We start from the raw sequence: 112,178 nt of genomic DNA on the forward strand, positions 1-112,178 counted from the left end.
AGGTTGGCCAGCTTGCCAGCCTTCTTCTCGATCAGCAGTTCGTCGTCGCAGACGACGGCCACACCGGCCGAGTCGTAGCCGCGGTACTCCAGCCGCCGCAGTCCGTCCAGCACGATGCCGAGCGCCGGGCGCGCGCCGGCGTAACCCACGATTCCACACATGGTCCGCAGCCTAACCCAGTTTCGCTCACCACGCGTGCTCGGAAGCCGGGTAAACAATCACTGAATCTGAGCGAACTGATGGTCAGAGGGCAAGGATCGGACAAATCCCAACCAACGAGCGGCGCGTGGGAGCGCCCACCCGCCAGCCCCTCGCTTCGGGCGCCACGGCCAGTGGCCGGAAACAAAGGGCTCCGGCCCGGCGGATCCGCCGGGCCGGAGCTGTAGTGCCTTGAGTGTGCCTGTGGGTCAGCTCGTCTTCACCGATCCGGTGACCGCGCTGTCCCGCACGGTGCCGCCGATGGCGTCCACCGAGCCGTTCACCTTGCTCTCCACGATCGACACCACGGAGGCGCCGGTCGCGGCGACCGAGCCGTTGAGGGTCGAGTTGAAGGCGATCAGACCGGCGCCCGGCGCGACCTTGGTGGCGCCGTTGACGGTCACCCCGTCCAGGCAGGTGATGCCGGACGTGATGTCGAGACCACCGTTCTGCCGGTTGCGCAGGACGGTGGTGCAGGCCGGGTACCTGGGCTGGGTCTGCACGTTCAGCTCGGCGAAGGAGATCGCCCGAGCGTTGTTCGTCCGCGGGTCGTCCAGCTTGAGGACGTCGAGACCCTTCTGGATGTCGTTCGAGTAGATGTATCCGTTGTGGTAGTACGTCGACCAGGCCCCACCGAGGATGCGGCGGGTGTCCGAGAGCGGGCCCCGCTCCCAGTAGGCGATCTCGACGGGGTTGGCCGAGTCGGTGAAGTCGATCACCGAGATGCCGCCCTGGTACCACGCCTGGACCATGATGTCGCGGCCCATCGCCGGGATCAGCGAGCCGTTGTGCGCAACGCAGTTCTCGAGGGTGGTGTTCAACCGCGGGATCTTGAAGTAGCCCTTGAAGACCAGCTTGCGGTCCGCACCGGAGCCGACGATGTCGTAGATCGCGTCCGCGCCCTGGTTGGTCCGGTAGCTGCTGGTGCAGATCGCGCTGCTGCCGCCGCCGAGCTCGTCGGTGAAGACCACCTTGGTGCCGGCGTTGTTGAACGTGGCCGAGTGCCAGAACGCGAAGTTCGTGTCCCGGACCTGGCTGAGGATCACCGGGTTCTCCCGGTCGGAGATGTCGAACAGGACGCCGTCACCCATGCAGGCGCCGGCGGCCAGGTCCAGCTCCGGGTAGGCGGTGATGTCGTGGCAGCCGCTGGTGGAGTTGGCGCCGGTGGTTCCCGGGAAGAGAACCGGGGTGGCCACCACGGCAGCGCTGGTCGGGTTGTCCAGCGGCACCTTGATGATCGAGATCTTGTCGTGCGGCGTCTTGCAGTAGAAGGCGCTGGCCGACGGGCCGTACGACTGGACGTAGACGTAGACGCTCTTCCCGTCCTTGCTCGGCACCAGCGTCTGGGTGTGCGAACCGCAGTCGGTCCGGACCGACTTGATGTACCGCGGGTTCGCCTTGTCGCTGATGTCGAAGATCCGGACGCCCTCCCAGGAGCTTTCCTGGGTCACCGAACCGATCGAACTGCTGCACGAGTCGTTGGTCCGAGGCTGGTCGACCGCGAGGAACAGCAGGTTGCCGATGACCGACGGGTCGCCCTGCGAGCCGGAGCAGACCACCTGGCTGACCACCTGAGGCGAGCTGGGGTTGCTGACGTCGAAGACGTTGAAGCCTTCGTAGTTGCCGGCGAAGACGTAGTTGCCCTGGAACGCCAGGTCCGAGTCGTACGCCCCCTCGCTGGCGAACCCGCCGAACTTCGGGATGTTGGCGATCTGCCGGAGGTTCGCGGTGCTGGCGATCTCGTCGACGCCCGGGATGGTGTTGGTGGCGGCCACGTCGTTGGCCGCCTCCTCGCCGATGCAGTACTCGGCGAAGTTGTCCCCGGCAGCCCGGAACGACTCGCAGACGTCGGTGTTCTCGGTGGATTCGGTGGCGCCGCTCGCCGGCGCCGCGGCCACGACGGTGGTCAGGAAAAGGGCGCCTGTGGCGGCAAGGCTGGTGGCCAGCCTTCGGCTCCCTCGTGGGGTTGCTTGGAACATATGGACACCCTTCGTCATGGGGTTGAGCAGGGTGTCGGGACGATAACCTGGCGTTCGATACAAGATTGTGATCCAGCTCACACTAAACGCTCGCTTGTGGTCACGGTTCAGTGAATGTGGCGGCGGTGCGGCGGCACGAATAACCGCAGGTGGGACCAATCGAACCTTTTCGCTGCCCGCGATCTTCCCGGTGCAGGTCAACGCCGCGTTACGATCCCGGCCATCCTCGGGGCGGACGGCGGGAGTCGAGTTGTGCTAAATGTACGGTTCCGATCTCTTTTCGGACGGTCGCGGGCGATTGTGCTGGTCGAGCTGGCCGTGCTCACGATGGTGGCCGCCGGGGCCGCGGCGGTCGTCTGGTGGCCCGACGACCAGTCGAAACCGGCGGCGAAGGCGAGCCCACCGGAATCACTCGCCCTGCCCGGCCTGCCGAAGGCAACCGCGCCGGTGCTGCTGCCCGGGGCTCCCGGTGAGGCGGCGAAGACCCTCCCGGCAAATGAGATGCCGCCGGTGCCACGCCGGTCGCACAACAACGCCGACATCCGGTTCGTGACGATGATGATTCCGCACCATGAGCAGGCGCTCGTGATGGCCAAGCTGGTGGCGGACCGGGGAGAGAACCCGCAACTCAAGATCATCGCGGACCGGATCCTGGCGGCCCAGGAACCGGAGATCAAGACGCTGGAGACCTGGCTGACGGACCGGGGTTTGAACCGGAACTCCGGCCCCGGCCACCAGCACGGCATGGCCGGCATGCAGTCAGCGGAGGCATTGGACCAGCTCACCGCCGCCCGGGGGGCCGAGTTCGACCGGATGTTCGTCACCATGATGGTCGAGCACCATCAGGGCGCGATCGACATGGCGGGCGAGGTGCTGGCGCTCGGAGTCGACGGCGTCCTCAACGAGATGGCCAGCAGCGTCATCGTGGAGCAGGGCGCTGAGATCAACCGGATGCGCGAGGCGCTGGGCGCCACAAGGTAGCCCCCGGCACCTGCTGCGGTAAGGGGACGCAGCGGGCGCCGGACGACCCGGAATTGCCCGCGCGCCGTACATTGAGGCCCTGGTCGGGATCCCCCACCATCTTCCGCAGCCGTCCCGGCACCCGTCCTCCTGCGAGCTGACCTGATGTCCGAGCCAACGCCGACCCCCCAGCCGTCGGCCGACGGGGGCCACACCGATCCCACCACCCCACCGGCGCCCGCGCCCTGGACACCGCCCGATCCGCTCGCCGGCCCCCAGCCCTGGGCACCGCAGACGCCGTGGTCGCCGACCCCCTGGTCGCCCGGCTCGACCGGCACACCCGGCCCGACGGGCGTGGCGGGCACGGCGGGCGGCATCGGGACGCCGGGCAACACCGGCCAGCCGGACGCGAGCGCCGACCCGGCCCGCACCGGGCCGCCGGGCCCCGCCGACGCGCCGCGACCGACCGGGTCGCCCGTCACCCCGGTCCCGCCGCCGGCTCACCCCTGGCCCGGGTACGCCGCACCCGGCTGGCCCCCGGCCGGCTACCCGCCGCCGTACGCGTACCCCGGGATGCCGCCGACCCGGACGAACGGCGGCAAGATCGCGGCGATCGTGGTCGCGGTGGCCACCGTCCTGGTGCTGCTCTCCTGCGGCTGTGTCGGCCTGGGCGTGCTCGGCAGCTCGTTCGGTGACCCGGTGACGTCCGGGGAGCCCTACGGCGACTCGGGCTACGGCGAGCCGGAGGAGGACGCCACCGCCGGGCAACCGAGCCCCGCTACCACCCCGTCGGGCGGGCCGGGCCGGTTCGAGGTGGTGTACGAGGTGACCGGCACCGAAGCGGTGAACGTCCAGTTCTACGATGCCAACGGCGACTTCCTCCAGGTCGACGGGGTGCGGTCGCCGTGGCGGCTGGCGTTCACCGCCAACGACCGGAAGCGGGTGCAGATCGTCGCCTTGCCCGCCAACCGGGGCGGCGACCCGATCACCTGCCAGATCACCATCGACGGGAAGGTCGTCTCCCGGGATTCGAGCGCGTCGGGAGCGATAGCAACCTGCTTCGGGTGGTGAGACCGGCGAGTCGTGCGACGCGGGCGCCGGGCCGTAGGCTGGCCCGCGTGACGACGACCGATCCGCTGGTGGCCCGGATGCGGCCGTTCGGCACCACCATCTTCGCCGAGATGTCCGCGCTGGCCGTGCGCACCGGGGCGGTCAACCTCGGCCAGGGCTTCCCGGACACCGACGGCCCGCCGGAGATGCTCGCGGCCGCCGCCGAGGCGCTCCGCTCCGGCCACAACCAGTACCCGCCGGGCCCGGGGATCCCGGCGCTGCGCGCGGCCGTCGCGGCCCACCAGCGCCGCTTCTGGGATCTGGCGTACGACCCGGACGGCGAGATCGTGGTGACCGCCGGCGCCACCGAGGCGATCGCTGCCAGCATCCTCGCCCTCTGCGAGCCGGGTGACGAGGTGGTCTGCTTCGAGCCGTACTACGACTCGTACGCGGCCTCGATCGCGCTGGCCGGTGCCGTCCGCCGCCCGGTCACGCTCCGTCCCGCCGCCGACGGCCGGTACGTCGTCGACCCGGCGGAGCTGCGCGCCGCGTTCGGGCCGCGTACCCGGCTGGTGCTGCTGAACTCCCCGCACAACCCGACCGGCAAAGTGTTCACCCGCGACGAGCTGGCCCTGGTCGCCGAGCTGTGCCAGGAGCACGGCGCGTACGCGGTCACCGACGAGGTGTACGAGCACCTGGTCTTCACCGACGCCGCCGCCCCGCACGTACCGCTGGCGGCGCTCCCCGGGATGCGGGAGCGGACGCTGCGCATCTCCTCGGCCGGCAAGACCTTCTCCTGCACCGGCTGGAAGGTCGGCTGGGTGAGCGGGCCCGCCCCGCTGGTCTCCGCGGTGCTGCGGGTGAAGCAGTTCCTCACCTTCGTCAACGCCGGGCCGCTGCAACCGGCCGTCGCGCTGGCGCTCGGCCTGCCCGACGCCTACTACACCGACTTCCGGGACGGCCTGCAGCGACGGCGGGACCAGCTCGTCGCCGGGCTCACCGACGCCGGGTTCGACGTGCTCGCCCCCGAGGGCACATACTTCGTCACCGCCGACGTCGCCCCGCTCGGCGGCCGGGACGGGGTCGAGTTCTGCCGATCGCTGCCGGAGCGCTGCGGTGTGGTGGCCGTGCCGACCCAGGTCTTCTACGACGACGCCGAGGCGGGGCGGCGGCTGGTCCGGTTCGCCTTCTGCAAGCGCCCGGAGGTGCTCACCGAGGCGGTGGATCGGCTGCGCCAACTGAAGGGAAACCGATGACCGACCCGAACGCCGGCCGGCTACGCCGGATGGTGGCGCAGCGCAGCTGCGACACGGTGCTCTCCGGCAGGCCGCCGGCCTCGGTGGCCGAGCAGCTGGAGGCGCTCCGGGCGATCACGACCGACGACCTGCTGCCCGACTTCTACGGCGAGGGCGGCGCGGTCGAGGAGCTGGAACGCCGCGTCGGCGAACTGCTCGGCACCGAGGCCGTCGCCTTCTTCCCCACCGGCACGATGGCCCAGCAGGTCGCCATGCGGTACGGCGCCGAGCTGACCGGACGGAACGGCGTCGGCCTGCACCCGCTCAGCCACCCGATGCTGCACGAGCGGGACGCGCCCGCCGTGCTCGGCGGCCTGCGGCCGGTACGCACCACGGACGCGCCGCGCAACCCGACCGCCGAGGAGATCGCCGGGCTCGACGAGCCGATCGGCACGCTGCTGCTGGAGCTGCCGCTGCGTGACGCCGGGTTCGTCCTGCCGACCTGGGACGAGCTGGTCGCGGTGGTCGAGGCGGCCCGGCAACGGGGCGCCCGGGTGCACCTGGACGGTGCCCGGCTCTGGGAGTCCGCCGTCCATCTGGGACGCTCACCGGCCGAGGTCTCCGCCCTGGCCGACAGCACGTACGTCTCGTTCTACAAGTCCCTCGGCGGGCACTCCGGTGCGGCGTTGGCCGGCTCCGCCGAGCTGGTCCGCTACGCCCGGGCCTGGCGGCACCGCTACGGCGGAAACCTCTTCCAGCAGTCGCCGGCCGCCCTGGCCGCGCTCGCCGGCCTCACCCACGAGCTGCCCCGGCTCGCCGGCTACGTGGCGCACGCAAAGGTGGTGGCGGCGGCGCTGGCCACCCTGCCCGGCGGCCGGGTGCACCCGGCGCCCCCGCACACGCACCAGTTCCGGCTCTGGCTGCCGCACCCGGCGGACGCGCTCAACGCCGCCAACCTCGCGCTCGCCGAGGAGGAGAAGGCCTGGTTCGTCGGCGGCTGGCGGGACACCGAGGTGCCCGGCGTTGCGCTGGCCGAGGTGACGGTGGCCGCCCCGGCGCTGGCACTGGACGCCGACCAGGTGGTCGACCTGGCCGACCGCTTCCTGCGCCGGCTGCCGCCGCGCTGACCACCGGGCGTCCCGGGCGCGGCGGGGGCGGGGCACGCCAGGATGTCCCGAGCCGCCGGGGCCATCCACCGGTACCACGCCGAGGTCGCCATCGCCCTTTTCTCCCTTTGAAGCTGATGTCGTCAACGACTCAGCTCCACAGGAGACAGACAGCGGTGTCAGCCGACCCGAGACCGATATCGCAAACGACTCAGCTCCAGAGGAGCCGAACACACAGCTCCTGCCACGGCCTGGTCACCGACGACGACGGGAGGCATCGGGCTGGGCTACGCCACCGGGTCGACATGCCCGGCCAGTCACCGGACGCCGAGCCTTGGGCGATGCGGCTCGAGTGGACACCCCAGAGCGGACAGGCCAGCGAGCGGGCAGACAGCTGCCGGGCCGGAATGGCCGTCAGCCGGCCGGGCTGGCGGTGCGTACCTGCTCGGCGATCCGCTCCGCCACGGACCGGGCGGTGGTCTCGGTGGCCGCCTCGACCATGACCCGGACCAGCGGCTCGGTGCCGGAGGGGCGCAACAGCACCCGGCCGGTCTCGCCCAGCTCGGCCTCGGCCCGCTCCACCTCGGCCCGGACGGCCGGCGCGGCGGAGCCCACGGTCCGGTCGCCCACCGGCACGTTGATCAGGACCTGCGGCAGCTTGGTGACCACGGCGGCCAGCTCGGCGAGCGACTTGCCGGTGGCTGCCATCCGGGACATCAGGTGCAGCCCGGTGAGCACCCCGTCGCCGGTGGTGGCGTACGCGGGCATGACGATGTGGCCGCTCTGCTCGCCGCCGAGGGCCAGCCCGGAGGCGCGCAGTTCCTCCAGCACGTACCGGTCGCCGACCTTGGTCTCGAGCAGCCGGATGCCCTCGGCGGACATGGCGAGCTTCAGGCCGAGGTTGCTCATCACGGTGGCGACCAGGGTGTCCTCGGTCAGCGCGCCGGCCTCCCGCATGGCCAGGGCGAGGATCGCCATCACCTGGTCGCCGTCGACCTCGTCGCCGTCGGCGGTGACCGCCACGCACCGGTCGGCGTCGCCGTCGTGGGCGATGCCCAGGTGCGCGCCGTGCTCCACCACGGCGGCCCGCAGCGTGTCCAGGTGGTTGGAGCCGCAGTCGTCGTTGATGTTGAGCCCGTCCGGCTCGGCGCAGATCGCGATCACCTCGGCGCCGGCCTCCTGGTATGCCACCGGGGCGACCTCGGCGGCCGCGCCGTTGGCGCAGTCGACCACCACCTTGATCCCGTCCAGCCGGTGCGGCACGGTGCCGACCAGGTGCTGGACGTAGTGGTCGGCGCCGTCGAGCAGGTCGTGCACCCGGCCCACCCCGGCGCCGATCGGCCGCTCCCAGGCGGTGGTGGCGTTCGCCTCGACCGCCGCCTCGATCCGCATCTCGATCTCGTCGGGCAGCTTGTGCCCGCCGGCGGCGAAGAGCTTGATCCCGTTGTCCGGCATCGGGTTGTGTGAGGCGGAGAGCATGACGCCCAGGTCGGCCTTGGCCTCGGCGGTGAGGAACGCCACCGCCGGGGTGGGCAGCACGCCGACGCGTACCACGTTGGCGCCGGCGCTGGTGAGCCCGGCCACCACCGCGGCCTCCAGCATCTCGCCGCTGGCCCGGGTGTCCCGGCCGACCACGGCGAGCGGCGGATGGCTCTTGTCCGACTCGGCGAGCGTGTGCGCGGCGGCGACCGCCACCGCGAGCGCCAACTCCGGGGTGAGATCCGCGTTCGCCCGCCCGCGTACGCCGTCCGTGCCGAACAACCGGCCCATACCCGCCAACCTCCGATGGAACTGCCGTTGCGAGGAGAGGAAAAGCGAACGGCCGGGCCACCTCCCCGTAGAGGAGGCGGACCCGGCCGTCCGTCAGAAGTACAAGGCGCTGCTGATGATCAGCGCTTCGAGTACTGAGGAGCCTTACGGGCCTTCTTGAGGCCGTACTTCTTGCTCTCCTTGACCCGGGCGTCACGGGTCAGGAAGCCGGCCTTCTTCAGGGCCGGGCGGTCGTCCGGCTCGCTGACGATCAGCGCCCGGGCGATGGCGAGGCGCAGCGCGCCGGCCTGGCCGGTGGTGCCGCCGCCACGCAGGTTGGCGATCACGTCGAACGCCTCGGCCTTCTCGGCGGTCACCAGCGGGTCCTTGATCAGCTGCTGGTGCACCTTGCTCGGGAAGTAGGCCTCGAGGTCACGGCCGTTGCAGGTGATCTTGCCGCTGCCGGGGACGATGCGGACCCGGACGATGGCCTCCTTGCGCCGACCCACGGTCTGGATCGGGCGGTCGCCACGAGGCGCGCGCGCGACGGGCGCCGGCGCCTCGGTGGCCTCAGGGGCAACCTCGGTGGCGGTGATGTCGGTCATGCTGCTTCCTTCGCCCGCGCTCACTGCGCGATCTGCTTGATCTCGAACGGCACCGGCTGCTGCGCGCCGTGCGGGTGCTCGGCACCGGCGTAGACCTTCAGCTTCTTGAGAATCTGACGGCCGAGCTTGTTGTGCGGGAGCATCCCCTTCACGGCCAGCTCGATGGCCCGCTCGGGACGCTTGGTGAGCAGCTCCTCGTAGCCGACCTGCTTCAGACCACCCGGGTAACCGGAGTGGCGGTAAGCGATCTTCTGCTGGCGCTTGTTGCCGGTCAGCGCGACCTTGCCCGCGTTCACGATGACGACGAAGTCGCCCGTGTCGACGTGCGGCGCGAAAGTCGGCTTGTGCTTGCCACGCAGCAGCGTGGCGGCGTGGGTCGCGAGGCGGCCCAGCACGACATCAGAGGCGTCGATGACGTGCCACTGACGCTCGATCTCACCCGGCTTCGGGCTGTACGTACGCACAGGTCTACCTTGTCTCGTCGTCGGTCTGGGGTCGCGCGCCGAGGTGACCAGGCGCGCACGAACGACCAAGCGTACCTGATGCGGCACGCCTTAAGAATGTCGTACAACAGCAGGCAACGATACCCGGCCGTCCGGCGGCAGGTCAAAACGGGGTGGTCCCCGCGCGGCCCGCGCTTCCACCATGGCGCAGGTCACACGCCGGACAGCTTACGTGGCCCCGGCCGCAGGTACACCACCCAGGTCACCGCGAAGCAGAGCGCGTACCAGCCGATGAAGGCCAGGTAGGCCGCGTCCGCGTTCCCGGCGGCGAGGAAGGACTGCCGGAAGGACACGTTGACCAGCACCCCGCCCGAGGCGCCGACCGCCCCGGCGATGCCGATCAGCGCCCCGGACCGCCGCCGGCTGCGGCGCTCGGCCGCCGCCCGGTCTCCGGTCCGCTCCGCCTCGGCGGCGGCCCGGGCCCGGAAGATCGCCGGGATCATCTTGTACGTCGACCCGTTGCCGAGCCCGGAGAACACGAAGAGCGCCAGGAACCCGACCAGGTAGAGCGGGAACGACCGCTCGCGGGCGGCGTACAGCACCAGCGTGGCGCCCACGGCCATCGCCGCGAAGTTCCAGAAGGTGACCCGGGCTCCGCCGAGCCGGTCGGCGAGCTGACCGCCGACCGGCCGGATCAGCGAGCCGATCAGCGGCCCGAGGAAGGTCAGCCAGGCGGCGTCGACCGGAGTCGGGAACCGGTCGTGGAACTGGAGCTGGAGCACCTGGCCGAAGGCGAACCCGAAGCCGATGAACGAGCCGAAGGTGCCCACGTAGAGCAGCGACATCACCCAGGTGTGCGGGTCGCGGGCGGCAGCCCGCAGCGCGCCCGGCTCGTTGCGCGCCCCGGGGACGTTGTCCAGCCAGCGCGCCGCGGCGAGCGCCGCGAGCACGATCAGCGGCAGGTAGACCGCCGGCACCAGCCGGGGGTACGCGGCCCCGGCGGTGGCCAGCACGGCCAGCCCGACGAGCTGCACCGCCGGCACGCCGAGGTTCCCGCCGCCGGCGTTGAGCCCGAGCGCCCGGCCCTTGAGCCGGTCCGGGAAGAACAGGTTGATGTTCGCCATCGACGAGGCGAAGTTGCCCCCGCCGACCCCGCTCAGGCAGGCCAGCACCATCAGTGTCGAGTACGACACCCCCGGCTCGATCAGCAGCGCCATCGGCACCGCCGGCACCAGCAACAGCAGCGCGCTGACGACGGTCCAGTTCCGCCCGCCGAACCGGGCCACCGCCAGCGTGTACGGCAGCCGCAGCACCGCTCCCAGCGCGGCCGGCACGGCGGTGAGCAGGAACTTCCCGGCCGGGTCGATGCCGTACTCCGGGCCGAGGAAGAGCACCGTCACCGACCAGAGGCTCCACACGGAGAAGCCGACGTGCTCGGCGAAGATCGAGACGTACAGGTTGCGGCGGGCGATCGGGGCCCCGGCGGTGTCCCAGAACCCGGGGTCCTCGGGGCGCCAGTCGGTGATCGAGCGCCGGCGCCCGGCGTCGGGGGCCGGGGCCCGGGGGGAAGCGAGCGTGCTCACGGCGACTCCTCCTCGTCGATGACGAGGGGGACGCTAGGAACGGCTGGTTTCCCGGCCGTGCCCGTCCCGGGTCGGGCCGGAAACGGAGACCGCACGTCCGCCGGGAACCGGCGGTGAGCCGGTCAGAGCTCCTGGAGGATGCGCAGCGCCCGGCCGACCCGTTGCATGGTCTCGGTGTCGGCGACGTCCACGCACTCGGTGAACCACTTCTTCATGGGCGACGAGAGCCGGTCGGGCATCACCACGTACCCGCCCATGGCCACCGCGAGGGGCGAGTCCCGCAGCAACGATTCCTCGACCACCTCGGCCACCATCACGATCGGTACGTCGGTGGAGTTGTAGACGTCGGAGCTGATCACCAGTCCGAGCCGTTCCCGGGCGCCGGAGATGCGCCAGACCTCTCCCCTACGCAGCACGCGGACGTCCGCCGCCGAAGAGGGCGTCGTCGACCATCGCGGCCTCCTGGGCGTCGGCCAGGGCCGCGGACTCCAGATCCAGGCCGGCGCGGCCGACGGCGGCGGCGTGCGCGGTGAAGACCTCGCGCAGCGCCTTCTCCCGGGCGGCCTGGTCCATCCAGGCGGAGAGGGAGAGCCCTTCCCGCTTGGCGAACCGGCGCGCCTCCTCGATTGTCTCATCCGAGAACGACAGCGTCACCTTGGCGGTCATGTCGGACAGATTACCCACTGGTATGACCAGCAGTCATCCCCACTCGCGCCCGTCGGCGAACCGGACACCGGGGCAGGGGCGGGGCGGGCGCTCAGGCTGGCCGGCCCGACGCGACGGTCGAGCCGCGCCGACCGTCACGGGCGGCGGCCGCCGAAGACGGCGAACCGCCACTCCTTGAAGAAGCAGTCCACGTCGGTCAGGCCGGCGTCGGTGAGCCAGCGGCACTGGTCGGTCACCGGCGCCGGCCGGTCGTGCCGCATCCGCTCCCGGGCCGCGGCGATCTCCTCGGCGTCCGAGCCCAGCTCGGTGATCCGGGCCGTCCAGACCTCGTCGTAGCGCCGGTCCAGCGCCGGGGTCGGGCCGGCGACCTGCTCGGCGTTGACGAACACCCCACCGGGCACCAGCGTCTCGGCCGCCCGCCGGTAGAGCGCCCGCTTGCCGTCGTCGGCCAGGTGGTGGATGGCCAGGGCCGAGACCACCGCGTCGTAGCGGCCGGCGGGCAGCGGGTCGGTCAGATCGGCGAGCACCGTCCGGTGCGACACCCCCCGGGCGGCCAGGTGGCCGGTGGCCACCGCGAGCATGCCCGGCGCGGCGTCGACCAGGGTCAGCCGGACGCCCGGCACCGCCGCGGCGAGCAACAGGGAGAGCAGGCCGGTGCCCGCGCCCAGGTCCAGCACCTCGGGGGTACGCCCCGACGCGAGCGCCGCCCGCAGCGGCGGTGCCGCGACCTGGACCGCGGTGCCGTAGAAGGCGTCGAAGCAGGGCACCAGCCGGCGCCGGGCCTCGTCGTAGCTCCCCGCCACCGCGTCGAACGCGTCCGCCACACTCATCGCGCCTCCCATTATTCAGGATTCCCGTCTCACATTCTAAACCTGCCCATCCGGCCCGTCACTCCCGTGCGGTGTGAGGCGCTCTTGACAGGACCGAAACAGACGGGACCCGGACCGGAAACCGCCCGCCGGCACGCTTTCCCGACATGACACAGGGTGCCCGCGTGACGACGCGACCGGGGGTCCACCGCCGGGAGGTCGCCACCCACTGCCCGTACTGCGCGCTCCAGTGCGGCATGGTGCTGCGCGAGGCCGAGGGGCGGATCGAGGTCGCGCCCCGCGATTTCCCCACCAACCGGGGCGGGCTGTGCCAGAAGGGCTGGACCGCCGCCGAACTGCTCGACCACCCCGACCGACTGGCCACCCCGCTGCTGCGGGACCGGCCCGGCGCGCCGCTGCGCCCGGCGAGCTGGGACGAGGCCCTCGACCGGGTGGCCGCCGGGATCCGCGCCGTCCAGGACCGGCACGGGCCGGACGCGGTCGCGGTCTTCGGCGGTGGCGGGCTGACCAACGAGAAGGCGTACGCGCTCGGCAAGTTCGCCCGGGTGGCGCTGCGTACCCGGCACATCGACTACAACGGCCGGTGGTGCATGTCCTCGGCCGCGGCGGCCGGGCTGCGCGCCTTCGGCGTCGACCGGGGGCTGCCCTTCCCCCTCGCCGACCTCGGCCGGGCGGACACCCTGCTGCTGGTCGGCGCGAACCCGGCCGAGACCATGCCGCCGCTGCTGCGGCACCTCGCCGACCAGCGTGCCCGGGGCGGCCAACTGATCGTGATCGACCCCCGGCTCACCGCCACCGCCCGGCAGGCCGACCGGCACCTGCAACCGTTGCCCGGCACCGACCTGGCGGTGGCCAACGCACTGCTGCACATCGCGCTCACCGAGGGGTGGATCGACCGGGCCTACGTGGCCGACCGGACCAGCGGCTTCGACGAGGTCCGGCGGACCGTGGCCGGGTACTGGCCGGCCGAGGTGGAACGCCTCTCCGGCGTACCGGTGGCCGACCTGGAGGCGACCGCCCGGGCGCTCGCCACGGTGGACCGCGCGATCATCCTCACCGCGCGGGGCGCGGAACAGCACGCCAAGGGCGTCGACACGGTCACCGCGTTCATCAACCTGGCGCTCGCCCTGGGCCTGCCCGGCCGCCCCGGCTCCGGGTACGGCTGCCTCACCGGCCAGGGCAACGGCCAGGGCGGGCGGGAACACGGGCAGAAGGCCGACCAGCTCCCCGGGTACCGGCGGATCGACGACCCGGCGGCCCGGGAGCACGTGGCGCGGGTCTGGGGCGTACCCGCCGACGACCTGCCCGGGCCCGGGGTGCCCGCGTACGCCCTGCTGGACTCCCTCGGCACCGAGACCGGCCCCCGAGCGCTGCTGGTCTTCGGCTCCAACCCGGTGGTGTCGGCGCCCCGGGCGGCCCGGGTCGAGTCCCGGCTGCGCGCCCTCGACCTGCTGGTGGTGGCCGACTTCGTGCGCTCCGAGACGGCCGACCTGGCCGACGTGGTGCTGCCCGTCGCGCAGTGGGCCGAGGAGGACGGCACGATGACCAACCTGGAGGGTCGGGTGCTCCGCCGGCGGGCGCTGCGCGAGCCGCCGCCCGGGGTCCGCACCGACCTGGCCGTCCTCGCCGGCCTGGCCGCCCGACTGCACGCAGGGGCCCTTCTTCATCGCACTCCGCACCGCACGGCCCCCTGCCCAACGCCCGGGTCCGCTGCCAGCGGCGGGGGCAACGCGGCCGGCGGGCACGGCTTCCCGGCCGATCCGCGCGCCGTTTTCGAGGAACTGCGCCGGGCTTCGGCCGGCGGGCCGGCGGACTACGCCGGGGTGACCTGGGAGCGGGTCGAACGGAACGCGGGCGTCTTCTGGCCCTGCCCCGACCCGGACGGGCCGGACACGCCCCGGCTCTTCACCGAGTCCTTCCCGACGCCGGACGGGCGGGCCCGGTTCCACCCGGTGACGCACCGGCCGGCCGCGGAGGAGGTGTGCGCGGAGTACCCGCTGCACTTCACCACCGGCCGGGTGCTCGCCCACTATCAGTCCGGCGCGCAGACCCGGCGGGTCGACGCGCTGCGCCGGGCCGCCCCGGAGGGCTTCGTCGAGCTGCACCCGGACCTGGCCGACCGGCTCGGCGTGGCCGGGGGCGACGAGGTGCGCGTCGTCTCCCGCCGGGGCGAGCTGCGGGCGCCGGCCCGGCTCAGCCCGGCGATCCGGCCGGACACCGTCTTCGCGCCGTTCCACTGGCCGGGCCCGGCGCGCGCCAACTCGGTCACCAACGACGCCGTCGACCCGGTCTCCGGTATGCCGGAATTCAAGATCTGCGCCGTCCGGGTGGAGAAGGCATGAGCGAGCGAATCTTCGGACACTGCTCGACGGAGTCGCCATGAGGGTGGTCATCGTCGGCTACGGGATGGCGGGCGCGCGGCTCGCCGCCGAACTGCACGCGCGGGACGGCGACCGGAAGGTCACGGTGCTCGGGGCGGAGCAGCACCGGGCGTACAACCGGATCATGCTCTCCGCCCTGCTGGCCGGGAAGCTCGACGAGCCGGACGTGGAGCTGACCGAGGTCGCCGGGCAGGGCGTGAACGTCCGGACCGGGCTGGCGGTCACCGCGATCGACCGGGCCGCCCGGGAGGTACGCACCGCCGACGGCGACCGGCACGGCTACGACCATCTGGTCCTCGCCACCGGCAGCCGGGCCGTGGTGCCGCCGCTGCCCGGGCTCGACCCGCTGCCCGACCGGGTGGTCCTGTTCCGCACCCTGGACGACTGCCGGCGGATCCTCGCCGCCGCCCGGGGCGCCCGCCGCGCCCTGGTGCTCGGCGGCGGGCTGCTCGGGCTGGAGGCCGCGCGCGGGCTCGCCGCCCGGGGGCTGGACGTGACCGTGGTTCACCCGACCGGATGGCTGATGGAACGACAGCTCGACCCGACCGCCGGGGCGATGCTCGCCGGCACCCTCGCCGGGCTGGGCGTACGGACCGCGCTGGCCGTCCCGGCGACCGGGGTGGCCGCCGACGCCGACGGAGTCCGCCTCGACCTCGCCGACGGCCGTTCGCTCCACGCCGACCTGCTGGTGCTCTCCTGCGGCGTACGCCCGGACACCGCCCTGGCCGCCGCGGCCGGGCTGGCCGTGGATCGGGGCGTGCTGGTGGACGACCGGCTGCGGAGCAGCGACCGGCACATCTCGGCGATCGGCGACTGCGCCCAGCACGCCGGGGCGCTGACCGGGCTGGTCGCCCCGGCCTGGGCGCAGGCCCGGGTGGTGGCCGAGGTGCTGGCCGGCGAGGACCCGCTCGCCCGGTACCGACCGCGGCCGGTGGTGACCCGGCTCAAGGCGGCCGGCATCGACCTCGCCGCGATGGGCGACACCGCCGACGCCACACCGCCCGCCGGCACCGCCCCGGATGACGGCGGACCGGTCGAGGAGCTGACCTTCGCCGACCCGACCCGCGGCACGTACGCCCGGCTGCGGATCCGCGACGGCCGGTTGACCGGGGCGATCCTGCTCGGCGACAACCCGGCCGTCGGCACGGTGGTGCAGCTCTTCGACCGGGGTGACCCGGTGCCCGCGGACCGCCGGGCGCTACTGCTCGGGCGAGCGTTCGGCGCCACCCCGGCCACCCCCGCCGCGTCCCCGGCGCTGATGCCGGACGCGGCCACGGTGTGCCAGTGCAACGACGTCCACAAGGGGGCGCTGGTGGCGTGCTGGCGTGCCGGCGCCCGGACCGTCGAGGAGCTGTCGGCGGCGACCCGGGCGGCGACGGGCTGCGGCGGCTGCCGGGACGCGGTCGCCGGCATCGCCGACTGGCTCGCCGAGGCGGACCCGGTGGCGGTGACGCGATGAACGGTGTGCGGGGACGGGAAAGCGGAGGTGATGGCATGCGGGGCGGCAATCTGGTGGTCGTCGGCAACGGCATGGTCGGGCAACGCTTCGTCGAGGCGTTGCGGGCCCGGGACCACGACCGGCGCTGGCGGGTGACAGTGCTCGCCGAGGAGCGGCGGCCGGCGTACGACCGGGTCCGGCTCTCGGCCTACTTCGACGGGGTCGGCGCGGCGGAGCTGAACCTGCACACTCCCGACGAGGGGGTGGTGCTGCACCTGGGCGAGCCGGCCACCGGGATCGACCGGACGCGGCGGGTGGTGACCACGGCGACCGGCAGGCACCCGTACGACGCCCTGGTGCTGGCCACCGGGTCGTACGCGTTCGTGCCGCCCGTCGACGGCGCCGACCTGCCAGGGGTCTTCGGCTACCGGACGCTGGACGACCTGGCCGCGATCCGGGAGCACGCCCGGGGCCGGCGGACCGGGGCGGTGATCGGCGGCGGCCTGCTCGGCCTGGAGGCGGCGAACGCCCTACGCCTGCTGGGCCTGTCCACCAGCGTGGTCGAGTTCGCGCCCCGGCTGATGCCGGTACAGGTGGACGAGGCGGGCGGGGCGATGCTCCGCCGTTACGTCGAGGAGCTCGGCGTCACCCCGTACCTCGGGGTGGCCACCACCGCGCTGCGCCCCGGCCCGGACGGCACGGTCGCCACGCTGGAGCTCTCCGACGGCCGTACGGTCGACGCCGAGCTGGTCGTGGTGGCCGCCGGCATCCGGCCGCGGGACGAGCTGGCCCGGACGGCGGGCCTGCCGCTCGGGCCGCGGGGCGGGGTGCTGGTCGACGCGACCTGCCGGACGGCGGACGAACGGATCTGGGCGGTCGGTGAGTGCGCGGCGGTGGACGGCACCTGCCACGGCCTGGTCGCCCCCGGGTACGCGACCGCCGAGGTGGTCGCCGACCGGCTGCTCGGCGGGGCGGCCACCTTCCCCGGCGCGGACACCGCGACCAAGCTCAAGCTGCTCGGGGTGGACGTGGCCTCGTTCGGTGACGCGCACGGCACCTCCCCGGGCTGCCTCGACGTCACCTTCACCGACCCGGCCACCCGCACGTACGCCAAGCTGGTCCTCTCCGACGACGCGCGGACGCTGCTCGGCGGCGTCCTGGTGGGCGACGCCAGCGCGTACCCGACGCTGCGGGCGAGTGTCGGCGGGCCGTTGCCCGCTCCCCCGCTGGCCCTGCTGGCGCCGGCCGGCGGCGCCCCCGCCGGGGTCGGCGCGCTGCCGGCCGCGGCCCAGGTCTGCTCCTGCAACGCGGTGACCCGGGCGGACATCGACGCGGCGATCGCGGGCGGGGCGGGGGACGTGCCGGCGCTGAAGGCGTGCACCCGGGCCGGTACGAGCTGCGGTTCCTGCCTACCGATGCTCAAGCAGCTCCTCGGCGCGGCCGGGGTGCGGCAGTCCACCGCGCTCTGCGAGCACTTCGACGCCAGCCGGCAGGAGCTGTTCGACATCGTCCGGGTCCGCGGCATCCGCACCTTCTCGCAGCTGATCGCCGAGCACGGGCGCGGGCGCGGCTGCGACATCTGCAAGCCGGTGGTGGCCTCGATCCTCGCCTCCCTCGGCACCGGGCACGTGCTCGACGGTGAGCAGGCGTCCCTCCAGGACACCAACGACCACTTCCTGGCCAACCTGCAACGGGACGGCAGCTACTCGGTGGTGCCCCGGATCCCCGGCGGGGAGATCACCCCGGAGAAGCTGATCGTGATCGGCGAGGTGGCCCGGGACTTCCGGCTGTACACCAAGATCACCGGCGGGCAGCGGATCGACCTGTTCGGGGCCCGGGTCGAGCAGCTCCCGCAGATCTGGCGCCGGCTGGTCGACGCCGGCTTCGAGTCCGGCCACGCGTACGGCAAGGCCCTGCGCACGGTGAAGTCCTGCGTCGGTGAGACCTGGTGCCGGTACGGGGTGCAGGACTCGGTCGGGCTGGCCGTCGCGCTGGAGCTGCGCTACCGGGGACTACGCGCCCCGCACAAGCTCAAGGCGGCGGTCTCCGGCTGCGCCCGGGAGTGCGCCGAGGCCCGCGGCAAGGACTTCGGCGTCATCGCCACCGAGACGGGCTGGAACCTCTATCTCGGCGGCAACGGCGGCTTCCGGCCCCGGCACGCCGACCTGTTCGCCACCGACCTGAGCACCGACGAGCTGGTCACGCTGATCGACCGCTTCCTGATCTATTACATCCGGACCGCCGACCGGTTGCAGCGCACCGCCGCCTGGCTCGAGGCGATGGAGGGCGGGCTCGATCACCTGCGCTCGGTGCTGGTGGACGACTCGCTCGGGCTCTGCGCCGAACTGGACGCGGCGATGGCGCGGCACGTCGCGTCGTACTCGGACGAGTGGCGGGACGTGCTGGCGGACCCGGAGCGGCTGCGCCGGTTCACCTCGTTCGTCAACGCCCCCGACGTGCCCGATCCGTCCATCACGTTCGCCGTCGAACGCGGCCAGCCGGTGCCCGCGCGCGGCGCACCACCGGCGGCCGGCGCCGACCGCCGCCGCCAGCCGGTGGCGCTCGGCCTTCCGGAGGTACGCCGATGAGCCAGCGCAGCGAGCGAATCAGTCAGCTCAGCCTCTTGACCTCGTCGCGACGCCGAGCGGAGCGAGGTGACGCGACGAGGAGGCTCGACTGGACGTCGGTCTGCCCGCTCGACCGGTTGGACCCCGATCGCGGGATGGCCGCGCTGGTCGACGGCGTGCAGGTGGCGCTCGTCCGGACCGGCGGCGAACTGTACGCGGTCGACAACCTCGATCCGGTCGGCGGCGCGTACGTGATGTCCCGGGGGATCGTCGGCAGCCGCGGCGGCGTGCCGACGCTGGCCTCCCCGCTGCACAAGCAGGTCTACGACCTACGGACCGGGTGGTGCCTGGACCTCCCGGACGTGGCGCTGCGGCGGCACGAGGTGCGCTGCCGGGACGGGCAGGTCGAGGTGCGGCTGCGGCAGGAGGAGTGATGCGGGAGGAACTGGCCGGCTTCACCATCGGGGTCACCGCCGACCGGCGACGCGACGAGCTGGCCGCGCTGTTGCAGCGGCGCGGCGCGCGGGTGGTGCTCGCCCCGGCCCTGCGGATCGTGCCGCTGGCCGACGACACCGACCTGCGCGAGGCCACCCGGGCCTGCCTGGACCGCCCGCCGGACGTGCTGATGGCCAACACCGGCATCGGGATGCGCGGCTGGCTGGAGGCGGCCGAGGGGTGGGGCCTGGGCGAGCCCCTGCGTGCCGTGCTCGCCCGGTCCTACGTGGTCTCCCGCGGCCCGAAGGCGACCGGCGCGATCCGGGCCGCCGGGCTGCGCGAGCACTGGTCCCCGGCCTCGGAGAGCTGCGACGAGGTGATCGACCACCTGGTCCGGCGCGGCGTGGCCGGTCAGGTCGTCGCGCTCCAACTGCACGGCGAGCGGCAGCCGGAGTGCACCGAGGCGCTGGAAGCGGCCGGTGCCACGGTGCTCGAGGTACCGGTCTACCGGTGGGCGCCGCCGACCGACCCGGCTCCGCTGCACCGGCTGATCGACCTGGTCGCGGGGCGGATGGTCGACGCGGTCACGTTCACCTCCGCCCCGGCGGCGGAGGCGCTGCTGCGGGCGGCCGGGGACCGCACCGAGACGGTGCTGGCGGCGCTGCGGGGGGACGTGCTGGCCGGTTGCGTCGGCGCGGTCACCGCCGAACCGCTGGTCCGGCGGGGGGTGCCGGTGGCCGCCCCGAGCCGGGCCCGACTGGGCGCCCTGGTGCGGACGATCGTGGACGAGCTGCCCCGCCGGACGGTGACCGTGCGGGCCGGCGGACACCAGCTGACGCTGCGCGGGCACGCCGCCGTGGTCGACGGGGAGTTGCGGCCGCTCGCGCCGGCCCCGATGGCGGTGCTGCGGGCGCTCGCCGCGTCGCCCGGCAAGGTGCTGTCCCGCACCGCGCTGCTGCGTACCCTGCCCCGGGGCGCGGACGAGCACGCGGTGGAGATGGCGGTCGCCCGGCTGCGGGTCGGCCTGACGGCGCCCCGGGTGGTGCAGACCGTGGTCAAGCGCGGCTACCGCCTCCGCGTGGACTGACGGCAGCGGGAGCTGACTTCGGCGCACCGACCGGCCGAGCCGCCCGTCCGGTCCGGCTACGGACGGGACGGGCGGGCGGTCAGCCGACCGAGGCCGGGTAGCCCCGGTCGTGCTCGGCCTGCAGCCGGAGCATGGCGTGCTCGACCACGGTCACCAGCACCTGCTTGACCGACTCGCGCTGCCGGGCGTCGCACATCACCAGCGGCACGTCGGGCGAGATGGCCAGCGACTCGCGGACCTCCTCCAGCTCGTACTGCGCGGCGCCGTCGAACCGGTTCAGCGCCACCACGTACGGCAGGTTGCGGTTCTCGAAGTAGTCCAGCGGGGCGAAGGCATCGCTGATCCGCCGGGTGTCCACCAGCACCGTGGCGCCGACCGCACCCCGGATGATCTCGTCCCACATGAACCAGAAACGGGTCTGGCCCGGCGTGCCGAAGAGATACAGGATCAGGTCCTGGGCCATGGTGATCCGGCCGAAGTCCATGGCGACCGTGGTGGTCTCCTTGCCGGGCACCTTCGACGGATCGTCGATGCCCACCCCGGCCGCGGTCATCAGCGCCTCGGTGGTCAGCGGCGTGATCTCGGAGATCGTGCCGACCAGGGTGGTCTTGCCCACCCCGAAGCCACCCGCGACCACGATCTTCGCGGAGATGATCTCCCGGCTGCGGCTCGCCCCGGCGGGGTCATAGTTCGCGAAGTCCACTTAGCACCCTTCCCAGCAAGTTCATCCGCTCCTGGAACCCCGTCGCGGGAGCGGCAGTGTGTAGCGTCAGCAGGCCCTCGGCCACCAGGTCGGCGACCAGCACCCGGGTGACGCCCAGCGGCATCCGGGTGTACGCGGCGATCTCCGCGAGCGACTGCGCCCGGCCCTCGCAGACCAGGGCGATGCGGTACTTGTCGTGCCCGGCGAACCGCGCCTCGGCCGACTGTGTGGGCGTGCAGGAGAGCACCGCCTCCAACGCGATGTTCTGCAACGGCTCGGTGCGGCCGCGGGTGACCGCGTACGGTCGCACCAGCGCCCCACGCGGATCCCGCCGTGGTTCCATCTCGCGATCACCTCCCTCCGTACGGAGCCGGTCGGCTCCCGGTCACCAGGTCACACCGAACGCCGGTCAGGACCGGACAGCATCCCGCGGCAGCGGGACCAGCGCCTGGCCGACCCGCTCCACCAGCAGCGCCATCTCGTAGCCGACCTGGCCCACGTCGCAGCTCCGGGCGGCCAGCACCGCCATCGAGGAGCCGTCGCTGATCGACATGAGGAACAGATATCCGCTGTCCATCTCGATGACCGTCTGGAGCACCCCGCCGGCGCTGAACATCCGCGCGGCACCCTCGGTCAGGCTCACCACGCCGGAGGTGATCGCGGCGAGCTGGTCGGCTCGGTCCGCCGGCAGGTCGCGGGAGGAGGCGAGCAGCAGCCCGTCCGCGGACACCGCCACCACGTGGGCGATGCCCGCCACGCTGTCGGCGAAGTTGGTGAGCAGCCAACCCATGTCCTGCATGGCCGCTGGCCTGTTCATCGGTTCGTCTCCTTGGTCGAGTTGCTGTTCAGGTCCGCGCCGGCCGTCCGACCCCGCTGCACACCACGGTGGTAGGCCGAGAGCAGACCGCGTACTTCATCCGGCGTGCGCTTGGCGCGGGACCGGCCGCCCTTCGGCTCGATGCCGCCGGGAACGAGCTGGGCCTGCGGCACACGCTTCGGCAGGCCGGAGCGGGTGATCCCGCCGGTGCTGGGCTCCGCGGCCTGGCTGGCCCGCGCCCAACCGTCGTCGGCCGCCGTCCGCCAGGCTTCCGGGTCGATCGCCGGCGGCGCGGGCGGGGGCACGGCGGCAGGCGGCGGGGTGTACGGCGGTGGCGAGGCCATCGCCGACGCCTGGGCGCCCGGGGTACGGGTCGGCAGCGGCGGCGCGGTGGCGGATCGCTTCGGGGCGGCCGGCGGGTCTTCGTCGAACCGGGGCCGGGCGAAGATCGTGGTCTCGTCCTCGCCGTGCGAGCGGAACCAGACCGCCTCCATCTCCCGGAAGATCGGCGCCTCGGCCGGGTGGGCCGCCAGTGGCGCGGCCGGGGCCGGGTGGGCCGCCAGTGGCGCGGCCGGGGCCGGCTTGGCGACGTCGACCGGTGGGGCCGACGCGAGCGGCTGGTACGCCGACGCGGCGGGGTACGCCGGCGGCGCGGAGGTGGGGCCGAGCGGCGTGGCCGGCGCGCTGGTTGCGGCCCCCTCCCCGCCCGGGGTCCGCTTCGGCAGTGGGGCGAGTGCGGGGTACCCGAGGGTGGGTCCGCCCACCGCGTAGCCGGCACCGGAGACGGGGGGCGCCGGGGCGGGCGGCGGCACGGGCGGCAGCGCGCCCGTCACGCCCCCGACCTGCACGGAGCCGGTGTCCCGCGCCTCGTCCAGCGACTGCCAGCGGGCGGGCGGCGTGGGGGTCCGCCACTGGTCGGTGAGCGTGGCCGTGGTGGTCCGCCCCGCGCCGGCCAGCGGTTCTGCGGCGTGGCCCACCGGATTCAGCGGGGCCTGCTCGACAGCGAGCGGCTGGCGCGGCCGGCTCAGCTGGGCCGGGCCCCGGTTCGCCGGCAGCACCACGGTGGAGTTCGGCAGGGTCACCTGGGCGACGGTGCCGCCCTCGACGTTGCGGCGCAGCTCGACCCGGATGCCGTAGCGGGCGCCGAGCCGGCTGACCACGGCCAGGCCCATCAGCCGGAACGCGGCCACGTCGACCGTGGGCGGGGCGGCCAGCCGCCGGTTCAGCGAGTCGAGCTGCTCGTCGCTGAGGCCGAGGCCGCGGTCCTCGACCTGGATCAGCACGTAGTCCCGGATCCGTCGGCCGTCCGCGACCACCGTGGTGTTCGGCGGCGAGAACCGGGTGGCGTTGTCGAGCAGCTCGGCGACCAGGCGGACCACGTCGTTGACCGCGTGTGCGGCGACCGAGATGTCGGTGTCGACGGTGCCGAACTCGATCCGGTTGTAGAGCTCCACCTCGGACTGGGCGGCCCGCAGCACGTCGACCAGGAGCGCGTCGTCCCGGCGCGGCACGGCCGAGTCGGCGCCGGCCAGCACCAGCAGGTTCTCGTCGTTGCGGCGCATCCGGGTGGCCAGGTGGTCGAGTTCGAAGAGCTGGGCCAGTCGCTTCGGGTCCTCCTCGCCCCGCTCGATCGCGTCCAGCTCGCCGATCATCCGGTCGACCAGGTTCTGCGAGCGCCGGGCCAGGTTGAGGAACATCGCCGAGACACTGGTCCGCAGCGCCGCCTGCTCGGCCGCCACCCGGACCGCTTCCCGGTGGACCACGTTGAAGGCCGCGGCCACCTGGCCGACCTCGTCGCGGTTGGTCAGCTTGATCGGGTCCCGGACCTGCTGGACGATCTCGTCCACGCCACCGTCGCCGATGGCGTTGACGTTCTGCAGCCGGTTGACCGCGTCCGGCAGGTCGTGGTTCGCCACCGCCAGGGCGCCCTCGCGCAGCCGGCGCAGCGACTCGTTCAGCGAGCGGGCCAGAACCACGGCCAGGGTCACGGCGATGAACAGGGTGAGCAGGACGATCAGGCTCTCCACGACGGCCTGCCGGATGACGGCCGACAGGACCGCGTCGGCGTCGGCGAGCAGCCGGTTCTGGAGCTGGATCTCGGCCCACCGCATCAGGTCGTTGACCGCGCCGATGGCGGCCGCGGCGTTGTCCCGACCGACCAGCGGGGGCTTGTTGACCGAACGGGACACGTCGTTCGCGGCCCGGTCGGCGAGCTGCACCGCGTCACCGGAGACCGTGCTGTCCACCAGGGCACGCTGTGCCGGCTCGGCGGTCTGGGAGAAGGCGATCAGCGCCTCCTGCTGGGCGGTCAGGGTGCCGATGAAGGAGGAGAACTGTTCCTCGTCGATCCGGCCGGCGGCGAGCGCGGTGAAGACCACCGCCTGCTCCTCGGCGACCTCCGCCTTGGCGTGGGCGAACGCGGCCACCGCCCGGCGGGCATCGGCGATGCCCTCCGCGCCGGGCTGCTGGGCGAGGGTGTCGCCGTACGCGACCAGGTCGCCGAGGATGATGCCGTAGCGCAGGCTCGCCTTTGCCACCGGCATCTGCTGCCGGTCCAGGACCTCCTGCCGGGTGCCGTTGAGGGTGGCCAGGTGGTCGTCGATGACCTTGAGCCGGCTGCGGACCGAGGCCGGCACGTCGCCGAGCCCGATCCGCTCCTCCTGGTACGCCGCGATCCGCTCGTCGGTACGCCGTACCCGCAGGTTGTAGTCGTCCGGCTTCTGCTCCGCCCCGGCCAGGTACGCGGCCGCCGCCATCCGCTCCTTGTGCAGATCCTGGGCCAGCGCCGACACGTCGATCGACAGCGCGGTCAGCGACCGGATCCGGGTGGCGTCGTACGCGCCCTCGCCGACCGAGACGAGTCGGATGGTCGCCAGTGCGATGACGGCTGCCACCGGAACAACCAGGATGAGAGCGAGCTTGGAACGGATCCGCGCGTCTCGCAGCCGAGGCAGCCTCCGTCGCCGGTTCCGCTGATCGGCGTCAGTGCTCTCGGGCAGGGTCGTAGGTCCGGTGCTCACGACATCGCCTCCGTCGTTTCTTCCACGCTTGACCCGCCGACCCGTGCCTGGTGCAGCGGCCAGCGCCACGCGCTGCACGGCCGGAATTTCATCAGAAGAGATCCGACTTGGGAAGTCGCAGTGAGGCAGGAAACGGTCGGCGGCGGCCCAACCCCTGATCCGGTCAACTATTACCTTCATTTCCTCAAGCCCCTGAACAGGGCATGTAACTCCAAGGTGGTCATTCGTATCTGCGCAGTAATTACCGGTTAACGTTCCGTGCCCCCAGCATGTGGGACGACCGTCCCACGCAACTCCCGGCTGCGCGCTTGACCACAGGGCTTGGCATTGGCAAGGTTTTGCAGGCTTCGCGCACACCGTACGGCAGACCAATCCCGTTTCTCCACTGAGGACGGACAAGCGGCGGTGATCGGGCCTGCGCCCACGCCGCACCTGGAGGACTGAGTTGAGCCCCATCCGCTCCGCGAGCATCGCGGCGCTCGCATCGGCCGTGCTGGCCACCACGCTCACCGGCTGCCAGTTCGGCGGGGAGCAGCAGGACATCAGCCCCATCGTGATCGCGGCGGACCTCGAACTGTCCGGCGGCTCCGCGCCGATGGGCGCGGTGTACCAACGCGCGCTGAAACTGAAGGTCGACCAGTTGAACTCCTCCGGCGCACTCGGCGGCCGAAAGATCGAGCTCACGGTGAAGGACAACCGCTCGGACGCCGCCGAATCCTTGCGCAACATCAACGATTTCGCCAATGACTCGCGGGTCAGCGCCGTCATCATGGGCGGTTGCAACGATTGCGCGGTCGGCGCCGCCCGGACGATCGGCGAGAAGCGCATTCCCACGATCGCGCTGGCGTCCGCCAGCGCCGTCACCGAACCGGTCGCCGACCGCAAATACGTCTTCAGCCTGGCCCCGAACGCCGGCGACAGCGCCGCCGCGCTCACCGCCGAACTGGCCCGGAAGGGCCTCCGCAGGGTGGCCGTGCTGCACAGCGCCGACCAGTCCGGCGAGGAAGGGCTGACCGCGCTGCGTCGCGAGTTCGGCAAGGCCGGCATCCGGCTGCTCCGTGCCGAGGCGGTACGGCCGACCGACACCGACGTCAGCGGCCAGGTCTCGCAACTGATGGCGAAGAAGCCGCAGGCGCTGGTCATCTGGACCCCACCGGAGCAGGCCTCGCTCGCGGCCGACAGCGCCCACGCGAACCACTACCCCGGGTCGCTCTTCTTCGACGCGGCGGCGGCGGGCGACCTCTTCCTCGGCGCCTCGGCCAAGTCGACGGAGCAGGCGACGCTGATCTTCACCCAGACCATGGTGATCGACGACGTCATCGCCACCACCCCCGCCAAGGCGGCCCGGCGAGAGTGGTTCCAGGCCTACACCGCCCGCTACGGCGGCTACAACGGCATCTCCTCGTTCGCGGCCGACGCCGTGCAGCTCATCGCGGACGCCGAGCTGCGCTCCGGCAGCGCGGCCGGCAAGGTGAACCGTGACACCCTGCGCGACGTCCTGGAGACCTCGCAGCTCGACGGCCTCTCCGGTCCGATCCGGATGACGCCGGACAACCACTCCGGGCTGATGCCGCAGGCGCTGACGACGCTGGTGGCGCGGGGTGGGCGCTGGCGGCTCGCTGGCTAGTCGCTCTGGTGGGTGTGCCCCCCTTGCGGTTGGGTGTGGCCCCAGCACAACCGGCTCCGGGCGGTCAGGAGGCGGGGGTAGTGGGGCCCACCATGCCCGGCTCCGGGCGGTCAGGCTTGATCCCTCTGCCGGTCATGGTGGGCCCCACCCTGGTCAATCTCCGGTGTCTACTGTCGGTGTCCAGTCCCCTGTTGACTTCTCCTGTTTGTGGTTACCTGGCGGAGGTGGTGGCTCTGACCCAGGGGAGGGCCAGGCGTTCGATCAGGGTGAGGGCGGAGTAGAGCACGATGCTCATCAGCGCCACCAGCACGATCGCCGCCCACGCCGTCGCGGTGTCGCCGATGCCGTTGTACTGCAGGATCTGCTGGCCCAGCCCGGGCTGGTCCGAATAGAACTCGCCGATCACGGCGCCGATCGAGGCCAGCGGCATGGCCACCTTCAGCCCGACGAAGATCTGCGGCAGCGCGGCGGGGAAGCGCACCTTGCGGAACGACTGCCACCACGACGCGTTGAGCGACCGGCCCAGTTCGGCGAGGTCCGCCGGAGTGGTGGTCAGCCCGGTCGCGGTGGACAGCACGATCGGGAAGAAGCAGAGCAGGAACACCATGGTCAGGATGGGTTTCTCCCCCCAGCCCACGGCGACCACGAGCAGCGGCCCGAAGGCGATCTTCGGCACCGCGTTGACCGCCACCAGCAGCGGCGCGAACATCCGCTCCACCCGGCGGGAGGCGGCCAGGGCCATCCCGATCAGCACCCCGGCGAGCGACGAGAGCAGGAATCCGAGCAGGGTCATCCAGGTGGTGATCCCCAACGCCGGCAGCAGCACGTGCGCCGACCCGGTCAGCGAGCGTCCCACCGACTGCGGCGGGGGCAGCAACGCCGGGTGCACCAACTGCACGCCCGAGGTGACCAGCCACCAGGCCGCCACCGTGATCACCAGCCCGAGGGCCGGCAGCAGCACCGCCGCCGGACGTACGCGCGACCGGCGCGGGACGGGCGGGGTCTGCGCCGGCGGCTGCGGCGCCGGCGCCCCGGCGCTGGTCTCGGTCAATTGCGTCAAGGTGTCCTCATCTCTCCGCCGGCCGGACGACCGGCACGCGAAGGGGGTGCCCCCCGCCGGAGCCCCGGCGAGGCGCACCCCCGTAGTCCGAGCCGGCCCGGTCAGGCCTTCGGCGCGAGGTTGAAGTCGATGATCTGGTCGGGGGTCAGGTTCTGCTTGAGCGCACCCGCGCCCTGGAGCAGGGCGATGGACTTGGCCACCCGGCCGCTGTCCAGGGTGCCGATCGCCGTGCCCGAGTTGCTGGACCGGACGTACGCGGCCATCAGCTGAAGCTCGGCGGCGGCTGCGGTCGGGTTGGTCGCGTCCACGTTCTTCTTCAGGAGGTCCGCCGCCTCCTGCGGGTGCTCCAGGGCGTACTCCAGGCCCTTGAGCAGCGCCGCCACGAAGCGCTTGACCATCTCCGGCTTCTCCTTGGCGATCTTGGTGGAGGTGATCAGCGCGTTGCCGTAGAGGTCCTGCATCACGTTGCTGTAGGGCAGCACGACCGGCGTCTTCTTGGCCACCGCCTGGACGGTCGGCTGGCCGACCACGAACTGGCCGATGCCGTCGACCGAGCCGGCGCCCAGCATGCCGATCAGGCCCGCCGCCTCACCGTTGACCCAGGTCACCTTGCTGGCGTCGACCCCGGCCAGCCGGGCGTACGTCGGGAAGAGGTTGCGCACGACGGAGAAGGGCGTGTCGGCGAGCTTCTTGCCCTCGAGGTCCTTCGGGGTGGCGATGTTCTTGCCCTCGACCGACACGATCGCGGCCATGGTGCGCTGCTGGATCGCGGCCACCGCGACGAAGTCCTTGGCCTGGCCGTTGCCCATCTGGAGGAGACCACCGGTCAGGTCGATCGGGCCGAAGTCGGCCTGGCCGCCGGTGACGAGCTTGATGACGTCGCCGGTGCCCTGGCCCGGCTTGATCTCGACGTCGAAGCCGGCGTCCTTGAAGAAGCCCTTCTCCTTCGCCACCCAGGCGTACGAGTCACGCCCGAAGTTGCCGAACGAGGTGAGGTAGGTCACCTTCTCCAAGGTGCCGCCGGCCGCGTTCTTGGTGTCCGCGGACTTGTCCGAGTCGCCGCTGCAGCCGGCGACGAGGGCGAGGGCGGTGGCCAGCGCGGCGGCGGCGACCGTACGGGTCAGCCTTCTCATTTATGCACCATGTCCTTTCCGACCAGGCCATATCTGCCTGGGCGGGTCGTGGTTCGACGGTGCCGGCCGGAGGGGACAGCCGACCGGACCGTCGTGAGGGGACTATTCGCGCGCAACAGCGTACGAGAAGCTGGTTGAACGTCGTCAGGCGTACGGGTTGCGGAACGGATACGAAGTTGCCTGACGGAAACTGGACTGCCATCTACCCCGGACGGTGCTATGGGACGCTGCGCCCGCTACGCTAGCCCGGCTCACGTTCGCGACGTGGAAGGGAGCCGGCGGGAGATGATCCGACTGTCCGGGGTGTCCCGCACCTTCGACGGCCGCTCGGGACGGGTCGAGGCCCTGCGCGGCATCGACCTCGACGTCGCGGAAGGCGAGTTCGTCGCCATCCTCGGCCGCTCCGGTTGCGGCAAGTCGACGCTGCTCCGCATGATCGCCGGCCTGCTCCCGGCCACCGCGGGTGAGATCACCGTGGCCGGGACGCCCATCACCAAGCCCCGCCGGGACATCGCCATGCTGTTCCAGCGGCCCGCGCTGCTGCCCTGGCGTTCGGTGCTGGACAACGTCCTGCTGCCGGTGGAGATCTTCGGCTGGAGCCGGGCGAAGCACCGGGACCGGGCCCGCGAGCTGCTGGCGATGGCCGGGCTCGGCGGTTTCGAGAAGCGCCTGCCGCACGAGCTCTCCGGCGGCATGCAGCAGCGGGTCTCGCTGTGCCGGTCGCTGATCGGCGGACCACGCGTGATGCTCATGGACGAGCCCTTCTCGGCGCTCGACGCGCTCACCCGGGAGGAACTCTCCGGCGAGCTCCAGCGGGTGCACATGGAGACGAAGGCGACCATCGTCTTCGTCACCCACTCCATTGACGAGGCGGTGCTGCTCGCCGACCGGGTGGTCGTGCTCAGCCCGCGCCCCGGCCGGATCCGCAAGGTGGTCGAGGTGGACGTTCCCCGGCCGCGCACCCTCGGCCGGCACGCGCACCTGGCCGACGTGGCCCGGATCAGCGCCGACCTGCACGAGCTGCTGATGGAGCGGGACGCGCCCGCGCAGCCCGAGCCGGCCGGGACGGCCCGGCAGTGACCATGCGAGTGTCGGTGTTCACCGAGCCGCACCGCGGAGCCAGCTACGACGACCAGCTCCGCTTCGCCCGGCGGGTGGAGGAGACCGGCTTCGAGGGCTTCTTCCGGGCCGACCACTACCGGTCGATGGGCGATGACCCGGGCCTGCCCGGGCCCACGGACGCCTGGCTGACGCTGGCCGCGCTGGCCCGGGAGACCTCCCGGATCCGGCTCGGCACGCTGGTCAGCTCGGCCACCTTCCGGCTGCCCGGGCCCCTGGCCGTGCTGGTCGCCCAGGTCGACCAGATGAGCGGCGGCCGGGTCGAGCTGGGCCTCGGCGCGGGCTGGTACGAGCGGGAGCACACCGCGTACGGCATCCCGTTCCCCCCGGTCGCGGAGCGGTTCGACCGGCTGGCCGAGCAGCTGGAGATCATCACCGGGCTGTGGCGTACCCCGGCGGGCGAGACGTTCAGCTTCGCCGGCCAGCACTATCAGCTCCTCGACGCGCCCGCGCTGCCCAAGCCGGTGCAGCGGCCCGGCCCGCCGGTGATCGTCGGTGGGCGGGGCCCCAAGCGCACCCCGGAGCTGGCCGCCCGGTACGCCGACGAGTTCAACCTGCCGTTCAAGTCCGTCGCCGAGACGGCCGCCGCATACGACCGGGTACGCGAGGCGTGCGACCGGACCGGGCGCGCCGAGTCGGGGCGGCCGCCGCTGGTGCTCTCCGCCGGGGTGGTGGTGGCCGTCGGCCGTACCGACGCCCAGGCGCAGCGCCGGGCCGCGCCGCTGCACGTCAAGAGCGCCCTCCCCCCGGAGGAACCGGTGATCGGCTCCCCCGCCCAACTCGTCGACCGGCTCGGCGAGTTCGCCGCCATCGGCGCCACCCGGGTGCACCTGCGCCTGATCGACTTCGACGACCTCGACCACCTGGAGCTCATCGCCGCCGAGGTGCTCCCCCAACTGGACGGAACCCGATGACCGACCTCTCCGCCGACCTCGAACTCGGCCCCGTGGGCCAGGAGATCGTCTTCGAGAACGACAAGGTGCGGGTCTGGCACATCCGCCTGGAGCCGGGCGAGCGGCAGCCGCTGCACCGGCACGACCACCCGTACCTGGTGGTCGCGATCCAGGGCGCGAAGAACGTGGTGCAGACCATCGACGGCACCACCATCGATGCCGACGAGCCGACCGGCGGGGTGGTCTACCGCGACCCCGGCGCCGTGCACATGCTGACCAACGTCGGCGACACCACCTACCTGGCCCGCCTCGTCGAGCTGAAGTAACCACCCCGACACCGGCGCGCCGCACCCAGAGTGGTAAGTGGCGATCGACCCCACCTGGCCGTAACGTGCCGGACATGGCCTTTCGGACATGGGGCAGGCTGCTGCTCACTGCGCTCGTGGTGAGCTTGCTGGCCGGGGCCGGCCAGCTCGGCATCGCATACGGGTTCGGCGTCGTACGCCTCAACGGCGCGTTCATCGACGACTCGGTCAACCGGTGGCCGGCCCAGCTCGTCTGGGTCGCCTGGTTCGCGGCGATCGCCGCGGTGACCGGCGCCGTCCTCACCGAACGGTTCGCCCGGCGGGACGGGCTGCCCGGCGGCACCAGCGAACAGCTCGCCGTCGCCGGTGCCGCCGCCCTGGGCGCGATCGTCGTCGCACCACTGTGCATGCAGCCGGCCCGCGCGGCCGAGCTCGGCGGCACCATCGAGCCGGTGTGGGCGGTCGGCATCTGTGCGATCCTCGGCGCGGTGGTCGGGGCGGGCGCCGCGATCGCCGTCCTGCTCAAGCCGCCGCTGGGTTGGAACATCGCGCTGTCCGCGGGGGCCGTCTGGCTGCTCGCGCTGGTCTCCGCCGCGCCGTCGGTGGCCCCGACCGGGCCGCTGCTCAGCGTACGTCTGGGGGTCCTCGAACCGTCCTGGCTGGACCCCGCGCCGGCGCAACGCCTGGCCGCGCTGATCATGCCCACGGTGGCCCTGCTGGCCGGCGCGGCGGTCGGGGCGCTGGCCCGCCGGCGCGGGCACTCCCCGCTCGTCGGCGGGGCGGCCGGGGCGGCCGGCCCGGTCCTGCTGGCCTTCGCGTACCTGACCGCCGGCCCCGGCGTCGCGACCGACCGCTACCAGCTCGCCCCCTACTACGGGGCGCTGGTCGCGGTGGCCGCCGGCGCGCTCGGCTCGGCCGCCACGACGGTGCTGCGCCGGCCGGTCGCGGAGACCGAAACCACCGCGATCGAGCCGACCGACATCCTCCAGCCCCTGCCGTCGTCGCCCGCCGGTCCCGGCGACCCGGGCTTCGCCGCGGAGCCGGCCACCGACTCCCTGGCGGCTGCCGAAGGTACGGCGATCCAGTCGAGCCTTCCCGAGGCCGGACGGGAGCCGACCCCCCGGAGTGCCGGCGTCCCCGCGCCCGCCCACTGGGACTGGCCGCGGGCCTCCGGTCTCACGCCGTCGCCCCGGCCGACCCACCGGTCCCGGGCCGACCGGACGACCCCCGACCGCACCGGCCTGGACAACCGCACGATTTCCGCCGAGCACACCGCGTTCGAGGACCGCCCGGCCCCGGCCGGGCCCATCGAGATCGAGGGCTCCAGCACCTCCGCCGACCGCGCCGGCGTTGACCACCGCACCATTGCCGCCGACCACGCCGCCTCCGTTGAGCCCGCCACCCCGGCCGGCCGAGGTGGCGCCGACGAGCGCGGCTCCGCCGACGAGCCGGGTCCCCTCGCCGGAGCCGCCGCCGGGCCGGAGCCGGAGGCTTCGCCGAGCCCGGCCGGCGACGCCGGCAGCGATGTGCCCGAGGCCGTGCGGGACGCCGACGACCTGACGCAGACTCTGCCGGTGCCCGGGCTGCTGCCCCCGCGGCGGCGCACCGCAGCCATCGACGTGCTCGCCGCCGGCCGCCCGGCACCGGACCAGGCCGTCAAGCCGCAGGAGTCGACCGCCGCCGCCCCAGCCCCGGCCCCGGCGACGCTTCCGGAGCGGATGCCGTCGCCGGACGTCGCGGCGCTCGCGGGCGCGGCGCCGTCGCCACGGACCGAAACGCCGGCCGAACCGGAGCCGGACCACAGCGCGCCACTCGGGGAGGCAGCCACGACGTCGCCCACAGTTCCACGGGGTGGCGGCCGGCCCGACCACGAGGCGCCGGCGGGGGCGGACGGAGACGACCCGGCGACCCCGGCACCCGCCGCGCGACCGACTGCCGGCCGCCGGTCCCGCCGGCAACCGCGACCGGCGCCGGCCGCGGCCAAGGCGGTCCCAGCCGAAGCGGGCAGCGGCAGGCTGGCCGAAACGGGCCCACGCACGGAGTCGCCTGCCGGGGACGCCGCCGCGCCGGTCCAGGTCGGGCAGGAGCCGGCCGCAGCCGCGCCGGCGAACCCCTCGGCGGCGGAGGCGGCGGCCGGTGCCGGCGATCCGGGCTCGACCAGCACCCGCCCGGGCAGCCGATCCGGGCGCGGACGCAAGACCCGTACCAGCCCGGCAACCGCAACGGCCCCGTCCGGCGCGGCGAGCCCCGTCCCGGCCCCGTCGACCGAGGCGACCCCAGCCGAGGCGGCGCCCAGCGCGGCGGCCCCCACCGAGGCGAAGCCGGCCGAAAGTACGCCCGCCGCGGCGGCCTCCACCGACGCGAAACCAGCCGAAAGCGCGCCCGCCGCGGCGGCCCCCACCGACGCGAAACCAGCCGAAAGCGCGCCCGCCGCGGCGGCCCCCACCGACGCGAAACCAGCCGAAAGCGCGCCCAGCGCGGCGATCCCCACCGAGGCGAAGCCGGCCCAAGCGACCCGGGCCCACCGGAGGCCAGCCCGGACGGCCTCGACCGGGGCGGTCCCGGCCCGGGCGCCCCGGATCGAGGCGGACCCGGCTCAGGCGGCCCCGATCGAGGCGCCGCACGCTCGGACGACGCCGGAGGTGCCCCCGGCCGACCCGCACCCGGCTGCGCCCGTGGTCGACGTACCGGCGCGCTCGGCGTCTCCGGCGACGCCGCCGGCCCCCCGGGCGGCCGGTGACCTCGACCAGCGGCCCGGCGGCCGGACGCCGCTGATCGGTGCCGAGCCGGCCGACGCCACGGCGGATCCCCAGACCAACGAGGGTGGACGCCGGACCCGGAGTTACTTCTTCTCCGACGACGAGCCCGCGGCGACCGACCTACCCGGGCCGGCCGACGCACCGGCGTCGCCGCGCCCGCGCTTCTCGATCTTCGAGGACGTGACGGATCGGCCGGACGAAGCCCTGCCGACCGGGCCGGTGGCACTCCCGCCCAGCCAACCGGTCGGCCCACGGGACGTTGCCGCGCCTGACAGCGGCGGCGGCGACCCGACCGGTGCCACCGGCAGCACGACGGGCACTCCGGACCGGACGGAGGCGCCGACCGGGGCAGCCCGGGTCGAGCCGATGCCGCGTCCCCGTCACCGGGCCCTGCCGGACCTGGGCCGGGACGCCCATTGGGACGCCTTCGCCAACGCCCGGCAGGCGACCCCCCTCCTGCGGAACGCCCCGCAGGCCGGCGGCCGGCACACCGACACCATCGGATCCCCGACCGCAGGCGAGGAGGACGGGGAGCCGGGTGACGGACGGTCGAAGCTCCGTGGCCTGTTCCGGCGCAACCGGGCCAAGGGCACGCCGGGTGACGCAGGCCGCGAGTCAGAGTCGCTGGCGCAGGACGAGGAGTACGTCGACTGGGTCGCCGGACTCGCCTCGGACGACGGGGAGGACATCCCTACGCTGCGCGGCGGCCGCCACCACCGCGACTGACCCTCCGGTCCGGGCCGGCCACCTGGCCGGTCCGGACCGGAGGCGCTCAGGCCAGCGGCAGGTAGACCCGGGCACCGGTCGAGCGGAACTCGGCGGACTTGTTCTGCATGCCGCGCGCCGCGTAGTCCGCCAGTTCCTGGGTGATCTTCATGGAGCAGAACTTCGGCCCGCACATCGAGCAGAAGTGCGCGGTCTTCGCCGGCTCGGCGGGGAGCGTCGCGTCGTGGTACGACCGCGCGGTCTCCGGATCGAGCGCGAGATTGAACTGGTCCTCCCAGCGGAACTCGAACCGGGCCCGGGACAGCGCGTCGTCCCAGGCCTGCGCCCCGCGGTGTCCCTTGGCCAGGTCCGCCGCGTGCGCCGCGATCTTGTACGCGATCACGCCCGCCTTCACGTCGTCCCGGTCCGGCAGCCCGAGGTGCTCCTTCGGGGTGACGTAGCAGAGCATCGCGGTGCCGTACATGCCGATCATCGCGGCGCCGATCGCCGAGGTGATGTGGTCGTACGCGGGGGCGATGTCCGTGGTCAGCGGCCCCAGCGTGTAGAAGGGCGCCTCGTGGCACCACTCCTGCTGGCGGTCCACGTTCTCCTTGATCTTGTGCATCGGCACGTGCCCGGGGCCCTCGATCATCACCTGGACGTCGTGCTCCCAGGCGATCCGCGTCAGCTCGCCGAGGGTACGCAGCTCGGCGAACTGCGCCTCGTCGTTGGCGTCCGCGATCGAGCCGGGACGCAACCCGTCGCCGAGCGAGAACGTCACGTCGTACCGGGCGAAGATCTCGCACAGCTCCGCGAAGTGGGTGTAGATGAAGTTCTCCTCGTGGTGCGCCAGGCACCAGGCCGCCATGATTGAGCCGCCCCGGGAGACGATGCCGGTCACCCGGTCCACGGCCAGCGGCACGTACGGCAGCCGCACCCCGGCGTGCACGGTCATGTAGTCGACGCCCTGCTCGGCCTGCTCGACGACCGTCTCGCGGAACACCTCCCAGCTCAACTGCACCGGGTCGCCACCGACCTTCTCCAGCGCCTGGTAGATCGGCACGGTCCCGATCGGCACCGGCGCGTTCCGCACGATCGCCTCGCGGGTCTCGTGGATCCGCTTCCCCGTGGACAGGTCCATCACGGTGTCCGCGCCCCAGCGGGTCGCCCAGGTCAGCTTCTCCACCTCCTCGGCGATGGAGGAGGTGACGGCCGAGGTGCCGATGTTGGCGTTCACCTTCACCAGGAACGCCTTGCCGATGATCGCCGGCTCGCACTCCGGGTGGTTGACGTTGAGCGGCAGCACCGCCCGCCCGGCGGCGATCTCGTCCCGGACGAACTCCGGCGGCACGCCCTCCCGGATCGCCACGAACTCCATCTCCGGCGTGACCAGCCCGGCCCGCGCATACGCGAGCTGGGTCGGGCGCTTCCCGTCGGCGCCGGCCAGCGGGGTGCCCGCGTCGCGCACCGGTGCCACGTCACCGCGTTCGGCGATCCACGGTCCGCGCAGCGGCGGCAGCCCCACCGCCGGGTCAGAGCCGGGACCGGAGGTGTCGTAGAGCCGCACCGGCGGGTTGTCCCCGGTCAGCGTCACCTCGGCGAACGGCACCCGGATGTCCGGGCGTGACCCCTCGACGTAGACCTTGCGTCGTGTCTGCATGGCAGCCTCCTGTCGGCTCAAGCGGACCAGCCGAAGTGGTCCAGCGGGCCGGATCCCGCGCCCAGTTCCCAGTCCCGCGCGCCGGCCAGCGCGCGGGCGACGTACTCCTTGGCGGCGGTGACGGCGACCGGCACCGGATCGCCCGCCGCCAGCCGGACGGCGATCGCCGCCGAGAACGAGCAGCCGGTGCCGTGGGTGTGCCGGGTGGGCACCCGGGGCCCCCGCAGCAGCCTGGTCGCCCCGCCGCCGACCAGCACGTCCACCGACTCACCCGCGGCGTCCACGTCGCCGCCGGTCACCACCACGTGCGCCGGGCCGGCGGTCGCGAGGGCCTCGGCCGCCGTGACCATCTCCTCGACCGTGGCCACCGGGCGTCCGGTGAGGGCCGCGGCCTCCGCGCAGTTCGGCGTCGCCACCTCGGCGTACGGCAGCAGCCGCTGCACCGCCTCCACCACCCCGAGCGGGTGTCCACTGGTGGCGACCAGCACCGGGTCGACGACGAGCCGGGGCAGCCGCCCCGCCTCCGCCGCCTCGGCGATCATGTCGGCGACCGCCGGGGTGCCGAGCATGCCGGTCTTCACCGCGCGCACGGCGAAGTCGCCGAGCACGCTGTCGAGCTGGTCCAGGACGGTCTGCGGGGGCAGCGGCAGGACGGCGTCGACGCCCCGGGTGTTCTGCGCGGTGATGGCGGTGATCACGCTGGTGCCGTACGCGCCGAGGGCGGCGAAGACCTTGAGGTCGGCCTGGATGCCCGCGCCGGCGCCGGAGTCGGAGCCGGCGATGGTGAGGATCGTCGTCGGGGTCACTCTTCTCCCCCGGTGGTTGCGGCTGAGGGCTGCGGCGGGGCCTCCGTCGTTTCGTGCCAGCTTCGCGGCACCGGGGTGACCGCCTCTTCGAAAGCTCTGGTCAGCGTGGCGGCTGCCTCGGTAGGGTCGGCGGCTCGCATGATCGCGCCGAGCACCGCCACCCCTGCGGCTCCTGCCTCGACGCACGCCTCGACCTGTTCCGGTGTCTCGATGCCGCCGAGTGCCAGGACCGGGACCGGGCTGACTCGGATCAGCTCGGCGAGGCCGGCTGCCCCGAGGGGCGGGCCGTAGCCGGGTTTGGTCTGCGTGGGGAAGACGGGCGAGAGGGTGGCGTAGTCCTCTGTGGTGAGGCGGTGCAGCTCCGCCTCGTCGTGGCAGGACCGGCCGACCAGGCCGAGCCGCGGCGGCGGGTACGGGCCGGCGGCGGGCAGGTGCACGGCGTCCCCGTCGAGCGGGTCCGTGCCGGCGACGATCAGGGTGCCGCCGACGTCGGCGAGCACCGAGCGCAGCTCGACGGCGAGGGCGAGGCGCTCGGCGCGCGGCAGGTCCTTCTCCCGCAGCACCACGAACCGGACTCCCCCGGCGCACGCTGCTGCGATCACCTCGGGCAGCGGCCCCCGCGCCACCCGCCGGTCCGTCAGCACCACCAGGCCGGACGGCGCGGCGCTCGACGAGATCTTGGAAGAATCCGGCCCCTCCAGGGACGCTTTCCTATCAAGATCTCCTTCAGCTTGGTGACCAGCGGCCACCCCGGATGGTGCGGTCACAGGTCCGGTCTTCCCTCGTCGGGGGTGGAGGCGAGGGCGTGGAAGCGGCGGGCGATCCGGCCCGCCCCGTACGCGAGCCGCCCGGCCGCCACCGCGTACCGCATGGCGGTGGCCATCGCCACCGGGTCGGCGGCCCGGGTGACCGCGCTGGCCAGCAGCACCGCGTCGCAGCCCAGCTCCATGGCGAGCGCGGCGTCCGAGGCGGTGCCGATGCCGGCGTCGAGAATGACGGGCACGTCGACGCTCTGCCGGATCAGCCGGATGTGGTGCGGGTTGCTCACGCCCAGGCCGGAGCCGATCGGAGCACCGGCCGGCATCACCGCCGCGCAGCCCACGTCGGCCAGCCGCCGGGCCAGGATCGGATCGTCCGAGGTGTACGGCAGCACGGTGAACCCGTCCGCCACCAACTCCTCGGCGGAGCGCAGCAGCTCCACCCCGTCGGGCAGCAGCGTGCGTTCGTCGCCGATCACCTCCAGCTTCACCCAGTCGGTGTCGAACGCCTCCCGGGCCAGCTGGGCGACCTTCACCGCCTCCGACGCGGTGTGGCAGCCGGCCGTGTTCGGCAACACCCGTACGCCGCACCGGTCGAGCAGGCCGAGCAGGCCGCCGCCGCTGCCCGGAGCGGTGTCGACCCGGCGCAGCGCCACCGTGACCAGCTCGGTGCCGGAGGCGCGGATCGCCTGCTCCAGCACGCGCAGGTTGGCCGCCCCGCCGGTACCGAGGATGAGCCGGGAGCCGAACGCTGTCCCGCCGATCTCAAGGGCCATGGCGCTCACCCGCCCTGGGCGGCGCTGAGCACCTCGACCCGGTCGCCGTCGCGCAGGGCGGTCGCCGACCAGCCGCCGCGCGGCACCACCTCGCCGTTGACCGCGACCGCCAGGCCGCGCCGCTGGTCGGTGACCTCCCGGACCACATCGGCGACGGTCGCTCCGCCGGGCACGCTCCGCCCGGCGCCGTTGACGATCAGTTCCATCTGGGCTCCTCCTCGGGTACGAACCGGTCCGGGGTGAACGGGGCGAGCAGCGGGTCCGGCTCGCCGGTGACGATCAGCTCGGTGACCAGGTCGGCGGTGACCGGGGTGAGCACGATGCCGTGCCGGTGGTGGCCGGTGGCGACGAGCACGCCCGGCCGGCCGGGCAGCGGCCCGATGATCGGCGCGTTGTCCGGCGTACCGGGGCGCAGCCCGGCGGACGCCTCGACCAGGTCGTACTCGGCCAGCTCGGGAACCAGGTCGACGGCGGCGCGGAGCAGCCGGAGCACCGCCCCGGCGGTCACCTCGGTGTCGGTGCGCTCCTCGACGGTCGCCCCGACCACCACCTCGCCGCTGTCCCGGGGCACCAGATAGATCGACTCACCGTCGGCGTACCCCCGGATCACGTGCCGGAAGCCCGGCGCGCCGCCGCCGGTCGCGCGGAGCCGGAGCACCTGCCCCTTCACCGGCCAGACCGGCAGCCCGGTGAGCGCCGCCGCGCCGCACCCGGCGGCGACCACGCTGAACCGGGCGTCCACGTCGGAGAGTCGGTCGACCGGGGCGGGGCGGAGCACGGCGCCGGCCCGCTCGGCCGCCGCGCGCAGCGCCGCCACCAGCCGGCGCGGGTCGACCTGATGGTCGCCGGGGGCGACCGCGCCGCCGCGCACCCGGGGGGCCAGCGCCGGCTCGCGGTCCCGCAGCGCGGAGGGACGCAGCGGCGTGATCGGCAGCCCCAACCCCTGCTGGTACGACCAGAGCCGGCGCGCCTCGGCCAGGTCGTCGGCGGTCAACCCGACCACCAGCGTGCCGTCGGTGCGGTACCCGACGTCGGTGCCGGCGGCCTCGGTCAGCTCGGCGGCGAAGGCCGGCCAGCGGGCGGCGGAGTCGGCGAGCAGCCCGGTCAGCTCGTGCTCGCCGAAGTACGCCTCGGCCACCGGCGACAGCATCCCGGCCGCCACGTGCGACGCCCCGGAGCCCGGTGCCGGATCGTGGACGACCACCCGCAGCCCGCGCTGCGCGCACCGCCACGCGATCGCCAGCCCGACCGGTCCCGCCCCCACGACGGCGACGTCCGGCCGGGTCAGCACGTCAGGGCCCCGAGCAGTTCGGCGGTGGCCCGGGCCGGGTCGGCGGCCTCGGCCAGCGCCCCGACCACCGCCACCCCGTACGCCCCGGCGGCCCGCAGCGCCGGCACCCGCGCGGCGGTCACCCCGCCGATCGCGATCACCGGTACGTCCACCGCCCCGGCGACCGCGCGTATCCCCTGGGGGCCGATCGGGTCGGGCAGCCCGGGCTTGGTGGCGGTGGCGTGGCAGGGGCCCACGCCCAGATAGCTGGCTCCGGCGGCGACCGCCGCGACGGCGGCCCCCGGTTCCCGAGCGGTGGCGCCGAGCACGGCGGTGGAGCCGAGCACGTGACGGGCGGCTGCCACGGGCAGGTCGTCCGCGCCGACGTGGCCACCGGCCGCGTCCACCGCGAGCGCCACGTGCAGCCGGTCGTTGACCAGGCAGGTCGCCCCGTACGGCCGGCACAGCGCGACCACCCGGCGGGCCAGTTCGTACGCCTCCCGGTCGGTGGTGTCGTCCACTACCCGGACCTGGACGACCAGTTCGGCGCGGGCCACCGGCAGGGCGGCGCGCAGCACGGCGAGCGGATCCCGCCCCGGCCGGGTGTCGGTGATCAGATGCAGACGTCCCAGGGACGGCACGGCAACACTCCTCCCTGCGCCGGCATTACCCGGATCAGGTTCGACGGTCGGGGGCTGCAGCCCCCCTCTCAGCCCGGTGCACCGGGCTCCCGTGGGTCACTTGTGGCCTACCGTACGACGTCCGCCGGGGATCCGCCAAGGGCGGGTAGCACTTTTCCCACCCACCGCCGCCCTCCCCCGGCCACGGGTGCCGCCAGCAGGCTGGGGCGGACAGCACGCTGCCCCGGTGCCGAACGGAACGGCGCCGGGGCAGCGGAAAGCCGGGTCAGAGGATGGCGTCGAGGGCGGCGAGGTCCTCGTCGATGGGCTGCCAGGCGCCCGCCTCGGCGTTGGCGCGTACCTGCTCGGGCGTGGTGGCCCCGGCGATCACCGAGGTCACCGCCGGGCGGGCGGCGAGTCCACCGATGGCCACCTGGAGCATCGAGATCCCACGCTCCGCCGCGTACGCCTCGATCGCCTCGATGGTGTCCCAGTCCGCCGCGGCCAGCCGCTCGGCGTACCGGCCGCCGCCGGAGAGCCGGCTGCCGGCGGGCGGCGCCTCGCCCCGGTGGTACTTGCCGGTGAGCAGGCCGTTGGCCAGCGGGAAGAACGGCAGCATGCCCAGGCCGAACCGCTCGCAGGCCGGGATGACCTCGGCCTCGACGCTCCGCTCCAGCAGGCTGTAGTGGTTCTGCGCGGAGATGAAGCGGGTGCGGCCCTGGGAGGACGCGGTCCAGTCGGCGTCGGCGATCTGCCAGCCGGCGAAGTTCGAGTTGCCGAGGTAGCGGACCTTGCCGGCACGGACCAGGTCGTCCAGGGCAGCAAGTGTCTCGTCGATCGGGGTGTCGGGGTCGGGTTCGTGCATCTGGTACAGGTCGATGTGGTCGGTGCCGAGCCGGCGCAGCGACGCCTCGACCGCGCGGGCGATGTAGCGGCGGGCACCCCGGGCACCGAAGTCCGGCCCGTTCAGGCCGTGCATGTCCATGCCGAACTTGGTGGCGACCACCACGTCGTCGCGGTAGCCCTTGAGCGCCTGCCCGAGCAGCTCCTCGGAGCTGCCCTGCGGCTCGCCGTAGATGTCGGCGGTGTCGAAGAAGTTGATCCCGGCGTCGAGCGCGGCCTCGACCACCGCCCGGGTGCCGTCGAGGTCGAGCTTGCGGCCGAAGTTGTTGCAGCCGATGCCGACCACGGACACCACGAGCCCGGAGTCGCCCAGCCGGCGGTACGTCATCTCACTCACGAGATCCACCCTATGCCCGGGCGGGGAGCGCAACTGGTCGAGCCCCAAGGTCGGGGACGACCCGGTGAGTCGTTCACGACATCAGCTCCACAGCGGCGCTCACCCGGGGCCGCCGCGCCGAACTCGCGGCGGACCCGGGTCGAAGGCACCGGGTCAGCCGACGTCCCAGACCGGCTCGGGGGTCTCCACCACCTCGCCGTCGCCGCGGAACAGCACGAACCGGTCGAAGGAGCGGGTGAACCACCGGTCGTGGGTCACCGCGATCACCGTCCCCTCGAACGCGGCCAACCCCGCTTCGAGCGCCTCGGCGGAGGCCAGGTCGAGGTTGTCGGTCGGCTCGTCGAGCAGCAGCAGGGTCGCGCCGGAGAGCTCCAGCAGCAGCACCAGGAAACGGGCCTGCTGGCCACCGGAGAGGGTGCCGAAACGCTGGTCGCCCTGCCCGGCCAGCTCGTACCGGGACAGCGCCGCCATCGCCGCGTGCCGGTCCATCCCGGCCCGGTGCTCGTCGCCCCGCCAGAGGATGTCGACCAGCGTCTTCTCGATCAGCTCCGGCCGGTCGTGGGTCTGCGAGAAGTGCCCGGGCCGGACCCGGGCGCCGAGGCGTACCACCCCGCCGTGGGCGACGGGGGCGAGCGCGGCCGCCCCGTCGACCGGCGCGTTGGCCGGGTCCGGGTCGCTCCCGCCGCGAGCCAGCAGGCGGAGGAAATGCGACTTGCCCGTCCCGTTCGCGCCCAGCACGGCGATCCGGTCGCCGTACCAGAGCTCCAGGTCGAAGGGGTAGGTCAGGCCGTCGAGCTCGAGCTGCTCGCAGACCACCGCCCGCTTGCCGGTCCGCCCGCCGGTCAGCCGCATCCGGATGTCCTGGTCCTTCGGGGGCACGGGCGGCGGCCCGGCCTCCTCGAACTTACGCAACCGGGTCTGCGCCGACTGGTAACGCGAGGCCATGTCGGAGTTGTACGCGGCCTTCTGCTTGTACATCAGCACCAGCTCGCGCAGCTTCTGGTGCTCCTCGTCCCAGCGCTTGCGCAGCTCGTCGAGGCGGGCGTGCCGGGCCACCCGCGCCTCGTGCCAGCTCGCGAAGCTGCCCGGATGCACCCAGGCGCTGCCACCTTCGACGGCGACCACCCTGTCGGCGGTCTGCGCCAGCAGCTCCCGGTCGTGCGAGACGTAGAGCACCGACTTGCCGGACTCGCGCAGCCGTGCCTCCAGCCACCGCTTGCCCGGCACGTCGAGGAAGTTGTCCGGCTCGTCGAGGAGGAGCACCTCGTCGGTGCCCCGGAGCAGCAGTTCGAGGGCGAAGCGCTTCTGCTGGCCGCCGGAGAGGGTCCGCACCGGGCGGTCCCGGGCGGCATCCCACGGCAGGTCGAGGACGATGGTGGTGACGGTGTCGAAGAGCACCTCGGCCTCGTACCCGCCGACCTCACCCCAGGCCGCGAGCGCGTCCGCGTACGCGAGCTGGGCCTTGCCGGCGGCGGTGCTGTACTTGCCGCGGACCTCGGCCGCCCGCATGGCCGCCTCGGTCTCGGCGAGCCGGCGGCCGGCGTCGCGCAGCGCCGGCGGGGCGAGCGCGAGGGCCAGGTCGGCGAGCGTCGAGTCGTCCCCGATCATGCCGATGAACTGCCGCATCACGCCGAGACCGCCGGAGCGGGCGATCGCACCGGTCTTCACCGGCAGGTCGCCGGCGACCATCCGGAGCAGGGTGGTCTTGCCGGCGCCGTTGGGCCCGACGAGGGCCAGCTTGGTGCCCTCACCGACCCGGAACGACACCTCGGCGAAGAGCTCCCGGCCGTCCGGGAGGAAGTGCCCGACCCCTGCCACGTCCACGTATCCCACGCGGGCATCCTGCCCGAGGGGGCGGCACGGGCGACACTCGATTATCGGGTGACCCGCAGCACCCGGTAGCCCTTCTGGCTGGCGTGCCGCTCGACCTGCCAGCCCTGCTCGACGAGCCAGCGGTGCAGCGAGTCGCCGCCGAGGTGCCGGGCGACGACCAGCCACGCCACCCCGTCCGGGGCGAGCCGGGGCAGCCAGCGGAGCAGCAGCTCGTGCAGTTCCGGCTTGCCGATGTGGATCGGAGGGTTGGACCAGATCTGGGCGAAGGAGACGTCGGCTGGTACCCCGTCCGGCGCGGCGACCCGGGCCCGATCGGCGGCCCCGACCCGGGCGGCGTTGGCGGCGGTGAGCTCACGCGCGCGCTGGTTGACGTCGACCGCCCAGACAGTGGCGGCCGGCGCGCTGGTGGCGAGTACGCAGGTGATCGGCCCGAATCCGCAGCCGAGGTCGAGCAGCGGGCCGGTGGTGGCGGCGGTGGGCAATTCGGCCTTGCGCAACAGGACCGCAGTGCCGGGGTCGAGCCGGTCGGCGGAGAAGACCCCGCCGGCCGAGGCGAGGGTGTAGTCGCGCCCGGCGACGGAGAACTCGACCTCGCGCGGCTGGGCGGCGGTCGTGGGTTCAGCGGTGAAGTAGTGGTCGCCGGTCACGTCCGGCATTGTCGCACCGGCCCCGGACGGCACCGCCGACGGTGTGGGCGAAGTAGATGCGACACCACTTCGCTTGATTTTCCCGATATTACCCCCGAAAGGGACAATAGGTCTTAGGGTAACGCACATGGTGTATCGGTACGAGTCCGATGAGGACGGCTCCCTGGAGTACCCGAGGCCCGGGTCGGAGCCGTCCGTACCCGCGGCACCTCCACCCGCGGGCCCCTCGCCGTCCCGCTTCCCCACTCCGTCGCTGCCCCCGCCGGTGCGGCGCACCCGACCGCCCGTCGACGTCAGCCCGGCCCCGGCCCCCACCCCGGCGCCGGCCCGGCAGGCGTCCGCTCCGGCCGCCGCCCGGGCCACCGGGCCGACGCCGCCGGCGGCGTCCACCACCGCACCGCATCAGGTGGCAGCGCCGCCGGCGTCCACCACCCCGGGCCGCCCCTCCGCGCCGGCCGAGAAGCCCCCGGTCACCCACACGGCCGACGAGCTGGACGTGGCCGAGCCCGCCAGGCCCATCCGCAGGCGCGGCGGCGGCCGGGCCTGGCAGGTGCTGATCGGCGGCGCCGCCGTGCTGGTGCTGCTCGCGCTCTGCGGCCTGGCCGTCGCCGCCCTGCTGCAGGAGCGGACCGGCAACCCGCAGGCCGGCCAGCAGACCGGGCAGCCCGTGGTGGAGCAGTCGGCCGCGGCCGACGGGAAGGACCTGGACTCCCGGGACACCGACCAGTCGGCGCTCACCGCCAAGGAGGTCTTCCCGGGCCGGCAGCTCGTGGTGGCCAGCGGCCAGCCGGCCTACCAGGTGCTCAAGTCGCAGTCCAGCGGCAGCTGCGCGGTCGCGGCGACCGGTGAGATCGCCGACCTGCTCGTCCGCCTCGGCTGCAACCAGGTGGTCCGGGCGACCCTCCGCTCCCCCGACGGGGACTACCTGATCACCGCCGGCCTGTTCAACCTGACCGACGTGGCCAGCGCCCAGCGGGCCCGGGACCGGATGCGGCAGCTGCTCGACGAACGGCAGGGCCGGCTGCAGGGCATGTCGGTCGACAACAGCACCGAGGCCGTGGCGAAGGCAGCCGCCCGGGTCGGCTGGCAGGTACGCGGGCACTACCTCGCCTACTGCCTGGTCACCCGCGCGGACGGGCAGCGGATCAGCTCCACCGACGCCAACGCGCGCGACATCCTGTACGACCTCATCGAGGTCCACCTGAACCGCGGCGTGCTGGAACGCCGGGCGAACGGCGGGGTGGCCAGCCAGCCCACCCAGCCGCAGACCGACGACAGCACCGGCCAGAACGCGACCGACCAGCGGAGCCCCCGCAACAACTGACCGGCGGCCCCCGGCGCCGGAAGGACGGTTCAGCCCTCGGCGGCCGGGACCCGGAGCCGGCGGGTGAGATCGGCGCGGCGGGCGTACTCGGCGGGGTCGTCCGGATAGCCGACGGCGACCAGGGTCAGCCCGTGCGCCGGGGCCACGGTCACCTCGCTGGACCGTTCCCGCCGGCTCAGCAGGCTGGCCGGCCACTCCACCGGCCGGCGGCCGTCCCCGGCGACCAGCATGGCGCCGACCAGGCTGCGCACCATCGCCTGGCAGAACGCGTCGGCCTGCACCGTGGCGACCAGGATCCCGTCCGGGTCGCGCCGCCAGTCCAGCCGGGTCACCTCGCGCAGCGTGGTGGCGTTCTCCTTGCGCCGGCAGTACGCGGCGAAGTCGTGCTCCCCCACCAGGCCGGCGGCGGCGGCGTTCAGCGCCGCCAGGTCCAGCGGCTTCGGCCAGGCGAGGGTGTCGGTGCGGCGCAACGGCTCGGCACCCCACGCAGCGTCGGTGACATGGTACTCGTAGCGGCGGAAGGTGGCCGAGAAGCGGGCGTCGAAGTCGCCCGGAACCTCGGTCATGGCGCGTACCCGCACGTCGGGCGGGAGCAGCCGGGCTAGGCGGCGCAGCAGGCCCCCCTCGTGCTGCCGCCACGCGGCGGTCGGCAGGTCGAGGTGGCAGACCTGCCCGGTGGCGTGCACGCCGGCGTCGGTGCGGCCGGCCACGGTCAACCCGGTCGCAGTGCCCGCGCCGAGGATCAGGTCCAGCGTCTCGACCAGCACCCCGGCGACGGTGCGCCGAGTGGGCTGGGCAGCCCAGCCGGAGAAGCCGGTGCCGTCGTACGAGACGTCCAGCCGCAGCCGGGTCCGCTCGTCCACCTCGTACCTCCCGTTGACGGCGTCGGGCCCGGCACCCCACGAAGGGATGCCGGGCCCGACGATCTGCCTCAGCTCAGGCCTTGTTCTCGTTGGCCTCGTCGCTGTCCTCGCGGGCGGCGGCGGTGTCACCGGAGACGTGCACCGGCGGCTCGGAGTCCTGGTCGGCCGGGGCCGACGCCGGGGTCTCCTCGGCCGGGGCCAGGGCCTCGACCTTGTCCTGCTGCGCGGCCTTGCGGGCGGCGGTCTTCTTGTTCGCCTTCGGCTCGGCGACCTGAAGCTCCTCCACCAGCTCGATGATCGCCATCGGAGCGGCGTCACCCTTGCGCGGGCCGGTCTTCACGATCCGGGTGTAGCCACCGTTGCGGTTGGCGTACCGGGGCGCGATCTGGTCGAACAGGGTGTAGACCACGTCCTTGTCCTTGACGACGGCCAGCACCCGCCGACGCGAGGCGAGGTCGCCCCGCTTGGCCTTGGTGATCAGCTGCTCGGCCAGCGGGCGCAGCCGCCGGGCCTTCGTCTCGGTGGTCTGGATCTTGCCGTGCTGGAACAGCGAGGTGGCCAGGTTGGCCAGCATCAGCCGCTCGTGCGCGGGGCTGCCGCCGAGGCGGGGGCCCTTGGTGGGCGTGGGCATTGTTGGTGCTCCTCAGATGTGGCGGCAGCCGGACTTAGAGCTGCTCGGTCTCGCGGTAGTCGTCGGTGTCGTAGTCGGCTTCGCCGAAGGCGTCCACGACGTGCGCCGGGTCGAAGTTCGGGGCGGAGTCCTTCAGCCCCAGGCCCATCCCGGCGAGCTTCATCTTGACCTCGTCGATCGACTTCTGACCGAAGTTCCGGATGTCGAGGAGGTCCGCCTCGGTACGCCCGATCAGCTCACCAACGGAGTTGATGCCCTCGCGCTTGAGGCAGTTGTAGGAGCGGACGGTGAGGTCCAGCTCCTCGATCGGCAGAGCCAGGTCCGCCGCCAGCTGGGCGTCCTGCGGGGACGGCCCGATGTCGATGCCCTCGGCGGTCTCGTCCAGCTCCCGGGCCAGCCCGAACAGCTCCACCAGCGTCGAGCCGGCCGAAGCCAGCGCGGTACGCGGGCCCATCGACGGCTTGGTCTCGACGTCGATGATCAGCCGGTCGAAGTCGGTCCGCTGCTCGACACGGGTCGCCTCGACGCGGTAGGTCACCTTGAGCACCGGCGAGTAGATCGAGTCGACCGGGATCCGGCCGATCTCCGCGCCCGTCTGCTTGTTCTGCGCCGCCGTGACGTAGCCCCGACCCCGCTCGACGGTCAGCTCCATGTCGAGCCGGCCCTTGCCGTTCAGGGTGGCGAGCTTCAGGTCCGGGTTGTGCACGGAGACACCGGCCGGGGGCTGGATGTCACCGGCGGTCACGTCGCCCGGGCCCTGCTTGCGCAGGTACATGCTGACCGGCTCGTCGTGCTCGGAGCTGACGCAGAGCTCCTTGATGTTCATGACGAGCTCGACCACGTCCTCCTTGACCCCGGGGATCGTGGTGAACTCGTGCAGCACGCCGTCGATCTTGATCGAGGTGACGGCCGCACCCGGGATGGACGACAGCAGCGTACGCCGCAGCGAGTTGCCCAGGGTGTAGCCGAAGCCCGGCTCCAGCGGCTCGATGGTGAACCGGGACCGGGTCTCGTTGATCGACTCCTCGGAGAGGGTCGGTCGCTGGCTGATGAGCATCTTTTCTCTTCTCTTCCGGGGCGCCCGCCATATGACGCCCACGACACAAACTGTTCCGGTGGCCCGTCCCCGAGGGGGCGGGCCACCGCAACGAGCCCTTACTTCGAGTAGAGCTCGACGATCAGCTGCTCCTGGACCTGGGTGTCGATCACCTGGCGGGCCGGGAGCGAGTGCACGAGGATCTTCAGCTGGCTCGGGATGGCCTCCAGCCACGCCGGAACGGTCCGCGAGCCGGCCTCACCCTGCGCCACCAGGAACGGGGTGAGCTCCTTGCTCTTCGCACGCACCTCGATGATGTCGTGCTCCTTGACCCGGTACGACGGGATGTCGACCTTCTTGCCGTTCACCGTGAAGTGACCGTGCTTGACCAGCTGACGGGCCATGTCCCGGGACTTGGCGTAGCCAGCCCGGTAGACCACGTTGTCCAGCCGCGACTCGAGGATCTGCAGGAGGACCTCACCGGTCTTGGCCTGCTTGCCCACGGCCTCCTCGTAGTAGCCGCGGAACTGCTTCTCCAGCACGCCGTAGACCCGGCGGGCCTTCTGCTTCTCACGGAGCTGGAGCAGGTACTCCGTCTCCTTGGTGCGGCCGCGGCCGTGCTGCCCGGGCGGGAACGGCCGGGACTCGAACGGGCACTTCGGACCATCGCACTTGCTGCCCTTGAGGAACAGCTTCATCTTCTCCCGCCGGCAACGGCGGCAGTCAGCACCGGTGTAACGAGCCATCTCTCTCTAACCTCTCAGACCCGGCGACGCTTCGGCGGACGGCATCCGTTGTGCGGCTGCGGGGTGACGTCGGAGATCTGACCGACCTCGAGGCCCACGGCCTGCAGCGAGCGGATGGCGGTCTCCCGGCCGGAGCCGGGGCCCTTGACGAACACGTCGACCTTGCGCATGCCGTGCTCCATGGCCCGACGCGCGGCGGCCTCGGCGGCCAGCTGCGCGGCGAACGGGGTCGACTTGCGCGAGCCCTTGAAGCCGACCTGGCCCGCGGAAGCCCAGGAGATGACCGCACCGGTCGGGTCCGTGATGGACACGATGGTGTTGTTGAAGGTGCTCTTGATGTGCGCCTGCCCGTGGGCGACGTTCTTGCGTTCCTTGCGCCGGACCTTCTTGACGGCGGCTCCGGCACGAGCCTTCGGTGGCATAAGTCTGTGCGCTCCTAGTTACTTCTTGCCGGGCTTCTTCTTGCCGGCGACGGTCCGCTTCGGGCCCTTCCGGGTCCGGGCGTTGGTCTTGGTCCGCTGGCCACGCACGGGCAGGCCCCGGCGGTGCCGGATGCCCTCGTAGCAGCCGATCTCGACCTTGCGGCGGATGTCAGCGGCGACCTCGCGGCGCAGGTCACCTTCAACCTTGTAGTTGCCCTCGATGTGATTACGGAGCTGGACCAGCTCCTCATCCGTGAGGTCCCGAGCGCGCTTGTCCGGCGAGATGCCGGTGGCGGCGAGCGTCTCCAGGGCGCGGGTACGGCCGACCCCGAAGATGTAGGTGAGCGCGATCTCCATCCGCTTCTCGCGGGGGAGGTCCACGCCGACTAGACGTGCCATGTGCGGGCGTACTCCTCGTGATGTTGTGGCGGAGGTGTGGACCCGTCCCACCCCGCTACCGGCCGTCCCTGTCCTTCCGGCGTCACGCGCCGGCGACCGGGATCGGTCGCTGCCCAAGCGGGCCCCGGCCTCCGACCGGGGGTCGACCACGAGGGGGTACGCGCTGCGTACCGCTCGCGGCTGGGACGAGCTGGTGATGTGTTTGTCGGAATCTGCCGCCCGGGCCTTTTCCGCCGCCGCTCGTCACGGTCGGCGGGAACGGCTCAGCCCTGGCGCTGCTTGTGGCGCGGGTCCTGGCAGATGACCATGACCCGGCCGTGCCGGCGGATCACCCGGCACTTGTTGCAGATCCTCTTGACGCTCGGCTTGACCTTCACGGTTGCCTTACTTCCCATCTGGCCCGGAGACGCGACGCTGCGCGACGCCGGACGTCGAAGACGGACACGGGGACTTCCCGGCCGTCGTCAGGCTTACTTGTAGCGGTAGACGATGCGCCCGCGGGTCAGGTCGTACGGCGAGAGTTCGACGACGACCCGGTCCTCCGGCAGGATGCGGATGTAGTGCTGCCGCATCTTGCCGCTGATGTGAGCCAGCACCTTGTGGCCGTTCGCGAGCTCCACGCGGAACATGGCGTTCGGCAGGGGCTCGATGACCCGACCCTCGATCTCGATGGCTCCGTCTTTTTTCGGCATGTCCTCCGCTGTCCTGACGTCGGTTGCTCCGGACGGCCCACAACGTCTTACACGGGTGAACTGATCAAGATCAGGAAACCCGCGCCAGCCGCGGCTCCGGCTCCCACCGAAGCGCTGGGTGGGCATGCCGGAGTGGACGCTGTGCGCCGATCAGAAAGTGTACGCCCGCCTGCGCGCCGCCGCCAAACCGGCCGCGCATCCGACCCCCGACGGAGGAAATCCATCAGGCCTCGGCGACGTGCTGTGGCGCTGGCCACAGCATGTCGGTCAGCGGCCCCGCCGCCGTTCCCGCCGGGCCTGGCGGCGCCGCTCGGTCGGGTGCGGCCCGCCGTCGGACACGCCCACGGTCCGCAACAGCAGGAGGGCGCCCCAAGGGCCGAGCACCCAGGCCGGCCAGTAGCCGGAGAAGTTGCCGGAGCCGATCGAGACGATCAGCCAGATCGGGATCAGCACGGCGGCCACCCGCAACCAGGGCGACCAGATCCCGAGCAGCCAGCCGGACGGGCGTCCCGCCACGGCGGCCACTCCCTCGCCCGCCGGCAGCGGGCCGGGCGGTGCGGCCGCCAGGGCGGATCGCTGCGCTGGCGCCGGACCCGGCAGGTCGGCCACGATCTCGGCCAGTTCGGCGTACGTCTTCGCGCCGTACGTCCGGCCCAACCGCTCGTCGTACTCGTGCAGGTCGAGCCGGCCCTCCTCCAGGGCCGCCCGGAGCCGTTCCGCTGTCGCCTGCCGGTCGGTGTCGGCCGCCCGCATCTCCCTCTCCCCGTCCATGAAGGCAAGCATGACAGCGCCGGACCACTTCGCCGTAACGCCCCTGACCGGACGACCGGCGCAGACGGACTGCGATCGGCCGAGAACGCTCAGTCGGCACGCTACGAAACCGGATGCCGCAAACGGATCGGATTGCCCGGCGACCGGCGTCACCCCGCCTGGGCAACCGCCAGCAGCCTGAGGTGTCGCCGGCGCCACCGCCCGGCCGCCGACTCGTTCACGACATCACGTGCGTAGCGAAGGCAGGGTCGGCGCGGCCGACACCCGGACCCGTCAGACCGCCGGCGAGTCGGCCGGCTGGCGGGCGGTGACCAGGTCGCCGAGCCGGGCCCGGCCGCCGTCCTCCGCGGTCAGCACCCACACACCGTCGTTCAGCAGGGCCATCGAGTGCTCGACGTGCGCCGCCACGGAGCCGTCCCGGGTGACCACCGTCCAGCCGTCGGCCTGCTCGACCGTACGCGGCGAGCCCATGGTGATCATCGGCTCGATCGCCAGCGCCATGCCGGGCACCAGCCGGGGCCCCTTGCCGGGGCGCCCGTGGTTCAGCACGTGCGGGTCCTGGTGCATCTCGGTACCGATGCCATGCCCGCCGTACCCGTCGACGATGCCGTAGCGGCCGGCCTTGCGGACCGCGTGCTCCACCGCGTGGGAAATGTCGGTGAGCCGGCCCTTCCCGCCGGCGGCGCCCTGGGCGGCGGCGGCGATCCCGGCCCACATCGCGTCCTCGGCCACGGCGGCCATCTTCAGCAGGGCCGGGTCGGCCTCACCGACGCCGACGGTGATCGCGGCGTCGCCGTGCCACCCGTTGAGCACCGCGCCGCAGTCGATCGAGATCAGGTCACCCTCGCGGAGCACCTGCTTGGACGACGGGATGGCGTGCACCACCTGCTCGTTGACCGAGGAGCAGATCGACGCCGGGTAGCCGTGGTAGCCCTTGAACGACGGAACGGCACCGGCCTCCCGGATGGTGGCCTCGGCGATCGCGTCCAGGTCGGCCGTGCTCACACCGGGGGCAACCGCCTCCCGCATCCGACGCAGCGCGCGGGCCACCACCAGACCGGCGGCCCGCATCATCTCGATCTGGTCGGGGGTCTTCAGCTGGATGTCCAGCTGGGGACGACGCATGGAGCCGTTACCTTTCGTTGCGCGGAACAGCGGGGCACGTCGCACGTACCCCGCTGTTCGCACTCTATCCGCCGGAAGCCGGCGGGACGTCAGCCGCCGTAGGAACGGAGGGCGTCGATGGCGCGGACGGTGACGTCCTCCACCGGCCCGGTCGCGTCGATACCGACGAGCTTGCCCTGAGCGCCGTAGTAGTCGACCAGCGGCGCGGTCTTCTCGGCGTACTCCCGGAGCCGGGCGGCGATGGTCTCCGGCTTGTCGTCGTCCCGCTGGAACAGCTCGGCGCCGCAGCGGTCGCAGATCCCCTCGCGGGTGGTGGCGTCGAACTCGACGTGCCAGATCTTGCCGCAGCCCCGGCAGGTACGCCGGCCGGAGAGCCGCCGGATCACCTCGTCGTCGTCCACGACCAGCTCCAGCACGAGGTCCAGCGCGGTGCCGAGGTCGGCGAGGAGCTTGTCCAGCGCGGCGGCCTGCGGGGTGGTACGGGGGAAGCCGTCGAGCAGGAAGCCCTCACTGGCGTCCGGCTCGGCGAGCCGGTCCCGCACCATGTTGATGGTGACCTCGTCCGGGACCAGCTTGCCGGCGTCCATGTATCGCTTGGCCTCGACGCCGAGCGGGGTGCCCTGGGAGACGTTCGCCCGGAAGATGTCCCCGGTCGAGATCTTCGGCACCGACAGGTGAGCGGCGATGAACTCCGCCTGTGTGCCCTTGCCCGCGCCCGGCGGGCCAACCAGAACGAGTCGCATCTACCGCAGGAACCCTTCGTAGTTCCGCTGCATGAGTTGGCTCTCGATCTGCTTCACGGTCTCCAGACCGACGCCGACCATGATGAGCACAGCGGTGCCGCCGAACGGGAAGTTCTGGAACTGCTGGTTGTCGAGCCAGATGAAGAAGAAGTTCGGCAGGATCGCGATGATGCCCAGGTAGAGCGCACCCGGCAGGGTGATCCGGCTGAGGATGAAGTCGAGGTACTCGGCGGTCGGCTTGCCGGGGCGGATGCCCGGCACGAAGCCGCCGTACTTCTTCATGTTGTCGGCGACCTCGGTCGGGTTGAACGTGATCGACACGTAGAAGTACGTGAAGAAGATGATCAGCAGGAAGTAGATCGCGATGTGCTCCGGCGCGCTCGCCTTCACGATGTGGTTCTGGATCCAGGCCTGGGTCTTGCCCGGGTTGGTCTGATCGAAGAACTGGAGCGCGAGCGTCGGCAGGTAGAGCAGCGACGAGGCGAAGATGACCGGGATGACGCCGGCCTGGTTCACCTTCAGCGGGATGTAGGTGGAGGTGCCGCCGTACATCCGCCGGCCGATCATGCGCTTGGCGTACTGCACCGGGATCCGGCGCTGGGCCTGCTCGATGAAGGTGACCGCGCAGATGACCACCAGCACCAGGGCGATGACGAGGAGGAACATCCCCCAGCCCTTGGTGGTCTTGATCTTCCAGCCCTCGCTGGGGAGCCGGGCGGCGATCGAGGTGAAGATCAGCACGGACATGCCGTTGCCGACGCCGCGGTCGGTGATCAGCTCGCCGAGCCACATCACCACACCGGTGCCGGCGGTCATGGTCATGACCAGGATGCCCAGGGTCAGCCAGTCCGGGATGCCGGTGTCCCGGGGGACGATCGGCCACTGGTCGCAGCGGTTCTGGAAGAGCTGCCCGGAGCGGGCCAGGGCCACGAACGCCGAGGACTGGAGGATGCCCAGACCCAGGGTCAGGTAGCGGGTGTACTGGGTGATCTTCGCCTGGCCGGCCTGGCCCTCCTTGCGGAGCTGCTCCAGCCGCGGGATGACCACGGTCAGCAGCTGCAGGATGATCGACGCGGTGATGTAGGGCATGATGCCCAGCGCGAAGACCGAGAGCTGCAGCAGCGCGCCACCGCTGAAGAGGTCCAGCAGGTTCAGCACGCCGGTGCCGCCGCCCTGGATGGCGTCGAGGCACTTCTGGACGTTGCCGTACGAGACACCGGGGCTGGGCAGAGTGGCGCCGAGCCGGTAGACCGCGATGATGCCTACTGTGAACAGCAGCTTCTTGCGCAGGTCAGGCGTACGGAACGCACTGAGAAAGGCGGACAGCAACTTCTTCCTCCTGCGCGACGCGGGCCGCCGGTCTGATTCCTGGCGGATCCGGGGTGGGTGCCGGGCGAGTGCCCGATATCCATAGCTGGGATGGGACTCTAACAGCCCGATCCCAGTCGGGGCAGATGCGCCCGGCTACATAAAACGAATCCGATGTTACCCGGCGCACATTCGCCAGGTAGACCATGGCGCCCGCCCAGTCACGCGGACCTGAGCGGGCGCCATGTGTCGTGCCTTACAGCTCGGTGACCGAGCCACCGGCAGCGGTGATCTTCTCCTTGGCCGACGCGCTGAACGCGTGCGCCGACACCTGGAGGGCCACACCGCCGAGGTCGCCGGTGCCGAGCACCTTGACCGGCTGGCCCTTGCGGACCGCGCCGGCCTCGACCATCTCGACCGGGCCGACCTGGCCGCCGTTCGGGAAGAGCTCGGCGAGCCGGTCCAGGTTGACCACCTGGAAGACGACCTTGAACTTGTTCTTGAAGCCCTTCATCTTCGGCAGGCGCATGTGGATGGGCATCTGCCCACCCTCGAACGCCGGCGAGATGTTCTTCCGGGCCTTCGAACCCTTGGTACCGCGGCCGGCGGTCTTGCCCTTGGAGCCCTCACCGCGACCCACCCGGGTCTTCTCGGTCTTGGCCCCCGGCGCCGGACGCAGGTGGTGGACCTTGATCGTCATTACTCGACCTCCTCGACCTTCACGAGGTGGTTGACCGTGAAGATCATGCCCCGGATCTCCGGCCGGTCCTCCTTGACCACCACGTCGTTGATCCGCTTGAGACCGAGCGAACGCAGCGAGTCACGCTGGTTCTTCTTGGTCCCGATCTCGGACCGGACCTGGGTGACCTTCAGGCGCGCCATCAGGAAGCCACCCCCGCCCGGGACGCCAGCATCGCGGCCGGCGCGACGTCCTCGACCGGCAGACCACGACGGGCCGCGACCGCCTCCGGCGACTCGAGCGCCTTCAGGGCCGCCACCGTGGCGTGCACGATGTTGATCGGGTTGGACGAGCCGAGGCTCTTGGAGAGCACGTCGTGGATGCCCGCGCACTCCAGCACGGCGCGCACCGGGCCGCCGGCGATGACGCCCGTACCGGCCGAGGCCGGCTTGAGCAGCACCACACCGGCCGCGTCCTCGCCCTGCACCGGGTGCGGGATCGAGGCGCCGATCCGCGGCACCTTGAAGAAGTGCTTCTTGGCCTCCTCGACACCCTTGGCGATCGCCGCGGGCACCTCCTTGGCCTTTCCGTAGCCCACGCCGACGGTGCCGTCGCCGTCGCCCACGATCACCAGGGCGGTGAAGCTGAAGCGACGACCACCCTTCACGACCTTGGCGACGCGGTTGATCGCGACGACCCGCTCAAGGTGCGGGGTCTTCTCGACGGGCGCGTTTCCGCGGCCGCCCTCACGGCGGTTGTCGCGGCGACCACCCTCGTTGCCACCGGACCCGCCGCCACGGCGCTGTTGACCTGGCATCAGCAGCCTTCCTTCTCTCTCGTGACGGGGTTTCTAGAACTCGAGCCCGGCTTCGCGGGCGGCGTCGGCAAGCGCGGCGACCCGCCCCGCGTACCGGTTGCCACCGCGGTCGAAGACGACCTTCGAGATGCCGGCGGCCTTGGCCCGCTCGGCGAGCAGGGCGCCGACCTTGCCGGCCAGGGCGCTCTTGTCGCCCTCGGCGCCGCGCAGCGAGGCGTCCAGGGTCGAAGCCGACGCCAGGGTGTGACCCTTGGTGTCGTCCACGATCTGGGCGACGATGTGCCGCAGGGAGCGGGTGACGACCAGGCGAGGACGCTCGGCGGTGCCGCTGATGTTCTTGCGGACCCGGAAGTGCCGACGCGCACGCCCGACGGCACGCTTGGCGGCGACGCCGCGGCGGCGCTTGAGCAGCGTGGCGCTCACTTCTTACCTGCCTTTCCAGCCTTGCGGCGGATGACCTCGCCCTGGTACTTGACGCCCTTGCCCTTGTAGGGCTCCGGCGGGCGGATCTTCCGGATGTTGGCGGCGATCTCACCGACCTGCTGCTTGTCGATGCCGGCCACGTGGAACAGCGTCGGCTTCTCCACCGTGAAGGTGATGCCCTCCGGCGCCGGCACCAGCACCGGGTGCGAGAACCCGAGCGCGAACTCGAGGTCCTTGCCCTTAGCGGTGACGCGGTAACCGGTGCCGGCGATCTCGAGGCTCTTGCGGTAGCCCTCGGTCACCCCGACGATCATGTTGGCGACCAGGGTACGGCTCAGGCCGTGCAGCTCCTTGGCCTTGCGCTCGTCGTTCGGCCGGTTGACGTGCAGCGCACCGTCCTCGCCCCGCTCCGCCGTGATCGGCTCGGCGAGGACGTGGCTCAGCTCGCCCTTCGGGCCCTTGACCTTGACGGTCTGGCCGTCGATCGTGATGTCGACGCCGGCTGGCACCGGGATCGACTTACGTCCAATACGCGACATTTCTACCTGTCTCCCGTTACCAGACGAAGGCGAGGACTTCCCCGCCAACGCTCCGCTTGCGGGCCTGCCGGTCGGTGAGCAGCCCCTGGGACGTCGAAATGATCGCCACGCCCAGCCCGCCGAGCACCCGCGGGAGCCCGTCCGACTTGGCGTAAACCCGCAGACCGGGCTTGGACACGCGCTTGATGCCGGCCAGGCTCCGCTCCCGGTTCTGGCCGTACTTCAGCTCGACGACCAGTCGCTTGCCGACGGCGCCCTCCTCGGGCTCCTCGACCAACCAGGTGGCGATGTAACCCTCGGCCTTGAGGACCTCGGCGATGTTCGCCTTGATCTTCGAGTAGGGCATCGTCACCCGGTCGTGGTACGCCTGGTTGGCGTTACGCAGACGCGTGAGCATGTCTGCGATCGGGTCGGTCATCGTCATGAAATTCGTCAACCTTTCTCGCCGCGGTTCCCCGGGCCAGGCCCGGGGCCTACGGCGAAGAGACAGTTCAGCTGACGCGCGAAGCGCGCCGGGCTAGTTACCAGGAAGCCTTGGACACGCCGGGCAGCTCACCGCGGTGGGCCATCTCCCGGATGCACACCCGGCAGAGACCGAACTTGCGGTAGACCGCCTTCGGACGCCCGCACCGCTGGCAGCGGGTGTACGCGCGAACCGAGAACTTCGGCTTCGCGGCCGCCTTGAGGATCAGCGCCTTCTTGGCCATCTCAGTTCTCCTTGAACGGGAAGCCCAGGAGCTTGAGCAGCGCCCGGCCCTCGTCGTCGGTCGTGGCGGTCGTGACCACCGTGATGTCCATGCCCCGCTGGCGATCGATCTTGTCCTGGTCGATCTCGTGGAACACCGACTGCTCGGTCAGACCGAACGTGTAGTTGCCGTGCCCGTCGAGCTTGCGCCCGTCGAGGCCACGGAAGTCGCGGATACGCGGCAGCGCGATGGACAGCAGCCGGTCCAGGAACTCCCACATCCGGTCGCCGCGCAGGGTCACCTTCGCGCCGATCGGCATGCCCTCGCGGAGCTTGAACTGCGCGATGGACTTGGTCGCCCGCCGCACCTGCGGCTTCTGGCCGGTGATGGTGGCCAGGTCGCGAACCGCGCCGTCGATCAGCTTGGCGTCTCGAGCGGCCTCGCCGACACCCATGTTGACGACGATCTTGACCAACCGCGGCACCTGCATGGGGTTGCCGTAGTTGTGCTGCTTCTGCAGCTCGGTCACGATCTCGTTGCGGTACCGCTCCTTGAGGCGCGGCATGGTCTTGGTTTCGGTAGCCGTGGTCATCACAGGTCCTTACCGGTGCTACGCGCGATGCGGACCTTCTGGCCGTTCTCGTCGATCCGGTAACCGACGCGGGTCGGCTTGCCGTCGGAGTCCAGGACCTGCACGTTCGAGACGTGGATCGGGGCCTCCTGGGTGACGATGCCACCGGTCTTGGCGCCACGCTGGGTGGTGCTGATGCGGGTGTGCTTCTTGACCCGGTTCACGCCCTCGACCAGGACCTTGTCCTGCCGCGGGTAGGCCGCGATGACCTTGCCCTTGGCACCCTTGTCCTTGCCGGCGATGACGACGACCGTGTCGCCCTTCTTGACCTTCACGGTCACAACACCTCCGGCGCGAGGGAAATGATCTTCATGAACCGCTTGTCCCGCAACTCCCGGCCCACCGGGCCGAAGATGCGGGTACCGCGCGGGTCCCCACCGTCCTTGATGATGACGGCGGCGTTCTCGTCGAAGCGGATGTACGAGCCGTCCGGCCGCCGCCTCTCCTTGGCGGTGCGAACGACGACGGCCTTGACGACGTCGCCCTTCTTCACACCGGCACCGGGGATCGCGTCCTTGACCGTGGCCACGATGACGTCGCCGATGCTCGCGTAGCGCCGACCGGAGCCACCGAGAACCCGGATGCACAGGATCTCCCGGGCACCCGTGTTGTCGGCGACGCGCAGTCGCGACTCCTGCTGAATCACGTCTATCTCCTATGTCTGCCGGTTCTCCGGCCGCCCAGAGGCGGCCGGAGCCTGGCGGAACCTGCGCCCGACCGTACGGCCGAGCTCGAGCCTTCGCTACTTGGCCTTCTCGAGGATCTCCACGAGCCGCCACCGCTTGGTGGCGGACAGCGGCCGGGTTTCCATGATCAGGACCCGGTCGCCGATCCCGGCGGAGTTCTGCTCGTCGTGGACCTTGAGCTTGCTGGTCCGGCGCATGATCTTGCCGTACAGCGCGTGCTTGACCCGGTCCTCGACCTCGACCACGACGGTCTTTTCCATCTTGTCGCTGACCACGAGGCCCTCACGCACCTTACGGCGGGCCCGCGCGGCGGCGGTGGTGGTGTTCTCACTCATGATGCAGTCACCTCAGTCGGCGCGGCCGAGAGACCCAGCTCACGCTCACGCATGATCGTGTAGATCCGGGCGATCTCCCGACGGATGACCTGCAGCCGCCGGTTGTTGTCCAGCTGCCCGGTTGCGGCCTGCACGCGGAGGTTGAACAGCTCCGCCTTCGCCTCACGCAGCTTCGTGACCAGCTCCTCCTCGGAGAGCTCACGCAGCTCGGAGGCCTTGACGCCCGCTGCCATCAGGATTCACCCACTTCGCGCGTAACAATGCGGCACTTCATCGGGAGCTTGTGGATCGCGCGACGCATCGCCTCTCGCGCGATCTGCTCGTTGGGGAAGGACATCTCGAAGAGGACCCGCCCCGGCTTGACGTTGGCGACCCACCACTCGGGCGAACCCTTACCGGAACCCATCCGGGTTTCCGCCGGCTTCTTGGTGAGGGCCTGGTCCGGGAAGATCGTGATCCAGACCTTGCCGCCACGCTTGATGTGCCGGGTCATCGCGATACGCGCCGACTCGATCTGGCGGTTGGTCACGTACGCCGGCTCGAGAGCCTGGATCCCGAACTCGCCGAACACCACCCGGTTACCACCCTTGGACGCGCCGTGGCGGTCCGGGTGGTGCGGCTTGCGGAAGCCCTTCGGGGGCTTGCGCGGCATCAGCATCTGTCAGCCCTCCTGCTGCGTTTCTGCCGGAGTCGACGCGGCCGCGGCGACAGCACCGCTGTCGATCGGCTCGCCGCTCGGCGTCTCGGCCTGCTGCGCGATGGTGGTCGCGGCAGCCCGGCCGGCCTCGGTGCCACCGGCGGTCGTGCCGGACGAACCCGACCGGCCACGGCGCGGCCGCTCGGGACGCTCGCCGCGCTCACGGCGCGGGCGGGACGGACCGGCCTCGGCCGGAGCCTCCCGGCCCGGGACGGCGTCGCCCTTGTAGATCCAGACCTTCACGCCGATCCGGCCGAAGGTGGTACGCGCCTCGAAGAAGCCGTACTCGATGTTGGCCCGCAGCGTGTGCAGCGGAACCCGGCCCTCGCGGTAGAACTCGGTCCGGCTCATCTCGGCGCCGCCGAGACGGCCCGAGACCTGCACCCGGATGCCCTTGCAGACCGGGTTCTTCATCGCGGACTGCATCGCCTTGCGCATGGCCCGACGGAAGCTGACCCGGCTGGACAGCTGCTCGGCGACGCCCTGGGCGACCAGCTGCGCGTCCGACTCGGGGCTCTTCACCTCGATGATGTTCAGCTGAACCTGCTTGCCGGTGAGCTTCTCCAGCTCGCCCCGGATCCGGTCGGCCTCCGCACCCTTACGGCCGATGACGATGCCCGGCCGGGCGGTGTGGATGTCGACGCGGACCCGGTCCCGGGTGCGCTCGATGTCGACCTTGGAGATGCCGGCGCGCTCCAGCCCCTTGGACATCATCCGGCGGATCTTGACGTCCTCGCCGATGTAGTCCTTGTAGAGCTTGTCCGCGAACCAGCGGGACTTCCAGTCGGTCGAGATGCCGAGCCGGAACCCGGTCGGGTGAACCTTCTGACCCATTACTCGGCACCCTCCGTCGTGCTCTGCCCCTCGGCGGCCTCGGCCTGCTTGGCCGGAGCGGCCTTCTTCGCCGACTTCTTCGGCGCGGCCGGCGCCACCGCCTCAACCGCCACCGTGATGTGGCAGGTGCGCTTGCGGATCCGGTACGCCCGGCCCTGCGCCCGCGGCCGGAACCGCTTCATGGTCGGGCCCTCGTCGACGAACGCCTCGCTGACGAGCAGCGCATCGGGGTCCAGCCGCTCGTTGTTCTCCGCGTTGGCGATCGCGCTCGCGAGCACCTTGTACACCTGCTCGCTCGCAGCCTGCGGCGCGAACTGCAGCACCGTGAGCGCCTCCTTCGCGGGCAGGCCGCGGACGAGGTTGACCACCCGGCGCGCCTTCATCGGCGAGATGCGCACGTGCCGCGCAACCGCCCGCGCGCCCGGAAGCACCGGAGCGTCGCCCTTTCCTGGCATCGCTGTAACCCCTTGTTCCTCTATCCGTATGCCCGCGGCGTCAGCGCCGGCGGCTCTTCCGGTCGTCCTTCTCGTGACCCTTGAACGTGCGGGTCAGCGCGAACTCGCCGAGCTTGTGCCCGACCATGGCCTCGGTCACGAACACCGGGACGTGCTTGCGTCCGTCGTGCACGGCGATCGTGTGCCCGAGCATCTCGGGGATGATCGTCGAGCGCCGCGACCAGGTCTTGATGACGTTCTTCGAACCCTTGTCGTTCTGCGTCTCCACCTTCTTGAGCAGGTGGTCGTCGACGAACGGGCCCTTCTTCAGGCTGCGAGGCATCTGTCAGCTCTCCTGTTAGCCGCGCTTGCGGGTGGCGTAGCGGCGGCGGACGATCAGCCGGTCGCTCGGCTGGCCCTTACGACGGGTGCGGCCCTCGGGCTTACCCTGCGGGTTGACCGGGTGGCGACCACCGGAGGTCTTACCCTCACCACCACCGTGCGGGTGGTCGACCGGGTTCATCGCGACACCACGGACGGTCGGGCGCTTGCCCTTCCACCGCATCCGGCCGGCCTTACCCCAGTTGATGTTCGACTGGTCGGCGTTGCCGATCTCGCCGATGCTGGCGCGGCAGCGCACGTCGACCCGCCGGATCTCACCGGACGGCATGCGGAGGGTCGCGTACGCGCCCTCACGGCCGAGCAGCTGGATGCCGACGCCGGCCGAGCGGGCCAGCTTGGCGCCACCGCCCGGACGCAGCTCCACGTTGTGAATCGTGGTACCGACCGGGATGTTGCGCAGCGGCAGGTTGTTGCCCGGCTTGATGTCGGCGCTCGGGCCCGACTCCACCGCGTCGCCCTGCTTCAGGTCCTTCGGCGCGATGATGTAGCGCTTCTCGCCGTCGGCGTAGTGCAGCAGCGCGATCCGCGCGGTGCGGTTCGGGTCGTACTCGATGTGCGCGACCTTCGCCGGCACGCCGTCCTTGTCGACCCGCTTGAAGTCGATCAGACGGTACTGGCGCTTGTGGCCGCCACCGTGGTGCCGCGTGGTGATCCGGCCGTGGGCGTTGCGACCGCCCTTCTTCGGCAACGGAGCCAGCAGCGACTTCTCGGGCGTCGACCGGGTGATCTCGGCGAAGTCGGCGACACTCGAGCCACGCCGGCCCGGCGTCGTCGGCTTGTACTTGCGGATAGCCATTGTCTACACCCCTCAGCTGACCGGGCCGCCGAAGGCCTCGATACGGTCACCGTCAGCCAGCTTCACGATCGCCCGCTTGGTGGCCTTGCGCTGACCGAAGCCGGTCTTGGTGCGCTTGCGCTTGCCCTCACGGTTGAGCGTGTTGACCGTCAGGACGCGGACGTTGAAGATCTGCTGGATAGCGATCTTGATCTCGGTCTTGTTCGCGTCCGGGTGCACCAGGAAGGTGTACCAGTTGCGGTTCAGCTCGCTGTAGCTCTTCTCCGAGACGACCGGCGCAACGATGATGTCGCGCGGATCGGCGATCGTGCTCACTTGCCACCCTCCTCGGTGGTCTCGGCGGGAACGCCCAGGAACTCGTCCAGGGCCTCCTTGGTGAACACCACGTCGTCGGCGACCAGCACGTCGTACGTGTTGAGCTGGCCGGCCTCGATCAGGTGCACCCGCGGCTCGTTGCGCAGCGACACCCAGTTCAGCTCGTCGGTGCTGCTCAGCACGACCAGGACGCGACGGGCGTCGGTCAGCTTCGCGAGCGTGGCCAGCGCGGCCTTGGTCGACGGCTTCTCGCCCGAGACGAACGCCTCGACGACGTGCACCTGGCCGGCGCGGGCCCGGTCGGAGAGGGCGCCACGCAGGGCGGCAGCCTTCATCTTCTTCGGGGTGCGCTGGCTGTAGTCGCGCGGCACCGGGCCGTGGACCACGCCACCGCCGGCGAACTGCGGCGCGCGGGTCGAGCCCTGGCGGGCACGACCGGTGCCCTTCTGCTTGTACGGCTTCCTGCCTCCACCAGAGACCTCGCCGCGGGTCTTGGCCTTGTGCGTGCCCTGCCGGGCCGCCGCGAGCTGAGCCACCACGACCTGGTGCATCAGCGCGATGTTGGCCTGGGCGTCGAAGATGTCGGCCGGCAGCTCGACGGAGCCGCTCTTGGTGCCTTCGACGCTGAGGACGTCAACGGTGGTCACTTGGCCGCACCGCCCTTCTTCGCCTTGCTCTTGGCCGCGGTACGGACCAGGACCAGCGCGCCCTTGGGGCCGGGGATGGCGCCACGGACGAGCAGGAGGTTGTTCTCAGTGTCGACCGCCTGGACGGTCAGGTTCTGGACGGTGTAGCGCACGCCACCCATCCGACCCGCCATCCGGGTGCCCTTGAAGACGCGACCCGGGGTCGCGCACGCGCCGATGGAGCCCGGCGAGCGGTGCTTGCGCTCGACACCGTGGCTGGCGCGCAGACCGTGGAAGCCGTGCCGCTTCATCGGGCCGGCGTAGCCCTTGCCCTTGGTCTTGCCGGTGACGTCGATGGCGACGCCGGCCGGGAACTCCTCGACCGTGACCTCCTGGCCCGGCGAGTAGTCCGCGGCGTCGACGGTGCGCAGCTCGACGATGTGCCGACGCGGCGCGACGTCCGCCTTGGCGTAGTGCCCGGCGATCGGCTTCTTGACCTTGCGCGGGTCGATGGCCCCGTACGCCAGCTGGACCGCGGAGTAGCCGTCCTTGTCGGCGCTACGAACCTGGCTCACGACGCACGGGCCGGCCTGAACCACGGTCACCGGGACAACGCGGTTGTTGTCCCAGACCTGGGTCATGCCGAGCTTGGCGCCCAGGATCCCCTTGACTTGCCTGTCCATTTGTCCGGTCCCTACAGCTTGATCTCGATGTCGACGCCAGCCGGCAGGTCGAGGCGCATGAGCGAGTCGACCGTCTTCGGGGTCGGGTCGATGATGTCGATCAGCCGCTTGTGCGTGCGCATCTCGAAGTGCTCGCGCGAGTCCTTGTACTTGTGCGGCGAGCGGATAACGCAGAAACGGTTGATCTCCGTGGGCAGCGGCACCGGGCCAGCGACCTGCGCCCCGGTACGCGTCACCGTCTCGACGATCTTCCGAGCCGAGGAGTCGACGACCTCGTGGTCATAGGCCTTGAGCCGGATGCGGATCTTCTGTCCCGCCATGGTGGCTTCTGTTCCTTCTCTCGATGCCGCTGTGTTGCGGGCGCCTGTACCGGCTGGCACAGGCCCACTTCCGCCGACCCCCGCGGTCGGGCGTGTCGCGCCCGTGGGCCGGGCTCCGCCCCGGGACTCCGGAGCGGTTCTCCGACCACGCGGTGGGTCATGACGCCGATCGCGTTACCGCGACCTGGACGCCGCGCGAGGGTGGTTGACCGCCAGGGGCGATCAACCACCCTACGCGAGACTATCGGTCACCCGGAGGTCCAGCAGACACCGGACGCAGGCGACTGACCGTCGTTACGCAACCTGACTAGTATGCCGCACGACCGGCGGCGACGCTAATCGGGGTTACCCAGCTCACTTGATGATCTTGGTGACGCGACCCGCGCCGACCGTACGGCCACCCTCCCGGATCGCGAACTTGAGGTTCTCCTCCATCGCGATGGGCTGGATCAGCTTCACGGTCATCGTGGTGTTGTCGCCCGGCATGACCATCTCGGTGCCCTCGGGCAGGGTGACGACGCCGGTGACGTCCGTGGTCCGGAAGTAGAACTGCGGACGGTAGTTCTGGAAGAACGGGGTGTGGCGGCCACCCTCCTCCTTGGAGAGGATGTAGACCGTCGCCTCGAACTCCGTGTGCGGGGTCGTGGTGCCCGGCTTGATGACGACCATGCCGCGCTCGACGTCCTCGCGCTTGATGCCGCGGAGCAGCAGACCGACGTTCTCGCCCGCGCGGGCCTCGTCGAGCAGCTTGCGGAACATCTCGATGCCGGTGCAGACCGTCTTCTGCGACTTCTCGCGGATACCGACGATCTCCACCTCCTCGTTCGGCTTGAGGATGCCACGCTCGGCGCGGCCGGTGACCACGGTGCCGCGACCGGTGATGGTGAAGACGTCCTCGATCGGCATGAGGAACGGCTTCTCGGTCTCGCGCTCCGGCTGCGGGATCGCGGTGTCGACGGCGTTCATCAGGTCCAGGAGCTTCCCGGTCCACTCCGGGTCGCCCTCGAGGGCCTTCAGCGCCGAGACCCGGACGACCGGCAGGTCGTCACCCGGGTACTCCTGCGAGGAGAGCAGCTCGCGGACCTCGAGCTCGACGAGCTCCAGGAGCTCCTCGTCGTCGACCATGTCGCTCTTGTTGAGCGCCACGACGATGTACGGCACGCCGACCTGACGGGCCAGCAGCACGTGCTCGCGGGTCTGCGGCATCGGGCCGTCGGTCGCCGCGACCACCAGGATCGCGCCGTCCATCTGGGCGGCACCGGTGATCATGTTCTTGATGTAGTCGGCGTGACCGGGGCAGTCGACGTGCGCGTAGTGACGCGCCTCGGTCTGGTACTCGACGTGCGCGATCGAGATCGTGATGCCGCGGGCCTTCTCCTCCGGCGCCTTGTCGATCTCGTCGAACGGCGTGTACGGGTTCAGGTCCGGGTACTGGTCGTGCAGGACCTTGGTGATGGCCGCCGTCAGCGTCGTCTTACCGTGGTCGATGTGACCAATGGTGCCGATGTTGACGTGCGGCTTAGTCCGCTCGAACTTCGCCTTCGCCACTGGTGTCCTCCTGTGGACTTTCTTGGTTCGTTCGCCCCGGCGCGCCGGGTCGGCGCTTAGGACTCTGTCGACAGCCTTTCCGACCTGACGGCCGGAGAGCCTTTGTGGGTTCTGCGGCGATGAAGCCTACAGGCCCGGATTCACACAACTCGCCCGAGGTGGCCGCGGGCGGGAGATCCCTCCCGCGACCAGCCCCGGCTCATCGGATCAGCTCAGGTGAGCGTCACTCACCAGTCGCCTTGGCGATGATCTCCTTCGCCACGCTCTGCGGAACCTCGGCGTAGGAGTCGAACTGCATGCTGTAGCTAGCCCGGCCCTGGGTCTTCGACCGCAGGTCGCCGACGTAGCCGAACATCTCCGACAGTGGCACCAGAGCCCGGACGATGCGGGCGCCGTGACGCTCCTCCATCGCCTGGATGATGCCGCGCCGGGAGTTGAGGTCGCCGATGACGTCACCCATGTTCTCCTCCGGAGTGGTGACCTCAACAGCCATCATCGGCTCGAGCAGCGCGGGGTCGGCCTTGCGGGCCGCCTCCTTCATCACCATCGAACCGGCGATCTTGAATGCCATTTCCGACGAGTCGACCTCGTGGTACTGGCCGTCCAGCAGCGTCAGCTTGACACCCACCAGCGGGAAGCCGGCGAGAATGCCGTACTGCATCGCGTCCTGGGCACCCGCGTCCACCGAGGGGATGAACTCCCGGGGGATGCGGCCACCGGTGACGGCGTTGGCGAACTCGTAGGTCGGCGAGTCGTTGTCCAGCGGCAGCGGCTCGATGCTCACGATCACGCGGGCGTACTGGCCGGAACCACCGGTCTGCTTCTTGTGGGTGTACTCGACCTTCTCCACCGTGCGGCGGATGGTCTCGCGGTACGCCACCTGCGGCTTACCGATGTTCGCCTCGACGTTGAACTCGCGGCGCATCCGGTCGACCAGGATGTCCAGGTGCAGCTCGCCCATGCCGGAGATGACCGTCTGGCCGGTCTCCTCGTCCAGCTTGACGCGGAAGGTCGGGTCCTCCTCGGCCAGCCGCTGGATGGCGGTGCTGAGCTTCTCCTGGTCGGCCTTGGTCTTCGGCTCGATGGCGACCTCGATGACCGGCTCCGGGAAGGTCATCGACTCCAGGATGACCGGGTTCGCCGGGTCGCACAGCGTGTCACCGGTGGTGGTCTGCTTGAGACCCTGCACCGCGATGATGTCGCCAGCCTTGGCGGAGCTGCGCTCCTCCCGCTTGTTGGCGTGCATCTGGTAGATCTTGCCGATCCGCTCCTTGCGGTCCTTGGTGGAGTTGACCACCTGGGTCCCGGACTCGACCACGCCGGAGTAGACCCGGACGTAGGTGAGCTTGCCAAGGTGCTTGTCGGTCTGGATCTTGAAGGCCAGGCCCGAGAACGGCTCCGAGGTGGACGGCTTCCGCTGCATCGGGGTCTCGCCGTCGGTCGCGGTGCCCTCGATGGCCGGGATGTCCAGCGGCGACGGCAGGTACGCGACGACCGCGTCGAGCATGGGCTGGATGCCCTTGTTCTTGAAGGCGGTGCCGGTGAAGACGGGGTTGGCCTTGCCGGCGATGGTGGCCCGGCGGATGGCGGCCTTGATCTCCTCGACGGAGATCTCCTCGCCCTCCAGGTACTTCTCCATCACCGTGTCGTCGACGTCGGCGAGGGTCTCCATCAGCTTCTCGCGCCACTCCGCGGCGGAATCGGCGAGGTCGGCCGGGATCTCCTCGATCGCGTAGTCCTCACCCTTCTGGGTCTCCCCGCGCCAGGTGAGGGCGCGCATCTCGATCAGGTCGACCACACCGATGAAGTCGGCCTCGGCGCCGATCGGGATCTGGAGGACCAGCGGGGTGGCGTTGAGCCGGTCGATCATCATCTGCACGCAGCGGAAGAAGTCGGCACCGGTCCGGTCGAGCTTGTTGACGAAGCACATCCGGGGGACGTTGTACTTGTCCGCCTGGCGCCACACGTTCTCCGTCTGCGGCTCCACGCCGGCGACACCGTCGTAGACCGCGACCGCACCGTCCAGAACCCGCAGCGACCGCTCCACCTCGACCGTGAAGTCGACGTGGCCGGGCGTGTCGATGATCTGGATCGTGTGGCCCTTCCACTCGCACTTCGTGGCGGCGGAAGTGATGGTGATACCGCGCTCCTGCTCCTGCTCCATCCAGTCCATGACGGCAGCGCCCTCGTGGACTTCACCGATCTTGTAGGTGATACCGGTGTAGAACAGGATCCGCTCGGTGGTAGTGGTCTTACCGGCATCGATGTGCGCCATGATGCCGATGTTGCGTACGTTGGCGAGCGCGTCTGCGGCGGCCACTTCAATCCCTACTTATCGTCGTCTCGACACAACTGGTGGCGGTTCCGGCGCCTCGTGAGCGCCGGAACCAAGGTGTTACCAGCGGTAGTGCGCGAAGGCCTTGTTGGACTCGGCCATCTTGTGCGTGTCCTCGCGCCGCTTGACGGCGGCACCAAGGCCGTTGCTCGCGTCCAGCAGCTCGTTCATCAGCCGCTCGACCATGGTCTTCTCGCGCCGGGCGCGGGAGTAGGTGACCAGCCAGCGCAGGCCCAGGGTGGTCGCCCGGGCGGGCCGGACCTCGACCGGGACCTGGTAGGTGGCGCCACCGACGCGGCGGCTGCGCACCTCGAGGGTCGGCTTGACGTTGTCCATCGCCCGCTTCAGGGTGACGACCGGGTCGGTGCCGGACTTCTCGCGGCAGCCCTCGAGGGCGGCGTACACGATGCTCTCGGCGAGCTGGCGCTTGCCGCGCAGCAGGATCTTGTTCACCAGCTGGGTGACCAGCGGCGAGTTGTACACCGGGTCAGCGACCAGCGGCTTCCGCGGAGCGGGTCCCTTACGCGGCATGTCAGCTCTTCTCCTTCTTCGCGCCGTAGCGGCTGCGCGCCTGCTTGCGGTTGCGGACACCCTGGGTGTCCAGCGAACCGCGAACGATCTTGTACCGCACGCCGGGGAGGTCCTTCACCCGGCCACCGCGGACGAGCACGATCGAGTGCTCCTGCAGGTTGTGGCCGACACCCGGGATGTAGGCGGTGACCTCGATCTGGCTGCTGAGCTTGACACGAGCGACCTTGCGCAGCGCCGAGTTCGGCTTCTTCGGGGTGGTGGTGTACACGCGGGTGCACACGCCGCGCCGCTGGGGGGACCCCTTCAGCGCCGGGGTCTTGGTCTTGGTCGTCTTGGCCTGGCGGCCCTTTCGGACCAGCTGCTGGATGGTGGGCACCGGGTTTCTCCGCTCCCTTCGGCCGCTGCGAGGCGACCGCGCTGTCTGCTCGTTAGCCGACCTGATGGACGGCTCTCCTACATTCCAACCAGGGCCACCTGACGGGGGTCCCAGCACCCGCGGTCGGGCGTGTCGCCCGGATCACGGTCCCGGTGCGCCGCTCGCGCGTCGTACCGGGGTTTCTGTCACCGGCGCAGGAAATTCCAAACACCGGATCTTGGACTTGGTCGTGCCGCCGCACGATCACCGGAATCCCGGTGCCAGCGCACGCACGCATTGCCCGGGCATGCCCGGGCACAAGGGGAAAGGGTACCTACCACAGCCGCGCAGGTCAAAACGGAGCGGTCCGGTTCAACCGCCTCGCGGTCCGCCGGCCGATCGTCTCTTCCCTGCCCGCCCACGACGGGCACCTACGGCGACAAGTGTACCGGCTTCGCCCCGCATCGACCCGGGGGCCCCGGTTCCGCCCGGCCGGCGGACCCCCCGCCGCGGCGGTCTTCCCTCGTCGGCCGGTGGACCGGCCGCCGCACTCGGCTCACGTGAGCTGCACCACCAGCGCCACCCCGAGCCCGAGCAGGCTGAGCAGCACCCCGACTCCCCCGCAGCTGAGACCGGCCACGGCCAGTCCCCGCCCGGTGAACCGGACCCCCGGCGGCGGTGCCGGGCGCCGGACTTGCCGGCGGGCCAGCAACCCGGTCACGATGGCGGCGCCGCCGGCGAGCGCGCCGAGCACCGTGAACGCCCCGGCCGCCCAGGCACCGCCGAGGTTCGACCCGGCGATGCCGAAGCAGAAGACCAGCAGCGAGACCAGGATCGAGGCGATCCCGGCGACCAACGAGCCGATGGCGAGCCCCGAGGTCACCGGGGGCACGTCCAGGTGGACCACGCCGAACGGGGTGCCGGGGACCCGGTCGACCCGCTTCGGCGGGCGCGGGGCCTCCTGCGGGGGCGGCGGCAGTACCCCCGGCCGCGGACCGGCCGCCTGCGGCGCCGGGGCCCAGGCGCCGCCGGGCGGCACGCTGCCCGGGCCCGCCCACCCTCGGCCGGGCACCGGCGGGGTTCCCGGGTACGCCCCGGGCCCCGCCCAGCCGGCCGGGGCGGGCGGCGGCCCGTGGTGCGGTCCGGGGCCGGCCGGAAGGGGGTGTCCGACATAGGGCGGAGCCGGCCGCTGGCCGGGCGAGGCACCCGGGGCCGACGCCCCGACCGGCGGGTACGGGCCGTCGGGCGGCCACGGCCCCGGCGGGGAGGACTGCGGGGCGGCCGGCGGCGGAGCGTACCCCGGGCTGGCGACCTCCGGCGACGCGCTCGGCCCCTCCTCCGGCCCGACCCTCGGCGCGGCCCACGGGCTGGTGGGGTCCGGGCCCGGCGTCGGCGCGGCGGCCTCTGGCCCGGCGACGGACCGGGTCGGGTCGTCTCCCGGCGGTGGGGCCGGCTCCGTCACGTGGTCCTCCTGTCGACATGGCTCACCCGCCGCGCGGCGGACACCGGCCAGGCTACCGTCGCGGGTCCCGCCGCCGGGCCCGGGCGCGGGGCCGCTCCCCCGCCCGGTCAGTCGACGTTCGGGGGGTAGTCGTGCCCGAAGGGACTGTCCGCGAGCCGGACCACTCCGATGACCACGGCCACCACCACCGCGACCGCACACAGCACCAGGCCCGTCCAGGCCAGCCGCTCCCCGCGCCGTAACCAGTCCGCACCAGTGAGGAACCCGCCCGAGGCGTACGCCTCCCGCCGGGCCTGGCGGGCGAGCCACAGGGCGATGGTCGACGGCACCACCCCGCCGATGAACAGCCCGGTCAGCCCACCGATCAGCCCCAGGGCGAAGACGGCCCGGGCCTTCGTCGAGCGGACCGGCTCAGGATCGAGCGGATGGCGCGGCCCCTGCTGGGCGACGGGCACCTGCCCGGGCGCGATCGTCATGCCGTCCATCATGCCCCGGCCCGCCGCACCCGACACTCAGGAGGAGCAGACCGCCAACCGGTCGCCGGGCGGGCCGCGGGCACCGGCACCACGCCCGACGGGAGACCTGGCCGCGGACGCGACGAGGCCCCCGGCGGGTGCCGGGGGCCTCGTCGTTGCTGGTGCTTAGCGGTACGACCCGAAGTCGAAGTCGTCCAGCGGCACCGCCTGGCCGCTGGCCGGCCCGAAGCCGTAGTCGGTCTCCGGGTAGCCGGTCATCGAGTAGACCTTGGCCTTCGCCTCCTCGGTCGGCTCGACCCGGACGTTGCGGTACTTGCTAATGCCCGTACCGGCCGGGATGAGCTTACCGATGATCACGTTCTCCTTGAGGCCGATCAGCGAGTCGCTGCGGGCGTGGATCGCCGCGTCCGTCAGCACCCGGGTGGTCTCCTGGAAGGAGGCCGCCGACAGCCAGGAGTCCGTGGCCAGCGAGGCCTTGGTGATACCCATCAGCACCGGGCGACCCGCCGCGGGCTCGCCGCCCTCGGACACGAGCCGGCGGTTCTCCGACTCGAAGAGCGCCCGGTCGACCAGCACGCCCGGCAGGAACTCGGTCGAGCCGGAGTCGATGACCGTCACCCGCTTGAGCATCTGACGGATGATGATCTCGATGTGCTTGTCGTGGATGAGCACACCCTGCGAGCGGTAGACCTCCTGGACCTCCTGGGTCAGGTGGACCTGGACCGCGCGCGGGCCGAGGATGCGCAGCAGCTCGTGCGGGTCGATGGTGCCCTCGGTGAGCTTCTCGCCGACCTCGACGTGGTCGCCGTCGTGGGCCCGCAGCCGGACCCGCTTGGAGATCTTGTCGTAGACGATCTCGTCGCTGCCGTCGTCCGGCACCACGATGATCTTCCGCGACCGCTCGCCGTCCTCGATCCGGATCCGACCCGGGGTGTCGGCGATGGGCGCCTTACCCTTCGGGACCCGGGCCTCGAAGATCTCCTGGACCCGGGGCAGACCCTGGGTGATGTCCTCACCCGCGACACCACCGGTGTGGAAGGTACGCATCGTCAGCTGCGTACCCGGCTCACCGATCGACTGGGCGGCGATGATGCCGACCGCCTCGCCGACATCCACCGTCTTGCCGGTCGGCAGCGAGCGGCCGTAGCACGCACCGCAGACGCCCAGCTTCGACTCGCAGGTGAGCACGCTGCGCACCCGGACGCTCTCCACCCCGGCCGCGACGATCCGGTCGACCAGGATCGAGTTGATGTCCTGACCCCGCTCGGCCACCACGGTGCCGTCCGGCCCCTTGATGTCGTCGGCCAGGGTACGGGCGTGCACGCTGGTCTCGGCGTGCTCGTGCACGACCAGCTTGCCGTCGATCCGCTCGCCGATCTGCATCGGGATGGCGCGGTCGGTGCCGCAGTCCTCCTCGCGGATGATGACGTCCTGCGAGACGTCCACCAGACGCCGGGTCAGGTAACCCGAGTCGGCGGTACGCAGGGCGGTGTCCGCGAGACCCTTACGGGCACCGTGCGTGGAGATGAAGTACTCCAGCACGGACAGACCCTCCCGGTACGAGGCCTTGATGGGCCGCGGGATGATCTCGCCCTTCGGGTTGGCCACCAGACCACGGATCGCCGCGATCTGCCGGAGCTGGAGCAGGTTACCGCGGGCACCCGAGTTGATCATCTTCCACAGCGGGTTCTCCTGCGGCAGCGCGGTGTCCATCTCCTTGGCGACCTCGTTGGTCGCCTTGGTCCAGATCTCGATGAGCTCGCCGCGGCGCTCCTCGGCGGTCATCAGGCCACGCTGGTACTGCTTGTCGATCCGGTCGGCTTCCTTCTCGTACCGCTCCAGGATCTCCCGCTTGCGCGGCGGAGCGATGACGTCCTCCATGCCGATGGTGACGCCGGACCAGGTGGCCCAGTGGAAACCGGCCTCCTTGAGTCCGTCGAGGGTGGCCGCGAGAGCCACCTTCGGGAAGCGCTCCGCGAGGTCGTTGACGATCGCGGAGAGCTGGCCCTTGCGGATCTCGTAGTTCACGAAGCGGTAGCCCGGCGGCAGCGTCTCGTTGAACAGGACCCGGCCCAGGGTGGTCTCCACCGTCACCGGCTCGCCCTCGACCCAGCCCTCGGGCGCGACCCACGGCTCGGCGCCGGCGCCGTTGTCGACCCCGACGACGTCCCGCAGCCGGATCTTGACCGGAGCCTGCAGGTGCAGCTCGCCGTTGTCGAACGCCATCCGCGCCTCGGCGTCCGAGCTGAACGCCCGGCCCTCACCCTGGCCACCCGGAGTCAGGTGGGTGAGGTGGTAGAGGCCGATGACCATGTCCTGAGTGGGCATGGTGACCGGCTTGCCGTCGGCCGGCTTGAGGATGTTGTTCGACGACAGCATCAGGATCCGCGCCTCGGCCTGGGCCTCGGCGGACAGCGGCACGTGCACCGCCATCTGGTCACCGTCGAAGTCGGCGTTGAACGCGGTGCAGACCAGCGGGTGGATCTGGATGGCCTTGCCCTCGACCAGCTGGGGCTCGAAGGCCTGGATGCCCAGCCGGTGCAGGGTCGGCGCCCGGTTCAGCAGGACCGGGTGCTCGCCGATGACCTCTTCCAGCACGTCCCACACGACCGGCCGCTGCCGCTCGACCATCCGCTTGGCGGACTTGATGTTCTGCGCGTGGTTGAGGTCGACCAGCCGCTTCATCACGAACGGCTTGAACAGCTCCAGCGCCATCTGCTTGGGCAGGCCGCACTGGTGCAGCTTGAGCTTCGGGCCGACCACGATGACCGAACGGCCGGAGTAGTCGACGCGCTTGCCCAGCAGGTTCTGGCGGAACCGGCCCTGCTTGCCCTTGAGCATGTCGGACAGCGACTTCAGCGGGCGGTTACCCGGACCGGTGACCGGCCGGCCGCGGCGGCCGTTGTCGAACAGCGCGTCGACGGCCTCCTGGAGCATCCGCTTCTCGTTGTTGACGATGATCTCGGGCGCGCCGAGGTCGATCAGCCGCTTGAGACGGTTATTCCGGTTGATCACCCGGCGGTACAGGTCGTTCAGGTCGGAGGTCGCGAAGCGGCCACCGTCCAGCTGCACCATCGGACGCAGGTCCGGCGGAATGACCGGGACGCAGTCCAGCACCATGCCGAGCGGCGAGTTGCGGGTGTTCTGGAACGCCGCGACGACCTTCAGCCGCTTCAGCGCCCGGATCTTCCGCTGGCCCTTGCCGGTGCGGATGGTCTCGCGCAGGCTCTCGGCCTCGGCGTCGAGGTCCATGTTCTGGACCAGCGCCTTGATGGCCTCGGCGCCCATGGCACCGGTGAAGTACTCGCCGAAGCGGTCGCGCAGCTCGCGGTAGAGCAGCTCGTCGGTGACCAGCTGCTTGGGCTCGAGCTTGCGGAAGGTGTCGAGGACCTCGTCGAGGCGGTCGATCTCGCGCTGGGCCCGGTCGCGGATCTGGCGCATCTCGCGCTCGCCGCCCTCCTTGACCTTGCGCCGGACGTCCGCCTTCGCGCCCTCGGCCTCCAGCTCGGCCAGGTCGGCCTCGAGCTTGGCGGCCCGCTTCTCGATCTCCGAGTCGCGGCTGTTCTCGGCCTGCCGCTTCTCGGCCAGGATCTCGTTCTCGATCGTCGAGAGGTCACGGTGACGCGCCTCGGCGTCCACGCTCGTCACGACGTACGAGGCGAAGTAGATGATCTTCTCGAGGTCCTTCGGGGCGAGGTCCAGCAGGTAGCCCAGCCGGCTCGGCACGCCCTTGAAGTACCAGATGTGGGTCACCGGAGCGGCCAGCTCGATGTGACCCATCCGCTCCCGGCGAACCTTGGAGCGGGTCACCTCGACGCCGCAGCGCTCGCAGATGATGCCCTTGAAGCGGACCCGCTTGTACTTACCGCAGTAGCACTCCCAGTCCCGCTGCGGACCGAAGATCTTCTCGCAGAAGAGCCCGTCCTTCTCCGGCTTCAGGGTGCGGTAGTTGATGGTCTCGGGCTTCTTGACCTCGCCGTGGGACCACTGACGGATGTCGTCGGCGGTGGCGAGGCCGATGCGCAGCTCGTCGAAGAAGTTGACGTCGAGCACTATGTCCCCTATGTCGTCGTCTGTACTGCTTAGCTAACGGGCGGGTTCGGGGGCCGGCGAACCGGCCCCCGAACCATCACCTCAGACCTCTTCGACCGAGCTCGGCTCGCGCCGGGACAGGTCGATGCCCAGCTCCTCCGCGGCCCGGAACACCTCGTCGTCGGTCTCGCGCATCTCCAGGGCCACGCCGTCGCTGGACAGCACCTCGACGTTGAGGCACAGCGACTGCAGCTCCTTGAGCAGCACCTTGAACGACTCGGGGATGCCCGGCTCGGGGATGTTCTCGCCCTTGACGATCGCCTCGTAGACCTTCACCCGGCCGAGGACGTCGTCGGACTTGATCGTCAGCAGCTCCTGCAGGGCGTACGCGGCGCCGTACGCCTGCATCGCCCAGCACTCCATCTCACCGAAGCGCTGGCCACCGAACTGCGCCTTACCACCCAGCGGCTGCTGCGTGATCATCGAGTACGGGCCGGTCGACCGGGCGTGGATCTTGTCGTCGACCAGGTGGTTGAGCTTCAGGATGTAGATGTAGCCGACCGCGATCGGGTCCGGCAGCGGCTCGCCGGAGCGACCGTCGAACAGCCGCGCCTTGCCCGTACGCCCGATCAGCTGGTTGCCGTCCCGGTTGGGCAGGGTCGACCCGAGCAGACCGGCGATCTCCTCCTCGCGGGCACCGTCGAAGACCGGGGTGGCCACGTTGGTGTCCGGCTCGGACTCGTGCGCGTCGATCGAACGGAGCGCCTTCTTCCACTCCTCGTCGTCGCCCTGGACGCTCCAGCCGGTCTTGGCCACCCACCCGAGGTGGGTCTCCAGGACCTGGCCGATGTTCATCCGGGACGGCACGCCGAGCGGGTTCAGCACGATGTCGACCGGGGTGCCGTCCTCCAGGAACGGCATGTCCTCGATCGGCAGGATCTTGGAGATGACGCCCTTGTTGCCGTGGCGGCCCGCGAGCTTGTCACCGTCCTGGATCTTGCGCTTCTGGGCCACGTAGACCCGGACCAGCTCGTTGACGCCCGGGGGCAGCTCGTCGCCGTCCTCCCGGGAGAAGGTACGCACGCCGATGACCGTGCCGGTCTCACCGTGCGGCACCTTCAGCGAGGTGTCCCGGACCTCGCGCGCCTTCTCGCCGAAGATCGCGCGGAGCAGCCGCTCCTCCGGGGTCAGCTCGGTCTCACCCTTCGGGGTGACCTTGCCGACCAGGATGTCGCCGGGGACGACCTCGGCGCCGATTCGGATGATGCCGCGCTCGTCGAGGTCGGCGAGCATTTCCTCGCTGACGTTCGGGATGTCGCGGGTGATCTCCTCCGGACCCAGCTTGGTGTCCCGGGCGTCGACCTCGTGCTCCTCGATGTGGATCGAGGTGAGCACGTCCTGCTGCACGAGGCGCTGCGACAGGATGATCGCGTCCTCGTAGTTGTGGCCCTCCCAGGTCATGAACGCCACGAGCAGGTTGCGCCCGAGCGCCATCTCGCCCTCGTCGGTGCACGGACCGTCGGCGATGACCTGACCGGCCTCGACGCGGTCGCCCTCGAAGACGACCGGCTTCTGGTTGACGCAGGAGCCGGCGTTGGAGCGGCGGAACTTGTGCAGCAGGTACGTCCGGCGGTGGCCGTCGTCCTGGTGGACGGTGATGTAGTCGGCGCAGAGGTCCTCGATCACACCGCCGACCTCGGCGACGACGACGTCACCGGCGTCCACGGCCGCGCGGTACTCCATGCCCGTACCGACCAGCGGCGACTCGGCCTTGACCAGCGGCACCGCCTGGCGCTGCATGTTCGCGCCCATGAGCGCGCGGTTGGCGTCGTCGTGCTCGAGGAACGGGATCATCGCGGTGGCGACCGAGGTCATCTGCCGCGGCGACACGTCCATGTAGTCCACGGCCTCCGGCGGCACGTCCTCGGTCTCGCCGCCCTTACGGCGGACCAGGACGCGGTCCTCGGCGAACGACCCGTCGGACTTCAGCGGGGCGTTGGCCTGCGCCTTGACGAACCGGTCCTCCTCGTCCGCGGTCAGGTAGTCGATCTGGTCGGTGACCCGACCGTTGACGACCTTCCGGTACGGCGTCTCGATGAAGCCGAACGGGTTGACCCGGGCGAAGGTGGACAGGGCGCCGATCAGACCGATGTTCGGGCCTTCCGGCGTCTCGATCGGGCACATCCGGCCGTAGTGGGACGGGTGCACGTCGCGGACCTCGAAGCCGGCCCGCTCCCGGGACAGACCACCCGGGCCGAGCGCGCTCAGCCGGCGCCGGTGGGTCAGGCCCGCCAGCGGGTTGGTCTGGTCCATGAACTGGGACAGCTGCGACGTACCGAAGAACTCCTTGATCGCCGCCACCACCGGGCGGATGTTGATCAGGGTCTGCGGCGTGATCGCCTCGACGTCCTGGGTGGTCATCCGCTCACGGACGACGCGTTCCATCCGGGAGAGGCCGACCCGGACCTGGTTCTGGATCAGCTCGCCGACGGTACGCAGGCGGCGGTTGCCGAAGTGGTCGATGTCGTCGGCCTCGTAGCCCTCCTCACCGGCGTGCAGCCGGCAGAGGTATTCCACGGTGGCGACGATGTCGTCCTCGGTCAGCGTGCCGGTGGTGATCGGCACGTCCACTTCGAGCTTCTTGTTGAACTTGTAACGACCGACCTTGGCGACGTCGTACCGCTTCGGATTGAAGAAGAGGTTGTCGAGCAGGGTCTGGGCGTTCTCGCGGGTCGGCGGCTCGCCCGGACGGAGCTTCCGGTAGATGTCCAGCAGCGCCTCGTCCTGGCCGCCGATGTGGTCCTTCTCGAGCGTGGTCATCATCAGCTCGGACCAGCCGAACTTCTCGCGGATCTGCTCCGCCGACCACCCGATGGCCTTGAGCAGGACGGTGACGGCCTGCCGGCGCTTGCGGTCGATGCGGACGCCGACCGTGTCGCGCTTGTCGATGTCGAACTCCAGCCAGGCACCCCGGCTCGGGATGACCTTGACGCTGGAGAGGTCGCGGTCGGAGGTCTTGTCCGGCTGCTTGTCGAAATAGACGCCCGGCGAGCGGACGAGCTGGCTGACCACGACGCGCTCGGTGCCGTTGATGATGAAGGTGCCCTTCGGCGTCATCATCGGGAAGTCACCCATGAACACCGTCTGGCTCTTGATCTCGCCGGTGGTGTTGTTGGTGAACTCCGCGGTCACGAACAGCGGGGCGCAGTAGGTCAGGTCCTTCTCCTTGCACTCTTCGATCGAGGCCTTGACCTCGTCGAAGCGCGGAGCCGAGAAGGAGAGCGACATGGTGCCGGAGAAGTCCTCAATGGGACTGATCTCGTCGAGGATCTCCGCGAGACCCGAGCGTGCGTGCGGGTCGTCCGCCGACCGGCCCTGCCAAGCCTCGTTGCCGACGAGCCAGTCGAAGGACTCGTTCTGGATGGCGAGGAGGTTGGGGACCTCGAGGTGTTCGGTGATCCTGCCGAAAGAAACTCGGCGGGGCGCAAAAGCGCTCGACGTACGACTGGTCTTCGCAGGGCGGGAAGCTGCCAAGATGCGTCCTTCCGAGGACCGGTGCTGCAGAACGGCTGGTACGCGTGCACTCCAATGACCCCACCAGAAATATCCGCAAACGGACATTTCCGAGCAGGGGTCAAGTCGGAAGGCAGCGCAAACTAGCAGTGTAGCCGAGAGGCTAACCGCTGTCCAGCCCACCCCGCAGGGTCGTCGCGGAACTTGCCTCGAGACCCCTGAAACCGGGTCTACCGGGCCGCTCGGAACGCGACGCTCCTGCCGGGCCGCTCGGGTGTCACGGCGATGGTGCTGCCGCTGCCATACCCGAGAGGTGGCCGTTGCAAGCGCGGAAGGTCTTGCTGGTGTCAGCGTGCCTGGCAGCCCGGTGCCGCGTCAAGGGCCGGTTACCGTTCGGGGTGTCTTTCCCACCGACGGGCTACCGACAGGCGCCGCTGTGAAACCGGTGCGAACGACCTGGACGCCCTGCTCACGCCGCAGCCAGCGGGTGCCACCAACCACAGCGGGCGGTGATCCGTTCCCGGATCACCGCCCGCCGCGACGCGGTGTGCCCCGGCTCACGTGAGCCGGACGCGCGTCAGGTCAACGCAAGGTCACTTGAGGGTGACCTTGGCGCCCTCGCCCTCGAGCTTGGCCTTGGCCTTCTCGGCGGTCTCCTTGTTGGCCTTCTCCAGGACCGCCTTCGGCGCGGCCTCGACCAGGTCCTTGGCCTCCTTCAGGCCCAGGCCGGTCAGCTCACGCACGACCTTGATGACCTGGATCTTCTTGCCACCGTCGGCGTCGAGGATGACGTCGAACTCGTCCTTCTCCTCCTCGGCCGGGGCGGCCGGGCCACCGGCAGCCGGGCCCGCGGCCACGGCGACCGGAGCGGCGGCGGTGACCTCGAAGGTCTCCTCGAACTGCTTCACGAACTCGGAGAGCTCGATCAGCGTCATCTCCTTGAACGCGTCGAGCAGCTCGTCGGTGCTGAGCTTCGCCATGTCTGGCGTCCTTTCCTGAATGGTTTAACTAAGAACGTGGGTGCGCCGTGCGGCCTCAGGCCGCCTCGGCGCCCTCCTTCTCGCGCTTGTCCTGCAGGGCGGCCGCCAGACGCGCGGTCTTGGCGAGCGGAGCCTGGAACAGGGCCGCGGCCTTGCTCAGGTTGCCCTTCATGGCGCCGGCCAGCTTCGCCAGCAGCACCTCGCGGGACTCCAGGTCGGCGAGCTTCGTGACCTCGGCCGCGGAAATGGCCTTGCCCTCGAAGACACCGCCCTTGATGACGAGCTTCGGGTTGGCCTTCGCGAAGTCGCGAAGCCCCTTCGCCGCCTCGACGACGTCGCCCGAAACGAAAGTCAGCGCGGTAGGACCGGAGAACAGCTCGTCGAGGCCGGAGATGCCCGCCTCGGTCGCCGCACGCTTGGCCAGCGTGTTCTTCGCGACCGTGTAGCTGGTCTCCTTGCCGAGCGAGCGCCGCAGCTGGGTGAGCTGCGAAACCGTGAGTCCGCGGTACTCGGTCAGCACGGTCGCCCCCGCGTTGCGGAAGCTCTCGGTCAGCTCGGCGACGGCCGTGGCCTTGTCGGACCGGATCGGCTTGTCCGCCATGTCCCTCCTCTCTCGTTACTCGGAGCTGGTACGCCGGCGACGAGCGGACGCTCGCGACGGCGGCGGAGGCATCACGACAACGAGAAAAGCCCCGGCGCAGGGCGCACGGGGCGAGGGCCGGAGCAACGGGCATGGTCGGCGGACCACGCACCGCACCGATTTTCGCTTGCCGCCCTGCGCGGGTCGCCCGTCATCGCGGGACCTTCGACCGTGCCAGGGCACGGTGACCAGCGGTCTCTGGGTGGAACTACGGGACAAGGTTACGCGACGTGTCCCGCTACTTCCAAATCGCCCCCGGAGTGCCCCCGGTCACCCTCACCCCGGGTTGATGACCCACCCCTGGGTACGGCACATTGCGCCATCGCCCGGGCGGGGGACAGGCGGGGTGCGGCACACCGAGTCGATCAGGGCGAGCATGCCCGGTCGGGGCGCGGACCGGCGGGCGGGTCAGGCGCGGGTACGACGGCCCCAGGCGTAGCCGGTCAGGGCCACCACCGCCCAGACCAGCGCCCAGGCGCTCAGGAGCAGTGCCGCCGAGGCGGTCAGGTCGCCGGTCAGCGCCCGGGCGGTCGGCATCACCGGCGGCGCCAGCCACGGCAGCACCGAGTGGCTCAGCCCCAGCACCAGGGCACCGACCGCGCCGACCGAGAGCACCGCCACGCCGTACCCGGCGCTGCGGGTGATCGCCCGGCTGGCCAGGGCGCCCAGCGCCACGGCCGCCGGCAGGGCGAGCAGGTGGGCCCAGAGGCCGAGGGCCACTCCGGCGGCCACTGACCGGTCCCCCGGCCCGGTCTCGCCGGTCACCCCGCCGACCAACCAGGGGAAGACCAGCGCGACGGCCACCGTGCCGAGCCCGGCCACGGCCGCCGCCAGCAGGCCGGCGGCCCGCTCCCGGACCGGGCCCACCACCACCCGGGCCAGCCGGCGCTGCACGTCCGGCTCGACGTCGAGCAGAATCTTGGTCTGCCAGGCCAGCACCGGGAACAGCACCACCGCCGATACGCCGTACGCCTCCGCCGGGCGGGCCCGGCCGCCGCCGTAGAGGACGCCGAGGGCCAGCAGGCCCGCCAGCACCGGTGCCAGCGCCCGTCCGGTACGCAGGAAGCCGGCCAGCCGCAGCCGGACCAGCGCGGTCACCGGGCCGCCTCCGGCGCTGGGGCACGGTCGGGCCCCGTGCCGGGGTCGACATCAGCGCCACCGTCAGCCGCCGCACCGGAGTCGGCATCCGGGACGACGGCGGACGGATCCGGGTCAGGTCGCGTGGCGGGAGGCGGGGCGGCGTGGTCGCGTACCCGGAGAACGTGGTGGCCGGCGGCGCGCAACCGGGCGACGGCGTCCGCCACCCCCGCGGCCGGTACCGCCAGCTCGACCACCACCATGGCCGCACCCTCGGTCGGCGCCTGCGCGGTGACCGTGCCGTCGGCGACCGTCCAGCGCGATGCGCCGGGCAGCCGCACCGTCTCGCCGCGGTGGTCACTGACCAGCACCGCGCCGCCGCCGGCCAGCACCTCGCCGATCAGCTCCGGCACCAGCTCGCGGGCGGCGGCATCCAGCCCCTCCCAGGGCTCGTCGAGGACGAGCAGGCCGGGCGGGCGCAGCATCGCCTGGGCCAGCCCGACCTTCTGGGCGGTGCCCTTCGACAGCTCGGGCAGCCGGACCCCGTGGAACCGGGCCAGGCCGAGCCGGTCGACCCAGTGCCGCACCGCCCGGGCGGCCGCCGGACCGGAGAGACCGGCCAGCCGCCCCATCCCGGTGAGGTACCCACCCACGGTGAACGGCTGGTCGGCGGGGAACCGCTCCGGGACCCAGCCGACGGCCGCGGGACGGTCGACCACCCGACCCCGGCTCGGCCGGAGCACGCCTGCGGCGAGCTGGAGCAGGGTGGACTTGCCGACGCCGTTGCGCCCGAGCACCACCGCCACCTCGCCCGGGCCGATCCGCACCTCCGCGCCACGCAGCACCCACGGACCGCGCCGGTGGTAGCGCAACCAGACGTCCTCCAGCCGCATGCGGCGAGCCTGCCATACGGGAATGACGAACGGGGCCCCGCCACGTGAGTGGCGGGACCCCGTCCGGGCTGTCGTGCTCAGGCCTCGGCCGGAGCCTCGGTCAGGTTCTTCACCGCGTTCGGGTCGACCGGGACGCCCGGGCCCATGGTGGTGGTGAGGGTGACCTTCTTCAGGTACTTGCCCTTGGCCGCGGACGGCTTCGACCGCAGCACCTCGTCCAGCACCGCCGCGTAGTTGTCGATCAGCTGGGACTCGGTGAACGAGGCCTTGCCGATGATCAGGTGCAGGTTGGAGTGCTTGTCCACCCGGAAGGTGATCTTACCGCCCTTGATGTCCGAGACGGCCTTGGCGACGTCCATGGTCACCGTGCCGGTCTTCGGGTTCGGCATCAGGCCGCGCGGGCCCAGGATCCGCGCGATCCGGCCGATCTTGGCCATCTGGTCCGGGGTGGCGATCGCCGCGTCGAAGTCCAGCCAACCGCCCTGGATACGGGCGACCAGCTCGTCGGTGCCCACCTCGTCCGCACCCGCGGCGGCGGCCTCCTCGGCCTTCGCGCCGGCGGCGAAGACGATCACGCGGGCGGTCTTACCGGTGCCGTGCGGCAGGTTGACCGTGCCGCGGACCATCTGGTCCGCCTTGCGGGGGTCGACGCCGAGGCGCATCGCGACCTCGACCGTGGCGTCGAACTTGACGGAGGTGGACTCCTTGGCCAGCTTGACGGCCTCGGCGGGAGAGTAGAGCTTCGACCGGTCGATGACCTCGGCGGCCTTGCGGTAGCTCTTGCTGCGCTGCATTTCTCGTAACTCCTGTGGTCTATGGCGGGCCGCGGCGTCCGCAGGCCCTCCCACGAACTGATCGGGTGGGGCGGTGACCGAGGTCAGTCGGTGACGTTCAGGCCCATCGACCGGGCGGTGCCGGCGATGATCTTCTCAGCCTGGTCGAGGTCGTTGGCGTTGAGGTCCGCCATCTTCTTCTCCGCGATCTCCCGCACCTGGGCGCGGGTCACGCTGCCGACCTTCTCCTTGTGCGGGACGCCCGAGCCCTTGGGCACGCCGGCGGCCTTGATCAGCAGCCGGGCGGCGGGCGGGGTCTTCAGCACGAAGGTGAAGGTCCGGTCCTCGTAGACGCTGATCTCGGCGGGGACGATGTCGCCCCGCTGCGACTCGGTCTGCGCGTTGTAGGACTTGCAGAACTCCATGATGTTCACGCCGTGCTGGCCGAGCGCGGGGCCGACCGGCGGCGCCGGGGTGGCCTGGCCCGCCGGCAGCTGAAGCGTGAACGTCTTGACGAGCTTCTTCTTCGGAGGCATGTCTCTTCCTGGGGCTTGGAACTGGGATTCTCGCCGGCCGCGGGCGCGCACGGTCAGCGCGGTGCGACAGCGGCGACGTTCTAGGGTAGCGCAGACGTCCGTCGCCCCTCCGCCGAGGTGCGGCGGGGCGGCGAAACGACGCACCGGCGGTAGGCCCAGGGGCCCCCGCCGGTGCCCGACGTACGTCAGATCTTGGCGACCTGGTTGAAGTTGAGCTCGACCGGAGTCTCCCGGCCGAAGATCGACACCAGCACCTTGAGCTTCTGCTGGTCGGCGTTGATCTCGCTGATCGTCGCCGGCAGCGAAGCGAAGGCGCCGTCGGTGACGGTGACCGAGTCACCGACCTCGAAGTCGAGGACCTTGACCTCGGGCTTGGCCTTCTTCTGCTCGGTCTCGACCGCCGGGGCCAGCCACTTCAGCACCTCGTCGAGGCTCAGCGGCGCCGGCCGGTCGGCCCGGTCGGTCGCGCCGACGAAGCCGGTCACACCCGGAGTGTTCCGGACGCAGGAGTAGGACTCCGCGGTCAGCTCCATCCGGACCAGGATGTAGCCCGGGAAGACCTTCGCCTGGACCTGGGACCGCTTGCCGTTCTTGACCTCGACCTCTTCCCGGGTCGGCACCTCGACCTGGTAGATGTAGTCCTCCATGTCGAGGGACGTGATCCGGGTCTCGAGGTTGGTCTTGACCTTGTTCTCGTAGCCGGCGTACGAGTGCACCACGTACCAGTCGCCAGGGGCGTAGCGCAGCTTCTGGCGCAGCTCGGCGACCGGGTCGAACTCCTGCTCCGGCTCGGTGGTCGGGAATTCCGGCGCGCTGGCGGCCTCGACCGACTCATCGTTGGCCGCCGTCGCCACCGGAGACTGCTCGTCCCGGGTCTCGGCGGTCTCGTCGTACTCAGGCACGCTCGCTCACTTCCGTCTGTCTCGCTGGTAGCCGGTCAGCTGGGGTTGCCGAAGACCCACAGCACCGCCTTCGCGAAGCCGTAGTCTAGGCCGGCCACGATCGCCAGCATCACCGCGACGAAGGTGACCACCACAGCCGTGTAGGTCAGCAGCTCCTTGCGGGTCGGCCAGATGACCTTACGCAGCTCGGCCACGACCTCGCGGAAGAACCGCGCGATGCGGGCGAAGAGCCCGATCCGCTCGGTGTCCTTCCGGGTCTTCCGGCCCTCGGTCGACTCGGCGCGGGCCCGCTTGCGGGTGGCGGTGCCGCCCCTGGAGACCGGCTCGTCCGCGTCGGTGGCGTCGTCCTCGGCCTCGCCGTCGGCCTCGTCGACGACCGCGTCGTCACGCAGACGCTCGTCGTCGGCGTCCTCGCCGCGCCGCTTGTTCTCGGCCACTTCGCCCTCCGTGCGGGATGTCGGGTCGCACGCCGATGGGCGTGCGCGGCGTGTGGTCACGCCGGCCGGACCAACCGTCCCGCGACGGGCCGCGGCCGGCGGATCGACCGGGAGGGCCCCGAATGCCTCGGAACCAACCCCGCCGATGCCACCACCACGGGCCGGACGCCGCCCTGCGGACGGCGCGACCCACGGGAACGGTCAGGCCTGAGGCGCAGGGGTGACAGGACTTGAACCTGCAGCCTGCGGTTTTGGAGACCGCTGCTCTGCCAATTGAGCTACACCCCTGTGCGGCAACTCACCCCGCCCGGACACGCAGTGCCGGGCAGGGGTCACTTGCCCCACGGCGGACCAGTGTACGGGTAGTCGTGCGACTTTCCCAACCGGTCTGCCCCTCGCGCGTCGACGGACCCCTCAGCGGGGCGTCCGAACGGTCGCCCGAGCCTGCGACAGGACCTTCTCCCCCAGGCACGTCGCGGTGACGTCGAGCCTGGTCAGGCCGTCCTCGGTGACCTCCTTGACGACCGCGCTGACCTCGATCTCGGTGCCCTCGTCGGTGTCCGGCACGACCACCGGCCGGGTGAACCGGACGCCGAAGTCGAGCACCGCGTCCGGCGCGCCGGCCCAGGTGGTGACCGCCCGGCCGACCAGCGCCATGGTGAACATGCCGTGGGCGATCACGCCGGGCAGGCCCACCTTGGTAGCGGTCCGGTCGCTCCAGTGGATCGGGTTGAAGTCGCCCGAGGCGCCCGCGTAGCGGACCAGGTCCGCACGGGTCACCCGGAACGTCTGGGTGGGCAGCTCCACGGTCAGGCCTCCCCGCGTACGACGATCTTGGACCAGGCGGCGACCACCGGCTCGCCGTCGGCGGTGCTCACGTCGGTACGGGTGGTCAGGAAGCCGTGCCCGCCCCGGTTGGTGATCTCCTCGATGGTGTTCACGCAGACCAGCTCGTCGCCGGCCACCACCGGCCGGGTGTACGCGAACCGCTGGTCCCCGTGCACTACCCGGCTGTAGTCGACGCCCAGCGCCGGGTCCTCGATGATCTGCCGGCTGGCGGCCATGGTCACGAGCACCGGGAAGGTCGGCGGCGCCACCACGTCGGGGTGGCCGAGCGCCCGGGCGGCCTCAGGGTCGTGGTACGCCGGGTCGGTGGCGCCGATGGCGGTGGCGAACTCGCGGATCTTTTCTCGGCCCACCAGATAGGGGGCGGTCGGCGGGTAGGTCCGGCCGACGAAGGACGGGTCCAGGGACATGTCGCGAACCTACACGGAAAGCACGGACGCCGATCCGCGCGGGCTGGCGGCTCGGGGCCGCCGTCCGTGCGGATCGGCGTTCGGAGATGCTGCGGGGCCGGGCCGGCGGAGCCGGCCGTGGGTCAGCGGGTCTCGCGGTGGATCGTGTGCTTGCCGTCCCGGGGGCAGAACTTCTTCAGCTCGATGCGGTCCGGGTCGTTACGACGGTTCTTGCGCGTGATGTAGTTGCGCTCCTTGCACTCCACACACGCCAAAGTGATCTTCGGCCGGACATCGGTCGCCTTCGCCACGGCGGAGTGCCTTCCTCGCTAACGGGTAACAACTACAGCGCATCAGCCTACGCGTTGACGGCGCAGACATGCAAAGTGGGCGCCTGTGGCGCCCATCCCACCGACCACCGGGTGACCCGGAGGACGAGAGTAGCGGTGGCCGGACTTGAACCGGCGACACAGCGATTATGAGCCGCTTGCTCTGCCATCTGAGCTACACCGCCGTGGCGGGTCCAGCCGGACCCTTTGAGCCCCCTTACGGAATCGAACCGTAGACCTTCTCCTTACCATGGAGACGCTCTGCCGACTGAGCTAAGGGGGCCTACCCGAGCACCCCCGGGGGGTGCCGCGCAGAGGAAACAGTACACGACCTCGCCCGCGAGGTGAAATCGGATCCCCCGTTGCCGCGTTTCCACAGCTCAGGGCACCGCTCGCAGGCGGGGCAGGTCACCGACGGTGATCGTCTCGGGCTCGACCTGGGCACCGAACCAGGCCTCCAGCCGCTCGTACGGCAGGGGCCGGCTGAACAGGAAGCCCTGGCCGATCTCGCAGCCGATGTCCTGGAGCAGCTCCAGGGTCAGCTCGCTCTCCACCCCCTCGGCCACCACGGCCAGGCCGAACTGCTGGGAGAGCGTCACCACGGCGTTCACGATCGCCAGGTCACCCGGATCGGTCGCCATCCCCTGCACGAAGGAACGGTCGACCTTCACCTCGTGCACCGGCAGCCGGCGCAGTTGGGCCAGGGACGAGTTGCCGGTGCCGAAGTCGTCCACGGAGAGCCGGACGCCGAGATCACGTAGCCGCCGCAGGGTAGGTATCGGACGTTCGGTGCCGTCCAGCACCCCGGCCTCGGTGATTTCCAGGGTGAGCCGCTGCGGCGGCACGCCGTACTCGTCCAGCAGCTCGCGTACCAGGGTGGGGAAATGCTGGTCGGTGAGGGTACGGGCGGCGAGGTTGACCGACACGGCGAGCGCCCGCTCGCCGTGGCTCCAGTCCCGGCTGCGGCGCAGGCTCTCCCGGAGCACGAACTCGGTGAGCCGGCCCAGCTGGCCGGTGTGCTCGGCCACCGCCACGAAGTCGTCCGGCGCCACCGTGCCGTGCGCCGGGTGCTCCCAGCGGGCCAGGCACTCCACGCCGACCAGGCGCCGGTCCCGCAGCGTCACCTTGGGCTGGAAATAGACCTCCAGCGCACCGGCGTCCAGCGCGCGACGCAGGTCGCTGGCGAGACCGAGCCGGCGCAACGACCGGGACTCCAGCGCCGGGTTGTAGAGCTGCACACTGCCCGGCACGGACTTCGCCGCCGTCGCCGCCAGGTCCACCCGCTGGAGCAGGGTCACCGCGTCGCTGCCGTGGTCCGGGTGCACGGCCACCCCGACCGCGGTGTCCACGTCCAGGGTGAGCGCGTCGAAGACCATCTCGTCGCGGATCTGCTCCCGCAACTGCCCGGCCAGCTCCAGCGCCGCCTCGGCGCTCTCCAGCCGCAGGGTCACCAGGAACTCGTCGCCGCCGGCGCGACCGACCAGGGCCGACGAGGGCGCGCAGGCGCGCAGCCGCTCGGCGACCTCGACGAGGACCTTGTCGCCGGCCGCGTGGCCGAGCGACTCGTTGACCTGGCGCAGCCGGTCGACGTCGAACAGCAGCAGCGCCACCACCTCGCCCGGTGCGGCGATCTTGACCGCCTCGGCCACCGCTGCGGTGACCCGGCGCCGGTTGGCGAGCTTGGTCAGCGCGTCGTGGTTGGCGTCGTGCCGCAGTCGGTCGACCAGGCGGGAGTTTTCCAGGGCGACCGCGGCGTGCGCGGCGACCGTCTCGAAGACCGGTATGTCGCTCTGGGTGAAGTGGCCCACGTCGCTCAGCCGGTTGACGACCTCAAGCGTGCCGATGACCGCCTGACCAGAACGCAGTGGCACCACGATGACGTCCTTGACCTTGGCGTCACTTGCCGCCCGGCGGGCCTCCTGCTCCGCACCGAAAGCACGGCCGACCGCCACCGTGCGGCCTTCCGTCGCAGCCCGCTCCCGCAGCACCGCGGGCGTGTAGACCACGTCGAGCAGACCCTGGTCGTCGACCCGGGCGGTGAGCAGCAACTCGGGATGCCGACCCTGCGCGGGCAACCAGAGCGTGGCGTACTCGGCCTGCATCAGTGCTCGCACCCGGCCAAGGAGGGCGTCCGCAAGCGTGCCGTCCTGACCGCGCTCGGCGGTGGCCCGGGTCAGGTCGTACATCTGGGCGAGGGTGCGGTGCTGCCGGAAGAACCGCGCGTAGGACCGGTATACCAGGACCAGCGCCGCCGCCAGCGCCGCCTGCAACAGCACCGACCACCACGTGGTTCTGACCGCGATCAGGATCATCAGACCCATCGAGGTGTTGATCGCGGCGGTGAGCAACGGGGCCGGGGCGCTGCGGAGCGCGTCTCGCCCGGCCTGCCACCCCTGGAGAAGGGTGTGCACACCGGCGACGGCGGCGAAGCTGACGACGATGACCGCGGCGACGGCGGTGAACAGGATCATCCACGTGCCAGGCCCCACCCCCCGCATGGGCGGTAGGGCCTGGAGGACGAGCACGGCCAGGGAGGTGCCGGCGGCCGCCTTGGCCACGTTGAACCAGAACTTTGCCGGCGGCAGGCGATGCCGCGTCTGGGTGACCATCGACGCGACGGTGTAGATCACCACAACCGTCAGCGGCGGCAGCAGGAAGAGCGCCACGACGAGTGGGATCTCGGTCAGCGTCATGCCGAACGATTGGCGCCGGACCACGAAATTGAGCACCGGAATGCCAACGGCGATCATGATCGCCAGCAACGCGGCCGCCAGCCCCCACTCGCCGGAAGGCTCGTCTGAAACCAACCCGGTGATCGTGGCGCAGACGACCGCGAACAGAGCCAACGGTCCGGTGATGAGCCAGGCGTGATCGATGGATCTCCGTCGCGACCGTTCACGGCCAGCCATGGCACTCCCTACGGGCTTCGGGCTGCCCAGGCTCCTCGCCCGTCAGATGTTTCCCGTGTCAGTCAGTAACCACCGTCGGTGGGAGCGACGGTCCAGATGATGTCCGCATTCGCGTGGTCGCCAGCGGTGTCGCTGTAGTGCCCGAAGCTGAACCCGATGGCCGCAGCGGCGGCGATCGCGAGGACCGAGCCAAGCAGTCGGCCCAACCGTTGACCAGACATGATTACTCCTGTCGGGGGGCGTCACAGGGGTTAGGGTTCCACGATCGTGCCACAGGGCTCGCACATAGGAAAGCGCCGGCAGCCGGGCGGGCCCCGTGCGGTGGACTCCTTCCGCCGTTCGGCCCACGCCCTACGGCACACCCGGCCAGATCAGGACGGCCCTGGAACGGTGAAACGCTTCGCTCACTGTGGATTCCGACCTAAACCGCAAATCGATCATCGGCCCCCGAGGTCATTGTCCGCAGCCTCCCCGGCAGGTCGGCAGCCCCTTCCCCCTGGCGCCACCCCGGACCGCCGGCCATAGGCCACCATACATGCGTGGAGTCGAAATCCAGACCCCTGACGTCATCTTTCCGTCACCCCGCTCGGCCCGGCCAGAGTTGCGCCGGCAGGCCACGATGATCGCGTGATCGCGCAACGCTCCTCGTCGGTGTGGCCGACCCTCGGCGCCGCCCTGCTGGTCATGGCCGGCGGTGCGCTGCTCTGGCTGCCGCTGCACACCCAGCACGCGCTCGACGACTGGGAGAAGGAACTGCGGGGCACCGGCACACCGGCAAACGCAAAGGTCTACGACCGGGTCACCAAGTCCGGCGGCAACCGGACGAGCGCGTCGACCACCATGTACTTCCGATACGAGCTGGCCGGCCGGACGTACGAACAGGAGGTCGGCTGCGTCGAGGTGTGCCGGCGGCCCGGCGACGAGGTGAGAATCTGGGTGAATCCCGACGATCCGCGAGACTTCGTCACCGACTTCGACCAACTCAGCGGACACCGGGGCCGTATTCAGGGCGGGCTGGGCGTGGTCGGGTTCGGGATCCTGGTCGTGGCGGTGCCGCTGCTGCTCTCCCGCATCCCGTTCGACCGCTGGTTCCCGCGGCGTACGCCGCCACGCCGGTCCAGTGCCCGGATCGAGGGCAGTGGCAGGTTCACCAGCCGTTCCAAGCACAAGCGGAGCAGCCGACGCTGACCGGCCCCGGCACGGTGGCGCCACGGCCTCGGCAGGTCTCCGACACGACGAAGGCCCTTGACCTGCGTTTCCGCAGGAGTGCTTCCGGCCCCGGATGCCCGCCCCGGTTGCCAACCTCAGGCGCGGCGGAACTCCGCGCGCCAACGGATCCCACCGTCGGGGGCGACGATCTCCTCGACTCGGGCCGGGGTCAGCGGGCCGGCCGCGAAGGCGTCGACCTCGGCCCGGGCCAGCGGCCAGGGCGGGCCCTCGACGACCTCGTCGTCCCGTCGGCCGGCCGCGATCACCAGCAGCGTCCCGCCCGGCGCGACCAGCCGGCCGACCGCCGGGATCGCCCGCTGCCGCAGCTCGACCGGCAGTGCCTGCACATTCATGCTCTCCAGCACGAAATCGAACCCGCCCAGCCAGTCGTGGGGCGGGTCGAGCAGGTCGGCGGTCCCGTACCGGACCGGGGAGTCCGGGTGGCGGCGGCGGGCCGCCCGTACCGCCGTGGGAGAGATGTCGAAAGCGACAGTGGCGAAGCCGAGGCGGGCCAGATGTTCGGCGTCGCGGCCGAAGCCGCACCCGACGACCACGGCGCGCCGACCGGATCCGTCCGGCCGGGTCCGGTCGGACCACTCGCTGAGCAGGGAATGCGCCCGGTCGAGGTCCCACGGGACGACCGCCTCGCCCCGCTCGGCGTCGGCGTAGAGCCGCTCGAACCAGCCGGCCGGATCACCCTCGCCAGTGGCCGCGGACGACAACCGGTCGGTCAGCTCGTTGTCGTGCACGGACGCCTCCTCGCCTCCGGGAACCCCTGGACCCGTGGCTTCGAGTCGGCGCGAAGGGCCTCACCGTGTTGGTCGCCCACCCTAGCCTCCGTACGTGCCCGATCAGACGGATGACCAAGGGGTTCCGGTACCGGGATCAAGCAATGCCTCTCTGCCGTTCGGCGGCCCTCCGCCTGTCCGCATCTCCGATGGCATGGCGCACCGCCAACCGGATCACCAGGTAGAGAACCGCCTGCCCGAAGATCCAAGTGAAGAGAACGCCCAGCAGTTGAGGGAGTGGGAGATCGAGCATGGCTCGCAGCCTAGACAACGCACGCATCCGGCCCGTCACCCGATGATCTCGGCGACACGTATACGACACAGCCAACGAGATCGAGCGGGCTGGAGCGGGACTAACGAAAGCGGCCCCTGACCGGCATTCGTGCTGGTCAGGAGCCTCTTTGTGCACCTGGTGGCGGGTAGAGGATTCGAACCTCTGTAGCTTTCGCGACGGATTTACAGTCCGCTCCCATTGGCCGCTCGGGCAACCCGCCAGGGCGTACCACCACGCTATCGCGCGGCAGCGGTAGCAAGGATAGCGGTTGCCCCCCGGGCCGCCGCAACCGGGTACCGTCAGGGGGTCCCACCGCTGGTCAGCGGGGGACGGAACAGGACAGACCGCCGGACAGCAGGAGCATGAGCATGGCAGCGAACCCGTCCTTCGACATCGTGAGCAAGGTCGACCGGCAGGAGGTCGACAACGCCCTCCGCCAGGCGGAGAAGGAGCTCGCGACGCGGTTCGACTTCCGCGGCACCGGCGCGGAGATCTCCTGGTCGGGCGAGGAGGCGATCAGCCTCCAGGCGGAGACCGAGGAGCGGGTCCGGGCCGCCCTGGACGTCTTCAAGGAGAAGCTGGTCAAGCGGAACATCTCGCTCAAGTCGCTGGACGCCGGCGACCCGCGTTCCTCGGGCAAGGTCTTCAAGATCGACGCCAAGGTGATTCAGGGCATCGACTCGGACAAGGCCAAGGCGATCAGCAAGAAGATCCGGGAGGACGGCCCGAAGGGCGTCCAGGCGCAGATCCAGGGCGACCAGCTGCGGGTCACCGGCAAGAAGAAGGACGACCTCCAGGCCGTCATCGCGCTGCTCAAGGGCGACGACTTCGGGGTCGCCCTTCAGTTCACCAACTACCGCTGAGCATCCCGGCCGGCCCCGCTCCGGGGCCGGCCGGCCCGCCGTACACCGCCCCGCCCGAGTCGGCGGCCGTCAGCGGCACCAGATCCCGGATGTCGCGCCGTCCGACCCGCCGGAATGCCGCAACCTACCCAATATCAGGCAAGCAGTAGCGGAAACGGATCCGCTCAGCGGGTGAAGATCAGCAGCAGGATCACCGTGACGACCGCGCTGATCAGGATCGAGCCGACGCAGCCGATCCGGTTCGAGAAGAAGACGAACATGCGAGCGCTGTACCCGCCCGGTGCCGCTTCGATCCCCGCAAAGGTCGACCGCTCAGGCGGCGACCGCCGCGTGCTCGGCGCGTACGGCCGTGGCCTCGGCGCGGGCGATGGGGCCGGCGGGCAGTGCGGCGACGGCGGCCCCGACGGCGACGGCCGCCCCGGCGAACAGGAAGGCCCAGGGAACCCCGCCAGCGTGGTCGACGATCAGCCCGGCCACCGATCCCCCGGCCGCGCTCGCCGCCACCGACATGGTGACCACCCAGGTATACGCCTCGTTCAGCATGCCGGCCGGGGCGATCCGGCCGACCAGGGTGTTCTCCAGGGTCAGCGCCGGGGCGATGGTGGCCCCGCCGAGCACCAGCGCGATGCCGAGCGCCAGCGGAGTCGGCATCACCGCGTACACGGCGAAGCTGGCCGCCACCGCGCCGAGCAGCCAGGCGAACTGGCGGGTCATGTTGACGGCCGGTCGGCGTACCCCGAACGAGAAGCCCCCAACCGCGCTGCCGATGCCCCAGACGGCGAGCAGCACCCCGGCCAGGCTCTCCGGGTCGTCGGCGGTGGCCTGCCCGGCGAAGGCCGGGACGATCACGCCGGCGGCGCCGAAGGCGATGCCCAGGCTGGCGACGCAGAGCAGCAGGGCCGGGAAGCCACCGACCCGCAGCGGGCCGAGGCCCTTCGCCTGGTGCTCGTGCGGGTGCGGGCGCCAGCCGCGCATCACCCGGCCGAGCGCGACGGCGGTGGTCCCGACCAGGGTGACCACGGCGGACCCGACCAGTGCGGCGGCGGCGTCGGCGGCCAACACGAACCCGGCCACCAGCAGTGGGCCGAGCACGAAGACGATCTCGAAGAGTGAGGTCTCCGCGGCGAGTGCGGTGTTGCGCAGGTGGCCCCGGCCGGTGGCGGGGGCGGTGAGGTCGTTCCAGGCGCCCCGGATGGCCGCCGTCAGCGGCGGGTAGGTGGCCCCCGCGGTGCCGGCGGCCAGGTAGATCAGGGCGAGGTTGCCGGCCCCGGACCGGCTGGCCGCGAGCAGGCCGAAGAGGGCGAGCGGGTGGGCGACCGCAGTGGCCAGCAGCACCGGCGTGGGGCCGACCCGGTCGGCGATCCGCCCGGCGATCGGGCTGAGCGCGGCGCCGGCGAGCGCGTAGATGCCGCCGGCGACCGCGGCGAGGGAGTAACGGTGGGTCACCGCCTCGACCACAAGCAGCAGCGCGAGCGGGGTCATGCCGATCCCGAGGCGGCCGATGATGCCGAGGACCAGCAGCATCGGTGCACCGGGGACCCGCCAGACGCCCAGGTACTGGCGCAGTGCGGCCAAGGAGGCACCTCCGGGGGGAGACAGGTAATGGGCGGAAGCCCCTTTGACCCTAACGCCGCGACTCGCGGTGGGGATGGTCGGTTCGCTCACACCGCCCGGCAGGGCGGGGCCGAAGACAGCTCCGCCCGCGTCCCGGCGGGGACGCGGGCGGAGACGAGCGCGGTCAGCGCTGGAACTGCACCGGCCCGGCGCTGCGGGCCATCTGCTCCAGGCGGGCCACCCGCTGCTCCATCGGCGGGTGGGTGGCGAACATGGCGGCGATGCCGCCACCCCGCTTGAACGGGTTGTCAATCATCAGGTGGGCGGTGCTGGTGAGCTGGCCCTGCGGCGGCAGCGGGCGCATCTGCGTACCCATGTGGATCTTGCGCAGGGCGCTGGCCAGGGCCAGCGGGTCCCGGCTCAGCTCCGCCCCGGACTGGTCGGCCTGGAACTCGCGGCTCCGGCTGATCGCCAACTGGATCAGGGTGGCCGCGATCGGGCCGAGGATCAGGGTGAGCAGCAGCACCGCCGGGTTCGGGCCGTCCTCGTCGTCGGAGGAGCCCAGCGGGATGAACCAGGCGATGTTGGCCAGCATGGTGATGATGCCGGCCAGACCGGCCGCCACGCTGGAGATCAGGATGTCCCGGTTGTAGACGTGGGACAGTTCGTGCCCGATCACGCCGCGCAGCTCGCGGTAATCGAGGATCTCCACGATCCCCTGGGTCACGCAGACCGCCGCGTTCTGCGGGTTACGCCCGGTCGCGAAGGCGTTGGGCTGGGCGGTGGGGCTGACGTACAGGCGGGGCATCGGCTGGCCCGCCTGGGTGGACAGCTCACGGACCATCCGGTACAGCTCGGGGAACTGTGCCTCGCTGACCGGTTGCGCCCCCATCGAGCGCAGTGCGAGCTTGTCGGAGTAGAAATAGGTCACGCCGTTCATCAGCAACGAGACGACGACGGCGATGACGAGGCCGCCGCTCCCGCCGAACCAGTAGCCGACCGCGAGGATCAGCGAGGTCAACAGGCCGAGCAGTGCTGCGGTCTTCAGACGGTTGTGATGCACGATCGCTCCTTCGGTGCGCGGATCCACGCGGGGCCCGCTGACCGGTTCAACACCACCGGTACCCGTCAACCATCCCGCCCATTACTGAAAGTTGGCTGAGGATCCCTGTGCGACGGCTGTGCCGGCTGGGCACCGAGGGACAAACCGCCGCTCAGCGGGCGGCCAGGTCCAGCACGAGCTGCGGCGCGAAGCCCACCACCACGGCGAGGGCGGTGGCCACCCCGAGGGCCGCAACCACCGTCCGGGCCGGCCGGGCGGTGGCCGGGCCGGGTGCCGCGTAGAGGGTGGCCACCAGGCGCAGGTAGTAGGCCAGGCCGAGCACCGCGTTCACCGCCACCACCAGGGCGAGCCAACCGGCGTGCCCGGCCAGCAGGGCCCGGACCACGGTCACCTTGGCGAACAGGCCGGCCAGCCCCGGCGGCAGCCCGGCCAGCCCGACCAGCGCGAGCGCGAACGCCCCGCCCACCCACGGGTGGCGGCGGGCCGCCCCGCGCAGGTCGGCGAGGGTGCCGCCGTCGCCGTCCGCCGGTCGCAGCGCCACCACCGCCGCGAAGGCGGCCAGCTCCAGCAGCACGAAGAAGACGAGATACGCGACGGCCGCCGCGTACGCCGCGGTGCGGGCGTCGGCGGTGCGGCCGGCGGCCAGCGCCAACGCGCCCAGCGGGGCGAGGACGTAGCCGGCCTGGGCCACCGAGGACCAGGCGAGCAGCCGGACCGTGCGCCGCTGGCGCAGCGCCACCAGGTTGCCCACGGTCATGGTGAGCACGGCGAGCAGGGCCAGCACCGGCCCGGTGACGGTGGCCGGCAGGGCGCGCTGCACCACCGCGAGCAGGGCCACCACCCCGCCCAGCTTCGACGCCGTCGACAGGTACGCGGCGACGGGCAGCGGCGCGCCGTCGTAGGTGGCCGGGGCCCAGGCGTGGAACGGCACCGCGGCGACCTTGAACGCCAATCCGACCACCACCAGCGCCACGGCCACCGTGGTGAGCGGCAGATCGCGCACCTCGGCGCTGGCCGCGAGGGTGGCGCCGAGCCGGTCCAGGTGCAGGCTGCCGGTCACCGCGTAGAGCAGCGCCGCGCCGAGCAGGGTCAGGGCGGTGGCCACCACGCTGACCACGAAGAAGGTGACCGCCGCCTCGGCACCGGCCAGGCTGCCCCGGCGCAGCCCGACCAGGACGTAGAGCGGCAGGGTGAGCGTCTCCAGCGCCACCACCAGGGTGATCAGATCGCCGGCCGCGCCGAGCAGCACGCCGCCGGTCATCGCGCAGGCGAGCAGGAAGCAGTATTCCCCCACCGGAATCCGGCCGGCCCGCAGCAGCGGACCCGACAACGCCAGCACGCCGAGGGTGAGCAGGGCGACGACCGCCGCGACCAGGGCCGCCCGCCCGCCGAACACGTACGAGCAGTCAGTGCCGACGCAGAAGGTGCGCCGCTCGTCCCCCGTACCGACCAGGGCCGCGCCGAGCGCGGTGGCCGCCGCGCCGGTGGCGGCGACGGCCACGGTGACGGCGGCCCGCGCCACCAGCAGGTCGGCCAGGAGCACGAGTACGGCGGTGCCGGCGGCCAGGTACGCCGGCAGCAGCGCCACGTGATCCACGCTCTGCACCAGACTCATCCGGGCTCACCTTCGTTCGCGACTGCGGGGCTCCGCTCCGCCGCACTCCTCGCGCTCAATCGAAGACCGCCAGCAGGGCGTTGACCGGGCCGGTGGCGTAGGACAGCACGAGGGCCGGGGCCAGGCCGACGGCGAGGGCGAGCAACACCAGCGGTGCCCAGGCGGTCAGCTCCGCCCCGGCCAGCCCCGGCGCGAGCCGCCCCACCGCCGGACTGGGCCGCCCGTGGCTGACCCGGCGCAGCAGCCGCAGGAAGTACGCGGCGGTCAGCGCCCCGCCGAGCGCGGCCAGCACCGCGAGCGTGGTCCAGAGCCCGCCACCGCGCCGGACCGCGGCGATCACGGCGAACGCCTCGCCCCAGAATCCGGCCAGCCCGGGCAGCCCCAGCGAGGCGACCGCCGCGAAGCCGAGCAGCCCGGCCAGCCGGGGCGCCGTCTCGCGCAGCCCGGACAGGTCCGCGAGCGACCCGGTGTGGGTACGGTCCTTGACCGCACCGGCCAGGAAGAAGAGCAGGCCGGTGATCACGCCGTGCGCGATGTTGCCGATCAGCGCGGCCTGCAGGCCGGTGGCGGTGAGCGTGGCCACCCCGAGCAGCACGAAGCCCATGTGCCCCACGCTGGAGTACGCGATCAGCCGCTTCAGCTCGTCCTGCGCGAGGCAGACCAGGGACCCGATGAGGATCGCCGCCACGGCGAGCACCCCGAGCACCGGGGCGGCCCAGCGGGCGCCCTCCGGGGCCACCCCGACCGCCACCCGGATCAGGCCGTACGTGCCCATCTTGAGCAGCACCCCGGCGAGGATCACGCTGCCGACGGTGGGCGCCTGGGTGTGCGCGTCGGGCAGCCAGGAGTGCAGCGGCCAGAGCGGGCTCTTCACCGCGAACGCCAGTGCCAGCAGGGTGAACGCGGCGAGCTGGGTGCCCCGGGAGAGCCCGGACCCGCCGGTCAGCGCCACCACGTCCGCGGTGCCCGCGGCGGCGACCACCACGTAGACGCCGACCAGCAGCAGCACCGAACCGAAGAGGGTGTAGAGGACGAACTTGCGGGCCGCCCGCCGCCGGTCCTCGCCACCCCAGCCGGCGATGATCGCGTACATCGGGAGGAGGACGACCTCGAAGAAGAGGAAGAAGAGCACCAGGTCGAGGGCGAGGAAGGTGCCCAGGATGCCCACCTCGACCACCAGCAGCAGCGCGACCAGGGCCCGGCCGCTGCCACCGCCCGCGGGCACCCGCCACAACGTGTAGCCGCAGCAGAGCAAAGTGAGCAACGCGGTCAGCACCACCAGCGGCCAGGAGATCCCGTCCACCCCGAGGTGGAAGCGCAGGTCCAGGCCGGGCACCCAGGGCAGGTCGAGCTGGTGCCAGGGCTGCACGCCGGACTGCGGCCCGACCCAGCTGTGCTCCCCGCCCACCAGCGGCAGCGTGGCGAGCAGCGTCAACGCCGCAGCGGCGGTGCCGACCAGGCGCCCGGTCCGGTCGCCCGGGCTGGCGGCCGCCGCGACCGCGCCCAGCGCGGGCAGCGCGAGGACCGCGACCAGCAGGAACTCTCCGAAACTCATGCCGGCGGCCTCTCAGTTCGCGACTGCGGGGCTCGCAAACCCGGTTCACTCCTCGCGCTCACGGATGTCCCCTCAGTTCGCGACTGCGGGGCTCGCAAACCCGGCTCACTCCTCGCCCTCACGGCAACACCCCGATCACTGCCACGGCGAGGCCGATGAGCAGGGCGCCGGCCAGCACGCCGGCCGCCGCGCGCGGCAGCGCCGCCCGGTGCAGGGCGGCCAGCCCGCCGCCCAACTCGACGGCGGCCCGGCCGCTCCCCTCCACCAGGCCGTCCACTCCGACCTCGTCCCCGGCCCGCACGGCCCGGGCGAGCGCGGTCGTCGGGCGTACCACGAGGGCGTGCTGGACGTCGTCGAGCCGGAACGCCCGGGCGAAGGCCGGCCGCAGCGGACCCAGGAAGCGGGCCGGGTCGGCGGCCGGGTCGCGACGCCAGCCGGCCCAGGCGATGCCCGCCCCGACCAGCAGCAACACCAGCGGCAGCAGCAGGTTCGGCGCGAGGTGGACCAGCTCGACGGCCTCCCCGCTGCGGTCGGCCGGCTCGCGAAGGCGGGCGGCGAACCACGGCGCGAAGGCGGCCAGGCCGAGCAGCGCGGCGGGGACCGCGAGCAGCAGCAGCGGCCAGCGCAGCACGGCGGGCGGGTCGTGCGGGTGGGCCAGCGGGAGTCGGGGCGTACCGAGGAAGGCGCGCAGCAGCAGGCGGGTGGCGTACCAGGCGGTGACGGCGACGCCGAGCAGCCCGGCCAGCCAGACCAGCCAGCCGACCCAGGCGTAGCTCGGGCCGCCGCCCTCGAGCGCGGCGGCCTCGGCGGCGGCGAGCACGCCGTCCTTGCTCCAGAAGCCGGACAGCGGCGGCAGCCCGGCGAGCGCGCCGAGGCCGATCACCGTGCACCAGAAGGTCACCGGCATGGCCGTCCGGAGGCCGCCCATCCGGGACATCAGGGTGGTGCCGACGGCGTGGATCACCGCGCCGGCCGCGAGGAAGAGCAGCGCCTTGAACGCGGCGTGGGTGAGCAGGTGGAACAGCGCCGCCGCGGGCGCGCCGACGGCGAGCGCCCCGGTCATGTAGCCGATCTGGGAGACCGTCGACCAGGCCAGCACCCGCTTGATGTCATCCTGGGCGGTGGCCGCGAACGCGCCGAGCAGCAGCGTGATCGCCGCCATCACCCCGAGCACGGCCAGCGCGATCGGGGCGCGCTCGAACAGCGGGAAGAGCCGGGCGACCGCGTACACGCCGGCGGCGACCATGGTGGCGGCGTGGATCAGCGCGGAGATCGGGGTGGGGCCGGCCATCGCGTCCGGCAGCCAGGTGTGCAGCGGGAACTGGGCGCTCTTGCCGGCCACCCCGGCGAGCAGCAGCAGGCACGCGGCGGTGAGCGTCGCGGTGGAGTAGTCGTGGGCCAGCACGTCCGCGATCCGGAAGCTGCCCGCGCCGACGCCCAGCAGCGCGATGCCGAGCAGGAAGCCGACGTCCCCCACCCGGGTGACCAGGAACGCCTTCACCGCGGCGGCCGGCGCCTCGGGCAGCCGCCGGTCGTGGGCGATGAGCAGGTAGGAGCAGAGGCCCATCACCTCCCAGCCGACGAGCAGCAGGATCAGGTCCCCGGAGACCACCACGGTCAGCATCGCGGCGGTGAACAGGCTGATCTGCGCCGCGTACGGCGGGTAGCGGTGGTCCACCTCGACGTCGTCGTGCGGCCCGCGCTTCAGGTAGCCGATCGAGTAGACCTGCACGGCCAGGGCCACCGCGGCCACCGCCGTGGCGACCAGCACCGCCACCCCGTCCAGCCGGTAGCCGAGGGTGACCGTCAGTCCGCCGAGGTCGACCCAGGTGGTGGCGCCCTCGACCGGGCGGTCCACCCGGACCAGCAGGGCCACCGCCGCCAGCAGCGCCAGCGCCGCGCCGGCCACGCCGAGCGCGATCGCCACCCGCCGGGCCCGGTCCTCTCCGGTCGCCGCGCCCCTGGGCGACGGCGGCAGCAGCAACCCGACCAGACCCACCAGCAGGGGTACGCCCGGCAGCGCCGCCGCGAGCAGTCCGGTCACTTCTCCCCCTCCGGCGCGTCAGTGGCCGGCCCGCCCGACGGCAGGCCCGGCGGGCCGGCGGGACGCGCGGCCGTCGCGCCGGCAGGCACCGGCGCCGGCGGCTCGGTCAACGGCACGTCGTCGACGGTCACGCTGGCCCGCAGCCGGTAGAGCTGGAGCACGATGGCCAGCCCCACGCCGATCTCTGCGGCGGCGAGCACGATCACGAAGAGCGCGAAGACCTGGCCGGAGTGGGGCAGTTGGGCCCGGACCGTGGTGTCGGCGGTGACCAGGATCAGGTTCACCGCGTTCAGCATCAGCTCGACGGCCATCAGCACGAGGACGGCGTTGCGGCGGCGCAGCACGCCGTAGACGCCGAGGCCGAACAGCAGCGCGGCGGTAACGTACGGGATGACCGGCCTCACGCGCGCCCGCCCTCGTCGGCCACCACACCGGCCGGCTCGGGCCGGGCCGGCGGGCCGTCCGCCGGTCGGCGTTGGGCACCGGGCGCGCCGGGCCGGCCGATGTCGGTGCGGGACAGCACGATCGCGCCCACCAGCGCAGCGAGCAGCAGCACCGAGAGCAGCTCAAAGGGCAGCACCCACGAGCGGAAGACCTGCTCGCCCAGGCGGTCGGCGGTGCCCGCGGCGGGCAGGTCGACCCGGGACCAGCGGAACGCGTGGACCAGCAGCACGGCCAGCCCCAACCCGCTGCCGCCGCCGATCAGCGCGGCCGGCCAGCCCGGCCGGTCCAGGTCGTCGGAGGCGCCGATCGGGGCCCGGGTCAGCATCACCGCGAAGAGCAGCAGCACCACCACCGCGCCGACGTAGATCAGCACCTGCACCCAGGCCACCAGCTCGGCGGTGAGCACCAGGTAGTCGCCGGCCAGCGCGCCCAGGCAGACCACCAGCCAGAGGCCGGCCCGGACCAGGTGCCGGGTGCCCACCACCAGCGCGCCGGCGCCGAGCGCCACCGCGCCGAGGGCCAGCAGCAGCACGTCCGCACCGGTCATGACGCGGCGCCTCCGCCCTGCTCGGTGCCGGGCTCCCGGCGTACCCGGGACGGGGCCGGACGCGGGGCGGGGCCGGCGGCCTTGCGGGCGGCGGTGGTCTCCTCCTTCGAGGGTTCGCCGCGCTGGTCGTGGGCCGGCGGTGGCGGGACGGTGCCCATCCACTCGCCGAGGTGGTCCTTGTCGTGCAGCAGGTCCTTGATGTCGTACTCGGCGTACTCGAACTCGGGCGACCAGTAGAGCGCGTCGAACGGGCAGACCTCGACGCAGATGCCGCAGTACATGCAGAGCGAGAAGTCGATGTCGAACCGGTCGAGCACGTTGCGCTGGCGGGGACGGGCGGCGCCGGGCACCGCCACCTCCTCCTTGTGCGAGTCGATGTAGATGCACCAGTCCGGGCACTCCCGGGCGCAGAGCATGCAGACCGTGCAGTTCTCCTCGAGCAGCGCGATCACCCCGCGCGAGCGGGGTGGCAGCTCGGGGGCGACGTCCGGGTACTGCTGGGTGGTCGAGCGGCGGGTCATCGTCCGCAGGGTGACCGCCAACCCCTTCGCCAGCCCCTCGCCGGGAACACCGGTCCGCTCGCTCATGCCGCCCATCCTGCCCTGTGCCCACGCCCCGCGCGACCACCACCCGGCTCTTGGCTGCTCCGGGGGTGACCAGCGCGGCGTCGACCGGTCGGGTGACATGCCGCTCCCGCCGATCAGGTGGACCTGTCCGCCAATCGGCTCGACCCGGCAGCACGGCAGCTCAACGGGAACATCGAGGACTTTGTTGATCATCTATGCTGCTCCGGCGGACCAGCATTGGGGGACCACGGGGAATGAAACTGAGCAAGAGGTGGACGCGGGCCCTGGCCGCGACCGCCGTCGTCGCCGCCGTCCTGGCGGGCGCACCGGCCGCGCAGGCGGTGCCGACCTACACCGTCACCGGTACGGTGACCGACCGGGCCACGGGAGCACCACTGCCCGGCGCCTGCCTCGACCTGTACCAGACGCCCGACCGGCTGCTCGCCACCCGCTGCGCGGACGAGAGCGGCCGGTACGCCTTCGCCGGCCTGACCAGCGGCGTGAGCCCCAGGCTGCGGGCGCGGGCGACGGGCCACGCGGAGCTGTGGTGGCGGTCCGCACCCGACTACTACAACGCCACCTACATCTTCGCCTCCCAGGCCACGAACGGCGTCTTGACGGCGGACCTCGCGCTGCCCGTCGCGGCGGGCGGCTTCAGTGGCCGGATCACCCAGCCCGACGGCAGCCCGGCGTACGCCACCGAGGTCACCGCCAGCACAGCGGACGGCAGCTGGACGGCCAAGGCCCCGACGGACAGCAACGGCCGGTACCAGCTCGGGAATCTGCCGGTCGGCACCTACCGGCTCGGGATCGCCCCTCGGGGTTACCCCCCGAAGCAGTGGGTGCCCGGCAAGACCGACCCCGCCGCTGCCACGGTCTTCGAGGTGACCGCCGGCTCGACGACCACCGTCGACGAGCGCTACCTGGTGGGGAACAGCACGTTCCAGGGTGGCGTGCTGACCGGGAAGGTGACCGCGGCGGCGACCGGTGCGCCGGTCGCCGGGGCCTGCGTCACCGCCATCTCCGGCCTCAAGGGGCACGAGGCCGGGCAGGCGTGCGCCGACGCCACCGGCCACTACCGACTCACGGTCGCCACCAACGATCCGTACAAGCTGCGGATCCGCGCAGACGGCTTCCCGGAGCAGTGGGCGCCGAACGCGGTGGACAGCCGCAACGCGCAAGCGTATGTCGCGCAGTTCGGCAAGGACGTGGTGGTGGACGTCGCCCTGCGGGTGGGCGGCGGCACGGTACGCGGCCAGCTCACCGACTACCCGGGCGCGACCGGCGCGCTGACCAACTCGGTCCGGGTGTTCGCCGTCGACAACTCCTGGTCCGCCTGGACCGAGGCCGTCGACGGGCGGTACCAGTTCGACCGGGTGCCGCCCGGCGACTACCGGGTGGCGGTCAAGCCGCTCGACCGCAACATCCAGTACCACCCGGGGAAGACGGTCCTGGACGAAGGCGCCATCGTGCACGTCGCCGACGGCGAGGTCACCACGCTCGACGAGCAGCTCCTCCCGCCGGGGGCGATCGAGGTCACCCTGGTGGACGCGGTGACCGGCGCACCGGTGTCCGGCTGCGCCCGGCTCTCGCTGGCTGCGGAGCGGGCGTGCGCCGACAGCTCGGGCCGGATCACCTTCCCGAAGGTGTGGGCCACCGGCACGAGCCTGGAGGGAGTCACCGCCCAGCCCGGCCCCACGCACTGGCAGAAGGGCGTCGGATCGGTGCGGGTGATCAGCGGCGAGACGACGCGGCTCACCATCCCGCTGGAGCCGGCCGCCGTGCTGGAGACCACGGTGGTGGATGCGACCAGCGGCTCGGCGGTGCCGCAGGCCTGCGTCCGGCCGGTCCAGTCGGCCACGCTGGTCACCTCCGCGCTGCGGCAGGAGGTCAGCCAGTCCACCGGCTACTGCTCCGATGCGAGCGGCAAGGTGCGGATCGGACCGCTCCCGGATGGGGCGGTGCAGCTGCTGGTCCTGCCCCCGTCGCCGTACGGGGCGCAGTGGTACACCGAGAGCGGCGGCACCGGCGACCGGCGTCTGGCGAAGGCGTACGCACTGCGGGCCGGGCGGATCCTGACCGCGCCGCCGATCCAGCTCGACCGGGCCGGCTCGATCACCGGCAGCATGCGGGACGAGTCCGGCAACGGGGTGAACACCTGCGTGCAGGTCTTCGGCAACCACTCGGACCTGACCTACGACAATCCGCTGCAGCGCTGCAGCTACGACGACTCCGACCAGACTCCCGGCCGGTACACAATCAACGGCCTGGGGCCATACCGGTGGCCGGTCCACGTCGCCGGCGCGGGCTCGGTTTCCGGCCCGGCCCTCGCTCCGACCTGGTCGGGGAACACCACGGACCGGTTCGCGGCAACCCTCGTCCAGGTGACGGCCGGCGCCACGACGACCGCGCCGGGAATCGTGCTGGTGAAGGGTGCCCGGATCCGGACCCTGTACCTGGGCCCCTCCGGAGGGCAGGGAACGGTGGAGGCGTACCACCCGATGACCGGGGACCGGGTGGCCTCTCTGGGCACGACGGAGCCGTCCCGGAGCGGGCTCCCGGCCGGACCGGTGCTGCTGTTCTACCGGCCCGTCAACGGTACGCCGTGCTGGTACGTGGGGCCGCCCATCGGCGCCCGGATGCATCGCACGCTGGGACCGACGCCGGTCAACCTCACTGCGGGACAGGTGGTCGAAACCGTCAGCCTGGTGCCCGGGGAGACCTGCAAGCCGGTCCGGACCGACATCCGTACGGGTCCGGCCGTGGTGACGGGCACTCGCTGACCGACCCCGGGCGGGGGGGGGGGGGGCCCCCCCCCCCCCCCCCCCCCCCCCCCGGGGGCCCCCCCCCCGCCCCCCCCCCCCCCCCCCGGGGGGGGGGCCGCCCCCCCCCCCGCGGGGGGGGGGGGGGCGGCCCCCCCCCGCGGCCCCCCCCCCCCCCCGGGCGGGGGGGGGGGGGGGGGCCCCCCCCGCGCGCCCCCCCCGGGGGGGGCCCGCCCCCCCCCCCCCGGCCCGCCCCCCCCGACCGTTTCGGGGCCGAGGCACGCTCACACCGGCGGGAGCATCTCGACGCCGAGCTGCTGGAGGACCTGGAACAGCTCGTTGACGCTCCACACGTCCACGATCCGGCCGCTGTCGTCGAAGCGCAGGAAGGTCGCCCCCGAGTAGCTGACCACCCGGCCGGTCGGCGGCACCGGGCCGAACTGCCCGGCCTGGGTGCCGGCGGCGCGCCAGTGCACGGCCACCCGCGCACCGGAGGCCACCACCTCGACGATCTTGTAGCGCAGGTCCGGGAAGGACGCCCGGCGGTCCCGGTGCCAGGCCAGGGCGGCCGCCGGCCCGGTCCCGCCCAGCCCCGGGCAGTCCTCGGCGACCAGCTCGTACGCGGTCTCCTCGCGGGTCGCGTTCCACACGTCGGCGATGAAGCGCCGGGCCACGGCCTCCACATCGGTCACCGCGGCAGCGTAGCCCCCACTCCCCGCGCCGAGCCTGCCGGACCGGCCCGGAACGACCATGATGGGACAGGGCCGACAGCGACAGAAAACGGAGGTAGCGGCGTGAGCGCGAGGAGTGAGCCGGGGTTGCGAGCCCCGCAGTCGCGAGCCGAGGTGGCACAGTGAGCGCGAGGAGTGAGCCGGGGTTGCGCGGGAAGTACGTCGAGCCGGGCGGCGAGTTCACCCGGGACCAGCGTTACATCGCCACCCGGATCACCGCGGACGGGCGGGACGGCTGGCCGGTGGAGTCCGGCCGTTACCGGCTCGCGGTGAGCCGGGCCTGCCCGTGGGCGAACCGGCTGATCATCGTCCGCCGGCTGCTCGGGCTGGAGGACGCGATCTCGATGGCGGTGGCCGGGCCGACCCACGATTCCCGGAGCTGGACCTTCGACCTGGACCCGGGCGGGGTGGACCCGGTGCTCGGCGTTCCGCGGCTGGCCGAGGCGTACTTCAAGCGCTTCCCCGGGTACGAGCGGGGCATCACCGTGCCGGCGATCGTGGACGTGCCGACCGGGCAGGTGGTCACCAACGACTACGCACAGATGAGCCTGGACCTGTCCACCGAGTGGACCGCCTACCACCGCGAGGGCGCACCGGAGCTGTACCCGGAGCGGCTGCGGGACGAGATCGACGAGGTCAACGCGGTGGTGTTCAAGGACGTGAACAACGGCGTCTACCGGTGCGGCTTCGCCGGCAGCCAGGAGGCGTACGAGAGCGCGTACCGCCGGCTCTTCGACCGGCTCGACTGGCTGAGCGAGCGGCTGAGCGGGCAGCGCTACCTCGTCGGCGACACCATCACCGAGGCGGACGTGCGGCTGTTCACCACCCTGGTCCGCTTCGACCCGGTCTACCACGGCCACTTCAAGTGCAACCGGCAGAAGCTGACCGAGATGCCGGTGCTCTGGGCGTACACCCGGGACCTGTTCCAGACCCCCGGCTTCGGCGACACCGTCGACTTCGACCACATCAAGCGGCACTACTACGAGGTGCACCGGGACATCAACCCGACCGGGATCGTGCCGCTCGGCCCGGACCTGTCGGGCTGGCTCACCCCGCACGGCCGGGAGGCCCTGGACGGTCGCCCCTTCGGCGACGGCACCCCGCCCCCGCCGCCGGCCGAGCCGGTCGACCCCACCCACACCCCGTTGTCGGTCGGCTGACCATCGGACGGGCCCCCGCGACACGCGGGGGCCCGTCTCACATCACCAGCCGGACGGCCGCGGTCAGGACGAGCTGGGCGAGGGCCAGCGGGACGAGCACCAGCCAGCAGAGCCGCTGGAGCTGGTCCTCGCGCAGCCGCGGGTACGACACCCGGAGCCAGATGATCACGAACGCCACGGCGAAGACCTTGAGCAGGGTCCACAGCCAGCCCAACTGGGCGTCCGCGAACGGGCCCTGCCAGCCGCCGAGGAAGAGCACGGTGGTCAGCGCGGCGATCACCACGATGCCGACGTACTCGGCGAGCAGGAAGAACGCGAAGCGCAGGCCGGTGTACTCGGTCATGTAGCCGAAGACCAGCTCGGAGTCGGCCACCGGCATGTCGAACGGCGGACGCCGGATCTCCGCCAGCCCGGCGACGAAGAAGATCACCATGGCTGGCGCCTGCCAGAGCAGCCACCACGGCCGCCACGCCTCGACGATCCCGGGCAGGCTGAGCGTCCCCGCAGCCATCGCCACCGACGCGGCGGCCAGCACCAGCGGCAGCTCGTAGCCGAGCAGTTGGGCGGCGCCGCGCAGCCCGCCGAGCAGGCTGTACTTGTTGGCCGAGGCCCAGGCCGACATCAGCACCGCGAGCACCCCGATGCCGACCACGGCCAGCACGAAGAACAGGCCGATGTCCAGCGGCTGCCCGACCAGGTCGCCCGGGCCGAGCGGGATCACCAGCAGGGCGAGCAGGTACGGCACCAGGGCCACCGCCGGGGCCAGCCGGAACACCGGCCGGTCCGCGTCGCGCGGGGTGACGTCCTCCTTCTGCACGAACTTGATGCCGTCGGCGACGAGCTGCGCCCAGCCGTGGAAGCCGCCCGCGTACATCGGGCCGAGCCGGCCCTGCATGTGCGCCATGACCTTGTGCTCGGCCTGCCCGACGATCAGCGGCAGGGTGAGGAACGCGACCAGCACGCCGGCCACCCGGATGACCAGCTCCAACCAGGCGGGCATCAGGCGTCCCCCTCCTCGGGCGCGGGCTCGGCGGCGGGCTCCTGCCGGGCCGGGCCGGTCGGCCGCTCGCCTGGTGTCGGCCGGGCCGGACCCGCCGGTCGCTCCGTGGTGGTCGGTCGGGCCGGGCGCTCGCCCGGGGCGGGGCGCGGCGGGCGTTCCCGGGCCGGGCGGGCGGGCGTACCCCCGCGCGGGCCCTCGCCCACCCCGGCCGCGCCGGCGGGCGTGGGCGTCGTCCCCCACTCGCCCGGCGCCGGTACGCCCGGCGGGCGAATCGGCCGGCGACCGCCGCCCGCCTCCGACTCCCCCGGTTCCTTGGCGCCCGGCCAGGGCTTGGCGACCCGGGAGGCGAGCACGAACTCCTTGCGCAGCGGATGTCCCTCGAACTCCGGCGGCAGCAGCAGCGGCTTGAGGTCCGGATGCCCGTCGAACCGGATGCCGAACATCTCGTGCGTCTCCCGCTCGTGCCAGGAGGCGCCGGGGAAGATGCCCACGACCGAGGCGACCCGCGGCTCCGCTCGCGGCACCCGCGTCCGCAGCAGCACACCGTGCCGGCGGCTCGTCGACCACAGGTGGGCGACGACGTCGAAGCCGTCGGCCAGCTCGTCCACAGCCGAGAGCCAGTCGAAGTAGTCACAGGCCAACTCGGCGTCGTCGCGGACGGCCCGCACCGCGTCCCGCCAGGCGTCCGGCGGTACGTCGACCGTCGCACGGGCGTGCGCCTCGCCACCCGAGCGCCCCACGGTCACCGCGTCCTCGGCCAATCCGGCCGCCCGCACGAGCACGCTGCGCGCCCGGTCACCGACCTCTTCCGGCGTCATGCCCGCGATCCTACGGGCCACCGGCGTGGACGGACCGCCTCAGGCCGGGCAGCTGACCGTTGCACTGCCGCTCCCCTCCGCCCGATCACGGCGTGGCCGGGTCCCCGCCCCGCCACCAACCACGCACCCGAGCACCCGCCGGCTCGTCCGGCCGCACCGGGCCGGCTTGGCGGTTTCGACACCGGGACCACGCCCGCAGGAAAGAATTGAGCGGTGCGTGCTGTGACTGTGACTCCCGGCGTCCCGAACTCGCTGCAGCTGACCGAGGACTGGCCCGAACCCGCCCCCGAGGAGGGCGCGATCCTGGTCGAGGCGCTGGCCGTGGGCATCTGCGGCACCGACCACGAGATCATCTCCGGTGCATACGGGGAGGCGCCGCCCGGACAGGAGCGGCTGGTGCTCGGTCACGAGTCACTGGGCCGGGTGGTGGAGGACCCGACCGGCACCCTCCAGCCCGGCGACCTGGTGGCCGGCATCGTCCGGCGCCCCGACCCGGTGCCCTGCCCGAACTGTGCGGTGGACGAGTGGGACATGTGCCGCAACGGGCAGTACACCGAGCACGGCATCAAGGGACTCTCCGGGTACGCCCGGGACCGGTGGCGGGTACAGCCGAAGTTCGCCGTCGGCCTGGATCCCTGCCTCGCCTCAGTGGGGATGCTGCTGGAACCGACCAGCGTGGTGGCGAAGGCCTGGGACCACATCGAACGGATCGGCCGCCGCGCCGAGTGGAAGCCGCAGACCGTGCTGGTGACCGGGGCCGGGCCGATCGGTCTGCTGGCCGCGCTGCTCGCCACCCAGCGCGAGCTGTCGGTGCACGTGCTGGACCGGGCCACCACCGGGCCGAAGCCGGACCTGGTCCGCTCGCTCGGCGCGACCTACCACACCTCCAAGGTGACCGAGCTGGACTTCGAGCCGGACGTGGTGGTGGAGTGCACCGGCGCGCCGGTGGTGGTGCTGGACGCGATGTTCCAGGCCGGGCCGACCGGCATCGTCTGCCTGACCGGGGTCTCCAGCGGCGGCCGGACCATCGACCTCGACGCGGGAGCCCTCAACCGGGACCTGGTGCTGGAGAACAACGTGGTCTTTGGCTCGGTGAACGCCAACCGGCGGCACTGGGAACTGGCCGCCGAGGCCCTCTCCCGGGCCGACCAGGGCTGGCTGAACTCGCTGATCAGTCGCCGGGTGCCGGTGGAGGGATACGCCGACGCGTACACCTCCGGACCGGACGACATCAAGGTGGTGCTGGACTTCACGGCCTGAGCCGGCGGCCGGCGCGCGGGTCAGCTGCCGGGCAGCCGGCCGTTGCGGAACAGGTCCACGAAGAGCTGGTGGTCCTCGCGGGCTCGGATCCCGTACGCGTGCGCGAAGTCGACCAGGTATTGGACGAAGCCCGGCGCGTCGGCGTCGACCGCGGCGACGATCGCCTCCTCGGTGGAGTAGTCGACCAGATCGTGGCTGGACTCGTCGTCGGCGACCGAGTGCATCCGGGCCACCGCCCGGCCGAGGTCGGTGAGCACCCCGGCGAGTTCCTCGGGCTCGTTGACGTCGGCCCAGTCCAGGTCGGCCGCGTACGGGGAGACCTCGGCGACGAGCTGGCCGACCCCGTCCAGCTCGGTGAACCCCACCCAGGGGTCGGCGTACGCCTGGAGCGCCCGCTGCGACTCGGCGGTCCGGTGCCCCTGGTGCCGGAAGTAGGACCGGACCCGCTCGTCGTCGATGTGCCGCGCCACCGCCGGCACCTGGGCCTGCTTCAGATAGATGACGACGTCGTTCTCCAGCGCCTGGGTGTGCCCCTCCAGCAGCAGGTTGTAGGAGGGCAGCCCGGCCGAGCCGATGCCGACGCCCTTGCGCAGCACCACGTCCTTGATGTTGGCGGCGACCGGGCGGAGCCGGGCGGTCGCCGCCGGCAGGGTGGCCAGGTAGTCGTGGAACGCGGCGCAGACCTTCTCCCGGGTCGCGCCGTCGACCTCGAAGACGCCGTCGCCGAGGGAGAACCGGCGGTCGTAGTTGTCGATGGTGGTCTGCTCGGCGAGCAGGTCCACCCGGGTGTTCAGTCGGGCCTGCTGGAGCACCCGGCGCAGCACACCGTCGGCGTTCTCCAGGGTGATCGAGCCGATCGCGTCGTCCCCGCCGGCCGCGATGGCCCGCAGCTCGGTCAGGTACGACCGGGCGAAGCCGGTGACCAGGTCGCCGATCACCCGGTCGGAGAGCGCCTTCGCGTAGCCGAGCAGGGCCACACTGGCCGCGAAGCGCTTCAGGTCCCAGGAGAACGGCCCGACGTACGCCTCGTCGAAGTCGTTGACGTTGAACACGAGCTGCCCGGAGGCGTTCATGTAGGTGCCGAAGTTCTCGGCGTGCAGGTCGCCGTGGATCCACACCCGGCTGGTTCGGTCGTCGAGGTAGCGGTCGCTGGCGAAGTCGCCGCGCTGGTCGGCGTAGAAGAGTGACGCACTGCCCCGGTAGAAGGCGAACGGGGAGGCGGCCATCTTGCGGAACTTCCGGCGGAACGCCGCCGGGTCGAGCGCTATCGACGCGCCGAACTCCTCGGTCAGCACGTCGGCGATGAAGGCGGAGCGCTGGTCCGCGGACTGGGTCATGGCCCGCAGGCTAGACCGGCCCCGCCACCTCAGCCGGCCGGCGGGCGGACCGGCGGCGCGGTGAGGGATTCCACCGGGCGCGGCGTGCTCTCCGCGGGCCGCGGGTCGACCGGCGGGGCGAGCCGGTCCGGTCGGGCCACCCCGCCGACGCCGGACTCCTCGGCGGCGATCTTCTCCTGCAGCCGGAGGATGCCGTGCAGCAGCGCCTCCGGGCGCGGCGGGCAGCCGGGCACGTAGACGTCGACCGGGATGAGCTGGTCGACCCCCTTGGTCACCGAGTAGGAGTCCCAGTACGGCCCGCCGCAGTTGGAGCAGGCACCGAACGAGATGACGTACTTCGGCTCGGGCATCTGGTCGTAGAGCCGCTTCACCGCCGGGGCCATCTTGTCGGTGACTGTGCCGGAGACCACCATGAGGTCGGCCTGCCGGGGGCCGTGGGCGAACGGGATGACGCCGAGCCGCATGAAGTCGTGCCGGCCCATGCTGGTGGCGATGAACTCGATGGCGCAGCAGGCCAGCCCGAAGTTGAACACCCAGAGCGAGTAGCGGCGGCCCCAGTTCAGCACGAACCGGATCGGCTCGCCGAGCACCGCCGGAACCTGCACCTCGGGCCTCCCTCACCTGTCCCCGATGTGACAGTCAACCACAGCGCCGGAGGTGGCAACCCGCGCAACCGTTCCCGGCGTCGATGCGTGTGACGGACGTCGATCGCGCCGGCGGCGGCGCGCACGGGGAGGACCAGATGACGGTGACCAGGGAACCACGGCTCGGTGAGCCGCCACCCGAGCGGACCGCGGAGCGCCCGGAGCGGGCCGAGGGGGTCGACTTCGACGGGCTCTACCATGCGCACTTCCGGTCGTTGACGCTCCAGCTCGCCGCGTACTGCGGGGACCTGTCGCAGGCCCAGGACCTGGTCCAGGAGGCCTTCTGCCGGGCGCTCGCCCGGTGGTCCCGGGTGTCCCGGTACGACGACCCGGTGGCCTGGGTACGCCGGGTCGCCTGGAACCTCGCCGCCAGCCGCTGGCGACGGCTGCGGACCGCCCAGTCCTGGCTGCGCCGGCAGCGGGAGGAGCACGTGCCCGGGCCGGGCCCGGATCGGGTCGCGCTGACCGCCGCGCTGGCCCAACTGCCGCCCGCCCAGCGGCGCGCGGTGGTGCTGCACTATCTGGCCGACCTCTCCGTCACCCAGATCGCCCAGCAGGAGGGGGTGCCGGAGGGCACGGTCAAGTCCTGGCTGCACCGGGGCCGGGCGGCGCTGGCCGCGCAACTGGCCGGCACGAACGAGGTGGACGACGATGAGTGAGTTCGAAGACATCCTGGTCAGCAGCGAGTTCGCCGCGTTCCGCGCGGCGTACGCCCCCGCGGTGCAGCCGGCTGGACCGGACACCGTGCGCCGGACCGTACGCCGGCGGCGGCGCCGTACCGCCGTGGCCACCGCGGCGGCCGTGGTGCTCGCCGTGGCGATCCCGGTCGCGGCGAACGCGGGCCTGGACCGGCGCTCCGGTCCGCCGCCCGTACCGGCCGAGACCCGGTCACCGACCCCGTCGGCGACCACCCCGTCACCGGCCCCGTCGCCGAGCGCGTCGCCGACGCCGAGCA

General features: G+C 71.9%; 115 protein-coding genes, 4 tRNA genes, 1 pseudogene and 1 riboswitch (2 of these 121 only partly in view). Of the genes and pseudogenes, 23 read left to right on the forward strand and 97 right to left on the reverse strand.

Annotated elements, in window-relative coordinates:
* Both glmS and ACFYM6_RS12120 read right to left on the reverse strand, forming a co-directional pair.
* Window positions 1-161 carry the beginning of a glutamine--fructose-6-phosphate transaminase (isomerizing) gene (gene glmS / locus ACFYM6_RS12115; protein WP_387274782.1) on the reverse strand. It extends 1,753 nt beyond the left edge of the window, so the window shows 161 of its 1,914 coding nt (coding positions 1-161); it begins with the start codon at window positions 159-161; the stop codon falls past the left edge of the window.
* A gap of 246 nt (window positions 162-407) precedes the next feature.
* Window positions 408-2,177: an LVIVD repeat-containing protein gene (locus ACFYM6_RS12120; RefSeq protein ID WP_387274784.1), complete on the reverse strand. Its 1,770-nt coding sequence runs from the start codon at window positions 2,175-2,177 to the stop codon at window positions 408-410.
* A gap of 327 nt (window positions 2,178-2,504) precedes the next feature.
* Between ACFYM6_RS12120 and ACFYM6_RS12125 the strand changes: the two genes are divergently transcribed.
* The 4 genes from ACFYM6_RS12125 (at window position 2,505) to ACFYM6_RS12140 (ending at window position 6,549) form a co-directional block, all read left to right on the forward strand.
* Window positions 2,505-3,158: a DUF305 domain-containing protein gene (locus ACFYM6_RS12125; protein ID WP_387275082.1), complete on the forward strand. Its 654-nt coding sequence runs from the start codon at window positions 2,505-2,507 to the stop codon at window positions 3,156-3,158.
* Between the two features lie 144 nt (window positions 3,159-3,302).
* On the forward strand, window positions 3,303-4,208 hold the full coding sequence (locus tag ACFYM6_RS12130; RefSeq protein WP_387274786.1) for an MmpS family transport accessory protein: 906 nt from the start codon (window positions 3,303-3,305) through the stop codon (window positions 4,206-4,208).
* 47 nt (window positions 4,209-4,255) lie between these two features.
* Window positions 4,256-5,443, forward strand: a complete 1,188-nt coding sequence (locus ACFYM6_RS12135) for a pyridoxal phosphate-dependent aminotransferase (RefSeq protein WP_387274788.1) — start codon at window positions 4,256-4,258, stop codon at window positions 5,441-5,443.
* Entirely contained in the window at window positions 5,440-6,549 is a 1,110-nt protein-coding gene (locus ACFYM6_RS12140) for a threonine aldolase family protein (RefSeq protein WP_387274790.1), read from the forward strand. Before ACFYM6_RS12135 ends, ACFYM6_RS12140 begins: the two co-directional genes overlap by 4 nt.
* Before the next feature lie 393 nt (window positions 6,550-6,942).
* On the opposite strand, the gene glmM is transcribed toward ACFYM6_RS12140, so the two are convergent.
* From glmM to ACFYM6_RS12175, 7 genes are all read right to left on the reverse strand, one after another.
* Window positions 6,943-8,298, reverse strand: coding sequence for a phosphoglucosamine mutase (glmM, locus tag ACFYM6_RS12145; RefSeq protein ID WP_387274792.1), 1,356 nt, complete (start codon window positions 8,296-8,298; stop codon window positions 6,943-6,945).
* A 119-nt stretch (window positions 8,299-8,417) separates the two neighbouring features.
* Window positions 8,418-8,882, reverse strand: a complete 465-nt coding sequence (gene rpsI, locus ACFYM6_RS12150; RefSeq protein WP_030501567.1) for a 30S ribosomal protein S9 — start codon at window positions 8,880-8,882, stop codon at window positions 8,418-8,420.
* A 20-nt stretch (window positions 8,883-8,902) separates the two neighbouring features.
* The gene (rplM, locus tag ACFYM6_RS12155) at window positions 8,903-9,346 is read right to left on the reverse strand and encodes a 50S ribosomal protein L13 (RefSeq protein WP_073834885.1); all 444 of its coding nucleotides are present in this window, start codon (window positions 9,344-9,346) and stop codon (window positions 8,903-8,905) included.
* Between the two features lie 191 nt (window positions 9,347-9,537).
* Window positions 9,538-10,908 (reverse strand): nitrate/nitrite transporter, encoded by a 1,371-nt coding sequence (locus tag ACFYM6_RS12160; protein ID WP_387274794.1) that lies wholly within the window; start codon window positions 10,906-10,908, stop codon window positions 9,538-9,540.
* 122 nt (window positions 10,909-11,030) lie between these two features.
* Window positions 11,031-11,324 carry a hypothetical protein gene (locus ACFYM6_RS12165; RefSeq protein WP_387274796.1) on the reverse strand — a complete coding sequence of 98 codons (294 nt, stop codon included), beginning with the start codon at window positions 11,322-11,324 and terminating at the stop codon, window positions 11,031-11,033.
* The gene (locus tag ACFYM6_RS12170; RefSeq protein WP_265007346.1) at window positions 11,314-11,574 is read right to left on the reverse strand and encodes a DUF6364 family protein; all 261 of its coding nucleotides are present in this window, start codon (window positions 11,572-11,574) and stop codon (window positions 11,314-11,316) included. The genes ACFYM6_RS12165 and ACFYM6_RS12170 overlap by 11 nt, the downstream gene beginning before the upstream one ends.
* A 134-nt stretch (window positions 11,575-11,708) precedes the next feature.
* Window positions 11,709-12,404: a class I SAM-dependent methyltransferase gene (locus ACFYM6_RS12175; RefSeq protein WP_387274798.1), complete on the reverse strand. Its 696-nt coding sequence runs from the start codon at window positions 12,402-12,404 to the stop codon at window positions 11,709-11,711.
* 146 nt (window positions 12,405-12,550) lie between these two features.
* On the opposite strand from ACFYM6_RS12175, the gene ACFYM6_RS12180 reads away from it, so the two are divergent.
* Genes ACFYM6_RS12180 through ACFYM6_RS12200 form a run of 5 tightly spaced genes read left to right on the forward strand, consistent with a single transcriptional unit; the run spans window position 12,551 to window position 20,312 of the window.
* Window positions 12,551-14,746: a molybdopterin oxidoreductase family protein gene (locus tag ACFYM6_RS12180; protein ID WP_387274799.1), complete on the forward strand. Its 2,196-nt coding sequence runs from the start codon at window positions 12,551-12,553 to the stop codon at window positions 14,744-14,746.
* Between the two features lie 37 nt (window positions 14,747-14,783).
* Window positions 14,784-16,244, forward strand: coding sequence for an FAD-dependent oxidoreductase (locus ACFYM6_RS12185; protein WP_387274801.1), 1,461 nt, complete (start codon window positions 14,784-14,786; stop codon window positions 16,242-16,244).
* A 35-nt stretch (window positions 16,245-16,279) separates the two neighbouring features.
* Complete coding sequence (gene nirB, locus ACFYM6_RS12190; protein WP_387274803.1) at window positions 16,280-18,811, forward strand: nitrite reductase large subunit NirB; 2,532 nt, start codon at window positions 16,280-16,282, stop codon at window positions 18,809-18,811.
* On the forward strand, window positions 18,808-19,224 hold the full coding sequence (gene nirD / locus ACFYM6_RS12195; RefSeq protein WP_387274805.1) for a nitrite reductase small subunit NirD: 417 nt from the start codon (window positions 18,808-18,810) through the stop codon (window positions 19,222-19,224). The genes nirB and nirD overlap by 4 nt, the downstream gene beginning before the upstream one ends.
* Entirely contained in the window at window positions 19,224-20,312 is a 1,089-nt protein-coding gene (locus ACFYM6_RS12200) for a uroporphyrinogen-III synthase (RefSeq protein ID WP_387274807.1), read from the forward strand. The genes nirD and ACFYM6_RS12200 overlap by 1 nt, the downstream gene beginning before the upstream one ends.
* A 79-nt stretch (window positions 20,313-20,391) precedes the next feature.
* On the opposite strand, the gene ACFYM6_RS12205 is transcribed toward ACFYM6_RS12200, so the two are convergent.
* The 4 genes from ACFYM6_RS12205 to ACFYM6_RS12220 form a co-directional block, all read right to left on the reverse strand.
* On the reverse strand, window positions 20,392-21,015 hold the full coding sequence (locus tag ACFYM6_RS12205) for an ATP/GTP-binding protein (protein WP_387274808.1): 624 nt from the start codon (window positions 21,013-21,015) through the stop codon (window positions 20,392-20,394).
* Window positions 20,996-21,358, reverse strand: coding sequence for a DUF742 domain-containing protein (locus tag ACFYM6_RS12210; RefSeq protein WP_073834894.1), 363 nt, complete (start codon window positions 21,356-21,358; stop codon window positions 20,996-20,998). The genes ACFYM6_RS12205 and ACFYM6_RS12210 overlap by 20 nt, the downstream gene beginning before the upstream one ends.
* Before the next feature lie 66 nt (window positions 21,359-21,424).
* Window positions 21,425-21,832, reverse strand: coding sequence for a roadblock/LC7 domain-containing protein (locus ACFYM6_RS12215; RefSeq protein WP_073834895.1), 408 nt, complete (start codon window positions 21,830-21,832; stop codon window positions 21,425-21,427).
* On the reverse strand, window positions 21,829-24,852 hold the full coding sequence (locus ACFYM6_RS12220) for a nitrate- and nitrite sensing domain-containing protein (RefSeq protein ID WP_387274811.1): 3,024 nt from the start codon (window positions 24,850-24,852) through the stop codon (window positions 21,829-21,831). The genes ACFYM6_RS12215 and ACFYM6_RS12220 overlap by 4 nt, the downstream gene beginning before the upstream one ends.
* A 445-nt stretch (window positions 24,853-25,297) precedes the next feature.
* Between ACFYM6_RS12220 and ACFYM6_RS12225 the strand changes: the two genes are divergently transcribed.
* A complete protein-coding gene (locus ACFYM6_RS12225) occupies window positions 25,298-26,479 on the forward strand; it encodes an ABC transporter substrate-binding protein (RefSeq protein WP_387274813.1) in 1,182 nt (393 codons plus the stop codon).
* 211 nt (window positions 26,480-26,690) lie between these two features.
* On the opposite strand, the gene ACFYM6_RS12230 is transcribed toward ACFYM6_RS12225, so the two are convergent.
* Window positions 26,691-27,530 carry an ABC transporter permease gene (locus ACFYM6_RS12230; RefSeq protein ID WP_387274815.1) on the reverse strand — a complete coding sequence of 280 codons (840 nt, stop codon included), beginning with the start codon at window positions 27,528-27,530 and terminating at the stop codon, window positions 26,691-26,693.
* Window positions 27,531-27,640: 110 nt separating this feature from the next.
* On the reverse strand, window positions 27,641-28,672 hold the full coding sequence (locus ACFYM6_RS12235) for an ABC transporter substrate-binding protein (RefSeq protein ID WP_387274817.1): 1,032 nt from the start codon (window positions 28,670-28,672) through the stop codon (window positions 27,641-27,643).
* A gap of 285 nt (window positions 28,673-28,957) precedes the next feature.
* Between ACFYM6_RS12235 and ACFYM6_RS12240 the strand changes: the two genes are divergently transcribed.
* The 4 genes from ACFYM6_RS12240 to ACFYM6_RS12255 all read left to right on the forward strand — a co-directional run bounded on the left by ACFYM6_RS12240 (window position 28,958) and on the right by ACFYM6_RS12255 (window position 34,474).
* The gene (locus ACFYM6_RS12240; protein ID WP_387274819.1) at window positions 28,958-29,752 is read left to right on the forward strand and encodes an ABC transporter ATP-binding protein; all 795 of its coding nucleotides are present in this window, start codon (window positions 28,958-28,960) and stop codon (window positions 29,750-29,752) included.
* 2 nt (window positions 29,753-29,754) lie between these two features.
* Window positions 29,755-30,705 (forward strand): LLM class F420-dependent oxidoreductase, encoded by a 951-nt coding sequence (locus ACFYM6_RS12245; RefSeq protein ID WP_387274821.1) that lies wholly within the window; start codon window positions 29,755-29,757, stop codon window positions 30,703-30,705.
* A complete protein-coding gene (locus ACFYM6_RS12250) occupies window positions 30,702-31,010 on the forward strand; it encodes a cupin (protein WP_148793507.1) in 309 nt (102 codons plus the stop codon). Before ACFYM6_RS12245 ends, ACFYM6_RS12250 begins: the two co-directional genes overlap by 4 nt.
* Window positions 31,011-31,084: 74 nt before the next feature.
* Entirely contained in the window at window positions 31,085-34,474 is a 3,390-nt protein-coding gene (locus ACFYM6_RS12255) for a hypothetical protein (RefSeq protein WP_387274822.1), read from the forward strand.
* Between the two features lie 46 nt (window positions 34,475-34,520).
* On the opposite strand, the gene thiC is transcribed toward ACFYM6_RS12255, so the two are convergent.
* The 10 genes from thiC to ACFYM6_RS12305 all read right to left on the reverse strand — a co-directional run bounded on the left by thiC (window position 34,521) and on the right by ACFYM6_RS12305 (window position 44,063).
* Window positions 34,521-36,113, reverse strand: a complete 1,593-nt coding sequence (thiC, locus tag ACFYM6_RS12260; protein WP_387274824.1) for a phosphomethylpyrimidine synthase ThiC — start codon at window positions 36,111-36,113, stop codon at window positions 34,521-34,523.
* A 17-nt stretch (window positions 36,114-36,130) separates the two neighbouring features.
* Window positions 36,131-36,919 carry a bifunctional hydroxymethylpyrimidine kinase/phosphomethylpyrimidine kinase gene (gene thiD, locus ACFYM6_RS12265; RefSeq protein WP_387274826.1) on the reverse strand — a complete coding sequence of 263 codons (789 nt, stop codon included), beginning with the start codon at window positions 36,917-36,919 and terminating at the stop codon, window positions 36,131-36,133.
* Window positions 36,916-37,596 carry a thiamine phosphate synthase gene (locus tag ACFYM6_RS12270; protein WP_387275084.1) on the reverse strand — a complete coding sequence of 227 codons (681 nt, stop codon included), beginning with the start codon at window positions 37,594-37,596 and terminating at the stop codon, window positions 36,916-36,918. Before ACFYM6_RS12270 ends, thiD begins: the two co-directional genes overlap by 4 nt.
* Before the next feature lie 86 nt (window positions 37,597-37,682).
* Entirely contained in the window at window positions 37,683-38,453 is a 771-nt protein-coding gene (locus ACFYM6_RS12275) for a thiazole synthase (RefSeq protein ID WP_387274827.1), read from the reverse strand.
* Between the two features lie 5 nt (window positions 38,454-38,458).
* On the reverse strand, window positions 38,459-38,659 hold the full coding sequence (gene thiS / locus ACFYM6_RS12280) for a sulfur carrier protein ThiS (RefSeq protein ID WP_387274829.1): 201 nt from the start codon (window positions 38,657-38,659) through the stop codon (window positions 38,459-38,461).
* Window positions 38,650-39,744: a glycine oxidase ThiO gene (thiO, locus tag ACFYM6_RS12285; RefSeq protein ID WP_387274831.1), complete on the reverse strand. Its 1,095-nt coding sequence runs from the start codon at window positions 39,742-39,744 to the stop codon at window positions 38,650-38,652. Before thiO ends, thiS begins: the two co-directional genes overlap by 10 nt.
* Window positions 39,738-40,364, reverse strand: coding sequence for a thiamine phosphate synthase (gene thiE / locus ACFYM6_RS12290; RefSeq protein ID WP_387274833.1), 627 nt, complete (start codon window positions 40,362-40,364; stop codon window positions 39,738-39,740). Before thiE ends, thiO begins: the two co-directional genes overlap by 7 nt.
* Window positions 40,359-40,466, reverse strand: a riboswitch (TPP riboswitch). (Overlaps the previous gene by 6 nt.)
* 163 nt (window positions 40,467-40,629) lie before the next feature.
* Window positions 40,630-41,592: an aldo/keto reductase gene (locus tag ACFYM6_RS12295; protein ID WP_387274835.1), complete on the reverse strand. Its 963-nt coding sequence runs from the start codon at window positions 41,590-41,592 to the stop codon at window positions 40,630-40,632.
* A 144-nt stretch (window positions 41,593-41,736) separates the two neighbouring features.
* Window positions 41,737-43,416: an ATP-binding cassette domain-containing protein gene (locus tag ACFYM6_RS12300; protein WP_387274837.1), complete on the reverse strand. Its 1,680-nt coding sequence runs from the start codon at window positions 43,414-43,416 to the stop codon at window positions 41,737-41,739.
* A gap of 41 nt (window positions 43,417-43,457) precedes the next feature.
* Window positions 43,458-44,063, reverse strand: a complete 606-nt coding sequence (locus ACFYM6_RS12305; RefSeq protein ID WP_387274839.1) for a class I SAM-dependent methyltransferase — start codon at window positions 44,061-44,063, stop codon at window positions 43,458-43,460.
* 127 nt (window positions 44,064-44,190) lie between these two features.
* Here ACFYM6_RS12305 and ACFYM6_RS12310 point away from each other — a divergent pair, with 127 nt between their 5' ends.
* Window positions 44,191-45,387, forward strand: coding sequence for a hypothetical protein (locus ACFYM6_RS12310; protein ID WP_387274840.1), 1,197 nt, complete (start codon window positions 44,191-44,193; stop codon window positions 45,385-45,387).
* Window positions 45,388-45,416: 29 nt separating this feature from the next.
* Here ACFYM6_RS12310 and truA read toward each other — a convergent pair whose 3' ends face one another.
* The 57 genes from truA to ACFYM6_RS12595 form a co-directional block, all read right to left on the reverse strand.
* Window positions 45,417-46,250 (reverse strand): tRNA pseudouridine(38-40) synthase TruA, encoded by an 834-nt coding sequence (gene truA / locus ACFYM6_RS12315; RefSeq protein ID WP_387274842.1) that lies wholly within the window; start codon window positions 46,248-46,250, stop codon window positions 45,417-45,419.
* Window positions 46,251-46,323: 73 nt separating this feature from the next.
* A complete protein-coding gene (gene rplQ, locus ACFYM6_RS12320; protein ID WP_357438184.1) occupies window positions 46,324-46,881 on the reverse strand; it encodes a 50S ribosomal protein L17 in 558 nt (185 codons plus the stop codon).
* 34 nt (window positions 46,882-46,915) lie between these two features.
* Window positions 46,916-47,938 carry a DNA-directed RNA polymerase subunit alpha gene (locus ACFYM6_RS12325; RefSeq protein WP_387274843.1) on the reverse strand — a complete coding sequence of 341 codons (1,023 nt, stop codon included), beginning with the start codon at window positions 47,936-47,938 and terminating at the stop codon, window positions 46,916-46,918.
* Between the two features lie 98 nt (window positions 47,939-48,036).
* Window positions 48,037-48,663 (reverse strand): 30S ribosomal protein S4, encoded by a 627-nt coding sequence (rpsD, locus tag ACFYM6_RS12330; protein ID WP_302771526.1) that lies wholly within the window; start codon window positions 48,661-48,663, stop codon window positions 48,037-48,039.
* Window positions 48,664-48,677: 14 nt separating this feature from the next.
* Window positions 48,678-49,085, reverse strand: coding sequence for a 30S ribosomal protein S11 (gene rpsK / locus ACFYM6_RS12335; protein ID WP_007073011.1), 408 nt, complete (start codon window positions 49,083-49,085; stop codon window positions 48,678-48,680).
* A gap of 18 nt (window positions 49,086-49,103) precedes the next feature.
* A complete protein-coding gene (rpsM, locus tag ACFYM6_RS12340; protein WP_073834916.1) occupies window positions 49,104-49,484 on the reverse strand; it encodes a 30S ribosomal protein S13 in 381 nt (126 codons plus the stop codon).
* A gap of 263 nt (window positions 49,485-49,747) precedes the next feature.
* Window positions 49,748-49,861, reverse strand: a complete 114-nt coding sequence (gene rpmJ, locus ACFYM6_RS12345) for a 50S ribosomal protein L36 (RefSeq protein ID WP_073834917.1) — start codon at window positions 49,859-49,861, stop codon at window positions 49,748-49,750.
* Between the two features lie 93 nt (window positions 49,862-49,954).
* On the reverse strand, window positions 49,955-50,176 hold the full coding sequence (infA, locus tag ACFYM6_RS12350) for a translation initiation factor IF-1 (protein WP_007073013.1): 222 nt from the start codon (window positions 50,174-50,176) through the stop codon (window positions 49,955-49,957).
* Window positions 50,177-50,443: 267 nt separating this feature from the next.
* A complete protein-coding gene (locus ACFYM6_RS12355) occupies window positions 50,444-50,947 on the reverse strand; it encodes a DUF1707 domain-containing protein (protein ID WP_387274845.1) in 504 nt (167 codons plus the stop codon).
* A 273-nt stretch (window positions 50,948-51,220) separates the two neighbouring features.
* Window positions 51,221-52,072: a type I methionyl aminopeptidase gene (gene map, locus ACFYM6_RS12360; protein ID WP_387274847.1), complete on the reverse strand. Its 852-nt coding sequence runs from the start codon at window positions 52,070-52,072 to the stop codon at window positions 51,221-51,223.
* A gap of 89 nt (window positions 52,073-52,161) precedes the next feature.
* The gene (locus ACFYM6_RS12365; protein ID WP_073834919.1) at window positions 52,162-52,815 is read right to left on the reverse strand and encodes an adenylate kinase; all 654 of its coding nucleotides are present in this window, start codon (window positions 52,813-52,815) and stop codon (window positions 52,162-52,164) included.
* Complete coding sequence (secY, locus tag ACFYM6_RS12370; protein WP_073834920.1) at window positions 52,816-54,144, reverse strand: preprotein translocase subunit SecY; 1,329 nt, start codon at window positions 54,142-54,144, stop codon at window positions 52,816-52,818. It abuts the gene before it with no gap.
* 235 nt (window positions 54,145-54,379) lie between these two features.
* Window positions 54,380-54,823, reverse strand: a complete 444-nt coding sequence (gene rplO / locus ACFYM6_RS12375) for a 50S ribosomal protein L15 (RefSeq protein WP_387274850.1) — start codon at window positions 54,821-54,823, stop codon at window positions 54,380-54,382.
* Window positions 54,823-55,005 carry a 50S ribosomal protein L30 gene (gene rpmD, locus ACFYM6_RS12380; RefSeq protein WP_013473693.1) on the reverse strand — a complete coding sequence of 61 codons (183 nt, stop codon included), beginning with the start codon at window positions 55,003-55,005 and terminating at the stop codon, window positions 54,823-54,825. The genes rplO and rpmD overlap by 1 nt, the downstream gene beginning before the upstream one ends.
* Window positions 55,005-55,619 (reverse strand): 30S ribosomal protein S5, encoded by a 615-nt coding sequence (rpsE, locus tag ACFYM6_RS12385; RefSeq protein WP_073834922.1) that lies wholly within the window; start codon window positions 55,617-55,619, stop codon window positions 55,005-55,007. The genes rpmD and rpsE overlap by 1 nt, the downstream gene beginning before the upstream one ends.
* Before the next feature lie 33 nt (window positions 55,620-55,652).
* Window positions 55,653-56,042: a 50S ribosomal protein L18 gene (gene rplR, locus ACFYM6_RS12390; protein ID WP_073834923.1), complete on the reverse strand. Its 390-nt coding sequence runs from the start codon at window positions 56,040-56,042 to the stop codon at window positions 55,653-55,655.
* The gene (gene rplF, locus ACFYM6_RS12395) at window positions 56,039-56,581 is read right to left on the reverse strand and encodes a 50S ribosomal protein L6 (protein ID WP_387274851.1); all 543 of its coding nucleotides are present in this window, start codon (window positions 56,579-56,581) and stop codon (window positions 56,039-56,041) included. The genes rplR and rplF overlap by 4 nt, the downstream gene beginning before the upstream one ends.
* A gap of 16 nt (window positions 56,582-56,597) precedes the next feature.
* Window positions 56,598-57,005, reverse strand: a complete 408-nt coding sequence (rpsH, locus tag ACFYM6_RS12400; RefSeq protein WP_067301438.1) for a 30S ribosomal protein S8 — start codon at window positions 57,003-57,005, stop codon at window positions 56,598-56,600.
* 97 nt (window positions 57,006-57,102) lie between these two features.
* On the reverse strand, window positions 57,103-57,288 hold the full coding sequence (locus ACFYM6_RS12405; RefSeq protein ID WP_007073023.1) for a type Z 30S ribosomal protein S14: 186 nt from the start codon (window positions 57,286-57,288) through the stop codon (window positions 57,103-57,105).
* A gap of 1 nt (window position 57,289) precedes the next feature.
* Window positions 57,290-57,859 (reverse strand): 50S ribosomal protein L5, encoded by a 570-nt coding sequence (gene rplE / locus ACFYM6_RS12410; RefSeq protein WP_387274853.1) that lies wholly within the window; start codon window positions 57,857-57,859, stop codon window positions 57,290-57,292.
* Window positions 57,859-58,179 (reverse strand): 50S ribosomal protein L24, encoded by a 321-nt coding sequence (rplX, locus tag ACFYM6_RS12415; protein ID WP_172896341.1) that lies wholly within the window; start codon window positions 58,177-58,179, stop codon window positions 57,859-57,861. Before rplX ends, rplE begins: the two co-directional genes overlap by 1 nt.
* Window positions 58,176-58,544, reverse strand: coding sequence for a 50S ribosomal protein L14 (gene rplN, locus ACFYM6_RS12420; RefSeq protein ID WP_007465279.1), 369 nt, complete (start codon window positions 58,542-58,544; stop codon window positions 58,176-58,178). The genes rplX and rplN overlap by 4 nt, the downstream gene beginning before the upstream one ends.
* A 96-nt stretch (window positions 58,545-58,640) precedes the next feature.
* On the reverse strand, window positions 58,641-58,919 hold the full coding sequence (gene rpsQ / locus ACFYM6_RS12425) for a 30S ribosomal protein S17 (protein WP_073834926.1): 279 nt from the start codon (window positions 58,917-58,919) through the stop codon (window positions 58,641-58,643).
* Window positions 58,916-59,152, reverse strand: a complete 237-nt coding sequence (rpmC, locus tag ACFYM6_RS12430; RefSeq protein ID WP_007073028.1) for a 50S ribosomal protein L29 — start codon at window positions 59,150-59,152, stop codon at window positions 58,916-58,918. The genes rpsQ and rpmC overlap by 4 nt, the downstream gene beginning before the upstream one ends.
* Window positions 59,152-59,577: a 50S ribosomal protein L16 gene (gene rplP, locus ACFYM6_RS12435; protein ID WP_073834927.1), complete on the reverse strand. Its 426-nt coding sequence runs from the start codon at window positions 59,575-59,577 to the stop codon at window positions 59,152-59,154. Before rplP ends, rpmC begins: the two co-directional genes overlap by 1 nt.
* Window positions 59,578-59,580: 3 nt before the next feature.
* A complete protein-coding gene (gene rpsC, locus ACFYM6_RS12440) occupies window positions 59,581-60,450 on the reverse strand; it encodes a 30S ribosomal protein S3 (protein WP_148793473.1) in 870 nt (289 codons plus the stop codon).
* Window positions 60,450-60,905 carry a 50S ribosomal protein L22 gene (gene rplV / locus ACFYM6_RS12445; RefSeq protein WP_073834929.1) on the reverse strand — a complete coding sequence of 152 codons (456 nt, stop codon included), beginning with the start codon at window positions 60,903-60,905 and terminating at the stop codon, window positions 60,450-60,452. The genes rpsC and rplV overlap by 1 nt, the downstream gene beginning before the upstream one ends.
* A 40-nt stretch (window positions 60,906-60,945) precedes the next feature.
* A complete protein-coding gene (gene rpsS, locus ACFYM6_RS12450; protein ID WP_007073032.1) occupies window positions 60,946-61,227 on the reverse strand; it encodes a 30S ribosomal protein S19 in 282 nt (93 codons plus the stop codon).
* Window positions 61,228-61,242: 15 nt separating this feature from the next.
* Window positions 61,243-62,082 (reverse strand): 50S ribosomal protein L2, encoded by an 840-nt coding sequence (gene rplB, locus ACFYM6_RS12455; protein ID WP_148793471.1) that lies wholly within the window; start codon window positions 62,080-62,082, stop codon window positions 61,243-61,245.
* Window positions 62,083-62,094: 12 nt separating this feature from the next.
* A complete protein-coding gene (gene rplW / locus ACFYM6_RS12460; protein WP_073834931.1) occupies window positions 62,095-62,397 on the reverse strand; it encodes a 50S ribosomal protein L23 in 303 nt (100 codons plus the stop codon).
* Window positions 62,394-63,044, reverse strand: a complete 651-nt coding sequence (gene rplD, locus ACFYM6_RS12465; protein ID WP_387274857.1) for a 50S ribosomal protein L4 — start codon at window positions 63,042-63,044, stop codon at window positions 62,394-62,396. The genes rplW and rplD overlap by 4 nt, the downstream gene beginning before the upstream one ends.
* Window positions 63,041-63,706: a 50S ribosomal protein L3 gene (rplC, locus tag ACFYM6_RS12470; RefSeq protein WP_387274859.1), complete on the reverse strand. Its 666-nt coding sequence runs from the start codon at window positions 63,704-63,706 to the stop codon at window positions 63,041-63,043. The genes rplD and rplC overlap by 4 nt, the downstream gene beginning before the upstream one ends.
* An 11-nt stretch (window positions 63,707-63,717) precedes the next feature.
* Window positions 63,718-64,026, reverse strand: coding sequence for a 30S ribosomal protein S10 (gene rpsJ / locus ACFYM6_RS12475; protein WP_007073037.1), 309 nt, complete (start codon window positions 64,024-64,026; stop codon window positions 63,718-63,720).
* 354 nt (window positions 64,027-64,380) lie between these two features.
* Window positions 64,381-65,574, reverse strand: coding sequence for an elongation factor Tu (gene tuf, locus ACFYM6_RS12480; protein WP_387274861.1), 1,194 nt, complete (start codon window positions 65,572-65,574; stop codon window positions 64,381-64,383).
* A 223-nt stretch (window positions 65,575-65,797) separates the two neighbouring features.
* A complete protein-coding gene (fusA, locus tag ACFYM6_RS12485; RefSeq protein WP_387274862.1) occupies window positions 65,798-67,894 on the reverse strand; it encodes an elongation factor G in 2,097 nt (698 codons plus the stop codon).
* 75 nt (window positions 67,895-67,969) lie between these two features.
* Window positions 67,970-68,440, reverse strand: a complete 471-nt coding sequence (gene rpsG, locus ACFYM6_RS12490; RefSeq protein ID WP_073834936.1) for a 30S ribosomal protein S7 — start codon at window positions 68,438-68,440, stop codon at window positions 67,970-67,972.
* A gap of 1 nt (window position 68,441) precedes the next feature.
* Window positions 68,442-68,816 carry a 30S ribosomal protein S12 gene (gene rpsL, locus ACFYM6_RS12495; RefSeq protein WP_007465318.1) on the reverse strand — a complete coding sequence of 125 codons (375 nt, stop codon included), beginning with the start codon at window positions 68,814-68,816 and terminating at the stop codon, window positions 68,442-68,444.
* A gap of 535 nt (window positions 68,817-69,351) precedes the next feature.
* Window positions 69,352-69,774, reverse strand: a complete 423-nt coding sequence (locus ACFYM6_RS12500) for a hypothetical protein (RefSeq protein WP_387275086.1) — start codon at window positions 69,772-69,774, stop codon at window positions 69,352-69,354.
* Between the two features lie 590 nt (window positions 69,775-70,364).
* Entirely contained in the window at window positions 70,365-70,733 is a 369-nt protein-coding gene (locus tag ACFYM6_RS12505) for a hypothetical protein (protein ID WP_387274865.1), read from the reverse strand.
* Window positions 70,734-70,898: 165 nt separating this feature from the next.
* Entirely contained in the window at window positions 70,899-74,786 is a 3,888-nt protein-coding gene (locus ACFYM6_RS12510) for a DNA-directed RNA polymerase subunit beta' (protein ID WP_357438205.1), read from the reverse strand.
* An 81-nt stretch (window positions 74,787-74,867) separates the two neighbouring features.
* Window positions 74,868-78,299 carry a DNA-directed RNA polymerase subunit beta gene (locus ACFYM6_RS12515; protein WP_387274867.1) on the reverse strand — a complete coding sequence of 1,144 codons (3,432 nt, stop codon included), beginning with the start codon at window positions 78,297-78,299 and terminating at the stop codon, window positions 74,868-74,870.
* 572 nt (window positions 78,300-78,871) lie between these two features.
* A complete protein-coding gene (gene rplL, locus ACFYM6_RS12520) occupies window positions 78,872-79,258 on the reverse strand; it encodes a 50S ribosomal protein L7/L12 (RefSeq protein WP_387274868.1) in 387 nt (128 codons plus the stop codon).
* 55 nt (window positions 79,259-79,313) lie between these two features.
* Window positions 79,314-79,859 carry a 50S ribosomal protein L10 gene (gene rplJ / locus ACFYM6_RS12525; RefSeq protein ID WP_387274870.1) on the reverse strand — a complete coding sequence of 182 codons (546 nt, stop codon included), beginning with the start codon at window positions 79,857-79,859 and terminating at the stop codon, window positions 79,314-79,316.
* A gap of 447 nt (window positions 79,860-80,306) precedes the next feature.
* Entirely contained in the window at window positions 80,307-80,996 is a 690-nt protein-coding gene (locus ACFYM6_RS12530; protein WP_387274872.1) for a hypothetical protein, read from the reverse strand.
* The gene (locus tag ACFYM6_RS12535; RefSeq protein ID WP_387274874.1) at window positions 80,993-81,868 is read right to left on the reverse strand and encodes an ATP-binding cassette domain-containing protein; all 876 of its coding nucleotides are present in this window, start codon (window positions 81,866-81,868) and stop codon (window positions 80,993-80,995) included. Before ACFYM6_RS12535 ends, ACFYM6_RS12530 begins: the two co-directional genes overlap by 4 nt.
* Window positions 81,869-81,945: 77 nt before the next feature.
* On the reverse strand, window positions 81,946-82,662 hold the full coding sequence (gene rplA, locus ACFYM6_RS12540; protein WP_073837336.1) for a 50S ribosomal protein L1: 717 nt from the start codon (window positions 82,660-82,662) through the stop codon (window positions 81,946-81,948).
* Window positions 82,663-82,745: 83 nt separating this feature from the next.
* A complete protein-coding gene (gene rplK / locus ACFYM6_RS12545) occupies window positions 82,746-83,177 on the reverse strand; it encodes a 50S ribosomal protein L11 (RefSeq protein WP_073837335.1) in 432 nt (143 codons plus the stop codon).
* 185 nt (window positions 83,178-83,362) lie between these two features.
* Window positions 83,363-84,079 (reverse strand): transcription termination/antitermination protein NusG, encoded by a 717-nt coding sequence (gene nusG / locus ACFYM6_RS12550; protein ID WP_073837334.1) that lies wholly within the window; start codon window positions 84,077-84,079, stop codon window positions 83,363-83,365.
* A gap of 35 nt (window positions 84,080-84,114) precedes the next feature.
* Window positions 84,115-84,516: a preprotein translocase subunit SecE gene (gene secE, locus ACFYM6_RS12555; protein WP_357438220.1), complete on the reverse strand. Its 402-nt coding sequence runs from the start codon at window positions 84,514-84,516 to the stop codon at window positions 84,115-84,117.
* A 215-nt stretch (window positions 84,517-84,731) separates the two neighbouring features.
* Window positions 84,732-84,804 (reverse strand) — tRNA-Trp (locus tag ACFYM6_RS12560).
* A 126-nt stretch (window positions 84,805-84,930) separates the two neighbouring features.
* Entirely contained in the window at window positions 84,931-85,323 is a 393-nt protein-coding gene (locus tag ACFYM6_RS12565; protein WP_387274878.1) for a MaoC family dehydratase, read from the reverse strand.
* Between the two features lie 2 nt (window positions 85,324-85,325).
* Complete coding sequence (locus ACFYM6_RS12570; protein ID WP_387274879.1) at window positions 85,326-85,772, reverse strand: MaoC family dehydratase N-terminal domain-containing protein; 447 nt, start codon at window positions 85,770-85,772, stop codon at window positions 85,326-85,328.
* Window positions 85,773-85,894: 122 nt separating this feature from the next.
* On the reverse strand, window positions 85,895-86,062 hold the full coding sequence (gene rpmG, locus ACFYM6_RS12575; protein ID WP_067301359.1) for a 50S ribosomal protein L33: 168 nt from the start codon (window positions 86,060-86,062) through the stop codon (window positions 85,895-85,897).
* 130 nt (window positions 86,063-86,192) lie between these two features.
* A tRNA-Met gene (locus ACFYM6_RS12580) sits at window positions 86,193-86,265 on the reverse strand.
* 25 nt (window positions 86,266-86,290) lie between these two features.
* Window positions 86,291-86,363: transfer RNA gene (locus ACFYM6_RS12585), tRNA-Thr, on the reverse strand.
* 97 nt (window positions 86,364-86,460) lie between these two features.
* On the reverse strand, window positions 86,461-88,989 hold the full coding sequence (locus tag ACFYM6_RS12590) for a putative bifunctional diguanylate cyclase/phosphodiesterase (RefSeq protein WP_387274881.1): 2,529 nt from the start codon (window positions 88,987-88,989) through the stop codon (window positions 86,461-86,463).
* A gap of 62 nt (window positions 88,990-89,051) precedes the next feature.
* Window positions 89,052-89,210, reverse strand: coding sequence for a hypothetical protein (locus tag ACFYM6_RS12595; protein WP_158074047.1), 159 nt, complete (start codon window positions 89,208-89,210; stop codon window positions 89,052-89,054).
* A 406-nt stretch (window positions 89,211-89,616) separates the two neighbouring features.
* Here ACFYM6_RS12595 and ACFYM6_RS12600 point away from each other — a divergent pair, with 406 nt between their 5' ends.
* Window positions 89,617-90,177, forward strand: a complete 561-nt coding sequence (locus ACFYM6_RS12600; protein ID WP_387274883.1) for a DUF3592 domain-containing protein — start codon at window positions 89,617-89,619, stop codon at window positions 90,175-90,177.
* A gap of 116 nt (window positions 90,178-90,293) precedes the next feature.
* Here ACFYM6_RS12600 and ACFYM6_RS12605 read toward each other — a convergent pair whose 3' ends face one another.
* Both ACFYM6_RS12605 and ACFYM6_RS12610 read right to left on the reverse strand, forming a co-directional pair.
* Window positions 90,294-90,947, reverse strand: a complete 654-nt coding sequence (locus ACFYM6_RS12605) for a class I SAM-dependent methyltransferase (protein ID WP_387274885.1) — start codon at window positions 90,945-90,947, stop codon at window positions 90,294-90,296.
* 449 nt (window positions 90,948-91,396) lie between these two features.
* Window positions 91,397-91,480: transfer RNA gene (locus ACFYM6_RS12610), tRNA-Tyr, on the reverse strand.
* A gap of 148 nt (window positions 91,481-91,628) precedes the next feature.
* Here ACFYM6_RS12610 and ACFYM6_RS12615 point away from each other — a divergent pair.
* Both ACFYM6_RS12615 and ACFYM6_RS12620 read left to right on the forward strand, forming a co-directional pair.
* Window positions 91,629-92,123 carry a YajQ family cyclic di-GMP-binding protein gene (locus tag ACFYM6_RS12615; RefSeq protein WP_387274887.1) on the forward strand — a complete coding sequence of 165 codons (495 nt, stop codon included), beginning with the start codon at window positions 91,629-91,631 and terminating at the stop codon, window positions 92,121-92,123.
* Between the two features lie 149 nt (window positions 92,124-92,272).
* Window positions 92,273-92,383, forward strand: a pseudogene (locus ACFYM6_RS12620) (DUF1275 domain-containing protein); the annotation flags it as partial.
* 52 nt (window positions 92,384-92,435) lie between these two features.
* Here the strand turns inward: ACFYM6_RS12620 and ACFYM6_RS12625 are convergent.
* From ACFYM6_RS12625 to ACFYM6_RS12660, 8 genes are all read right to left on the reverse strand, one after another.
* Window positions 92,436-93,698, reverse strand: coding sequence for an MFS transporter (locus ACFYM6_RS12625; protein ID WP_387274889.1), 1,263 nt, complete (start codon window positions 93,696-93,698; stop codon window positions 92,436-92,438).
* A 163-nt stretch (window positions 93,699-93,861) separates the two neighbouring features.
* The gene (gene htpX, locus ACFYM6_RS12630; protein WP_073837346.1) at window positions 93,862-94,740 is read right to left on the reverse strand and encodes a zinc metalloprotease HtpX; all 879 of its coding nucleotides are present in this window, start codon (window positions 94,738-94,740) and stop codon (window positions 93,862-93,864) included.
* 151 nt (window positions 94,741-94,891) lie between these two features.
* Window positions 94,892-96,355, reverse strand: a complete 1,464-nt coding sequence (locus ACFYM6_RS12635) for an NADH-quinone oxidoreductase subunit N (RefSeq protein ID WP_387274891.1) — start codon at window positions 96,353-96,355, stop codon at window positions 94,892-94,894.
* 55 nt (window positions 96,356-96,410) lie between these two features.
* Window positions 96,411-97,910 carry a NuoM family protein gene (locus ACFYM6_RS12640; protein ID WP_387274893.1) on the reverse strand — a complete coding sequence of 500 codons (1,500 nt, stop codon included), beginning with the start codon at window positions 97,908-97,910 and terminating at the stop codon, window positions 96,411-96,413.
* Between the two features lie 118 nt (window positions 97,911-98,028).
* The gene (locus ACFYM6_RS12645; protein ID WP_387274895.1) at window positions 98,029-99,954 is read right to left on the reverse strand and encodes an NADH-quinone oxidoreductase subunit L; all 1,926 of its coding nucleotides are present in this window, start codon (window positions 99,952-99,954) and stop codon (window positions 98,029-98,031) included.
* Window positions 99,951-100,358, reverse strand: a complete 408-nt coding sequence (gene nuoK / locus ACFYM6_RS12650; RefSeq protein WP_387274897.1) for an NADH-quinone oxidoreductase subunit NuoK — start codon at window positions 100,356-100,358, stop codon at window positions 99,951-99,953. The genes ACFYM6_RS12645 and nuoK overlap by 4 nt, the downstream gene beginning before the upstream one ends.
* The gene (locus ACFYM6_RS12655) at window positions 100,355-100,945 is read right to left on the reverse strand and encodes an NADH-quinone oxidoreductase subunit J (RefSeq protein ID WP_387274899.1); all 591 of its coding nucleotides are present in this window, start codon (window positions 100,943-100,945) and stop codon (window positions 100,355-100,357) included. Before ACFYM6_RS12655 ends, nuoK begins: the two co-directional genes overlap by 4 nt.
* Window positions 100,942-101,532 (reverse strand): NuoI/complex I 23 kDa subunit family protein, encoded by a 591-nt coding sequence (locus ACFYM6_RS12660; RefSeq protein ID WP_387274901.1) that lies wholly within the window; start codon window positions 101,530-101,532, stop codon window positions 100,942-100,944. The genes ACFYM6_RS12655 and ACFYM6_RS12660 overlap by 4 nt, the downstream gene beginning before the upstream one ends.
* A 233-nt stretch (window positions 101,533-101,765) precedes the next feature.
* Here ACFYM6_RS12660 and ACFYM6_RS12665 point away from each other — a divergent pair, with 233 nt between their 5' ends.
* Window positions 101,766-104,294, forward strand: coding sequence for a collagen binding domain-containing protein (locus ACFYM6_RS12665; RefSeq protein WP_387274903.1), 2,529 nt, complete (start codon window positions 101,766-101,768; stop codon window positions 104,292-104,294).
* A 263-nt stretch (window positions 104,295-104,557) separates the two neighbouring features.
* Here ACFYM6_RS12665 and ACFYM6_RS12670 read toward each other — a convergent pair whose 3' ends face one another.
* Entirely contained in the window at window positions 104,558-104,965 is a 408-nt protein-coding gene (locus tag ACFYM6_RS12670) for an ester cyclase (protein ID WP_387274905.1), read from the reverse strand.
* Between the two features lie 161 nt (window positions 104,966-105,126).
* Here ACFYM6_RS12670 and ACFYM6_RS12675 point away from each other — a divergent pair, with 161 nt between their 5' ends.
* Window positions 105,127-106,164, forward strand: a complete 1,038-nt coding sequence (locus tag ACFYM6_RS12675) for a glutathione S-transferase family protein (RefSeq protein ID WP_387274907.1) — start codon at window positions 105,127-105,129, stop codon at window positions 106,162-106,164.
* A gap of 37 nt (window positions 106,165-106,201) precedes the next feature.
* Here ACFYM6_RS12675 and nuoH read toward each other — a convergent pair whose 3' ends face one another.
* The gene (gene nuoH, locus ACFYM6_RS12680; RefSeq protein WP_357438271.1) at window positions 106,202-107,164 is read right to left on the reverse strand and encodes an NADH-quinone oxidoreductase subunit NuoH; all 963 of its coding nucleotides are present in this window, start codon (window positions 107,162-107,164) and stop codon (window positions 106,202-106,204) included.
* On the reverse strand, window positions 107,164-107,982 hold the full coding sequence (locus tag ACFYM6_RS12685; RefSeq protein WP_387274910.1) for an NADH-quinone oxidoreductase subunit C: 819 nt from the start codon (window positions 107,980-107,982) through the stop codon (window positions 107,164-107,166). Before ACFYM6_RS12685 ends, nuoH begins: the two co-directional genes overlap by 1 nt.
* 213 nt (window positions 107,983-108,195) lie before the next feature.
* Between ACFYM6_RS12685 and ACFYM6_RS12690 the strand changes: the two genes are divergently transcribed.
* A complete protein-coding gene (locus ACFYM6_RS12690; RefSeq protein ID WP_387274912.1) occupies window positions 108,196-109,242 on the forward strand; it encodes a glucose 1-dehydrogenase in 1,047 nt (348 codons plus the stop codon).
* A 20-nt stretch (window positions 109,243-109,262) separates the two neighbouring features.
* On the opposite strand, the gene ACFYM6_RS12695 is transcribed toward ACFYM6_RS12690, so the two are convergent.
* Both ACFYM6_RS12695 and ACFYM6_RS12700 read right to left on the reverse strand, forming a co-directional pair.
* Window positions 109,263-110,579, reverse strand: a complete 1,317-nt coding sequence (locus tag ACFYM6_RS12695; RefSeq protein ID WP_387274914.1) for a DUF2252 domain-containing protein — start codon at window positions 110,577-110,579, stop codon at window positions 109,263-109,265.
* Between the two features lie 29 nt (window positions 110,580-110,608).
* Entirely contained in the window at window positions 110,609-111,184 is a 576-nt protein-coding gene (locus ACFYM6_RS12700) for an NADH-quinone oxidoreductase subunit B (RefSeq protein ID WP_073837313.1), read from the reverse strand.
* A gap of 137 nt (window positions 111,185-111,321) precedes the next feature.
* Between ACFYM6_RS12700 and ACFYM6_RS12705 the strand changes: the two genes are divergently transcribed.
* Both ACFYM6_RS12705 and ACFYM6_RS12710 read left to right on the forward strand, forming a co-directional pair.
* Complete coding sequence (locus ACFYM6_RS12705; RefSeq protein ID WP_387274916.1) at window positions 111,322-111,882, forward strand: SigE family RNA polymerase sigma factor; 561 nt, start codon at window positions 111,322-111,324, stop codon at window positions 111,880-111,882.
* A protein-coding gene (locus ACFYM6_RS12710) for a hypothetical protein (protein ID WP_387274918.1) crosses the window boundary here: on the forward strand, window positions 111,875-112,178 show its 5' end (the start). It continues 899 nt past the right edge of the window; the window shows 304 of its 1,203 coding nt (coding positions 1-304); it begins with the start codon at window positions 111,875-111,877; its stop codon lies off the right edge, out of view. The genes ACFYM6_RS12705 and ACFYM6_RS12710 overlap by 8 nt, the downstream gene beginning before the upstream one ends.

Source organism: Micromonospora sp. NPDC006431, from assembly GCF_042870725.1.
Classification (GTDB): Bacteria; Actinomycetota; Actinomycetes; order Mycobacteriales; family Micromonosporaceae; genus Micromonospora.

Coding starts and splice junctions, on each gene's coding strand:
- ACFYM6_RS12120 (WP_387274784.1), bottom strand. CDS start 2,177: ATGTTCCAAGCAACCCCACGAGGGAGCCGAAGGCTGGCCACCAGCCTT.
- ACFYM6_RS12125 (WP_387275082.1), top strand. CDS start 2,505: ATGGTGGCCGCCGGGGCCGCGGCGGTCGTCTGGTGGCCCGACGACCAG.
- ACFYM6_RS12130 (WP_387274786.1), top strand. CDS start 3,303: ATGTCCGAGCCAACGCCGACCCCCCAGCCGTCGGCCGACGGGGGCCAC.
- ACFYM6_RS12140 (WP_387274790.1), top strand. CDS start 5,440: ATGACCGACCCGAACGCCGGCCGGCTACGCCGGATGGTGGCGCAGCGC.
- glmM (WP_387274792.1), bottom strand. CDS start 8,298: ATGGGCCGGTTGTTCGGCACGGACGGCGTACGCGGGCGGGCGAACGCG.
- rpsI (WP_030501567.1), bottom strand. CDS start 8,882: ATGACCGACATCACCGCCACCGAGGTTGCCCCTGAGGCCACCGAGGCG.
- ACFYM6_RS12170 (WP_265007346.1), bottom strand. CDS start 11,574: ATGACCGCCAAGGTGACGCTGTCGTTCTCGGATGAGACAATCGAGGAG.
- ACFYM6_RS12175 (WP_387274798.1), bottom strand. CDS start 12,404: ATGAGTGTGGCGGACGCGTTCGACGCGGTGGCGGGGAGCTACGACGAG.
- ACFYM6_RS12180 (WP_387274799.1), top strand. CDS start 12,551: ATGACACAGGGTGCCCGCGTGACGACGCGACCGGGGGTCCACCGCCGG.
- ACFYM6_RS12185 (WP_387274801.1), top strand. CDS start 14,784: ATGAGGGTGGTCATCGTCGGCTACGGGATGGCGGGCGCGCGGCTCGCC.
- nirB (WP_387274803.1), top strand. CDS start 16,280: ATGCGGGGCGGCAATCTGGTGGTCGTCGGCAACGGCATGGTCGGGCAA.
- nirD (WP_387274805.1), top strand. CDS start 18,808: ATGAGCCAGCGCAGCGAGCGAATCAGTCAGCTCAGCCTCTTGACCTCG.
- ACFYM6_RS12200 (WP_387274807.1), top strand. CDS start 19,224: ATGCGGGAGGAACTGGCCGGCTTCACCATCGGGGTCACCGCCGACCGG.
- ACFYM6_RS12210 (WP_073834894.1), bottom strand. CDS start 21,358: ATGGAACCACGGCGGGATCCGCGTGGGGCGCTGGTGCGACCGTACGCG.
- ACFYM6_RS12215 (WP_073834895.1), bottom strand. CDS start 21,832: ATGAACAGGCCAGCGGCCATGCAGGACATGGGTTGGCTGCTCACCAAC.
- ACFYM6_RS12235 (WP_387274817.1), bottom strand. CDS start 28,672: ATGAGAAGGCTGACCCGTACGGTCGCCGCCGCCGCGCTGGCCACCGCC.
- ACFYM6_RS12240 (WP_387274819.1), top strand. CDS start 28,958: ATGATCCGACTGTCCGGGGTGTCCCGCACCTTCGACGGCCGCTCGGGA.
- ACFYM6_RS12245 (WP_387274821.1), top strand. CDS start 29,755: ATGCGAGTGTCGGTGTTCACCGAGCCGCACCGCGGAGCCAGCTACGAC.
- ACFYM6_RS12250 (WP_148793507.1), top strand. CDS start 30,702: ATGACCGACCTCTCCGCCGACCTCGAACTCGGCCCCGTGGGCCAGGAG.
- ACFYM6_RS12255 (WP_387274822.1), top strand. CDS start 31,085: ATGGCCTTTCGGACATGGGGCAGGCTGCTGCTCACTGCGCTCGTGGTG.
- thiC (WP_387274824.1), bottom strand. CDS start 36,113: ATGCAGACACGACGCAAGGTCTACGTCGAGGGGTCACGCCCGGACATC.
- ACFYM6_RS12275 (WP_387274827.1), bottom strand. CDS start 38,453: ATGGCCCTTGAGATCGGCGGGACAGCGTTCGGCTCCCGGCTCATCCTC.
- thiS (WP_387274829.1), bottom strand. CDS start 38,659: ATGGAACTGATCGTCAACGGCGCCGGGCGGAGCGTGCCCGGCGGAGCG.
- ACFYM6_RS12310 (WP_387274840.1), top strand. CDS start 44,191: ATGGTGTATCGGTACGAGTCCGATGAGGACGGCTCCCTGGAGTACCCG.
- rplQ (WP_357438184.1), bottom strand. CDS start 46,881: ATGCCCACGCCCACCAAGGGCCCCCGCCTCGGCGGCAGCCCCGCGCAC.
- ACFYM6_RS12325 (WP_387274843.1), bottom strand. CDS start 47,938: ATGCTCATCAGCCAGCGACCGACCCTCTCCGAGGAGTCGATCAACGAG.
- rpsD (WP_302771526.1), bottom strand. CDS start 48,663: ATGGCTCGTTACACCGGTGCTGACTGCCGCCGTTGCCGGCGGGAGAAG.
- rpsK (WP_007073011.1), bottom strand. CDS start 49,085: ATGCCACCGAAGGCTCGTGCCGGAGCCGCCGTCAAGAAGGTCCGGCGC.
- rpsM (WP_073834916.1), bottom strand. CDS start 49,484: ATGGCACGTCTAGTCGGCGTGGACCTCCCCCGCGAGAAGCGGATGGAG.
- infA (WP_007073013.1), bottom strand. CDS start 50,176: ATGCCGAAAAAAGACGGAGCCATCGAGATCGAGGGTCGGGTCATCGAG.
- ACFYM6_RS12355 (WP_387274845.1), bottom strand. CDS start 50,947: ATGGACGGGGAGAGGGAGATGCGGGCGGCCGACACCGACCGGCAGGCG.
- map (WP_387274847.1), bottom strand. CDS start 52,072: ATGCGTCGTCCCCAGCTGGACATCCAGCTGAAGACCCCCGACCAGATC.
- ACFYM6_RS12365 (WP_073834919.1), bottom strand. CDS start 52,815: ATGCGACTCGTTCTGGTTGGCCCGCCGGGCGCGGGCAAGGGCACACAG.
- rplO (WP_387274850.1), bottom strand. CDS start 54,823: ATGACGATCAAGGTCCACCACCTGCGTCCGGCGCCGGGGGCCAAGACC.
- rpmD (WP_013473693.1), bottom strand. CDS start 55,005: ATGGCGCGCCTGAAGGTCACCCAGGTCCGGTCCGAGATCGGGACCAAG.
- rpsE (WP_073834922.1), bottom strand. CDS start 55,619: ATGCCAGGTCAACAGCGCCGTGGCGGCGGGTCCGGTGGCAACGAGGGT.
- rplF (WP_387274851.1), bottom strand. CDS start 56,581: ATGTCGCGTATTGGACGTAAGTCGATCCCGGTGCCAGCCGGCGTCGAC.
- rpsH (WP_067301438.1), bottom strand. CDS start 57,005: ATGACGATGACCGACCCGATCGCAGACATGCTCACGCGTCTGCGTAAC.
- ACFYM6_RS12405 (WP_007073023.1), bottom strand. CDS start 57,288: ATGGCCAAGAAGGCGCTGATCCTCAAGGCGGCCGCGAAGCCGAAGTTC.
- rplE (WP_387274853.1), bottom strand. CDS start 57,859: ATGACCACGGCTACCGAAACCAAGACCATGCCGCGCCTCAAGGAGCGG.
- rpsQ (WP_073834926.1), bottom strand. CDS start 58,919: ATGAGTGAGAACACCACCACCGCCGCCGCGCGGGCCCGCCGTAAGGTG.
- rpmC (WP_007073028.1), bottom strand. CDS start 59,152: ATGGCAGCGGGCGTCAAGGCCTCCGAGCTGCGTGAGCTCTCCGAGGAG.
- rplP (WP_073834927.1), bottom strand. CDS start 59,577: ATGCTGATGCCGCGCAAGCCCCCGAAGGGCTTCCGCAAGCCGCACCAC.
- rpsC (WP_148793473.1), bottom strand. CDS start 60,450: ATGGGTCAGAAGGTTCACCCGACCGGGTTCCGGCTCGGCATCTCGACC.
- rplV (WP_073834929.1), bottom strand. CDS start 60,905: ATGCCAGGAAAGGGCGACGCTCCGGTGCTTCCGGGCGCGCGGGCGGTT.
- rpsS (WP_007073032.1), bottom strand. CDS start 61,227: ATGCCTCGCAGCCTGAAGAAGGGCCCGTTCGTCGACGACCACCTGCTC.
- rplB (WP_148793471.1), bottom strand. CDS start 62,082: ATGGCTATCCGCAAGTACAAGCCGACGACGCCGGGCCGGCGTGGCTCG.
- rplC (WP_387274859.1), bottom strand. CDS start 63,706: ATGGACAGGCAAGTCAAGGGGATCCTGGGCGCCAAGCTCGGCATGACC.
- rpsJ (WP_007073037.1), bottom strand. CDS start 64,026: ATGGCGGGACAGAAGATCCGCATCCGGCTCAAGGCCTATGACCACGAG.
- rpsG (WP_073834936.1), bottom strand. CDS start 68,440: ATGCCGCGTAAGGGACCCGCTCCGCGGAAGCCGCTGGTCGCTGACCCG.
- ACFYM6_RS12505 (WP_387274865.1), bottom strand. CDS start 70,733: ATGACGATCGCGCCCGGGCAGGTGCCCGTCGCCCAGCAGGGGCCGCGC.
- rplL (WP_387274868.1), bottom strand. CDS start 79,258: ATGGCGAAGCTCAGCACCGACGAGCTGCTCGACGCGTTCAAGGAGATG.
- rplJ (WP_387274870.1), bottom strand. CDS start 79,859: ATGGCGGACAAGCCGATCCGGTCCGACAAGGCCACGGCCGTCGCCGAG.
- ACFYM6_RS12535 (WP_387274874.1), bottom strand. CDS start 81,868: ATGCGGCTGGAGGACGTCTGGTTGCGCTACCACCGGCGCGGTCCGTGG.
- rplA (WP_073837336.1), bottom strand. CDS start 82,662: ATGCAGCGCAGCAAGAGCTACCGCAAGGCCGCCGAGGTCATCGACCGG.
- rplK (WP_073837335.1), bottom strand. CDS start 83,177: ATGCCTCCGAAGAAGAAGCTCGTCAAGACGTTCACGCTTCAGCTGCCG.
- ACFYM6_RS12570 (WP_387274879.1), bottom strand. CDS start 85,772: ATGTCCCTGGACCCGTCCTTCGTCGGCCGGACCTACCCGCCGACCGCC.
- ACFYM6_RS12590 (WP_387274881.1), bottom strand. CDS start 88,989: ATGGCTGGCCGTGAACGGTCGCGACGGAGATCCATCGATCACGCCTGG.
- ACFYM6_RS12595 (WP_158074047.1), bottom strand. CDS start 89,210: ATGTCTGGTCAACGGTTGGGCCGACTGCTTGGCTCGGTCCTCGCGATC.
- ACFYM6_RS12615 (WP_387274887.1), top strand. CDS start 91,629: ATGGCAGCGAACCCGTCCTTCGACATCGTGAGCAAGGTCGACCGGCAG.
- ACFYM6_RS12635 (WP_387274891.1), bottom strand. CDS start 96,355: ATGAGTCTGGTGCAGAGCGTGGATCACGTGGCGCTGCTGCCGGCGTAC.
- ACFYM6_RS12640 (WP_387274893.1), bottom strand. CDS start 97,910: ATGAGTTTCGGAGAGTTCCTGCTGGTCGCGGTCCTCGCGCTGCCCGCG.
- ACFYM6_RS12655 (WP_387274899.1), bottom strand. CDS start 100,945: ATGACCGGTGCGGACGTGCTGCTGCTGGCCCTCGGCGCGGTGGCGCTC.
- ACFYM6_RS12660 (WP_387274901.1), bottom strand. CDS start 101,532: ATGAGCGAGCGGACCGGTGTTCCCGGCGAGGGGCTGGCGAAGGGGTTG.
- ACFYM6_RS12665 (WP_387274903.1), top strand. CDS start 101,766: ATGAAACTGAGCAAGAGGTGGACGCGGGCCCTGGCCGCGACCGCCGTC.
- nuoH (WP_357438271.1), bottom strand. CDS start 107,164: ATGCCCGCCTGGTTGGAGCTGGTCATCCGGGTGGCCGGCGTGCTGGTC.
- ACFYM6_RS12685 (WP_387274910.1), bottom strand. CDS start 107,982: ATGACGCCGGAAGAGGTCGGTGACCGGGCGCGCAGCGTGCTCGTGCGG.
- ACFYM6_RS12695 (WP_387274914.1), bottom strand. CDS start 110,579: ATGACCCAGTCCGCGGACCAGCGCTCCGCCTTCATCGCCGACGTGCTG.
- ACFYM6_RS12705 (WP_387274916.1), top strand. CDS start 111,322: ATGACGGTGACCAGGGAACCACGGCTCGGTGAGCCGCCACCCGAGCGG.